Below are 115343 nucleotides of genomic sequence, written 5' to 3' on the forward strand. Positions count from 1 at the left end.
GTATTTTGTTCAGTTTTCAATGTTCAATTTAGTGCGTCGCACTCAAGCGACTTTTATAATATATCACCTTTAATTTATTTGGTCAACAGATTTTATTACTTTTTTATAAATTATTTAGTATGAGTTATTTTCCCTTATAGATTCATGGAAAAGTAATATATAGCAAACAGAAATAACCGTTCAAGAGTGCATAAATAGACTAAAAAGCTCTGAAAGATTAGCAATTATCTTTCAGAGCAGTAAATTAAAGAATCTTCTCGATATAAAGATCTCTTCTTTTCTCCAGATCTAAAATTGTATCATCTTTCTGCAATTGCAAAAGCGGCCTCGTTGGATGCTGCTGTTTCATAAAGAGAATAGTTGCTATTTGTCCATCTGACAGCTGGACCGTTGTGCCAGAAGGAAGCTTTGTAAATAAATTCGTTAGTGCTTTAACAGCTGATAAGTCAAACTGACCAAAGAAGTCCTGTCTAAACATCTCCAGCACTTTGAAAATAAGCTGACGATCGCGGTATGGACGTTCCGCTGTCATAGCATGGAAAACATCAGCTAATGCCACAATACGGGAAATTAGCAGTAACTTCTCTGCCTTTACTCCATTTACGTAACCAGATCCATCTAGCCTTTCATGGTGTTGAAAAACCGCTAGTTTTGCCTCCTGTTTTAGCAATTTAATATCCTTTACCATTTTGTAGCTTAAGAAAGGATGGTTATCGACTTCTTTCCTTTCTCCAGCCGTTAATGAGGTTTCTTTTAGTAAAATCCGCGGATTTATTCTGGCCATTCCACAATCAGCCAACGTACCAGCAAGTGCCGATTGAACAACCATTCCTTTTTCGTAATCTAACTGCATGGCGATCATGCCGCTTAATAGCCCGGTGGAAATAGAGTGGTGAGAAATGTAATTGCCTTTCTCTACATAGTTTAAGATTTTCCAAAAAACATCAGGGTTATCGATTGCTTTATCTAACAAAGGTAAAATCATTTCACGAATCTTGACGATATCAACGCCGCCGCCTGCCTGCCATTTCTGAAATTCTTTTTTATGCTCTTCCACGCTTTGAAGGTAGTGCTGGAAAAAGTCTGTTCGTTGACTTGGGATCGGGGTTATCTTATTGCTCTTTTTCTCTTCTGAAGTCTCTGTTTTTACGACAACTTCCGATAGTTGTCCTTCGACAATGGCTACTTCATTCACTAAAAATGCCTCAAGTATTTTAATATGCCAATTTGTTAAAGTAGTCTCTTTTTCCATTAGTGGCACAGGGGACTTTCCTATTACATCATCTAACAGTATGTCCCCCTCTTTTAAATTTTCCACCTTCACGTACATGCGTCTTTTCCCCCAGGTTTTTTACTTATATTCTAACAAATAATGGGTAGATTAGAAATAAAAAAAGCCGGGAGCGCCCGGCTTAGATTACTCTATTTACTTATTCATGATGCTCAATGATTTCCTCATCGGAAACTTCTTCTTCTAATTCCTCTTCCTCTTCTTTAGCTATTTTTGTAACAGTAGCTACCGTTTCTTGATCATGCAGACGGATAAGCCTTACACCTTGAGTGTTTCTTCCAGTAATAGAGATATCATCTACATCCATTCTAATGAGAACACCGCCAACAGTAATCAACATTAAATCTTCTTCCCCATTCACCGTTTTGATGGCGACAAGCGGACCATTTTTGCTTGTAATGTTACATGTCTTCAAGCCCTTACCGCCTCTTGTTTGGATGCGGTACTCTTTTTCCGGCGTCCGTTTTCCGTAGCCGTTCTCCGTCACAATCAGAACATAATCATCTTCCTCAAGCAATTCCATGCCTACTACGCAATCATCAGATGACAATCTAATGCCTCTAACACCGGTAGATACGCGTCCCATTTGACGAACATTTTCTTCCTCAAAACGAATCATCATGCCATCACGGGTTCCGATCACAATGTGCTTATGCCCATCAGTCAATCGAACAGAGATTAACTCATCGTCTTCTCTTAAATTGAGAGCCCGTAACCCATTTGTTCGGATATTCGCAAACTCCTTCAATTGGGTGCGTTTTACAATCCCTGATTTTGTGGCAAAGAATAAAAAGGCATTAGCGTCAAATTGCTCTACGCGAATCATCGCATTAACCCATTCATCTTTTTCTACTTCTAACAAGTTGATCAATGGGATTCCTTTTGCCGTCCGGCTAAACTCAGGAATTTGATACCCTTTCAAGCGATATACCTTCCCTTTATTCGTAAAGAAAAGAATCGTGTCATGGGTAGAAGTTGTCAGCAAATGTTCGACAAAATCATTTTCGTTTGTCCCCATGCCCTGTATGCCGCGTCCTCCGCGTCTTTGACTACGGTAAGTAGACGCAGGCAGACGTTTTATATAACCGTTATGAGTCAGGGTAAGCACGATTTGCTCACGAGGAATCAAGTCTTCATCCATGATATCTTCTACACCAGCATCCATAATTTCAGTGCGGCGTGTATCATTGAACTTCTCTTTGATTTCTAATAACTCTTCACGGATAATCTCTAAGATTTTTTCATCGTCAGCTAAAATAGCTTTTAACTCTCCGATTAATTGAATTAAATTTTGATACTCTTCTTCAATTTTTTCTCTCTCTAATCCAGTTAATCGCTGCAAGCGCATATCAAGAATAGCTTGCGCCTGCTTTTCTGATAGAGAAAATTGTTCCATCAATCCATTTTTAGCGATTTCTGTCGTTTGAGAGCTGCGGATTAAGCTAATAATTTCATCAATATGATCCAGCGCGATTCTTAACCCTTCTAAAATGTGTGCTCTCGCTTCCGCTTTTCTTAATTCGAACTCTGTGCGGCGGCGAATAATAACCCGTTGGTGCTCCAAATAATGATGGAGACACTCTTTTATGCTCAACACACGCGGCTGGCCATCAACGAGCGCCAGCAAGTTGATGCCGAAGCTTGTTTGCATGGCCGTATGCTTATACAGGTTGTTAAGAATAACATTAGCATTCGCATCACGGCGGATTTCCATCACAATCCGCATTCCATTACGGTCTGATTCATCCCGTAAGTCAGTAATGCCATCAATGCGTTTGTCGCGTACGAGCTCAGCAATCTTTTCAATTAATCTCGCTTTGTTTACCTGATAAGGCAGCTCATTGACGATAATGGTTTCTTTGCCGTTCGCCCGTTGTTCAATGTCTACCTTCGCTCTAATAACTAAAGAACCTTTTCCTGTCTCATATGCACGGCGGATTCCGCTTCTTCCCATGATCATACCGCCAGTTGGGAAGTCAGGGCCTGGAATATGTTCCATAATTTCTAATACAGACATTTCTTCATTTTTACTAAAAGCAATTAAGCCATCAATAACTTCCCCAAGCTGATGGGGAGGAATATTCGTCGCCATTCCCACCGCAATACCCGATGTACCATTGATGAGCAAGTTCGGGAAACGGGATGGCAGCACGACAGGCTCTCTTTCTGAACCATCGTAGTTATCTTTATAATCAATCGTATCTTTCGTAATATCGCGCAATAATTCCATGGAGATTTTAGACATACGCGCTTCTGTATAACGCATCGCGGCAGCAGCGTCGCCATCGACCGAACCGAAGTTCCCGTGACCGTCTACAAGCATATAGCGGTAGTTAAAATCCTGCGCCATCCGTACCATCGTTTCATATACAGCAGAGTCGCCATGTGGATGGTACTTACCAATTACTTCCCCGACGATACGGGCAGACTTTTTATACGCTTTATCAGCTGTCATCCCCAAGTCATTCATCGCGTAAAGTATCCGGCGATGAACAGGCTTCAAGCCATCTCTAACGTCCGGAAGTGCCCGAGCTACGATAACACTCATGGCATAATCCAAGAACGATGAGCGCATCTCTTGGCTAAGATTAATTTCTGTTACTCTGGATTGAGGCGTTTCAGCCATGTAAAAGAACCTCCTTTAACGAACTTTTAATATACGAATCATAAAAGAGAACGTTGACCGCTCGAAAAAGACAGACAGGATAGACAAAGATCTATCCTGCTCGTTCTTTTTTCTCTTTTCAGGACCGTTCTTCCTCGAAATTATATGTCTAAGTTTTTCACATAAATGGCATTTTCTTCGATAAACTGACGGCGTGGCTCGACACGATCGCCCATCAGGATTTCGAATGTTTCATCTGCTTCAATCGCATCTTCTAAACTAACCTGAAGCAGTGTTCTCGTATCTGGATTCATCGTTGTCTCCCACAGCTGCTCCGGATTCATTTCTCCAAGCCCTTTATAACGCTGCAGTCCCGGTTTCGCATTCTCTGGAAGGCTCGCTATAACTTCATCCAGCTGGCGGTCGTTGTAGGCATACTCAATCCGCTTTCCTTGCGTTATTTTATATAATGGCGGCTGAGCGATATATACATAGCCCGCTTCAATTAACTGCCGCATGTAACGGAAGAGGAAAGTAAGCATTAGGGTACGAATATGGGCACCATCAACATCGGCATCTGTCATGATGACAAGTTTATGATAACGTGCTTTCGAAATATCAAACTCATCACCGATTCCCGTGCCAAGAGCTGTAATAATCGTCCGAATCTCGTTATTTGATAAAATCTTGTCGAGTCGAGCTTTCTCAACGTTAATAATTTTTCCGCGAAGCGGCAGGATGGCCTGGAAGTGACGGTCACGCCCCTGCTTGGCTGATCCGCCGGCTGAGTCACCCTCTACTACGAACAGTTCACTGATTTCGGGATCACGGGACGAACAATCGGCTAACTTCCCAGGTAAGCTAGATACTTCCAACGCACTCTTTCTGCGCGTTAACTCTCTTGCTTTTTTGGCGGCCATCCGTGCACGGGCAGCCATTAGCCCTTTTTCAACTATTTTTTTGGCAATCGTCGGGTTTTCAAGCATAAAGGTTTCAAACCTGGCAGAGAACACGGCATCGGTAACTGTCCGGGCTTCAGAGTTACCAAGCTTTGTTTTTGTCTGTCCTTCAAATTGGGGATCAGGGTGCTTGATCGAAATGATAGCTGTTAACCCCTCTCTCACGTCTTCCCCTGATAAATTTGTTTCTCCTTCTTTCACTAATCCGTTTTTGCGGGCATAATCATTGATCACACGTGTTAAAGCGGTTTTAAAGCCAGACTCATGTGTTCCACCTTCATACGTGTTAATGTTGTTAGCGAACGAGTACACGTTGCTCGCAAACCCTTCGTTATATTGCAAAGCAATTTCAGCAGAGATGCCATCTCTCGTGCCCTCTACGTAAATCGGTTCGCTATGCACGACTTCTTTCGACCGGTTCAAATGCTCTACGTAAGACTTGATGCCGCCCTCGTAGTAATATTCGTTCATTTTCCCTTCTTCACGGCGGTCTTCAATAATGATTTTGATGCCTCGGTTAAGGAAAGCAAGCTCACGTAAACGGTTAGCCAGCGTATCATATTCATAAACCGTTGTTTCTGTAAAAATTTCCTTATCTGGCTTGAAATGAATAGTCGTTCCTGTGTAATCTGTTTCACCAATAATTTTAAGATCTTCTTGTGGAACTCCGCGTTTGTAGCATTGGTAATAAATATTGTTATTGAGATGAACAAACACTTCAAGTTCTTCGGATAGCGCATTAACAACGGAAGCCCCTACGCCATGAAGACCACCTGAAACTTTATAGCCTCCGCCGCCGAATTTCCCGCCGGCATGCAGCACAGTTAAAATAACCTCTACTGCCGGACGTCCTGTCTGTTCCTGAATACCAACCGGAATTCCACGACCGTTATCTTTTACTGTAATGCTGTTATCCTCTTCAATGATGACCCGAATTTTATCGCAATAGCCGGCTAACGCTTCATCAATACTGTTATCTACAATTTCCCAGACGAGATGGTGAAGACCTTTTCCACTCGTTGAACCAATATACATTCCCGGCCGTTTACGAACGGCTTCTAGACCTTCTAGTACCTGTATTTGGTTTTCATCGTAAGAAGGCTGGTTCGCTGTATTAGGTTGTTCCATAGTCAAATCCGTTCACCTGCTCTTTCTTTAAAAAGTCTGCTGACAACATGTTACCGACAGACTTTTGAAAATAATTTTCATATATTCGTTTTTTCATGTATAAGATAAAAAGAATAAAAACTCTTATTGCTCGGTTATAATAATAGCCAAATCCAATTAGGATCGAACGCTTACTTCACTTGTGAAATGGTTCCATGCTCCACTGCGAACGTAGAGGCTTCCTTCAGGGTCTGATGGTTAATACCTTCTGTGCTCGTCGTTGTGACAAAGGTTTGTACCCTTCCCTGTATCGTATTTAATAAGTGGGACTGGCGATAATCATCCAGCTCAGATAACACATCATCAAGTAAAAGAATGGGATATTCCTTGATTTCAGAATGGATGAGTTCAATTTCTGCCAACTTGACAGATAAAGCTGTTGTCCGCTGTTGACCTTGGGAACCAAATGTTTGCACATTTTTCCCATTAACTTGAAAAATAAGATCATCACGGTGTGGACCAAACATTGTGATCCCCCGCTCGATTTCTTTTTTCTGCTGGATATGAAACTTTTCTTCAAACATATGAATCATTTTAGACGGATCGTCCTCTTCTGATACATTAATAGACGGCTCATATAAAATATTTAACGTTTCTCCCCCGCGCGAAATACCTGAATGAATCGACTGGGCCCAGTTCTGCAACAATTGGATAAAATCAAACCTTTTTTTGACAATTTTCACTGCCAGTTGAATGAGCTGATCTGTAAACACATCCAGCATCGTTAAATCACTTGTCTTCTTCATTTGCAGCTGCTTCAAGTAACGATTCCGCTGTTGGAGCACTTTATAGTACTGACTAATATCATGAAGATAGACAGGAGACACTTGACCAATTTCCATGTCGATAAAGCGCCGTCTCACTTGAGGATTGCCTTTGACAAGGTGAAGATCTTCTGGTGCAAACATGACGACATTCATATTCCCTATATACTGGCTTAGGCGCTGTTGTTCAAGATGGTTGCACTTCGCTTTTTTGCCTTTTTTCGAAATAATCAATTCCAGCGGAACAGATCCTTGCGTTTTTTGCACTCTTCCTTTTATTTTAGCATACTCCGTCTCCCAGCGAATTAAATCTTTATCGTTGGAAGTTCGGTGGGACTTGGCCATGGCTAATACAAAAATGGATTCAATCACATTTGTTTTGCCCTGAGCATTTTCGCCGAGAAAAACATTTACTTTGTTTTCAAATTCAATATTTAAAGAAGCATAATTCCGATAATTTTCCAAAGACAATTCGGTTATGTGCATATGCAAAACATCCTTTTAGTTTATAAACCCACAATTTCAAAACTGCCAGTCCCTGGAATCTCCACCTGATCACCGACACGCAGTTTTCTTCCTCTCCGCTGGTCAAGTTCTCCGTTGATATAAACCTCATGCTCACTTAAGAACCATTTGGCCATACCTCCTGTTTGAATAATATCCGCAAGTTTTAGAAATTGCCCTAAAGGAATGTATTCCGTTTCGATCGTTACTTTTTTATCCATTTATTTTCACTGCTTTCGAGTAAATTCTCTAATACTTTATTTTACTAAATTTTCACCTTTAACACAAAGAAGAAACAATTGAAAGAAGGCTGCACATTCATGAAACAGCCTTTTCTTTCTTATTTTTCCATATTGTTTACGATATAAGGTAAATTAATACGTTCGTACCGGTAAAATAAGCTGCAAAATAGAATCGTCATTTTCAGGACGGATCACAAATGGCCTCATAGCCCCGGTAAATTGAATGTTAATTTCTGTACCCTCTAATACTTTTAAAGCGTCCATCATGTATTTAGCGCTGAAAGAGATTTTAATTTCTTCCCCCTCAATTTCTCCGCTTCTTACTTGCTCTGTTACTTTTCCAATTTCAGGAGAATTGGACGAGATTTCAATCATCTCATTGTCGATCATGGACAATTTAACGACGTTATTACGACCTTCTCTCGCCAATAAAGAAGCCCGATCAATCGCCTGTAAAAATTCTTTCGTGTTTAATTTCAACCTTGTTTTGCTATCAGTTGGAATCAAGCGGCTCGTATCCGGATAGTTCCCTTCTAACAAACGAGAGTAGAATAGCAGATGCTTCGCCCGGAAAAGCACTTGATTATCGGTAATCACTATTTCTACAAGCTCCTGTGTATCATCAAGGATTTTACTTAGTTCGTTCAAGCTTTTTCCTGGAATGACGACGTTGTACTCTGCATTTGCCTCTGTTTCTACCGTTGCTTTTCTCCAAGCAAGCCGGTGGCTGTCAGTAGCGATGCAGAAAAGCTGTCCTTCTTCCATTCTCCAGTTGACACCTGTCAAGATTGGCCGTGTTTCTGAGGTGGACACTGCAAAGACAGTTTGTCTAATTAAAGCTTTAAGCAAATCTGTTGGCAATTTAAACACTTCACCCTCTTCAATTTGCGGCAAATGAGGATATTCATCTGGATCAAGTCCATTTAAGCTAAACTCAGCTTGGCCGGAACGAATGACTGTTTGGAAAGACGAAACTACTTCGATTTCTGCTTTTTCGGAAGGCAGTTTTTTTACAATCTCGTTAAAAAAGCGTGCGTTTAACACAATGGAGCCTGTTTGTTGAACTTCTACGATGATTTTTCCTTCTTCTTCTTTCGGGATAAAGGATTCAATTGAAATATCGGAATCACTTCCAGTTAATTTGATCCCTTCTTCTGTCGCATCAATTTTGACCCCCGTTAAAATCGGTATCGTTGTTCTGGAGCTAATGGCCTTTAAAACATCTTGCACGCTTTGAGCAAAGCGATCTTTCTGAATCGAAAACTTCATTTTTTTCTCCTTCCATTATTCGAGCATAATATTTATAGCTGCTGCATATAATAATAACTTTATATTTTAAAAAATAATAGTAATAGTACTAGGGCTTGTGAATATGTGGATAACCTAAAAAACAAACGTAAGAACAGTCTATCCACATGTGGACAGACTGTTTGTAACCTATAAAGAGTTATGCACACTATTAAGAATGTAAAATACTTTGTATTTCTTTTACTTTCGACTGCAGCTGGCTATCTGTGTCCAGCAGCTTTGAAATTTTTTCGTGGGCATGAATGACAGTCGTATGGTCACGTCCTCCGAATTCTTCCCCAATCTTAGGGAGGGAAAAATCGGTCAGCTCGCGTGATAGATACATAGCGATTTGCCGTGGGAAAGCAATGGATTTTGTCCGTTTTTTTGCTTTAAAGTCTTCAAGCTTCACGTTATATTGCTCGCCGACTACCTTTTGGATCTCCTGGATCGTAATCACCTTTGGTTTTGAGCTAGGAATAATGTCTTTTAGCGCTTCTGCTGCAAGGTCGGCGTTAATGTCTTTATTAATAAGTGAAGAATAGGCGACGACACGAATGAGTGCGCCTTCTAATTCCCGGATATTTGTATCAATTTGGTTTGCGATATAAAGCATGACCTCATTCGGAATATCAAGGTTGTCTGCTTTCGCCTTTTTACGTAAAATCGCAATTCTCGTTTCCAGATCGGGAGGCGTAATATCTGTAATCAATCCCCATTCAAAACGCGAACGCAGCCGGTCCTCAAGCGTTGGAATTTCTTTAGGAGGACGGTCGCTGGAAATGATAATTTGCTTGCTTTCTTCATGAAGTGTATTGAATGTATGGAAAAATTCTTCTTGTGTTGATTCTTTTCCAGCAAGAAATTGAATATCATCTATTAGCAATATATCTACATTACGGTAGCGGTTTCTAAATTCCACTGCTTTGTTATCCCTGATGGAATTAATAAATTCGTTTGTAAATTTTTCAGAGGACAAATAAACAACTTTCGCATCAGGATTATGCTCAAGTACATAATGGCCGATCGCATGCATCAAGTGCGTTTTACCTAGTCCTACTCCTCCATAAATGAATAATGGGTTATAAGCTTTTGCCGGCGCTTCAGCAACTGCAAGAGAAGCTGCATGGGCAAAACGGTTGCCAGAGCCAATGACAAATGTGTCAAACGTGTATTTAGGATTGAGCATGCTTTGTGGAAAGTCATGCGTATCTTCTTTCTTTTTTCGTTTGTTTGGCATCGGCATTTCATACTCTTCGGATGCCTGATTTTCAGGAATAATAAACCTCACAGACAGCGTTTCGCCTGTAATTTCACCAAGAACTCCCGAAATTAACTGAGAATAATGCCCTTCAAGCCAGTCGCGTGCAAAATCGTTTGGAGCAGAAATCGTAATAGAATTGCCCTGTAAAGAATGGGCTTTTGTCGACTTTAGCCATGTATCAAAGCTGGGTTTACTTATCTTTTTTTCTATGTGTTCCAGCGCTTTATTCCACAGATCATCGATATTTTCCATAAGGCCCCCTCCTCCTAATCAAAATTTTGTTTGTTATATAACAGCTTTTCGTTTGAATTTATATTTATGCAATTGAATGATTGTGGTTAAATATATAAATAAGAGAAAAATAGTTTTTCGACATTGTTAACAGCTTGTGGACATTTTTATACAAAGAGGTTGAATAACTTATCAACATCTTATTAACAATTGTGGATAAGTTAAGCTTTTGAAATACTTATTCAGAGTGAAAACAAAGTAATGATAGCAGAAAAAGTACTTTCGTGCAATGCTCTATAAAATTTATCCACAACTGCTACACCCTGTGCAAAAAAACTTTTCCACAAGGGGGTATTTGTGTAAAAGTTGTCAGTAACGTCTGTGTATAAGAAAAAAACTGTCGAAATTTATCCACAGCTGTTTGGAAAGCTGATGTGAACTTATGGACAAGACAGCTGTTTCACTGGAACGATCTATATGTATAGAGTGTCAAAAAGGGTCTCTTTCAGGAGGAAAGCAAATTTTCTTGCTTTTTGTTTGGGTATTGACAGGAAAAGAGTTCGTCTTTATAATCAAAAAGACTGTCTTTAACGTTAAATTTTCCATTCCTTCAGGGAGGTGTTTTATAATGAAAAGAACTTACCAACCAAATAAGCGTAAAAGAAGTAAAGTTCATGGGTTCCGCAGCCGTATGAGCTCTAAAAACGGCCGTCGTGTTCTAGCTCGTCGTCGTGCTAAAGGAAGAAAAGTATTATCTGCATAAGCCACTGAAAAATCTCAGTGGTCTTTTTTTTAGAAAAAATGACGAAGAGAAGGTGATGGACTATGAAAAAAACGTTCCGCATAAAAAAAGACAGTGAGTTTCAATCAGTTTTCAAAGGCGGAAAGTCTTTTGCCAATCGTCAATTTGTTGTATATATGTACAAAAACGAGTTAAATGTTCCTTTTCGGATCGGGCTGTCTGTCAGTAAAAAGGTCGGAAATGCGGTTACACGCAACCGTATTAAGCGATATGTCAGACAAAGCTTTACTGAATTAAAAGCAGAGATTCTGCCGGGACACGATTTTATTGTCATCGCCCGCAAGCCAGCAGCTGATATGGATGGTCACGAAGTAAAGAAAAGTCTCATTCATGTGCTAAAGCGGGCGAAGGCATTAAACAAAAGTGCATACAAACCTGATTAAACATCATTACAAAATAAAATAAATAAGGCGGCCCTCTTGAAAAGGCGGCCGCACTAGAGGATTGACAGGGGGAATGGGCGTTTGAATAGGAAGATGATCACTTTGCTTCTTTTAGCAGTGACCACCGTACTGCTTGCCGGCTGTACAGAAGTAAATAAAGAAATCACGCCGGACAGCAAAGGTTTTTGGAATGAGTTTGTCGTATACCCGCTTTCAGTCGTTATTACGAAAACGGCTGAAGCAGTAGGCAGCTATGGCTGGTCGATTGTGATCGTTACGATCATTATTCGGTTAATTATTTTGCCATTAATGATCAAACAAACAAAGAACACAAAAGCAATGCAAATGCTGCAGCCTGAAATGCAAAAGATTAAAGAAAAATACAAGTCAAAAGATGCTGTTACTCAGCAAAAAATGCAGCAGGAAACGATGGCACTTTTTCAAAAGCATGGCGTTAATCCGCTTGCCGGTTGTTTTCCGCTCATCATCCAAATGCCGATTATCTTCGGGTTTTACCAAGCGATTATGCGAACAGAAGCGATTAAGCAGGATAATTTTCTGTGGTTTGACCTAGGTTCTCCGGATCCATTTTTCGTTCTTCCATTAGTAGCAGGGATTACGACTTTCCTGCAGCAAAAATTAATGATGGCGGGAACGATGAATCAAAATCCACAAATGGCGATGATGCTATGGCTGATGCCGATTATGATTATTGTATTTGCTGTGAACTTGCCGGCCGCTCTGTCCTTATACTGGGTAGTAGGGAACATTTTTATGATCATCCAAACATTGATCATTAATCGACCTGATGCTAGCAAGACCACTTCAGTTAATAACTAGGAGGGGGATGGATGAAAGAGATTACGGCTGTCGGACAAACTGTTGAAGAAGCTCTTCAATCTGCTTTAAAGCAATTGAAAGCAACTGAAGAGCAAGTAGAAATTGACATTTTGGACGAAGGAAAAAAAGGATTGTTCGGTCTGTTTGGCCAGCGTCCTGCGTCTATAAGAGTAAGGCGCAAAGCAGATCCAATCGATGAGGCGAAAAGTTATATTTTATCTATCGCTGCTCATTTAGGCGTACATCCAGACATCCACGTAGAAAAGCAAGGAAAGCAGGTTACGTTTTCGCTCTCTGGAGAGAAAATGGCTTTGTTAATCGGCAAAAGAGGACAAACATTAAATTCCTTGCAGCAGCTCACTCAGCTCGTCATCAATCGGCATTCAAACGACTTTATACATTTTAAATTAGATGCTGGCAATTACCGGAAAAAGAGAGAAGAAACGCTTACTGCCTTGGCAAAGCGGATGGCTAAAAAAGCGGAAACGACAAGGAAACCAGTTCGTCTTGAGCCGCTGCCGGCTGCAGAGAGAAAAGTTATTCACGCTGCACTCGCCGCTAATCGCCAGGTCCGCACATTTTCCGAAGGCACTGAGCCAAATCGCTACACAGTGATTGCCCCTAGAAACAAATAAAAGGCCTTCCTGGGAAGTTCTTTCTTTTACTAAAGAAAGAATGACCGGGAAAGCCTTTTTTATTATGATGATAAAATCGTCATCTGTGGATAAACTAGTTAGCAAGCAAAGCGAATAAGCTTTTTCCATTTGTTTCTTTAATTTTACTATTTTATTACTTTAAATTCCATAAATGAGACTGCGTAGTTATTGTTATCCACACGTGAATAAGTTAAAATAGATAAGGTTGAAAGAAGGCTGTGGACAATCCAGCCTTCTTTTTAAATCGTCTGACTTGTGTTAACCTAATGGTTTGAGAATAAACATTTTTGACTTTATTTATAGATTTGATTTCAAAAAAGGAAGAGGTGAGAAGATTGGAACTAGATACAATTGCTGCCATTTCGACACCGATGGGAGAAGGGGCGATTGCGATTGTTCGTTTAAGTGGTGAAGAAGCGGTAGAGATTGCCGACCGTGTTTTCCGAAGCCCATCGAAGAAATCGTTAACCGAGGTAGCCAGCCATACGATACATTATGGACATTTAATTGACCCGAAAACAGGACAAGTAGTAGAAGAAGTTATGCTTTCGCTTATGAGAGGGCCCAAAACTTTTACACGAGAAGATGTAGTTGAAATTAACTGCCACGGGGGCATTGTTTCTGTTAATCGTGTACTTCAACTCGTTTTAAATGAAGGAGCCCGTCTTGCCGAACCAGGAGAATTTACGAAAAGAGCCTTTTTAAATGGCCGGATTGATTTATCGCAGGCGGAAGCGGTTATGGACTTGATTCGTGCGAAAACGGATAAGGCGATGAATGTAGCGCTCAATCAGATGGAAGGCCGTCTTTCTAAACTGATCCGCAAGCTTCGTCAAGAAATCTTAGAAACGCTTGCTCATATTGAAGTAAATATTGACTATCCTGAATATGACGACGTGGAAGAAATGACACATCAAGTTCTTTTAGAAAAAGCAGCGTTTGTTCAAAAAGAAATAGAAAAGCTTTTGCGGACATCCGAACAAGGAAAAATCTTACGCGAAGGGCTATCAACTGTTATTATTGGTCGTCCAAACGTTGGAAAATCTTCTTTACTGAATGCACTTGTACAGGAGAATAAAGCCATTGTAACGGATATTCCCGGAACGACACGCGATGTCATTGAGGAATATGTAAATGTGCGTGGAGTGCCGCTCCGTCTCGTGGATACAGCAGGAATCCGTGAAACAGAAGACATCGTTGAACGGATTGGTGTGGAAAGATCCCGCCAAGTGTTAAAAGAGGCTGATTTAATTTTACTTGTATTGAATTACTCTGATGAACTGACAGCAGAGGATGAGAAATTATTTGAAGCAACAGCAGGCATGGATGTGATTGTGATTGTAAACAAAACGGATTTGCCTCAGAAAATTGATATGGACCGCGTGAAAGAGTTGGCAAGAGGAAAGCAGCTTGTAACAACTTCTTTACTAGAGGAAAAGGGAATTGATGAGCTGGAAGAAGCCATTGCTTCCTTGTTCTTCTCCGGCTCCATTGAAGCGGGGGATATGACGTATGTTTCCAATTCCCGCCATATTGCTTTGCTTCACCAAGCGCTGACAGCTATTACCGATGCAATTGAAAACACCCAGTCGGGAACACCGATTGATATTATTCAAATCGATTTAACGAGAACGTGGGAGCTATTAGGAGAGATCATTGGTGAAAGTGTCCATGATAGCTTAATCGATCAGTTATTCTCACAATTCTGTCTTGGAAAATAATGAAATAAGGAGGAAAAAACATGCTACAATATGAAGCTGGCCAATACGATGTTGTCGTCGTAGGTGCAGGACATGCTGGCGTGGAAGCGGGTCTGGCATCTGCCCGGACAGGAGCGAAGACGTTAATGATTACCATTAACCTCGACATGATTGCGTACATGCCATGTAATCCATCCATTGGCGGTCCGGCTAAAGGGATTGTTGTGCGGGAAATCGATGCTCTTGGCGGTGAAATTGGCAAGAACATCGACAAAACACATATTCAAATGCGCATGCTGAACACAGGAAAAGGTCCAGCCGTGCGAGCCTTAAGAGCACAAGCAGACAAAGTGCTATATCAACAAGAAATGAAAAAGACAATCGAAAATCAAGAGAATTTAACACTCATCCAAGGAATGGTTGAGGATCTGATTGTGGAAGACGGAGAATGTCGTGGGGTTGTCACGCAAACTGGGGCAGTGTATCGCTCGCAGTCGGTTATTATTACAACTGGAACGTTTTTACGCGGTGAAATTATCATTGGCGATTTAAAATATTCCAGCGGCCCGAACAATCAGCAGCCATCTATCCGTTTATCTGAAAGCTTAGAGAAGCTTGGCTTCGATTTAGTTCGTTTCAAAACAGGTACCCCACCGCGCGTGAACAGCCGGACGATTGACTACAGCAAAACAGAAATTCAGCCTGGTGATGAAGAACCGCGGGCTTTCAGTTACGAAACAACAAAATTTATTACAGACCAGCTGCCTTGCTGGCTTACTTATACGAACGAAGAAACACATAGTATTATCAATGAAAACCTTCATCGCTCTCCAATGTTTTCCGGAGTGATTAAAGGGAAAGGCCCGCGTTATTGCCCATCTATTGAAGACAAGATCGTTCGCTTTAATGACAAGCCGCGCCATCAAATCTTCTTAGAGCCAGAAGGCCGCAATACGGAAGAAGTGTACGTACAGGGCTTGTCTTCCAGCTTGCCTGAGGATGTTCAATATCGGATGCTGAAAACTATCCCGGGACTTGAAAAAGCTCAGCTAATGCGTGCCGGCTATGCGATTGAGTATGATGCCATTGTGCCGACACAATTATGGCCGACGCTCGAAACGAAAAAAGTAAAAAATCTATATACAGCTGGTCAAATTAATGGAACTTCCGGTTATGAGGAAGCGGCTGCTCAAGGAATGATGGCAGGAATTAATGCTGCTTGTCGTATTCTTGGCAAAGAAGAAGTGATTTTGAGCCGTTCAGATGCCTATATCGGCGTATTGATCGATGATCTTGTGACAAAGGGAACGAGCGAGCCCTACCGTCTGCTTACTTCGCGCGCAGAATATCGTCTCCTTCTTCGCCATGACAACGCTGATTTGCGTTTGACGGAAATTGGTTATCGAATCGGCTTGATTTCCCAAGAACGATATGAGCGTTTCTTAGCGAAGAAAGAAGCTATTGCCGGGGAAATAGACCGTTTGAAATCGATTATTATTAAGCCTAATGAAGAAACACAAACAATCATCCGTGAAGCTGGCGGCAGCGAGTTAAAGGATGGCATCCGGGCTACTGACCTCTTAAAACGTCCGGAAATGCATTACCACCACTTAAAACAACTTGTTCCTGCTTCTCAAGCTCTTGAGGCTGAAATAGAAGAACAAGTAGAAATTCAAATTAAATATGAAGGATACATTGAAAAATCCCTTCAACAAGTGGAAAAGCTAAAGAAAATGGAAAACAAAAAAATACCGGAAAATATTGATTACGATGCGATCAATGGTCTCGCTACAGAGGCACGTCATAATTTGAAAGAAGTAAGACCGCTTTCGATTGCTCAAGCCTCCCGGATTTCAGGTGTTAACCCTGCTGACATTTCCATTTTGCTTGTTTATATTGAACAAGGACGTATTGCCCGTACCGCTAATTAAGTGCAGTTGAAGGGATGGTAGCCAAGTGAATAAAGAACAATTTCGGCAACAGCTTGCAGAAAAAGGGATTCAGCTTTCTTCTTTGCAGCTTGAGCAATTTGATTTGTACTATCAATTGCTCGTTGAGTGGAACGAGAAGATGAATTTAACTGCGATTACAGACGAAGAAGAAGTGTATTTGAAGCACTTCTATGATTCGCTTTCTGCAGCGTTTTACTTTGACTTTTCTGGCAGCCCTGCTATTTGTGATGTTGGAGCAGGGGCCGGATTTCCAAGCATTCCGTTAAAGATTGCTTTTCCAGACATTCAAGTCACAATCGTTGATTCACTCAATAAACGAATCGGTTTTTTGAATCATTTAGCTGATCAGCTGCAATTAAAGGACGTGCATTTTTATCACGACCGTGCTGAAACCTTTGGAAGACTGCCTGATCATAGAGAACAATACGATGTGGTGATGGCCCGTGCCGTTGCCCGCATGTCGGTGTTAAGTGAATTGTGCTTGCCGCTCGCAAAAGTAGGCGGAGTCTTTTTAGCGATGAAAGCAGCCAGTGCTCAAGAGGAACTAAAAAACAGCCACAAAGCACTTACGATACTTGGAGGCCGCTTGCGGGAAGAGCATTCGTTTTTGCTCCCTGTTGAAGAGAGTGAGCGGACTATTATGGTGATTGATAAAACAAAAGCAACACCGAAGAAGTACCCAAGAAAGCCAGGAACGCCAAATAAGTCACCAATTGAGTAACGTTCAGACTGCTAGTCTATAAAGTATTGTCTGCATTTTGAAGTTATCCACTTGTGGATAACTTCACTTTTTTGAGATTCAGTAAAAAAGCAGTTCCAAGAAGAAGGAACAAGAAGGTAAAAGAGAGAATAGGTATTAAAGGGAGTCCGTTAAAGGTGGTGTAGGGATCATGAAGCGTCATTTCTCTCGTTTTTTTAATATGGGGGAAAAAGCAGCAGAAGAGCAGCCAAGAGAAATAGCGTTAGTAGAAGAATCAGCAGCGGAGAGAGAGGCAGTTAAACAAATCCCGGTGTCCTTAATTATGCCGAACCGCTTCCAGCCAAGAACGATTTTTGACGATGGAAAGATAGAAGAGCTGGCTAGAACTATCCATATTCACGGTATCATTCAACCGATTGTTGTCCGGGAAACAGAAGACGGAAAATATGAGTTGATTGCCGGTGAGCGTCGGTGGCGAGCAGTTCAAACCTTAAAATGGGAAACTGTTCCAGCCATTATTAATAATTTAACTGATACCGAGACTGCTTCGGTTGCTTTAATAGAAAACTTACAAAGAGAAGAGTTATCGCCAATTGAAGAAGCGATTGCTTATGGCAAATTGCTTGAGCTTCATGGGCTGACTCAAGAAGCGCTTGCCCAGCGCCTCGGAAAAGGACAATCAACTGTAGCCAATAAACTGCGGCTATTAAAGCTGCCACAAGAGATTCAAGACGCTTTAGCACAAAAGAAAATCACGGAGCGCCATGCAAGAGCACTGATTCCATTAAAAAATCCGGAAAAACAAGTGCAAGTCATGAACGAGATTATTGAAAAACAGTTAAACGTCAAACAAACCGAGGACCGGGTTATTCAACTGCTTGACACACCAAAGCAAAAGGCAAAACCCCGCCGTAAAGCTTTTAGCAAAGATGTCAGAATAGCGGTGAACACGATTCGGCAGTCTTTATCCATGGTCAGTGACAATGGGATTGACCTAAAATCCCAGGAAGAAGAATTTGATGATTTTTATCAGATTACAATTAAAATACCGAAAAAATAGGAAAGTGAGAAACCGAATGATGGTTTCTCGCTTTTTTGCTATACAAAAAATGTTAAAATCGAATAGTCAACAGGAACATATTTAGTCAGAAGAGTAAAAAAGTATTTTAAGCAGGAGTGATAACTGAAGGGCTATTTTTGTTAAAATAGAAATATATACATTACTAGGATAGAAGAAAGCAGGTGGGCCGGATGGGAAAAGTCATTGCGATAGCGAACCAAAAAGGAGGAGTGGGAAAAACAACTACTTCTGTTAACCTCGGAGCTTGTTTAGCTTCTTTAGATAAAAAAGTGCTTTTGATTGATATTGACCCTCAAGGAAACGCAACGAGCGGTACCGGAATTGAAAAGGGTGATGTGGATCAATGTATGTACGATGTATTAGTAGACGATACCGACATGGTGGACATTATTAAACCTGCTGCTACGGAAAATTTGTTTGTTGCACCGGCAACCATTTCATTGGCAGGAGCAGACATTGAACTCGTGCCGACTATTTCCAGGGAATTACGGTTAAAAAGAGCGCTTGAAGAGGTACGCGACAACTTTGATTATATTTTAATCGATTGTCCCCCGTCTCTTGGGTTATTAACTGTGAACGCTTTAACAGCGGCTGATTCCGTGATTATCCCTGTACAATGTGAGTATTACGCTCTTGAAGGATTAAGTCAGCTGCTTAATACCGTACGCCTCGTACAGAAACATTTAAATACGGAACTAATGATTGAAGGCGTCCTGCTTACGATGCTCGATGCCCGTACAAATCTTGGAATACAAGTCATTGAGGAAGTAAAAAAGTATTTCCAAGATAAAGTCTATCAAACGATTATCCCAAGAAATATTCGACTCAGCGAAGCACCTAGTCATGGCAAACCGATTATTTTATATGATCCGCGCTCAAAAGGAGCCGAGATGTATTTAGATTTTGCAAAGGAGGTGGCCGCCCATGGCTAAAGGGCTGGGAAGAGGCATTAATGCTATTTTCAAAGACCTTGAGTTAGAAAATGAAGAAGCAGTAAAAGAGATCAAATTAAAGGAATTGCGGCCTAATCCTTATCAACCGCGCAAAATTTTCAACGAGGAAACGATTAATGAATTAAAAGAATCGATTAAAGAGTACGGAATCCTGCAACCGATCATTGCCCGTAAAAGCATTAAAGGCTATGAAATTGTAGTAGGAGAAAGGCGTTATCGGGCAGCAAAGGCAGCAAAGCTTGAGAAAGTACCTGTCGTTGTCCGCAAGCTGTCTGATGAACAGATGATGGAGATGGCCCTTCTTGAAAACCTGCAGAGAGAGGATTTAACGGTTTTAGAAGAAGCGGCAGCATATCAAACCCTTATTGAAAAATTAAATCTGACTCAGGAAGAATTAGCCGTGAAAATGGGAAAGAGCCGCTCTCACATTGCTAATCACCTGCGCCTGCTATCTTTGCCGCATGAGGTCCAGCAACTAGTAACAGAAGGAAAGTTAACGATGGGGCATGGCCGGGCACTTCTAGGATTAAAGAGAAAAGAACAGACTATAGAGACGGCGAAGAAAACAGTAGCAGAGGGATTAAACGTCAGACAGCTGGAAAAATGGATTCAGCAGTTGAACAACGATGTTTCACGTGAAACATCCGAACCGAAAAGAACCAAGGATTTATTTTTAAAAGAACGTGAGGATGCTTTAAGAGAGCAGTTCGGCACGTCCGTTCACATTAAACAGGCAAAAGATAAGCAAAAAGGGAAAATTGAAATTGAATTTTTATCGGTAGAAGATTTAAACAGAATACTTGATTTATTAAAAAAGGATTAATCAGGGAGCTGTCGGATACCGTCAGCTCCTTTTATGGTTAAGAAGTTAAAGGGGAAAAGGACAATGGTATTGTATGGATCAATTGTAAATGGACTGACCATTATTTTGGGAGCTCTATTAGGCAAGTGGTTGAATCGTATTCCAGAAGGGATAAAAGGAACCGTTATGCAGGCGATCGGATTGGCGGTTGTCGTACTTGGATTGCAAATGGGGTTAAAAAGTGAAAACTTTTTAACGGTCATTATTAGTCTCGTTGTTGGGGCAGCCATTGGAGAAATGTTAATGCTAGATGAAAGGCTGAACCAGCTTGGTATGTGGCTAGAAAAGAAGATTGGCAAAGAAACAGACGAAACGAGTATTTCACAAGGCTTCGTGACAGCAACCTTAATTTTCGTTATCGGAGCAATGGGCATTATTGGCGCTCTTGACAGTGGCATCCGTGGCAATCATGAAGTCCTGTTAACAAAAGCGATCATTGACGGTGTTACTGCCTTGATCTTAACGACTACTTTAGGGATTGGTGTGATCTTTTCTGCTGTTCCAGTCATTCTTTATCAAGGAACGATTGCTTTGTTCGCTACTCAAATTGATCGGTTTGTACCACAAGGATGGATGGACGCCTTTATTGTGGAAATGACAGCAGCTGGCGGCATTATGATCATGGCCATTGGTCTAAATCTGCTGGGCTTGACGAAAGTGAGAGTAGCCAATCTACTGCCAAGCCTTTTGATTGTTGGTGTTATTATTACGATTCAATATCTTTTTTAAACAAGTGTTTAGAATACATAGCGGCCTGTTGTGTAAGGTGAGAGTCTGGATAGATCATATTTTCCTTCAAGAGCGTAGAGGCTGAGTAACGAAGGGCTGCTTTTGTAATTCCTTCTGTGATGACCCGAGCCATGCTCATAACAAGATGCAAACGTGTGTTTTGTAATACAAAAAATTCCATAAATCCGCTAATGTTAACGACACCGGTTATATGCGCATCCCCAACGGCTGGCAGTTGTTTGTTGACACCGGCTCCTGGTTTAACGGGACCTTTGCCAACTTGGATATTTCCGACACTTTTTAATCTTCCTAGACAAGCATCTGCGCCAATGATAAACGGACGGTTGTGTTCTTTTTCAATAAGAGCCAGTTTTTCTACAAGATTTACAGCATGAACAGGGTTTTCCAGTGTGCCATACGTATGGAAAACGCCTAATTCTTTTTCTTCAAGCAATGTGCCGATAAGCGGGCCAAGAGCATCTCCGGTAGAGCGATCGGTCCCAATAAAAGTAAAGACAACCGGACAGCTTCCCGGAGGCGGCAGTAGTGCTAACAAGTGATCAGCGAATGTGGAAGCCGCCTGCTGCTCTTCATAATGAACACTGTATGAATCAGGTTTTCGGTCAAACAAATTTTTTAGATTCATATGCTACCTCCTGCTGGATAATAGTAAAAGTATACGGATTTTTTGGTAATTCTATACATGCTGTTGAGAAAAAGAAAAAGTTTCTCTTAGATGGGCTTAGCTACAAATTTTTCGCTATTCTTGTTAAAATGAAAATTGTCCTTCAAGCAGAGACCGTAAAGGAGGAATTTCATGTCTACATTCCGCAGCAATATGCTTGATAGTATGTGGAATACATTAACAAGCGAAGAAACGTGGTTTGCAATTGGGAAAGGGACATTCAAAATTATCGTAACGATGATTTTAGCCGCTATTGTCGTAAAAGTAGCAAAAGCCGCTGTCCGTAACTTTTTCCACTTGCGTTCAAAGGCCCCTCTAAGATATTCGGAACGACGAGAAACCACTTTATTGAAATTAATGGAAAATGTGATTTCTTATGTCGTGTATTTTGTAGCAATACTTAATATATTGTCTATTTTAAATTTTAATGTGAAAGGGCTAATTGCAGGAGCCGGGGTCTTGGGGCTAGCAGTTGGTTTTGGCGCTCAGAACCTTGTGCGTGATGTAATTAGCGGATTTTTTATTATTTTTGAAGATCAATTCTCAGTAGGAGATTTTGTTCGCATCGGCAATTTTGAGGGCACTGTTCAGGAAATTGGCCTCCGAACGACAAAAATTAAACAATGGACAGGAGAACTCCATATTTTGCCGAATGGTTCCATTACAGAAGTGACCAACTTCTCTATCCATAACAGTATGGCTGTAGTAGATGTAAGCATTGCTTATGAGGAGAACATTGAAGAAGCAGAAAAAGCTCTCGAAGAATTATTAGGGACACTGCAGGATAAGTACGAAGAAATTGTTGCACCGCCAACTTTACTAGGTGTACAAAATTTGGCTGCTTCAGATGTCATCTTAAGGATTGCAGCAGAAACAACCCCAATGAATCATTGGTACATCGCTCGGATGATCCGTAAAGAAGTGAAATTGTGTCTTGACGAAAATGGAATCGAAATACCATTCCCACGGCTTGTGATGTACTCTCGCTCTGAACAGGAAGAAGCAGTGGCACACAAGAAGAATGAAAACGTAAGCAGGGGGTGAAGAGATGGAAAAGACATTTGAGTTAAATGATATTGTTGAAATGAAGAAGCAGCATCCATGCGGCACGAACCGTTGGAAGATTATTAGATTGGGTATGGATATCCGCATAAAATGTGAAGGCTGCGGACACAGTGTAATTTTGCCAAGAAGAGAATTCATGAAGAAAATGAAGAGAGTAGTAGATCCAGTTGAGAACAGCAGCGAAGCATAACGCTGCTGTTTTTTTATATAAGGCTTTGTTAAAGGTAAGTGTTGTTTTTAATATCGTTGATTGTAGCGAAAGGCGGCGACTCCAGCGGGAAAAGCGTGTCCCGGTGAGACCCCGCAGGAGCGAACGCGACGAGGAGGCTCACGGACCGCCCGCCTGCAGCGAAAATCAACAATCAAATATAACAGAGCCTTATATAAAAGCAAAATAGACCAGTGAACGAATCTTTGAGTAAAATGAACATTTCCATAAACTAAACAAGAGAAAGCGGCAATTGCCTTTTTTAGCGACTAAACTTATAATTGTGAAAGGTTTAGAGCGAAATCAATAGAAGAGTTTATGATAGAGGAGTGACTGAAATGGCTTTAACAGCTGGGATTGTTGGTTTGCCAAATGTGGGCAAATCGACATTATTTAATGCAATTACAAAAGCAGGAGCAGAATCTGCTAACTATCCATTCTGTACGATTGACCCCAATGTAGGGATTGTAGAAGTGCCGGATGCCCGTTTAAATAAATTAACTGAAATGGTAGAACCAAAGAAAACGGTTCCTACTGCATTCGAATTTACTGATATTGCCGGAATTGTTAAAGGGGCAAGCAAAGGTGAAGGACTTGGAAACAAATTCCTGGCTCACATTCGCGAGGTAGACGCGATTTGTCAAGTAGTCCGCTGTTTTGCCGATGATAACATTACACACGTATCAGGAAAAGTAGATCCGATTGATGATATCGAAGTGATTAACTTAGAATTGATTTTAGCTGACTTGGAAACTGTTGATAAGCGTCTTGTGCGCGTGGCTAAATTAGCGAAGCAAAAAGATAAAGAAGCGGTTGCAGAAAATGACGTTTTAGTTAAATTAAAGGAAGCGCTAGAAGCCAATAAACCGGCTCGTACGGTAGAGCTTTCTGAAGAACAGAACCGCATTGCGAAACAGCTTCATTTATTGACAGCTAAGCCAATGCTGTACGTGGCAAACGTTGGGGAAGAGGATATTGTGGATCCATCTGAAAACGAATATGTTCAAAAAGTTCGTGAGTTTGCTGCGGAAGACAATGCGGAAGTAATCGTCGTTTGTGCGAAGATTGAAGAGGAAATTGCCGAGCTTGATGACGAGGAAAAAGCCATGTTCTTACAAGAGCTTGGTATTGAAGAGTCCGGTTTAGATCAGCTCATTCGTGCAGCTTATTCCTTGCTTGGACTAGCTACTTATTTTACAGCTGGTGTTCAGGAAGTACGAGCATGGACGTTCCGCCAAGGAATGAAAGCTCCACAATGTGCTGGTATTATCCACTCTGATTTTGAACGCGGTTTTATCCGTGCTGAAATTGTTTCTTACGACGATCTTGTAGAAGCAGGCTCTATGACAGCTGCTAAAGAAGCGGGAAAAGTCCGTCTTGAAGGCAAGGAGTACATTATGAAAGATGGAGACGTTGTTCATTTTAGATTTAACGTGTAATTGAAAATGTACAATAGCAAAAGCTATGATTTTCTTCGTTTTAAGAAAATCGTAGCTTTTTGTTTTACATTCCTATAGTCTATCTCGTTGATTTTATTGCATTTAAAGGATGATCATGATATAATTCTATCTTGTGAGTAATGAAACAGTTACTCCTTGCTCTTTTCAAAGAAAAAGAGCCGCATAGACCATGAGGAGGTGAAAGAAAGATGAGAAAGTACGAATTTATGTACATTATCCGCCCAAACGTTGATGAAGATACGAAAAAAGCGGTTGTTGAGCGCTTTGACGGAATTTTAACTTCTAACGGTGCGGAAATCATCGATTCTAAAGATTGGGGTAAACGTCGTTTAGCATATGAAATCAACGATTTTCGTGAAGGTTTCTACCAATTAGTACATGCTAACGCTGATGCTGCAGCGGTTCAAGAATTTGACCGTTTAGCTAAAATCAGTGACGACATCATCCGCCACATCGTAGTTCGCGAAGATGACAAATAAATCGTTTAAATAAACAATCTTTCAAAATGGGCCGTCTAGGACATTTTGAATTAAAGGGGGTTGATTCTGATGATGAACCGAGTCGTTTTAGTGGGCCGTTTAACTAAAGATCCAGACCTTCGTTACACGCCGAACGGAGCAGCCGTTGCTACCTTCACTCTCGCTGTGAATCGTACGTTCACGAATCAGCAGGGCGAACGGGAAACGGACTTCATCAATTGTGTGGTTTGGCGCCGGGCAGCAGAAAACGTAGCAAATTTCCTCAAAAAAGGAAGCTTAGCTGGCGTAGATGGCCGTATCCAAACACGTAATTATGAGGGACAAGATGGAAAGCGTGTATACGTAACCGAGGTCTTAGCTGAAAGCGTACAATTTTTAGAGCCACGCAGTGCCTCTGCAGGTGAGCGCGGAAATGAAAATAACATGTACGGCGGCGGACAAAGAAACCAGGACATTCCGTTTGGCCAACAGAATCAACGCAACAATAATAACAAGTCAGACTATACAAGAATGGACGAAGATCCATTTGCGAATGACGGTCAGCCGATCGACATTTCAGATGATGATTTGCCATTCTAATTACTACTAAAAGAGGAGGGAACCCACATGGCAGGACGCAGAGGCGGACGTAAACGCCGGAAAGTATGTTACTTCACAGCTAACGGCATTACGCATATCGACTATAAAGATGTAGATCTTTTGAAAAAGTTTATCTCTGAACGTGGAAAAATTCTTCCACGCCGTGTAACTGGAACAAGCGCTAAATACCAACGCCGTTTAACTATCGCAATTAAACGTGCGCGTCAAGTAGCTCTTCTTCCATTCGTAGCTGGAGAATAATGCAGTGAAAAATTCGCCTTAACGGGCGGATTTTTTTTATGGCTAAAATTATTTGAATATAAAAACATTTTATAAAAATATCTATATTTTAATAAAATATCCGATAAAAAAGGAGGTAATTAACTAACTAACTTTATACAGGAGGCTGATAAATTTGAGGTCAATTAAGGCAAAATTAATGATACCTCTTATTTTGTTACTTATTTTGTCATTTGCTTTTATTATTATTTTTATTAATTATCAAATTAAAAAGCAAACAGAAGAAGAAGTGCTTGGACAAACAAAAGGAATTGTGAAGCAAATGAACGATTCCGTTTTTTTATTTTTAGATCAGTATAGAAAAAGCATTGAAGTAACGGCTGAAAATCCAGCCATCACTCAATATGGAGCAAATATAACAAATGGAAAAGGGGACGCAAAGGGTCAGGAAGCTGTTAGAAACCTGTTCAAACGCTATTTAAGCTCTTATAAAGATGTTTTGAATATTTACTTTGCAACACCGAAAGGAACGGTGGACATTTATCCTGCTGAACTCCCGGATAATTTTGATGCCAGAACGAGAGACTGGTACAAGTTAGCAATGGCATCAAATGGAGAGGCTGTATGGAGCGAACCCTATGTAGATGCCACTAGCGGAGAATATGTAGTAACAGTGTCTCAGTTAGTCACCATGCAAGATAAAAAAATTGGTGTGATCGGAGCAGACATTAGCTTAGCTGTCATGACACACCAAATGGATAGCATGCATATTGGGTACAAGGGTGTGCCGATTATTATTTCTAAAGAGGGACTTGGGATTGTTCATCCAACCGAGAAAGGAAAAGACTTAACGAAGTATAAATATATTCAATCCATTCTTCAAAAAAGCCAAGACGAGGGAACGGTTGAATATGAAAAAGACAATAAAGAACGGTTACTCGTCTATGACACGGTAAATGGAGTAGGTTGGAAGATTGGGGCTGCCTATGATCGCGATTCGCTTCTTAGTTTATCTCAATCAATTGGGAAATATTTAGCGGTTACAGGAGTCTTTTTGCTCCTTATTATGATTGCTGCCATTCTTTATATACTTAATCAAGTCATAAAGCCTATTCATGCTCTTGGAAAATCAGCTCAGGAAGTAGCTAAAGGAGACCTGAGTGTACAAGTGCCCGTTACTTCAAAAGATGAAGTAGGAGAGCTTGCTAAGACATTCAATGAAATGGTCGGCAGTATGAGAGAGATTATTTCAGTAGTAAATCACTCAGCTGATAATGTGACCGATGCAGCAGAGAACTTAAGCGCCGTTTCAGAAGAGACGAACGCTTCCAGTGAGCAGATCGCTGCGGCCATCAATGAAATTGCCAAAGGGGCAGCCAAATCATCCGAGGAATCAAGTGAAGCAACGGAACGTTCACATCATCTCGGCAGTCAAATCAACCAGATTGCCAGCCAGGCAAAAGAAATGAACGAGGCAGCCCGCCAAACGGACAGCGTACAAAAAGCAGGTCTTCAACAAGTAGAATCGCTTGGTTCATCGAATGCTGAAACAAAGCTATATATTGATGAAATGGAAGGCGTCATCCACGCTTTGGAATCAAAAATTAAGTCAATTGAAATCATTATGCAGACAATTACGGATATTTCTTCACAAACTAATTTACTCGCTTTGAATGCCTCGATTGAAGCAGCACGAGCAGGCGAACACGGCAAAGGCTTTGCAGTCGTCGCCGAGGAAGTCCGGAAGCTCGCTGAACAGTCTGCACAGGCGACCGATCAGGTAAAAGCAACGATCAATGACATTCAGGAAGGGTCTGGGCAAGCAGTAGAGCAAATGGTAAAAACACGGACGAATTTTGATAGCCAAACAGCAGCAGTCGAAGCGACCGAAGCCATTTTCAGAGAGCTGTCTACACTAGTTGAGAAGATGGAATCTTCTGTGTCAGCCATTAACGAAGAGATCACAGAAGCAGCCACTGCTAAAGATGAAGTGTTGCAAGTAATGGAGGAAATTGCGGCCTCTGCCCAACAGTCAGCCGCCGCGAGCGAGGAAATCAGTGCTTCTGCTGATGAGCAGCTGCGGGCCATTCAATCAGTGGCCACCTCTTCTGAGCGCTTAATAGGATTAAGCATTGAATTGAAAAGTGCCGTCAATCGCTTTAAGCTGAACAAATAGCAGGACGCAAGTATTATTTAACTAATTAATTAAAAAGGCTTGCTAAGCAGTTTTTCTTTTGTATGTAATTAGAGAAGAATTTGATGAAGGACCCACTCTAAGTGATGGGTCTTTTTTCATACATTTTTTTAAAAAACCTATACATTTTAACTAGAATTCCGATAAAATAGATAAGTGTTTATATATTCAAAATATTTTCAAAATAAAGAAATATTTAATTAAAGGAGGCGAGAGTAAGTGAAGTCAATCAAAACAAAATTAATGATTCCTCTTATTGTGCTACTTACTCTTTCATTTGCTTTTATTGTATTTTTTATCAGCTACCAGACAGAGAAGCAAACGGAAGAAGAGGTAACAGAACAAACTAAAGGAATCGTAAAACAAATGGGGGACTCTATTGATTTGTTCCTGGAAAGAAACAAGAAGAGTTTAGATTTAGCAGCTCAAGATCCAGCCTTAATTAATTACGGAAAAAAATTTTCAACAACAGGGGACGATAATGGTAAATCCGCTTTATTAGATATGTATAAAAGATACCTAAATGAATATAAAGATGTGACACTCATTTATTATTCCACCCCAAAAGGAACAATCTACGAGTATCCTGATATCGAAATGCCAGAAGGGTATGATCCACGTGAGAGAGATTGGTATAAAAACGCTATGGATTCAGAGGGAGAAGCAGTTTGGAGTGAGCCGTACCTAGAATCCACGTCTGGCGATTATATGATTACTCTCTCTAAACCGATTATCGTAGAGAATCGTAAGATCGGTGTTCTAGCAATGGATATTGTACTGTCAGTAATGACGGACAGGCTGAGCGAAATGAACATTGGATATAAAGGTACGCCAATTATCATATCTAAAGAGGGGGCTGGGATTGTTCACCCGACCGATCAAGGAAAAGATTTAACGAAACACAGCTATGTAAATACAGTGCTAGCCAGCGATCAAGAACAGGGGACTGTTTCTTATAATGCAGGTGGAGAGGACAGACTGTTTGTATACGATTCCATTGACGAAACCGGCTGGAAGATTGGCGCTGATTATAACCAAGAGAGGCTTCTTGGATTATCAAAATCAATTAAACAAGCGTTAACGGTCACTGGTGTTATCATTTTACTATTGGTCATTGGAGCGGTTCTTTACATTCTAAGTCGTATCCTTAAACCCATTAGTGCTTTACAACAATCAGCCAGGGAAGTAGCGAAAGGAGACCTGAGTGTACAAGTGTCCGTTACTTCCAGAGATGAAATCGGTGAACTGGCTAAGGTGTTCAATGAAATGGTTACTAGTATGAGAGATATTATTTCTGTTGTAAATCATTCAGCTGACAATGTCACGGGAGCGGCGGAAAACTTGAGTGCTGTTTCCGAAGAGACCAACGCTTCCAGCGAACAAATTGCTGCGGCTATTAACGAGATTGCTAAAGGGGCAGCTAAATCGTCAGAAGAATCTAGTGAAGCAACAGAGCGTTCCCATCACCTTGGCAGCCAAATCAACCAGATTGCTAACCAGGCGGAAGAAATGAATGAAGCAGCCCGCCAGACGGAAAGCGTACAAAAAGCAGGCCTTAAGCAAGTACAGTCGCTTGGCTCGTCGAATAGTGAAACAAAAATGTATATTGATGAAATGGAAGGGGTCATCCTGGCCTTAGAAACAAAGATTAAATCAATTGAACTCATTATGCAGACGATTACCGATATTTCTTCACAAACCAACTTGCTTGCCTTGAATGCTTCTATTGAAGCAGCTCGTGCAGGCGAACATGGCAAAGGCTTCGCCGTTGTCGCGGAGGAAGTCCGGAAGCTCGCTGAACAGTCTGCACAAGCTACTGACCAGGTAAAAGCAACGATCAGTGATATCCAGGAGGGATCTGGACAAGCCGTCGAGCAGATGTCGAAAACACGGGCAAACTTTGACAGCCAAACAGAGGCAGTGGAAGCGACAGAAGCCATTTTTAAGGAGCTGTCCTCATTGGTAGAGAAAATGGAAGCCTCTGTGTCCGCCATTAATGAAGAAATAGTAGAAGCGGCCTNGGAACGTTCACATCATCTCGGCAGTCAAATCAACCAGATTGCCAGCCAGGCAAAAGAAATGAACGAGGCAGCCCGCCAAACGGACAGCGTACAAAAAGCAGGTCTTCAACAAGTAGAATCGCTTGGTTCATCGAATGCTGAAACAAAGCTATATATTGATGAAATGGAAGGCGTCATCCACGCTTTGGAATCAAAAATTAAGTCAATTGAAATCATTATGCAGACAATTACGGATATTTCTTCACAAACTAATTTACTCGCTTTGAATGCCTCGATTGAAGCAGCACGAGCAGGCGAACACGGCAAAGGCTTTGCAGTCGTCGCCGAGGAAGTCCGGAAGCTCGCTGAACAGTCTGCACAGGCGACCGATCAGGTAAAAGCAACGATCAATGACATTCAGGAAGGGTCTGGGCAAGCAGTAGAGCAAATGGTAAAAACACGGACGAATTTTGATAGCCAAACAGCAGCAGTCGAAGCGACCGAAGCCATTTTCAGAGAGCTGTCTACACTAGTTGAGAAGATGGAATCTTCTGTGTCAGCCATTAACGAAGAGATCACAGAAGCAGCCACTGCTAAAGATGAAGTGTTGCAAGTAATGGAGGAAATTGCGGCCTCTGCCCAACAGTCAGCCGCCGCGAGCGAGGAAATCAGTGCTTCTGCTGATGAGCAGCTGCGGGCCATTCAATCAGTGGCCACCTCTTCTGAGCGCTTAATAGGATTAAGCATTGAATTGAAAAGTGCCGTCAATCGCTTTAAGCTGAACAAATAGCAGGACGCAAGTATTATTTAACTAATTAATTAAAAAGGCTTGCTAAGCAGTTTTTCTTTTGTATGTAATTAGAGAAGAATTTGATGAAGGACCCACTCTAAGTGATGGGTCTTTTTTCATACATTTTTTTAAAAAACCTATACATTTTAACTAGAATTCCGATAAAATAGATAAGTGTTTATATATTCAAAATATTTTCAAAATAAAGAAATATTTAATTAAAGGAGGCGAGAGTAAGTGAAGTCAATCAAAACAAAATTAATGATTCCTCTTATTGTGCTACTTACTCTTTCATTTGCTTTTATTGTATTTTTTATCAGCTACCAGACAGAGAAGCAAACGGAAGAAGAGGTAACAGAACAAACTAAAGGAATCGTAAAACAAATGGGGGACTCTATTGATTTGTTCCTGGAAAGAAACAAGAAGAGTTTAGATTTAGCAGCTCAAGATCCAGCCTTAATTAATTACGGAAAAAAATTTTCAACAACAGGGGACGATAATGGTAAATCCGCTTTATTAGATATGTATAAAAGATACCTAAATGAATATAAAGATGTGACACTCATTTATTATTCCACCCCAAAAGGAACAATCTACGAGTATCCTGATATCGAAATGCCAGAAGGGTATGATCCACGTGAGAGAGATTGGTATAAAAACGCTATGGATTCAGAGGGAGAAGCAGTTTGGAGTGAGCCGTACCTAGAATCCACGTCTGGCGATTATATGATTACTCTCTCTAAACCGATTATCGTAGAGAATCGTAAGATCGGTGTTCTAGCAATGGATATTGTACTGTCAGTAATGACGGACAGGCTGAGCGAAATGAACATTGGATATAAAGGTACGCCAATTATCATATCTAAAGAGGGGGCTGGGATTGTTCACCCGACCGATCAAGGAAAAGATTTAACGAAACACAGCTATGTAAATACAGTGCTAGCCAGCGATCAAGAACAGGGGACTGTTTCTTATAATGCAGGTGGAGAGGACAGACTGTTTGTATACGATTCCATTGACGAAACCGGCTGGAAGATTGGCGCTGATTATAACCAAGAGAGGCTTCTTGGATTATCAAAATCAATTAAACAAGCGTTAACGGTCACTGGTGTTATCATTTTACTATTGGTCATTGGAGCGGTTCTTTACATTCTAAGTCGTATCCTTAAACCCATTAGTGCTTTACAACAATCAGCCAGGGAAGTAGCGAAAGGAGACCTGAGTGTACAAGTGTCCGTTACTTCCAGAGATGAAATCGGTGAACTGGCTAAGGTGTTCAATGAAATGGTTACTAGTATGAGAGATATTATTTCTGTTGTAAATCATTCAGCTGACAATGTCACGGGAGCGGCGGAAAACTTGAGTGCTGTTTCCGAAGAGACCAACGCTTCCAGCGAACAAATTGCTGCGGCTATTAACGAGATTGCTAAAGGGGCAGCTAAATCGTCAGAAGAATCTAGTGAAGCAACAGAGCGTTCCCATCACCTTGGCAGCCAAATCAACCAGATTGCTAACCAGGCGGAAGAAATGAATGAAGCAGCCCGCCAGACGGAAAGCGTACAAAAAGCAGGCCTTAAGCAAGTACAGTCGCTTGGCTCGTCGAATAGTGAAACAAAAATGTATATTGATGAAATGGAAGGGGTCATCCTGGCCTTAGAAACAAAGATTAAATCAATTGAACTCATTATGCAGACGATTACCGATATTTCTTCACAAACCAACTTGCTTGCCTTGAATGCTTCTATTGAAGCAGCTCGTGCAGGCGAACATGGCAAAGGCTTCGCCGTTGTCGCGGAGGAAGTCCGGAAGCTCGCTGAACAGTCTGCACAAGCTACTGACCAGGTAAAAGCAACGATCAGTGATATCCAGGAGGGATCTGGACAAGCCGTCGAGCAGATGTCGAAAACACGGGCAAACTTTGACAGCCAAACAGAGGCAGTGGAAGCGACAGAAGCCATTTTTAAGGAGCTGTCCTCATTGGTAGAGAAAATGGAAGCCTCTGTGTCCGCCATTAATGAAGAAATAGTAGAAGCGGCCTCCGCCAAAGATGAAGTACTGCAGGTAATGGAGCAAATTGCTGCCTCCTCGCAACAGTCGGCGGCGGCGAGTGAAGAAATCAGCGCCTCAGCTGGCGAACAGATGCACGCGATCCAATCGGTGGCACTGTCTTCAGAACGCTTAATGGAGCTAAGCATCGAATTGAAAAGTGCCGTCAATCGCTTTAAGCTGAATGGATAAGAGTCAAAAATTGTTTAACGAATAGCAGTCTGGGTTTCTGTTGAGATAGAGATAAAAACCCGGAATAACACTAAATTCTAATGTGTTAACTATCGTTATAAAACGCGCCCACCAGGCACTTCTTCTTTCATTTACACAGGGAGAGAAAATTAGTGAAAGACCCGCCAATTACGGTGGGTCTTTTTTTATGTATTTTTCATGAAATCCTATACATTTTTACTGGAATGCCGATAAAATAAATAATTGTTTTATATATTCTAAATATTTATAAAATAATGAAATATTACTGTTGAGGAGGCGAAGGTAGTGNCATTTTCAGAGAGCTGTCTACACTAGTTGAGAAGATGGAATCTTCTGTGTCAGCCATTAACGAAGAGATCACAGAAGCAGCCACTGCTAAAGATGAAGTGTTGCAAGTAATGGAGGAAATTGCGGCCTCTGCCCAACAGTCAGCCGCCGCGAGCGAGGAAATCAGTGCTTCTGCTGATGAGCAGCTGCGGGCCATTCAATCAGTGGCCACCTCTTCTGAGCGCTTAATAGGATTAAGCATTGAATTGAAAAGTGCCGTCAATCGCTTTAAGCTGAACAAATAGCAGGACGCAAGTATTATTTAACTAATTAATTAAAAAGGCTTGCTAAGCAGTTTTTCTTTTGTATGTAATTAGAGAAGAATTTGATGAAGGACCCACTCTAAGTGATGGGTCTTTTTTCATACATTTTTTTAAAAAACCTATACATTTTAACTAGAATTCCGATAAAATAGATAAGTGTTTATATATTCAAAATATTTTCAAAATAAAGAAATATTTAATTAAAGGAGGCGAGAGTAAGTGAAGTCAATCAAAACAAAATTAATGATTCCTCTTATTGTGCTACTTACTCTTTCATTTGCTTTTATTGTATTTTTTATCAGCTACCAGACAGAGAAGCAAACGGAAGAAGAGGTAACAGAACAAACTAAAGGAATCGTAAAACAAATGGGGGACTCTATTGATTTGTTCCTGGAAAGAAACAAGAAGAGTTTAGATTTAGCAGCTCAAGATCCAGCCTTAATTAATTACGGAAAAAAATTTTCAACAACAGGGGACGATAATGGTAAATCCGCTTTATTAGATATGTATAAAAGATACCTAAATGAATATAAAGATGTGACACTCATTTATTATTCCACCCCAAAAGGAACAATCTACGAGTATCCTGATATCGAAATGCCAGAAGGGTATGATCCACGTGAGAGAGATTGGTATAAAAACGCTATGGATTCAGAGGGAGAAGCAGTTTGGAGTGAGCCGTACCTAGAATCCACGTCTGGCGATTATATGATTACTCTCTCTAAACCGATTATCGTAGAGAATCGTAAGATCGGTGTTCTAGCAATGGATATTGTACTGTCAGTAATGACGGACAGGCTGAGCGAAATGAACATTGGATATAAAGGTACGCCAATTATCATATCTAAAGAGGGGGCTGGGATTGTTCACCCGACCGATCAAGGAAAAGATTTAACGAAACACAGCTATGTAAATACAGTGCTAGCCAGCGATCAAGAACAGGGGACTGTTTCTTATAATGCAGGTGGAGAGGACAGACTGTTTGTATACGATTCCATTGACGAAACCGGCTGGAAGATTGGCGCTGATTATAACCAAGAGAGGCTTCTTGGATTATCAAAATCAATTAAACAAGCGTTAACGGTCACTGGTGTTATCATTTTACTATTGGTCATTGGAGCGGTTCTTTACATTCTAAGTCGTATCCTTAAACCCATTAGTGCTTTACAACAATCAGCCAGGGAAGTAGCGAAAGGAGACCTGAGTGTACAAGTGTCCGTTACTTCCAGAGATGAAATCGGTGAACTGGCTAAGGTGTTCAATGAAATGGTTACTAGTATGAGAGATATTATTTCTGTTGTAAATCATTCAGCTGACAATGTCACGGGAGCGGCGGAAAACTTGAGTGCTGTTTCCGAAGAGACCAACGCTTCCAGCGAACAAATTGCTGCGGCTATTAACGAGATTGCTAAAGGGGCAGCTAAATCGTCAGAAGAATCTAGTGAAGCAACAGAGCGTTCCCATCACCTTGGCAGCCAAATCAACCAGATTGCTAACCAGGCGGAAGAAATGAATGAAGCAGCCCGCCAGACGGAAAGCGTACAAAAAGCAGGCCTTAAGCAAGTACAGTCGCTTGGCTCGTCGAATAGTGAAACAAAAATGTATATTGATGAAATGGAAGGGGTCATCCTGGCCTTAGAAACAAAGATTAAATCAATTGAACTCATTATGCAGACGATTACCGATATTTCTTCACAAACCAACTTGCTTGCCTTGAATGCTTCTATTGAAGCAGCTCGTGCAGGCGAACATGGCAAAGGCTTCGCCGTTGTCGCGGAGGAAGTCCGGAAGCTCGCTGAACAGTCTGCACAAGCTACTGACCAGGTAAAAGCAACGATCAGTGATATCCAGGAGGGATCTGGACAAGCCGTCGAGCAGATGTCGAAAACACGGGCAAACTTTGACAGCCAAACAGAGGCAGTGGAAGCGACAGAAGCCATTTTTAAGGAGCTGTCCTCATTGGTAGAGAAAATGGAAGCCTCTGTGTCCGCCATTAATGAAGAAATAGTAGAAGCGGCCTCCGCCAAAGATGAAGTACTGCAGGTAATGGAGCAAATTGCTGCCTCCTCGCAACAGTCGGCGGCGGCGAGTGAAGAAATCAGCGCCTCAGCTGGCGAACAGATGCACGCGATCCAATCGGTGGCACTGTCTTCAGAACGCTTAATGGAGCTAAGCATCGAATTGAAAAGTGCCGTCAATCGCTTTAAGCTGAATGGATAAGAGTCAAAAATTGTTTAACGAATAGCAGTCTGGGTTTCTGTTGAGATAGAGATAAAAACCCGGAATAACACTAAATTCTAATGTGTTAACTATCGTTATAAAACGCGCCCACCAGGCACTTCTTCTTTCATTTACACAGGGAGAGAAAATTAGTGAAAGACCCGCCAATTACGGTGGGTCTTTTTTTATGTATTTTTCATGAAATCCTATACATTTTTACTGGAATGCCGATAAAATAAATAATTGTTTTATATATTCTAAATATTTATAAAATAATGAAATATTACTGTTGAGGAGGCGAAGGTAGTGAAGTCAATAAAGACAAAATTAATGGTCCCTCTCATTGTCCTGCTTACTCTTTCATTTGCTTTTATCGTTTTCTTTATTGGAAACAAAATAGAAAAGCAGACAAAAAAAGAAGTGGTTAATCAGTCTGAGGGCATGGTTAAGCAGATGAGTGATTATGTGTATTTGTTTTTGGAACAACACAAGGAAAGTGTAGATTTAGTTGCCCGAGATCCTATGCTTATCAATTTTGGGGAAAGTCTATTAAAAACAGATGAGAAAAAAGGGAGAGCCGCTTTAATAGACATGTTTGAGCGCTATTTACAAGAACATAAAAATGTGACAAGTATTTATTACTCAATGGACAAAGGGACAATGGATGGATATCCAGATACTCCAATGCCTGCAGATTATGACCCGCGACAGAGGGATTGGTATCAAAATGCGATGGAGTCAGACGGAGAAGCTATCTGGAGTGAGCCATACTTAGAGGAAGACTCAGGAAGATATATGGTAACAGTCTCTGAACCGCTCATTGTAGGAAACCGTAAAATCGGTGTACTTGCTGCCGATATTGTTCTTGGGGTAATGGCCGATAAAATGAGTGAAATGCACATCAATCACAATGGTGTACCGATCATTATCTCTAAAGAAGGGCTTGGGATTGTCCATCCGACTGATCAAGGGAAAGACTTAACAAAATACAGCTACATGAAATCCGTGTTAGCTAGTGATCAAAAGCAAGGAACTGTTTCTTATAAGGAAAAAGGAAAAGAACGATTATTTGTGTATAACACAGTAAAAGGAATAGGGTGGAAAGTTGGAACTGATTACGATCAACAAGATCTGCTCGGTTTATCGAAATCTATTAAAGCGGCATTAACTGTTACTGGAATGATCATTTTATTGCTCATGATTACAGGGGTTCTTTACATACTTAATCAAGTGATAAAACCTATTCACATTCTTGGAAACTCAGCCCGGGAAGTAGCTAAAGGAGACCTGAGTGTCCAAGTACCCGTTGTTTCGAAAGACGAAGTCGGAGAGCTAGCGAAGGCATTTAATGAAATGATTACTAGCACACGGGAAATTATTTCGATTGTGAATCAATCAGCTGATAATGTAACAGTAGCAGCGGAAAGCTTAAGCGCTGTTTCAGAAGAGACGAACGCTTCCAGTGAACAAATCGCTGCGGCCATCAATGATATTGCCAAAGGGGCAGCCAAATCATCCGAGGAATCAAGTGAAGCAACAGAACGTTCGCATCACCTTGGTGATCAAATTAATCGAATCGCTCATCAGGCTGAAGAAATGCATGAGGCAGCCCGCCAGACGGAAAGTGTCCAAAAAGCAGGCCTTCAGCAAGTACAGTTACTAGGTTCATCCAATGCTGAAACAAAGCTATATATTGATGAAATGGAAGGCGTCATCCACGCTTTAGAATCAAAAATTAAGTCAATTGAAATTATTATGCAGACAATTACGGATATTTCTTCACAAACTAATTTACTCGCTTTGAATGCCTCGATTGAAGCAGCACGAGCAGGCGAACACGGCAAAGGCTTTGCAGTCGTCGCCGAGGAAGTTCGGAAGCTCGCTGAACAGTCTGCACAGGCGACCGATCAGGTAAAAGCAACGATCAATGACATTCAGGAAGGGTCTGGGCAAGCGGTAGAGCAAATGGTAAAAACACGAACGAACTTTGACGGCCAAACAGCAGCAGTCGAAGCGACCGAAGCCATTTTCAGAGAGCTGTCTACACTAGTTGAGAAGATGGAAACCTCTGTATCAGCCATTAATGGAGAGATCACAGAAGCAGCCACTGCTAAAGATGAAGTGCTGCAAGTAATGGAGGAAATTGCGGCCTCTGCCCAACAGTCAGCCTCCGCAAGTGAGGAAATTAGTGCTTCTTCCGATGAACAGCTGCGGGCCATTCAATCAGTGGCCACCTCTTCCGAGCGCTTAATAGAATTAAGCGTTGAATTAAAGAGGGCGGTTAACCGTTTTAAGTTAAGTAGCTGAACAGATCAGCAAATCGATTGATGAACTGCTGGATTTTTAAACGACAATGGATACAATGCTGAAACGAACTGCCGGGAAAGCGCCGGCAGTTTTTTGTATGAATTTGAAAAGTTGAATGAATGGTGAAAGCAAGATAAAATAATAAGGGTGTTAGTCATTTAGAAGAGGGTTAAAAAGACCTTCTAGTAGGCAAAGAGATATTAATGAGGTGTTTAGGTGGAAAATAAAAACATGATTACTGAAGGAGTAAGAAGGGCAATCATTTTTGTCGTATTACTTGCACTTTCGCTTTATATCCCAGCTTTAGGAATGATTATCAGCCTTTTCTTGCCCCTTTCGTTTCTAATATATAGTGCCAAGTATCCGGCTCGGGCAGCTGTCAGCTTTGCCGCTATATGTCTGGCGCTTTCCCTGCTTGTGGGTGGTCTATCGGCCGTTCCGTTTGCTTTGATTTTTATCATGACAGGTACCGTTATGGGAAGCATGGTTCAGAAAAAGAGAGACAAGTTTTCGATATTCATGGCAGGAAGTTTAATCTTTTTGCTGAATATAGTTGTTTTATATGCAACGATTATGGGTGTGGCAGGAGATCAAGCAGCGAATATAAGCGAGTCGTTTAAACAATCATATGAAGACTCTGCAAGGCTAATGGAAAGCATGGGCCAGCCTCTGCCGGAGACAGCGATCGAGCAGGCGAAAGAAATGTTTGATTACTTGCTGGCGCTTATGCCAAGCTTGCTTGTGCTTTTTTCTATGGGCTCGATTTTAGTCATAATGGCGATCAACTTTCCAATTGCTAAAAAATTAGGAGTAGAAGTGCCGAAATTTAAGCCCTTTCGAGAATGGCATGTTCCAAAAAGTATTTTATGGTACTATATTATCTTATTGCTGGCGAGCTTAATTGCCGCACCGGAAAAAGGTAGTATGTGGTATTTTTCTTACATAAATATCATGTTCATGCTGCAATTTTGTTTATTGCTTCAAGGATTATCATTTCTTTATTTTATCGCTCATTCGAAAAAATGGCCAAAAATCATTCCAATTTTGCTAACGATTTTTTCAATTCTTGTCCTTCCTCTCCTTTATATTGTGAGATTATTAGGTATAATTGATTTAGGATTCGACTTGCGGCAGCGTCTTCAACGGAAAAGATAATTTGCTTAGGCTACTTTGATTTCTAGGAGCTGAAATGATGCTTTCTTATTATAGCAGGCGGAAAATACAAATTCCGTTATATGGATTACTGATCGTTTTACTTATTGTTCTTGCCGTACTTGCTATCTTTAATTGGCTGGCAGCGCTCGTGGGATTTATCGTAAGTGCTGTGTTGTTTTTCTTGCTGATTAAAGCAGAAGACCGTATACATGGGGAAGTTGAACGTTATGTGACGACTCTTTCCTATCGACTGAAGCGGGTAGGGGAAGAGGCACTGATGGAGATGCCGATTGGTATTCTTCTCTATAATGATGATTATTACATAGAATGGGCTAATACCTTTTTAACTTCTTATTTTGAAGAAGAGATATTAGCAGGGAAATCATTGCAGGAGCTTGCTGATTCTCTTATCACGATTATAAAGAATGAAAAAGGCGACGTGATAGAACTTCGTGGCCGTAAATTTGATGTGATTATAAAGCCAAAGGAAAAGCTTCTATACTTGTTTGATGTGACAGAACAGGAAGAGACAGCTAGAAGGTTTCTAGAGGAGCAAACGGTTTTATCGATTATCTATTTGGATAACTATGACGATTTAACACAGGGAATGGATGACCAAACAAAAAGCAGCTTAAATAGCATGGTGACTTCCATCTTAAATGATTGGGCATTGGAACATGGAATCTTCTTAAAGAGGATTTCTTCGGAGCGTTTTTTTGCTGTACTCAATGAAAAAATACTGCGAAAGCTTGAAGAATCAAAGTTTTCCATTTTGGACGAGGTAAGAGAACGCACTGCCAAGCAGGCTGCTTCACTGACGCTAAGCATTGGCGTTGGACATGGAGAGCTGTCGCTTCCTGAATTAGGCACTCTTGCTCAATCAAGCTTAGATCTTGCGCTTGGCCGGGGCGGCGACCAGGCTGCTTTAAAGCAGTTGAATGGTAAGGTCAAGTTCTATGGCGGTAAAACAAATCCAATGGAAAAAAGAACACGCGTTAGAGCTCGTGTGATTTCTCACGCTTTGCGGGAGCTTGTTGTGGAGAGCGACAAAGTAATTGTAATGGGACATAAATATCCGGATATGGATGCACTTGGTGCTTCAATGGGAATCCGCCGTGTCGCACAGATGAATGATCGGGAAGGATACATTGTTCTTGATTTTTCAGAAATGGATACGGCTGTAAAACGATTAATGGCCGAAGCAAAAAAGAATCCGGATCTTTATTCTCGTATTATTGCTCCGGAAGAAGCGCTTGATTTAGCTACAGAGAACACTCTTCTTGTCGTAGTCGATACGCACAAGCCGTCCTTGGTCATTGATGAGAAACTGCTTCACAAAGTAGATAAGGTGGTCGTCATTGATCATCATCGCCGCGGAGAAGAATTTGTGAAAAATCCACTGCTCGTTTATATGGAACCTTACGCCTCGTCTACTGCAGAGCTGATTACAGAACTATTGGAGTATCAGCCAAAGGTCAGCAAGCTGTCTATGCTTGAAGCGACGGCTCTGCTTGCGGGTATTATTGTTGACACGAAAAGCTTTTCATTGCGGACGGGTTCCAGGACGTTTGATGCCGCGTCTTACTTGCGGGCCCGCGGTGCTGACACCGTACTTGTTCAAAAGTTTTTAAAGGAAGATATCGATACGTATATCCAACGTTCACAAATTATTAAAACGGTCTATTTCTATAAAGATGGCATCGCGATTGCAAAGGGAGACCAAAACGAAACGTATGATTCTGTTTTGATTGCTCAAGCTGCTGATACATTGCTGGCAATGGATGGCGTCCAAGCATCATTTGTCATTGCTAAAAGAGAAGCAGACACCGTAGGAATTAGCGCTCGTTCACTTGGAGAAGTGAATGTACAGGTTATTATGGAACAGCTGCAAGGCGGCGGTCACTTGTCAAATGCAGCTACTCAGTTAAAAGATGTCACAATTGCAGAAGCTGAGGATATGCTTAAGGAAGTCATAACTGATTTATACGAGGGAGGCAATGAAGAATGAAAGTAATCTTCTTACAGGATGTAAAAGGAAAAGGAAAAAAAGGCGAAGTTAAAAATGTTGCAGACGGATATGCCCATAATTTTTTAATTAAAAATGGTTTAGCTGTAGAAGCAACAGCTGGAAACAAGAAAACACTTGAAGCACAAAAGAAAAAAGAAGCAGAGCTGGCTCAACAGGAGCTTGAAGAAGCGAAAAAGCTAAAGGAAACAGTAGAAAAACTGACAGTAGAAATTAAAGCAAAGTCTGGCGAAGGCGGCCGGTTGTTCGGCTCGGTGACAACAAAGCAAATTGCAGAAGAATTGAAGAAAACTCATAATATTAAAATCGATAAGCGTAAAATGGATCTACCTGAAGGAATTCGGGCACTTGGCTACACAAATGTACCGGTGAAACTTCATAATGAAGTATCTGGTACATTAAAAGTTCATGTTACTGAAGAAAAGTAAGTCGTTTCATGCTAAAATAATAAGGTTGAAAACATGTGATCGGATTTTTCTGGTCACTTTTTTTTGATAAACAGACAGTTAGCGAAGAAAGAAACAACGCTTCCTGCGAGGAGGTTTAGGTGATGAATGATTTGTTGACTGATCGTATCCCGCCACAAAGCATTGAAGCGGAGCAAGCGGTGCTTGGTGCTATTTTTCTGGAGCCTGCTGCTTTAACGGTTGCTTCGGAAATTTTAATTCCGGAAGACTATTATCGAACTGCTCATCAAAAAATATATAACACGATGCTGAAGCTCAATGATCATGGAAAAGCAGTAGATGTCGTTACCGTGACAGAAGAGCTGGCTGCCACAAAGGACTTAGAGGATGTCGGCGGCGTAACGTATTTAACAGAGCTGGCTGAATCGGTTCCAACCGCAGCTAACATTGAATATTATGCCCGCATTGTTGAAGAAAAGTCGCTTTTACGCCGGCTCATTCGTACCGCTACTACGATTGCCCAAGAAGGCTACAACCGTGAAGATGAAGTGGACGCTTTATTGAATGAAGCAGAAAAGAGCATTATGGAAGTCGCTCAGCGAAAAAATACAAGTGCCTTTCACAACATAAAAGATGTACTTGTGCGCACTTATGATAATATTGAAATGCTTCATAACCGTAAGGGAGACGTTACAGGCATTCCTACCGGATTTGCGGAGCTTGATCATATGACTGCCGGTTTTCAGCGTAATGACTTGATTATCGTAGCTGCGCGGCCTTCCGTTGGTAAAACAGCGTTCGCTTTGAATATTGCCCAAAATGTCGCCACGAAAACGGATGAAAATGTCGCGATCTTCAGCTTAGAGATGGGAGCAGAGCAGCTTGTAATGAGGATGCTCTGTGCAGAAGGCAACATCAATGCTCAAAACTTGCGGACTGGTTCTTTGACGGATGAAGACTGGCGCAAGCTGACGATGGCGATGGGGAGTTTGTCTAACTCAGGGATTTTCATTGATGATACACCAGGTGTACGTATCGGCGAAATCCGTTCAAAGTGCCGCCGATTGAAACAAGAGCATGGCCTCGGTATGATTTTAATTGATTATTTACAGCTGATCCAAGGAAGCGGACGCTCTGGTGAAAACCGTCAGCAAGAAGTTTCTGAGATTTCTCGTTCTTTAAAAGCGCTTGCCCGTGAACTAGAAGTGCCTGTTATCGCGCTCTCTCAGCTTTCACGTGGTGTGGAACAGCGTCAAGATAAGCGTCCAATGATGTCCGACATCCGTGAATCAGGATCAATTGAGCAGGATGCTGATATCGTTGCTTTCTTATATCGTGATGATTACTATGATAAAGAATCCGAAAACAAAAATATCATTGAGATTATCATTGCAAAGCAGCGGAATGGTCCTGTTGGAACGGTTCAGCTTGCTTTTGTTAAGGAATATAATAAGTTTGTAAACTTAGAACGGCGATTTGATGAAACGGGATAAGGGACAACCTCGGCAGTTTAAACTGCTGAGGTTATTTTTTTACGAACAAATTCACATTTTGTATTAAAAATGTTCGTGTTCTGTAATTGACTTCTTTAGTTTTAAACTGTTAAAATAAGTTTGGTTAAAAATCAACAAAATAATGGACTCTTCGGAGGTGCTTATTCATGACGTCAGTAGTAGTAGTCGGAACACAGTGGGGCGATGAAGGGAAAGGAAAAATTACTGATTTCCTTTCAGAAAACGCAGAAGTAGTAGCTCGTTATCAAGGCGGTAACAATGCAGGACATACGATTAAATTCAATAACGTTACGTATAAGCTTCATTTAATTCCATCAGGGATTTTTTATGATGATAAAATTTGTGTCATTGGCAACGGAATGGTCGTTGATCCAAAAGCATTGATTCAAGAACTAAAATATTTACACGAGCATGGTGTATCGACAGACAACCTGCGTATTAGCAACCGTGCCCATGTGATTCTTCCTTACCACCTGAAAATCGATGAGGTGGAAGAGGAGCGCAAAGGTGCCAACAAGATTGGTACGACTAAGAAAGGCATCGGACCTGCTTACATGGATAAAGCAGCTCGTATCGGTATCCGTATGGCTGATCTTCTAGATCGTAAAGCGTTTGAAGAGAAGCTGACTCGAAATTTAGAAGAAAAGAATCGTCTACTTGAACGTTTCTATGAAACAGAAGGCTTCGAGCTTAAAGACATCTTTGAAGAGTATTATGAATATGGCCAACAAATTAAACAATACGTGTGTGATACATCTGTTGTTTTGAATGATGCTCTTGATGAAGGACGTCGCGTATTATTTGAAGGTGCACAAGGTGTTATGCTGGATATTGATCAAGGTACTTACCCGTTCGTTACTTCTTCTAACCCAGTTGCCGGTGGTGTAACCATTGGATCAGGTGTGGGACCAACAAAGATTAATCACGTGGTTGGTGTTTCTAAAGCCTATACAACTCGTGTAGGGGATGGTCCATTCCCAACAGAATTGATTAATGAAATTGGTGATCGAATTCGTGAAGTGGGCCGGGAATACGGTACAACAACTGGCCGTCCACGCCGTGTAGGATGGTTTGACAGCGTCGTCGTCCGTCATGCCCGCCGGGTAAGTGGATTGACTGACTTGTCTCTTAATTCCATTGACGTACTTACTGGCATTGAAACGTTAAAAATTTGCACAGCTTACCGTTATAAAGGTGAGATTATTGAGGAATTCCCGGCTAATTTAAATGTTCTAGCAGAGTGTGAGCCAGTATATGAAGAGCTGCCTGGCTGGACAGAAGATATTACCGGCTGCAAGACGTTGAGTGAGCTTCCTGAAAATGCTCGTCATTATCTAGAGCGCGTATCTCAACTGACAGGTATTCCGTTATCCATTTTCTCAGTAGGTCCTGACCGCAACCAAACAAATGTTGTTCGCAGTGTCTGGGCACAAAGATAATAAATTGTCTAAAATCTAAGGCAATTGACAAACGCTCGCTTTCTTGCCTGTCTGTGGTGCTCACGGCCCTTGTGGTCTATCCGCTCCTCATCAAGATTTGTGCCTTGAAAGACGACTGTTTTCAATTAGCCTCAGGAGATATATAAAATAACTTTTATAGTCTAAACCCGTTTCCTCTTTTGAGAAAACGGGTTTTTTTGTAAGAAAAAAAGCCTATAGAGTTTTTTCTGCACAGGTCAAAGTAACTGATTTATTTTTATTGTTTACTAAATTGCTTTTTTACAGGCATTTTCCAATCGTTTTATTTTTTTCGACAATTTTTTTTAAAAACCTGTTGTCAGACATTTAACTATGTGATAATATTAACAACGTTGCTAAGAACAAGCACTAAATACGAGCCATTAGCTCAGTCGGTAGAGCATCTGACTTTTAATCAGAGGGTCGAAGGTTCGAGTCCTTCATGGCTCACCATTTTTATTAGGATGGCCCCTTGGTCAAGCGGTTAAGACACCGCCCTTTCACGGCGGTAACACGGGTTCGAATCCCGTAGGGGTCATTAATTAGAAAAGCGCAGCCGACTGCATTGGGGCGACAAGCATAAGACAGGCTGATGGAATGGTGTTTTTCAGCCATGTAGTCAGATTGGCTTATGACCTCGAGACCCAAGGAGGCGCAGCTAGACAAGAAAAGTGAAGGGTGCTTGATCAGTGCACTAGCGCCTGCAGCTAGACAATATTTTATACGGTCCGGTAGTTCAGTTGGTTAGAATGCCTGCCTGTCACGCAGGAGGTCGCGGGTTCGAGTCCCGTCCGGACCGCCATTTTAATAACCGTTTAATTTAATGAATCCTATTTTCCCAGATGACGGCCACTACTTCATGAGTTTACTTCAATGTTGGCCGCATCATTTTTTACAGCAACCTAGTAGCTTTATCGTAGAGAGCACTTGCGTTGTACTACATACTTATTATGGCTCAGTAGCTCAGTCGGTAGAGCAATGGACTGAAAATCCATGTGTCGGCGGTTCGATTCCGTCCTGAGCCATCAAAGAAGCATTGCGACGATGATAACTCTCGCAGTGCTTTTTTTCATACAAATAAAAGTTTCCAGTTTCCTGAAAAAGATGAAAACCGGTGCTTTTCATGATAAAGTTATTGAGGAGCTATTCAATATCGTATAGATACAGGGTCGTTTGTCTTTACAACGGCCTGTTTGTAGTAGTATTTTCCACATTCTGTTTAAATGTTAGATCAAACTGTTTTCTAAGGAAAATATGATAAAATAGTAGAATCATCTTTTCTAAAATTGAATGCTGTGAGACTGAAGAAATGAGGAGAAGAACATGCAAAAGAAAATATTAGTCGTAGATGATGAGAGGCCCATTGCTGACATTCTACAATTTAATTTAAAAAAAGAGGGTTATGACGTTCACTGTGCTTACGACGGTGACCAGGCAGTAGAAATGGTAGAAGAACTACAGCCTGATTTAATATTGCTTGATATTATGCTTCCGGGACGCGATGGAATGGAAGTGTGTCGGGAAGTAAGAAAAAAATATGAAATGCCAATTGTCATGCTGACAGCAAAAGATTCAGAAATTGATAAGGTGCTCGGTCTGGAGCTTGGGGCGGATGACTATGTAACGAAACCATTCAGCACGAGAGAATTGATCGCCCGTGTGAAAGCGAATCTGCGCCGCCATCAGGCAGCTCCTCCGCAGTCAGAGGAGGAAGAAGACACGAATGAAATTTCAGTGGGAATGTTAACGATTCATCCGGATGCCTATGTTGTCTCTAAACGTGGTGAAACGATTGAATTGACACACCGTGAGTTCGAGCTTCTTCATTATTTAGCGAAGCATATTGGACAAGTCATGACGCGGGAGCATTTGTTACAGACCGTGTGGGGCTATGATTATTATGGTGATGTCCGCACCGTGGATGTAACAGTCCGTCGCCTTCGTGAAAAGATTGAAGATAATCCAAGCCACCCTTCATGGATTGTGACAAGAAGAGGGGTAGGTTACTACTTGCGCAATCCTGAACAGGAGTAACATTCATGAAAAGAGTTGGCTTTTTTCGGTCGATACAACTAAAGTTTGTGTTAATTTACGTATTGCTTATCTTGTTTGCGATGCAAATTATCGGTGTGTATTTTGTCAAGGAGCTTGAGGAGAAGCTCCTGACAAATTTTAAAACCTCTCTTCAAGAGCGCGTAAATCTTCTTGAATACAATCTAAGAGAAGAAATGCTGAAAGAGAGGACAGAAGAAACACCGACTCTTGAGCAGGATATCCGGAGAATATTAGAAGACTTCGCAGCACCGGATGTGTCGGAGGTTCGTGTTATTGACCACCGCAGCCGCATTATTGGCACATCTGACTCGAATAGGCAGGGGATTATTGGTCAGAGGATTACAGATATTTCGGTGAAGCGGACGCTTTCCCTCGGTGCAGAAGAAGATAAAATGTATATAGACCAACAATCAAATAAGAGAATTTGGGTCTATACTTCTCCAATTATTTCTAATAGGGAAGTCATTGGGGCTATCTATTTAATTGGCAAAGTTGAAACCGTGTTTGGCCAGATGGAAGAAATCAATGAAATCTTGTTTTCGGCTACTGCGCTTGCTTTAGGTCTAACAGCTATACTTGGTATTTTACTAGCGAGAACCATTACTCGTCCTATTACTGATATGCGCCGGCAGGCCGTGGCATTAGGAAAAGGAAACTTTTCGCGTAAGGTAAAAGTGTATGGACAGGATGAAATTGGTGAACTGGCGATTACGTTTAATAACTTAACGAAACGGCTTCAGGAAGCCCAGGCAACGACAGAAGGAGAGAGAAGAAAGCTGTCTTCTGTGCTGTCGTATATGACGGATGGAGTTATTGCTACTGATCGAAAAGGCCGTGTGATTTTAATCAATGAACCAGCATCAAAGCTGTTAAATGTTTCACGTGAAACGGTTATTTCACAACATATTACTAATTTACTCGGCCTTGAAAAAGAATATACCTTTGATGATTTGCTAAATGAACAAGACTCGGTCATTTTAGATTACAGCAATGATGACCAGCCGTATGTACTGCGGGCTAATTTTTCAGTTATTCAAAAAGATACAGGCTTTGTAAATGGTTTGATTGCAGTCCTTCACGATATAACGGAACAAGAAAAAATTGAAATGGATCGCCGTGAGTTTGTTGCGAACGTGTCTCATGAATTGAGAACACCGTTAACAACGATGAGAAGTTATTTAGAAGCATTAGCAGAAGGGGCATGGCAGGATGCCGATATTGCTCCACACTTCTTAGAAGTCACGCAAACCGAGACAGAGCGAATGATTCGTCTTGTTAATGACTTATTGCAATTGTCTAAGTTTGATAGCCGTGACTATCAGCTGACGAAGAAAGACGTCGACTTCACGGAGTTCTTTAACCGGATCATTGATCGATTCGAAATGACGAAATCGCAAGATGTTACCTTTAAACGTAAATTACCGCGTTATCCAATTTACGTCGAAATAGATACCGATAAGTTAACGCAGGTGATTGATAATATTATTTCTAATGCATTAAAGTATTCCCCAGAAGGTGGTCAGGTTACTTTTAAAGTAGAGGAAAAAAGCGATAAAATTGAAATTAGCATTCGCGACCAAGGAATGGGGATTCCAAAGAAGAATCTTGATCGGATCTTTGAACGCTTTTATCGTGTCGATCGGGCACGTTCCCGCAAAATGGGCGGAACTGGTCTAGGATTAGCGATTGCAAAAGAAATGATTACTGCCCATGACGGCCACATTTGGGCAACGAGTGTTGAAGGAAAGGGAACGACCATTTTCTTTACGCTTCCTTATGAAATGTCTCAAGAGGATGATTGGTCATGAAATATGAAAATTTGAAATCAATTGGGTTAGCGCTGCTCGTGGCAATCAGCATTATCCTGACCTTAAGTATATGGAACTACCAACCAAATTACGAAACGATTAAGAGAGATAACATTCACGAAGTATCTTCTATTAGTGAAACGAAAGAGGCCTCCCACTTAATAAAGCCTTCTAAGGTGCTGTTTCACAAGGAGGACGAGCATTACGGATCCACAAGAGATCTAGAAACAGACGAAATTATGAAGGAAATGCAGAAGTGGACATTTACTAATACAGTAGATGTATCTAGTAGTTTAAGCCCGAAAGAGTTTGAAGAACTCCTCCATGGAGAAAATCGTTTGGAACTCATTTTTTCTGCTTTTATTCCTTTTTACACGATGAGTACTATTATCTCCTTTGAAGATGATTCTGTACCGAATGCCGTATTTGACCGGATCATTATTACAGACGTGGACACGGGAGAGAAGCGAGCCAATGTCTATTTTGTCTCAACAAGAGAGCATCTTGTTTTCCGTAGTCAAGTATCCTCTCAAAATCTTTCTGCGTTTAAAAAGCAGTTTATTAAAGATGCTGAAAAGTGGGAAGTGTACGTTGAGTATCCACTTGCTGCAAATGAAAAGTTGTTTCTTCCAAAAGAGCAGCCGATATTATCTAGTTACAAATATTTGCCGGATGATATTAACATAGAGGACTTTAAAGACTTGCTGTTTAGTGATCCAAGCTTAGTGAAAAAAGGTTCAAAAGCAAATGGTGAGGAGTATACAGACGGCTCTACATTAATGAAAGTTGATTACGAGACGAAAATGATTTTTTATGTAAATCCGGCCAAAGAATCTGAGATTAACAGCCCAGGGAGCCTGCATGATTTGCTGGACAAGAGCATTAAGTTTATTAATGAACATAGCGGATGGACAGATCAATATCGATTATTCGAAGCCAATCCTGGATCTTCTACAGTTGGTTATCGGTTATTTAAAAATGGCTTGCCTGTGTTTAATAAGCAAGGCATGGCAGAAATTAAACAAGTATGGGGACAAGATAAGATTTATCAGTATACTCGTCCTTATTTCACGTTGGATATTTCTCTCCCATCGGAAGGAGAAGAGGTTACCTTGCCTGATAGTGCTTCTGTGCTAGAACAAGTGAAAAAACAGCCAGGATTTGAACCTAAACTGCTAGAGGACATGACAGTAGGATATCAGTTGCTGCCAGATCCTCAATCATCTAAAATTCTTGTTCTTGAGCCTGCTTGGTTCTATAAATATGGAGGCCATTGGGAATACCTCTCATTTACTAAGAAGACGGAGGGAAGCGTCCATGGATTGGAGTAAAACGAAAACAATCTTTATTACAGTTTTTCTCATTTTGGACATATTTCTCTTGGCTGTATTTTTAAATAAACATAGTGCAAGTCAATTCGAGTTTATCAAAGAAGCCTCCATTGAAGACAAATTAAGATCTTATAACATCGAATATGGTAAGTTACCCGAGGAAGTAAGTGAAGAGTCCATTATCACCGCTAAATCAAAAAGTTTTACTAAAAAAGAGATTAGTCTCCTGCAAAATCAAAACGTTAAGCTTTCTGACGACCAAACTGTTTTAGAGAGTTATTTGCAAAAGCCAGTCAAGCTTGGTGAGAAAAAACTGGATGATCTTAAATCCTTTGTTGAAAATAATGTTCTTTTCGGTGATCAATACCAATATTGGGAGATTGATAACGAAGAAAATAAAGTTATTTTTTATCAGCATTACAAAGATAAGAAGCTATTTGAAATTAAAAACGGCAAGCTCGAAGTAGGTTTGAATAGTAATGGAGAAATTATTGATTACAGGCAGACTATGCTGGAAGATCTCGAGGAAAATGGCCAAGAAGAAACTATTTTGTCTGCCCATCAAGCCATTCAGACACTATACAAGAACGGTCTCATTAAGCCTAACAGTAAAATTTCTGATGTAGAACTTGGCTACTATACTTTTGTGCACTTAACAGAATTACAAGTACTGTCGCCTACTTGGTACTTTAAAATTAAAAACGGCAATAAAACAGAAAAGATGTTTGTGAATGCTTTCGACGGATCGATTTATAAGAATGAGAAAAACAGCTAATGATAGATGGAGTGAAGCAACATGACTTTGCGTTTTAGCGTTCTGGCAAGCGGCAGTACAGGAAATGCTTTCTACGTGGAAACAGAGGATCAAGCATTTTTAGTAGATGCCGGATTGAGCGGTAAGCAAATGGAGGGGCTGTTTGCTTCCATTGACCGTGAATTAAAGAACTTAACAGGTATCCTTGTGACACATGAACATAGTGATCATATTAAAGGGCTTGGTGTACTTGCCAGAAAATATAAACTGCCAATTTATGCGAATGAAAAGACGTGGAAGGCGATGGACAAGTTAACAGGCAACATCGATACAGAGCAAAAATTCACATTTGACATGGAAACGGTGCAAAGTTTCGGAGATTTGGATATTGAGTCATTTGGTGTATCACACGATGCAGCTGAGCCGATGTTCTATGTTTTCCATCATGAAGACAAGAAACTAGCGTTAATTACGGATACAGGCTATGTCAGTGATCGCATGAAAGGCGTCATTAAAAACGCGGACGCCTATGTATTTGAAAGCAACCACGATGTTCAAATGCTTCGTGTGGGCCGTTATCCGTGGAATATTAAACGCCGTATTCTAGGTGATTTCGGCCACGTATCGAATGAGGATGCTGCGATCGCCATGAGTGACGTGATTGGTGACCGGACAAAACGGATTTATCTGGCACACTTAAGCCAAGATAATAATATGAAAGACTTGGCAAAAATGAGCGTCACACAAACGCTTGAAATGAAAGACATGCCAGTCGGCGAACAATTTGAACTCTTGCATACCGATCCGAAAGTACCAACCCTGCTAACAGAGCTTTAACCTATAAACAAAACCGTCTGAGTGCTGAATCAGGCGGTTTTTTTATAGATTATTGTAAAGGAAGGGCCGGGCGGTATGGCATTTTTGTTGAATTTTTTGACTAGAGCGTTATAATTTGTGCTACATGGGGAAAATAACTGAAAGTATGTAGTGGAAAGGGTGAGGGTGTTTGGGCTATTATGATGATGACAAAGCCAATGGCCGATATCAGCGCGGCCCCCGGAAAAGCGGTTATTTTTTAGCTAGTCTGGCGGGGCTTATTATAGGGGCGCTGCTTGTAATTTTAGTGCTTCCTAAGCTGGCTGATTATAATGTATTACCAAATGAACAAGAAGATAAAAACGTACAAATCGAACCAAATAAGGAGCAGCCAAAAGGGCAAGAGGTTTCGCTCAATGTTACAACCGATGTGACTAAAGCAGTCGATAAAGCGCAGGATGCAGTCGTCGGGATTACGAACATTCAATCCGGCAGCTTTTGGGAAGGGGAATCTGCCCAGCCAGCCGGAACAGGTTCTGGTGTTATTTATAAAAAAACCGGCGATAAGGCATACGTGGTCACAAATAATCATGTTGTGCAAGGTGCCCAGCAATTAGAGGTCACTCTAGCGGACGGAACGAAAGTCCCCGCAAAGCTTCGGGGTACAGATATTTGGAGCGACTTAGCGGTCGTTGAAATAGACGGAAAAAATGTAAAGAAAGTAGCTGAGTTTGGTGACTCGGACGCATTAAAAGCTGGAGAGCCTGTCATTGCCATCGGGAATCCGCTCGGTTTGGAGTTTTCCGGATCAGTCACCCAGGGAGTGATCTCAGGGCTGGAGCGTGCGATACCGGTTGATATAAATGGTGACGGTGAAGTGGACTGGCAGGCAGAAGTTCTGCAGACGGATGCGGCAATTAATCCAGGTAACAGCGGCGGTGCCCTCGTGAATATTGGCGGGCAGGTTGTTGGCATCAATTCTATGAAAATTGCCCAGCAATCAGTAGAAGGTATCGGTTTATCAATCCCCATTAATTTTGCAAAACCCATTATCAATAATTTAGAAACTAAAGGCAAAATGGTCCGTCCAGCAATGGGTGTGACCCTTAGAAACGTTAATGAAATACCAGCCTACCATCAGCAGGAAACGTTGAAACTTCCGAAAAACATTACTGATGGAGCGATGGTAGAACAGGTTTATCCTAATACGCCAGCTTCAAAAGCAGGCTTGCAGGAATTTGATGTCATTGTACAGCTCGACAATCAAAAGATACATGATATTTTAGAGCTTCGTAAATACATGTATAATAAGAAAAAAGTCGGCGATAAAATGGAAATCCATTTCTATCGCAATGGAAAATTGAGAAAAGAGACAATGACCCTAACTTCTGAAGAAGCACTGTAATGAAAAGACGCAGAAAAGCGATGATGCTTTTCTGCGCTTTTTCGTGATAAACTATACAAGCAAAGGAGCGGATAGAATGATTTATTGCTGTCAGGAACATACAGAGCTAGCCTTAGATGTAATCGTAGATGAATATGAAAAAGCTCCAGTCATCGAGAGGGTAGAAGACGAGAAGCGTTCATGTGAATATTGTCAAAAAGAAGCGGAATATGTAGTAGCAAACTAATATTCTCCCTACAAGATGTGGATAGTTATTGTGAGTATGTGTATAACTTTTCGGAAAAAATAGAAAAATACCTGTGGATAAGTAAAAAAGAGCGACTTATACACAGGTTTGCTCTTTTTAAGGGCTATTTTGGCACCAGATGATTCGTTGTTTTTCGATAGGAATCGCCTCTTGGTATGAAATCGAAATTCAGTTTGAAAATTCGGATAAAAATAGATGAGAATTTTCAGATTTGTGGATATGTGGATAGTTTTGTGGACAACCTGTTTGTAAAGTGAGGAAATGCTGTGAATATTACAATCGTAACTGTTGGAAAGCTAAAAGAGAAATATTTAAAGCAAGGAATTGCCGAATATGTCAAACGTCTTTCCGCTTACGCCAAAATCGACATTATTGAAGTCGCAGACGAAAAAGCCCCGGAAGAACTAAGTATAACAGAAATGGAGCAAGTAAAACAAAAAGAAAGTGAACGAATTCTTGCTAAAATCAGTCCGGATACTCACGTGATCGCTCTGGCGATTGAAGGCAAAATGAAAACATCCGAAGAACTCGCCAAAAACCTCGATCAGCTAGCTACATATGGCAAAAGCAAAATCGCGTTCATCATTGGCGGCTCACTTGGCCTCCATGAAGGCGTTATGAAGCGGGCGAACGACACGTTATCCTTCTCGAAAATGACGTTTCCTCACCAGCTGATGAGGTTGATTTTAGTAGAGCAGATCTACCGAAGCTTTCGGATTAACCGGGGGGAACCGTACCATAAGTAAATGAGGTTTTAATAAATAAATCAAGTAAAAATATTTAAAAACACAAAAAGTCTCCCTAAAACATGGGAGATTTTTTGTGTTTCTATTCACTATATTTGCTAATTAAGTCATCTAAGGTTTGTTTTAATATTGAAGGTCTTGTATTGGATCCTTTAAAGCCGGTTTCTAAATAAGAATTAGCTAACCCTTCTTGGAGTATAGAAATAATTCTATGAAAACGGTGTTCTTCTAAGATATCTACTCTTTGATTATTCAAATAGTTAATAAATACAGAAACAATCATTTGTGCCATCAGGAGAAACCACTTCTAGCCCAGAAGATATCGAAGTAACAGAGCGATTAGTTCAAGCTGGTAACATCATTAGAGTGGATGTGCTTGACCATGTTGTGTTGGGTGATAATTGTTATGGGTCACTAAAGGAAAAAGGTTATTTCTGAAAGGAGCCACGTAATTTGAATGATCTAATTTATAGTTTTATAAGAGGGTATCAGTAGAAATTATAAATTGGCACAGCAGTTTTTTGCGTTTGTATATTATTTTAGGAATCTTAACCGTATGTATGCCTGGCATTTCAAGTATAATGAACTAGTCAGATTTTGCATATGATATTTCTTTTTGAGGAATTTTATAAATAAGTCAAATAATATAAAAAACGAGGTTAAATACATGAGCAAAAGAAGTTTCAATGATTATAATTTAGGCGATGAAATAAAAAGAGCTCTTGCTGTGTTAAAATATGAAACGCCCACAGAGGTTCAAGGCGAAGTCATACCAAGAGCATTGGAAAATCAGGATCTTGTAGTGAAATCTCAAACGGGCAGTGGCAAGACGGCATCCTTTGGTATTCCTGTTTGCGAGATGATTGAATGGGAGGAAAAAAAGCCCCAGGCATTAATTCTTACGCCAACTCGGGAGCTTGCCGTTCAAGTTCGAGAGGATTTAACAAATATCGGTAGATTTAAAAGAATTAAAGCTATGGCGGTTTACGGCAAAGAACCTTTTACAAAACAAAAAGAAGAGTTAAAACAAAAAACCCATATAGTCGTCGGCACACCTGGGCGTGTGATGGATCATATTGAGAGAGAAACATTAACTTTAGACCAAATAAACTACCTTATTATAGATGAAGCTGATGAAATGCTTAACATGGGTTTTATCGACGAAGTAGAAGCTATAATAAAAAAACTCCCTTTAAATAGAGTAACGATGGTATTTTCCGCTACATTGCCTAAAGATGTTGAAAATCTCTGCCATAAATATATGAATACTCCTATTAATATTCAGATTGCTTCTACAGGGATCACTACGAGTACGATTGAACATAGTGTAATTGAAGTGAAAGAAGAAGAAAAGGTTTCATTGCTTAAAAACGTTACAGTTGTCGAAAATCCGGATAGCTGTATTATCTTCTGCAGAACTAAAGAACATGTCGACACAGTGTTTGCCGAATTGGAAAAATCCAACTATTCTTGTGAAAAACTCCACGGAGGACTAGAACAGGAAGATCGATTTGCGGTTATGAATGGCTTCAAAACGGGGAATTTTCGTTATCTCGTGGCGACCGATGTGGCGGCTAGAGGAATCGATGTTGATAATGTAACACTTGTGATCAATTATGACGTTCCGATGGAAAAAGAGAGCTATGTTCACCGAACAGGCAGAACCGGGCGTGCTGGTAATAAAGGAAAAGCAATTATGTTTGCAACTCCTTATGAAGGCAAATTTCTTAAAGCAATTGAAAAATACATTGGCTTTGAAATACCGGTAAGGGAAGCACCGACACGGCAGGAGGTAGCCGGAGGAAAAAACGCTTTTGAGGAAAAAATCAGTGGTCGCCGGGTCGTGAAAAACAATAAAACTGCCCGAATAAACAAGGATATCATGAAACTCCATTTCAACGGCGGGAAAAAGAAGAAGCTTCGAGCTGTAGACTTTGTTGGAACGATTGCGAAAATTCCTGGAGTAACAGCAGATGATATTGGTATTATTACCATTCAGGATAATTTATCCTATGTTGATATTCTTAATGGGAAAGGATCATTAGTCTTACAAGCTATGAAAGAAACAACTATCAAAGGCAAGAAGCTTAAAGTCAGCAAGGCAATTAAGTGATTATACCCCCAACGCGGACTGAAAGATGATGACCTGACCTCAACACGGCTGAATCAATCAGCGGGTATAACTATCTAAGATAGGAAGACATAATAAATATTTAGTTAGGATACGTATGCTAGAATTTCGTCGTTAGCTCCGATATGGAGAACCGTACCATAAGTAAATGAGGTTCTTCTACTAGAAAAGGAAGAAAAGCGGTTGTCCCTAAAGGGTTTCATTAATTGCCTTTTAGGGACAGTTTTATTTTGAATAATTAGATACAAGGTTTCAGCAATTGGAAACCCTTAACTTGTAGATCAGATTTATTCTATTGAATCCTGATAAAAAACTGCTGCCAAGCATGATCTCTTCTCCCTCTATCTCTATAGCTTTTAATGAATAGGTAATTTATCTGGGTTCATTGTTATATACATTTCCACTATTTTTTCATTGCTAATATAAAAGCTAAGGATACTTTGAATCTTACCATTCATGTATATTACAACTGCTGGTTGACAATTGACATTTTTAACCTCAATATAAAAGTCTTCAGGGGCCTTTTTTATGACTCCGTATAATAAGGCTAAAACGTTGGAGAAGGATGCGATTGGACGTACAGCAGCTGTGACTTTTCCACCGCCATCAGAAAATAGTGTGACATTTTCTGATACAAGTTCTAATAAGGCATCCGTATTTTGCATTTGAAATGCTTCTATAAAGCGGTTAATGATTAGCTTATTCTTCTCATAGTTTAAGCTTTCACCTTCCACATGTGAGACCTTTTGCTTAGCCCTGCTAAAAATTTTTCTGCAGTTTTCTTCTTTCTTTTCAATGATGTTAGCAATCTCTGAGTAAGGGAAATCAAATACCTCTCTTAAAAGGAGGGTTGCTCGTTCATCTGGTGCCAAATGCTCCATCATTCGTAAATAGGCAATACTTAATCCTTCTTTTTGTACAAGCATTTCAGATGGATCAAAGGCCTGTAAGCTTTCTATTAATAATGGCTCAGGATTCCATGGTCCCACATAATGTTCTCGTCTGTACCGTGCAGACTTTAATACATCCAGACAGAGGTTTGTCATCATTTTACAGAGATATGCTTTCTTAATCTTTATGTTTTCCTCACTTACTTGGTAAGCTCTTAGAAAAGTTTCTTGGACAATATCTTCTGCTTCCACTACTGAACCTAACATCCGATAACCTATTGAAAACAGCAATGGTTTAAATAGGTGGTAATCTTCTTTCGTAATTTGCACTATTTTTCCTCCTCTCGTTTAAAATGATTTCTTCAGCTGCTTGTTTTCCACTGCTGACTGCGCCATCTGCCAAAATGGAGTTAGGGGAAGCCCAATCTCCTGCTATATATAATCCGGGAATTTCTGTTTTAGAACGCTGTAGCTTTTGCTCATCTCCTATTTGGGGTAAGCGCTGGTTCACTGTAATGTTAGGGATAAAACGTTTTGTAATCACATATTGCTGCCATCCCGGCTGCAGCTTATCTAAGAATTGTTCAAGCTCGTTTTTAATACTTGTTCCATCAATGTGATCATCTGGGTGATGATATTTAAATACATGAAGAACTGCACTTTTTGTATCATCAGAAAGGCGGGCATAATTTGAATGCACAGAATAATAGAGGGGATCTGTGATGCCCATGGCGAACAATCTCCTTGGGTTAGGAAGTTTTGTTAAAGCAAGATCTAACGTTGCACCTCTTACAGCTTTTATCTGGGTAAAAAAGCTGTTTTGATAAATATTAACCTTTTCGTTTAACATTGCATTAAGTTCATGAGGACCAGTTGTACAGATTACATACTTCGCGTGAATTTCTTCGTCATTAGACAGGATTAATTTAAATTGATCCTGTTTAACGGGATCAATTTGTTTAACAAGAGTATGTGATTGAACCTGAACACCCAAGATGATTGCTTTATTGTGAAGTTGGTCAATGATCGTTTGCCAGCCGCCATCTAGATAAAGGACGCCTCCCATAGCAGTTTTCATATTCGATACTATTACTTTGGCGCTCACCATTTCAGGAGCATTACAATATGTTGCAAGTCTTCCAAGTATACGTAATAATGACTTAATTTTTTTAGAGTTGGCTACTTGTGTAACCCATTGTTGGAATGTTTGCTCTGCTAACTTTTCAGGATCTATACTCATCACTTTCAATAAAACCGCGATCCATTTCATACGTTCTTTCCCATTCAAAAGACTTGTTGTAAAAAGGTCCAAAGGAGAAAGCGGTGCAGCATGTTCAATATTGTTTTCAATTAATATACCGCCTAATTTTGGTGATTTTCCATTAAGACTAATACCTAATTCTTCGAGAATAGACTTGGCTTTTCCTTTTTTATAAAGGGCGTGCGGACCTAGATTCAAATACTGTTGATTCACCTTGTTTGTTCTAGCCCTGCCGCCAATCTTTTTTCCTTTTTCTACTATTAATATAGATAAATTGGTTTTAGTTAAATAACTAGCTGCAACATAGCCTGCTAATCCACCACCAACAATAACAATATCCCATTTTTGAGTCATAAGATAACCTCCTAAAGTTATTTCATAACTCAAGACGACAAAGGGTGAATAGATGTGACATCGTTTAAAAAAATTTTTAGAAACTTGTTCATAAATGAGCTCAAGGAACTTTTTCTAATCATCCATTTATTTATAAATAAAATATAAAGTATCTTATAAAGAAAAACCTCACTTAGAAATATCACGGTGAACCGTATCATAAGTAAGTGAGGTTTTTTAAAGGAGTAGTTCGTGTATTAACGGGTTCCCTTTTTGGAGGGAAAAAATTAAATAGTAGAAAATAGCACAGGCAACTTAAAATAGTTGCCTTTTTTATGCTGTACTGAATTAAAGAATTATATTATGAATATGGCTGCCATACCCCTAATAATTTTTTGAAATTGTATTTACCTAACTTTTGGTCTTGGTTTGTTCCTTTTGCTTACCCTAGCTCCATAACCACAACAATCACAATAATAGAGCATTAGCCAAACAGGCTTTAATCATAAACAATCATAAATAATTATAAAAAATCATAAAAAACCATTATATACATTATGTAAAATACGTTTTAAACTATAAAAAAGCAGAAGATTTCAAATAATAATATAATTAAATATTTAGTTCGCCAACCAATTATAGGGGGAGGTTATATGGCTGGAATGATAGAACAAAAAACTTATAAACTTGCAATTATTTGTGAATATTACCAATAGATATTACAAAGTAGAAATGAGCGGAAATATATCTTACTCATCAAAATTAGATTTAATGAGGTGAACAGAGAATGTTAGTTAAAGATAGCGTAAATAAGCAAACATTACAGAAGCTGAAAGAAAAGTTAGATAAGGGTTTAATGCCGCAATGGGCAGTGACAGATAAGGATATTTATGAGCTGGAACGCAGACAGATCTTTGGTAAAACGTGGCAATTTCTGGGGCATGAATCTGAATTAAAAGAGCCCGGAAGTTATGTGACGCGTTGGATTGCGAGTGATCCAGTATTACTTGTGAAAACAAATTCCGGAGAGATTAAAGCTTTTCTAAACTCCTGTACGCATAGAGGCGCACATCTATGTACGGCTGATTTCGGAAAAAAGAAAACGTTTACTTGTCCCTATCATGGATGGAGTTTTAACCTTGAAGGGGAACTGGTTGGTGTCGTATCCGGAAAAAAAGTATACGGAGAAAAAATGATAAAGGACGAGTGGGGGCTGCGTCCAATTCCGAAAGTTGGGATGTACCAAGGATTGATATTTGCAAGCTTGGATCATCAAGCGATGCCTCTGGAGGATTATCTTGGGGATATGAAATGGTATTTAGACATCCTGTTAGGCAGAAGTGATGGCGGAATGGAAGTCAGAGGCGTTCCTCAACGTTGGACAGCACAAGCCAACTGGAAGATGACACAAGAAAACTTCGCTTCAGATCCATATCATGTTCAAACGAATCACCGGTCCACTGTTGAATTAGGAATCAGCCCAAGTGACCCGAATTTTGCAAGCTATGGCCATCAGATCGTTTTAGGTAACGGTCACGGTCTAAGTATTATGACGTCTGCAACAGGAAAATCACCCTATAAATATCAAACATTGCCTGAATCGATGTGGCCAATGTTTCAACGAAATTTAAGTCCTGAACAAAATGAAATCTTTTCAAATGCGACCGTTTTTGTCGGTGGTATGTTCCCTAACCTTGCTTTCGACAGTCCAGTGCATGGGATGGAAGGCGAGATGATCAACTACTTAAATCTTCGGATTTGGAGACCTTTAGGGCCTGATAAAGTGGAAGTATGGTGTTGGTTCTTAATTGATAAGGCAGCACCCGAAGAATACAAGGAGAAAGCATATAAGTCTTATGTCGGTTCCTTTGGTCCCTCTGGAACATTAGAACAGGATGATACAGAAGTTTGGGCTCGTATTATTCAAGTAAGCGACGCGCTCATGATGGAAGATAAAGAATTAAGCTATAATAATGTGAACAATTACCTATTGGGAGAAGACGTATTTGAGCCAGTTGAAAACTTTCCTGGACCAGGTGTTGCTTACCCATCTACTTATACGGATAACTTAGCAAGAAGTATTCAAAAACGTTGGTTCGAACTAATTTCAAAAGGTCTTTTGGACGAAGAGGAGGATAGCCAGTGAGCATGGAATTACAATTTCCAAACACTCAAGTGAATTCAGAATTACAACATGAAATTACTCAATTTCTATATCATGAAGCCTATTTGTTAGACCACCATATGTATCAAGAATGGCATGATTTATTAACCGATGATATTATATATCGCATGCCGTTGCGTGTGACAACGGAAAGAAGAGATGGTTCGAATATCGTTGATGATATGACATATTTTGAAGAAACGAAAAAATCCCTTGAGACGAGGGTGAAACGGCTTTATACGAAGTCCGCGTGGGTTGAAGATCCGCGAACAAGGCAGAGGCATTATATCACCAACATCATGATAAAGCCTGGTGCTAATTCCGATGAATATAATGTCCGAAGCTATTTTTACTTCAAACGCAGCAGAGCTTCCGAACATCAAATAGAAGAAATTATTGGCGAGCGGGAGGATATCATTCGGAAAGTAGATGGGCAGTGGAGGATTGCTGCAAGGACAATCATTCCTGACCAGACAGTATTAACGGTTATGAATTTGAGTATGTTTTTGTAGAATTGCACCATTTCATGTCTCCCCATGGTGAGGACGCAAACATCTTTTCTATATAATCCAATCTTTGGATTCGAATTTGTTGTAAAAAATTTGGATTAAGGGTGCAGAGGTATGCCGCAATCCAGGTGTATTTATCTGAATAGTTTAAAAAATGAGGTCATGCTTCTAAAAGCATGACCTCATTTTTTATGTGCAACCGACATGGACGATAACATGGTGGTGAAGGTCCACTACAGGCTTGGCAGTAGGAACTGTTAGTCGACTAAACGTTTGCTTGCCATCGAATAATTCAACAGGCTTCGGTTATGATAATACTTGATGTTGCTGAATAACATTCTTAAGGGATAACGGAGGGAATAACTATGGTAAAAGACTCAAATGCACACAAAGAAAAAAGAAATGACACTGATAAGCAGCCAAATGAACAAAGAAAAAAGAAAGGCAGATCCAACGCTCGCGGAGGAAGAAATTAAGCCATTCTGTTAAAAATAAGTACCTGTCATCGCTCGTAAATGGCCAAGCCTACTGGGTTCGGTTTATCTACAAATTACTTGTGACGAAAACAACTACCCTTATTCTGATGGAGCTATGGGTAGTTGTTTTTCATTTTTAAAGCTTTCATCTCTAATGGGTCAAGACACATGTTCATAAATGAAGAAACTTATAACAAAATAGACTAGGGTAAGGTAGAAACCGAAAATGATCTTGCAAAAGCGCTCGTTAATGCAAACTTGCTAGTTATTAAAAAGGAGGATTCTTTAACTCCAGCCGGTCAAGTGACTTTATAAAAAAATCTGGGCCAGTTATTGAATAAAATAACGGCCTAAAAGATTACCAACTAGAAAAATCAGGATGAAGATTATACTAACCGGGATGCTAGTGAATATTAAATGCCAGTCCATCTGTCCATATTCAGCTAAAGAATAATACGTAAGGAGGCAGTAAGGGATAAGGAGGAACAATGACGTTATGATGCCAGGCGTGTAGCCCCTAAACATGATGGTTTGAACAATATGCATGAATGCTTGCAAAACAAATAAATTAAGAATGGCTATAAATAAAAGAAAGCCCCTTCCATTAGATGAAAAATGGGCGGTCGTCAATGTAATGAAGGAGATAAACAGTAAAATCCATGTAGCCGAAATAGCAAGCTGGGCAGCAGTTGAACCTGTTTTCTCCCTCATTCTTAATGCTAGTTTGACGAAGTTAGTTTTCGGATAATGGCCTTTGTTTGCAGTCATGGAAGATTCAATGGTTATGATTTCTTCTAAGTCATGGAAAATAAAAACGATGGGAAGCAACCATATTAATGTGTTCAGATTGAAAAATTGTTGGAGAGTTCCTAGCATCCTTTGTCTCCCTCCTTTTTAGTTGGTTAGATTTCGTTTTCTCCAATACCTGCCGTCTTCTGTCGTTTCTCCCTTTTGCGGGACAAGAGGTAAAAGTATACCGAAAAATCACTCAAGAGATTTTTTTAGCAGGCTATGACCTTAAAGATTGTGATTTTGAATATAATTTTACACATAGCGGAATGGAGTGGAAGACACTCTGGCTGCTAAGGGAAGCAGAGGAAAGGCCCAGACGCCAAAGGCGAAGCCAAGGAAGCTCAACTTCCTCCCCAGGGAATCTTGTGTCTGGAGCGCAATGGAATGGGCATGTTACTTTAGGATACAAAACAACAAAGTATGCCTTTTAGTAAATAAATTGTTAAGTAGTATTCTTCTTATGTGAAAAATCCGTTAGAAGCTGCCCGCCAGCTAATTTTTGATAATGGGCAAGGGAAAGCAATGGAAAAACATATTCATAACAATGATAATTAATATAAAAGGATCCTGCCATTCCCCTTCCTTTTGGATAGGTCGTCGTCCAATTCTTTTCTTTTTTATCCACTAAAAAAGCTGCACCGTTCTCAATTTCAGGTGTTATGCTAGTTGCGGCTAAGATGAGTGTGTCAAGGGCCCAAGCGGTATGAGTGCGGGTACTTTCGCCCAACGGCACATAACAGTTTTCGATATCACTTTTACAGGATTCTCCCCAGCCACCGTCGGAATTTTGAATTTTTCGCAACCATGCTAGTGCCTTTTGAATAGCTGAATGATTTGTAGGTACCCCAACCGCAATCAATCCCGTTACAGCCGCCCAAGTACCATAAATATACACGCCCCATCGCCCTACCCAGGAGCCATCTGAATTTTGATGCCGCAGCAGCCAACGAATTCCACGCTTTACCATAGGATGATGATGATCCAAATGGGTATAGTTTCCGAAGAATTCTAAAGTCCTTCCCGTTAAATCAACCGTCGACGGATCAATCAATAAATCTTTTCCCCCTTCTATAGGTAACAGGTTCAACACTTTTTTATCTACATTCTTTTCGAATGCAGCCCAACCGCCGTCATTGTTTTGCATGGAAATGAGCCAGTTTATTCCACGATCCCATGATTGCCGGCAATCCACTTGCTTTGTGGCCAAAGTACGTATCGCTCGGAGTGAAGCGGTTGTGTCGTCAATATCTGGGTGGAACGTGTTCATGTCCGCAAACCCCCAACCTCCCGGTAACAGGTTCGGTTCATGAATGGCCCAATCCCCGTATTTGAGATGCTGACGGGAGAGAATGTAATCATTTGCCTTTTGTATAATGTTGGATGAATAGGGAACCCCAGCTTCTTGCAGAGCATAATTGATTAAAGTCGTATTCCAGACTGAAGCAGTCGTGTACTGGCAGTGAAGCTCCCCGTCAATTCGGCAGGTCATCGCTTTTAATCCTTGCACGGCACGAGTAATCACCGGATGTGTATTTGGATACCCCCTCGCCAGTAAGGCATAAATCATGAGAGAGGTCGTGCTGAAATAATTAACATAGGTGCCGTCCGGTTCGATTCGGTCCAGCATATATTTTTCAGCACGGGATAATGCCAATTCCCGAAGGTTTACAGAGGATTTTAGCCCCTTAATCCCCTGTTTAATCAATTTGATCACCGAGCGGGCCTCTTCCTCTTGATTCTCTGTAAAAAAACGAACCTCTTTTTTTTGAAACAAATCGGAGAGATTAGGCGATCGAGGGGTTCTCTTACGAAAATTCGTATTGGCGAGAATTAAAAAAGGGATAATATTCGCTCTTCCGTATACGGAGAGGTCAAAAAGGTTAATTGGAAAGGAGTCTGGTAAAAGCATCACTTCAATATTAATGGGGAAGTGCGGCCACGCACATTGTCCTGTTAGGGCCAATAGGATTTTCAAAAACATATGGACTTCCGCGGCCCCTCCATTGGCCAGAATAAACCTTCTTGCTGATTGGATTTCCTGGTCTTTTGAATCTCGATAACCAGAATAAAGAAGAGCATAATATGCTTCCACAGTGGATGTCAGATTCCCTTTTTCCTCATCATGAAACAGCTTCCAAGACCCATCTTCCTGCTGTTTCCTAGCGATACGTTGCACCAATTCCTTTATGTACTTCTCATCATTTATCTCCAATGTCCGTAATAAGATAATCATACTGCAGTCCGTTGCAATCCCGGTCTCAAAAGGATAACGCCAGGCCCCGTCCTCTGATTGGTCTTGGACCAACTGATGGGCGATTCTGTTCATTTCCTTATATACCCGATCCATCATTTTACCTATCCTCTCCCAAAAATCTCTCTTTTTATCATTCATATTCCGTGAGCACTATGAATATGTTCCTTTGATGGGGAGATGGGAACAGTCAAAATGCTTTGAAAAGGATGATGCCGTTTTGCTGGACTCTTTATCAGATGTAAAAAAAGAATTGAAAAAAAAGATGAAGAAGAAATCTGGTTACCTTCTGCCATGTTTATCAGAAAATGATAAACAATATATTGACCTTATAAGAGAACAGACGAAACAACTTAACCAAAACAATGTAACACGGACGCAAGCTTATCTTCAGTTTTACCTTCAGTATCCTGAAATACATTGGGCTCTTCTTGGACATATGGTATCGCGAAATGTCGGTTGGAACATGACGGATTTAAAAGGGGAATTGCTGACGAAACTTCTACCTGAAAGAGATCAGAAAGCTTTTTTTTCCTTTTTAGAACGCGGCAGTTGGTTGATTTTTCAAGATGTATATCCTCAATTTTCGGTTTATGATCTGAGTGTGAGGGGGAGCAAAGAAATGTTCCACCTTTTGCCTTTCTTTTACACTTCTACCTTCATGGAGACGATGTGGCGTTATTTTTGGCGCAGCGGGGATAGCTATACGTTGGCAATTGCGATGGTGATAAATGAACAAAGCTATTTGGAAAAAGGGTTGATTCAAAATCATCATTTCAAAAAAAACGTAACCGGTACGGTCAGTTTCAAAATGTACGAGTTTCTGCGGCTGAATAACATTCTATTTCCCTACTATGAAGGGGAAAAAGCGGAGAAAGCTTCACTTGTCGGTGCCACCTCACGGCACTTCACTTCGCTCCACGAAAGAATTTTATTCGGAAAAAATTTGTATTCCATTCTTTTTCAGCGCGAAGAGATTTTGGCGAGGGTCTTGAAATGGGCACATGAATGCCCTCATACCGGCTCAAGGAAAGATTATTGGCCTGATTTGTTTAATGATGTAAATGAATCTTTACCCCGTTCCCTTTATAAAAGACGGGTCAAGAATTGTTTGTTAAGAAAGGGAGCTAAGCGGCTGTACAGTCCGTCTTTAAAATACGCCTGGCCGAATACCCCTCATGAAGATACGAAGAGTAGAGATTGGTTTGAGGATTGGCGTGTTCTGGATTATATTTATAAAGAAGCCAGCTTCAACGGTGAAATTTTAAATAATTATTGCAAAACCCTTGAAACAATTGAACTTGCGGTTATGGCGAAGGAAGCCCTTCTGTTACGAGAGGAAGAATAATCATTAATGAGTGATAGTCCTAGTGTTGTTTAAATGGTGGCAGTGCAATGTGGAATCATTAATGTATAAAGGGTCATAAAAATTCATTATAAAACATGAATTTTTAATATGTTTTTCAGCTGTTGATAAAAAACGCTCGTATAGTAGGTGCAGTGAACCGTACCATCAATAAATGAGGTTTTTAGCCAAATGCCTCTCCCTAAGGTTGAGAAGGCTAGATTAATATAAGATTTTCTTAGCAGAGGTAAAAATAATATAAATATAATTATTTCAATATTATGATGATACTGAGATGAATATTAAAGCGTTTCCGCTTTTGCTCTTTATTAGGCTTTTTGTTTTTCAGGTTCTTTTTTTGAAGTATTCTTTGGCTAATTGATCAATTTCCTTTTTTAATTCCTTAACCATAGTTTCCTCTGGCACTTTGCGAAAAATTTATCCTTTATGGAATAAGCTTTTACCAAGTGTTCCTCCAATTCCGATATCAGCTTCTTTTGCTTCCCCAGGGCCATTTATAACACAACCAAGTATCGAAACCTTAATCGGTGCTCGAGTAGTGGAGATATCAACTTCATTTGCGATGCTGATTAAATCAATTTCAATGCTTCCACATCATATATTTCTGACATTGTCATGATTTGAATGAAAAAGGTTCGTAGGTGAAAGATAGAACTAATTTTAGAGTATACACAACATAAGCTAGCTATTATTTTATTTTTATGAATAATATTATATGAAAATAGTATGCAAAGTTGAGAAAAAACCTTAATTTTAAAGGATTATTCATACTTGCTTTGTCCCGCCACCACTTGATTATATTAATAAATTATGTATACAATATAAATATGTAGAAAATAAATGTATAAAAAAAGGAAGATATTTTCTTTTTTAAAATGCTCACAAATGCACATTCTGCTACCCCCTTAAGCTGGCATTCAATTAAAAAGGGTGTAATTGAATGTGAAAATAAAACGAAGGATGGGGATAGAAAGAGAATTGGGGACAGGATGTGGAGAGCACCATGAAAGGATGATTGCATGAGTGCAGATCTAGCGAAAGGTCTCCATGAAGAGGAAAAAGACATAGCAAAAGGTCTCCAAGAAGAAACGGATTATTCATATGATAAGGTTCCGGTAGAAAAACGGAATATGGGATGGTTTAGTGTTACCAACATCACGTTTGGTATTGCCACGGCGATTTTTTATTTTCAAATGGGCAGTGTAATGGCCCTTCAATTTGGCGCGATGAATGCGATTATTTCAGCGATTTATGCCATTGTGATTGCAGGTGTCTTAGGCACAGTGATTGCCTATTTATCCGCGAAGTCAGGAATGAACGTAAACCTTATGTCTAGACAAGGGTTCGGGTATATTGGTGCTTCGTTAACCTCATTAATTTACGCATCTAATTTTATCATGTATTGTGCCTTTGAAGGGATGATCCTCGTATCGGCAGTACATGCATTTTTCCCCGAAATACCACTATGGCTTTTGATTGTTGTATTTGGATCCATTGTCATCCCACTTAATTGGTTTGGTATTAAACAATTGGATAAATTACAAAAATGGTCATTACCAATCTTCTTTATCTTTTTAATTACTATTATCATTGTCGCAGCCATGATGCCATCACAATATGCTGGACAATTTTGGACTTATATGCCGGAGGGTGTACAAATAGGTGGAACAGCTTTACTATTATGTATTGGAATGCAGCACGGGATTATGGGATTAACGGCTTTAATTGCGTCTGACTATGCGCGCTTCCTTAAACCTAAAGATATAAAATTGGGATCGATTATGATCGGATTTATTCCCCAAATTTTTTGTTTTGGTATCATGGGGTTACTTGGAATATGGTTTGGCGTCCGGTTAGCTGAATCTAATCCAGGCATATATATTGTCACAATTCTCGGACTTGGTGGAGTTCTTTTTACGATGTTAACCCAACTGCGTATTAACGTGACAAATATTTACAGTGCTTCCCTATCATTGTCCAACTTTTTTGAGAATGTATTTCATTTCAAACCGGATCGCCGCTTTTGGGTTGTTGTCGCAGGCGTCGTGTCGATTGCGCTCATGCTTGGCGGCATCTTAGATTATTTAGGGAGTGCAATGATATTCCAAGGTGTTCTCTTAATGGCTTGGGCTGCTATTTTGGTCACAGATGCATTAATCGTGAAGAAGCTGTTGAAAGTTGGACCAAAAGAATATGAAGCGAGACAAGAAAAACTATATAAATGGAATCCTACTGGGGTTTTACCATTAATTGTATCAAGTGTTCTTGGAACGATTGCGGCATTAGGCTTTATGGGGACATTCTTGCAAAATACAGCCACTTTCTTTGCGGCCGTGTTGGCTTCACTTCTTACCATTGCAATAGCTATCTATACGAAGGGGAGCTACTACAGTAAAGAATCTGTGAAAACCAGTGTAAAACGGCAAAAGGAGAGGAAAAGTCAATATACGCAAGAGAGTACTAATTGATGCATACAAATAAAAATAAATAATCCAAGTCTGATCAAGGTTCCCGCTAGGATAAGCGGGGCCTTTTGATGTTTGGAACCTAAACAGGTAAAAAACCTCCCCTTACCATAAGTAAGTGAGATTTTATTTAAGATTAAAATATAGTTGGTGAATTCCTCAAGTGGGGAATGAAGGACAATTCTTTGCAGGAATGTTATATAAAAGCCCTTCAACCGGTATAAGGCTTCACTTTGATATTGCACGAATAGCCTTACCGTAAATAGAGATAGTTTTTTTAAGGATTCTCTTATGAGTAAACAACCGCTATTCGGTTTAAAATATTGTAAAAGAAAGGAGGCAGCTCTTTATGCATTCAATTAACAAAATAGGTAAGTGTTTTTGGTACATTACTCCAATATCGGTAACCGACCGGCCTATTCTAGGGATGGTAGTAGGCAATAACAAGACATTAATGATTGATGCAGGCAACTCGGAAGACCATGCAAATTATTTTACGGAAGAACTTTCAAAAAAAGGGGTCCCTAATCCTGATATGGTTGTTCTAACTCATTGGCATTGGGATCATATTTTTGGTCTTTCAGCATTACCTAATACAGTTTCTATGGCTTCCAAAGAAACGAAAAAAGAAATGGCGAAGCTAATCCCGCTTTCATGGTCAGACGAGGCATTAGATGCACGAGTGAAAGAAGGATCGGAAATTGAATTTTGTGCGAATGCAATCAAGGAGGAATACACGGATCACCGAGATATAAAGATTGTCTTGCCGGATTTAACTTTTGAAAAACGAGTGGAAATTGATCTTGGTGGGATAACTTGTATCGTACAACATGTTGGAGGGGATCACGCTGCAGATTCAGTAATCGTGTATATTGAAGAAGAAAAGATTCTCTTTCTTGGTGACTGTATTTATCCTGATATTTTTTCCGAAAAAGAAAACTACACAATCAAGGAAACGCTGCGGCTATTAGATGAATTAGAATCCTTTGACGCAGATACATATATACCTTCGCATCAAAAGCCGATTTCAAAAGAGGAATTTAATAAGGAAGCTGCTAAGCTTAGAACCATTGCGAAATATACAGAAATTTGCGGTGGTGATAAACAGAAAATAATGGAGGAATACGAAAAGTACGTAAAAAGGGGGCTTACAGAAGACGAAAGAGAAACAATCGCTGACTTTGTAAATGGTTATTAAATGACCCCTGTGTTTAGCAGGGTTTTTTTATGAAATTTGCTTTTCTGTGATTGCCAAATCAAAGCTCCTTCTCAAATTCTTTGCCGACTTTTTATCCTGATATTGCTTTAGCAAAGATGACGAAAAAATTGAAGATGCATTAATGCTTAATGAGGAAATTAAAGATCTATTAATGAAGTTACATTATTAGCAAAAGGCAGTGGTTTACTCCCACTGCCTTTTTGAAGTAAGGACTCTCATGAAATGAGAACCATGTCATTAAAGGCCGTTGTTTTCCATTCAACCAATACGCCGTGATTACCTAGCATGTGTTATAAAATGAGGCTAACGATGATGCCTGAAAGGATGCTTACAAGTGTGGCACCATATAACAGTTTCAACCCAAAGCGCGCAACGGCATTTCCTTGCTTTTCATTCAGACTTTTAACCGCCCCGGTAATGATACCGATGGATGAGAAATTGGCGAAGGAAACCAGGAATACAGAAAGAATTCCGAGTGTGCGGTCACTAAAGTGATGGTTACCTCCTGATAAATCCATCATCGCGACAAATTCATTGGTGACCAGTTTAGTCGCCATAATCCCCCCAGCACTAACCGCCTCCGATGAAGGAATTCCCATAATGAAGGCGATTGGGGCAAAGAGATAACCTAGTAGCCGCTGAAAAGAGATGTTAAACAATAGCTCAAACACATGGTTGAATCCTGCCATTAAAGCAATGAATCCGATCAGCATAGCCCCAACGATAATGGCAACCTTAAAACCATCAAGGATATACTCCCCGAGCATTTCAAAAAAGGATTGCTTTTCCTGCTGTTGTATTTCTAATAGATCTTCATTTGGTTTTATCTCGTAGGGATTAATAATAGAAGCTATAATAAAACCGCCAAATAAATTTAAAACTAAAGCTGTAACAATATATTTTGGCTCAAGCATCGTCATATAAGCCCCAACTATGGACATCGATACAGTCGACATCGCCGAAGCACATAGAGTATACAAACGCTGTGTCGAAAGCAGGTCGAGTTGTTTTTTCAATGTGATGAAAACCTCCGATTGTCCGACCATCAGCGAAGCAACTGCATTATATGATTCAAGTCTGCCCATCCCATTCACTTTACTTAATAGCCATCCAATTCCCTTCATGAGGAACGGTAGAATTCTCAGATGTTGAAGAATTCCAATTAATACAGAAATAAATACAATTGGCAGCAATACATTTAAAAAGAATGGAGCCTCTCCCTTGTTCGCCATGCCGCCAAACACAAAGGAAACCCCTTCATTTGCATATTCGAGCAGTACGCTGAAAACAGTAGCTATTCCCTTGATGATGATTAAGCCATATTCTGTATTTAACAGGAACACTGATAAAATAAGTTGAATAACAATCATTGTGATAACAGGTTTTAGTTTTATCTCTTTTCGGTTGGAACTTGCCAACCAAGCCAAAAATAATACAACAAAAATACCTAAGATAGAAATGACATATCGCATACGTAACCTCCTGATGAATTTAAACAATATGGGCACGCTTCCAGTGAATTTACCACTAGTAAGGTTACCGCTAGAATAGTAACCTCTTTTATCCGTGATTACAATGGATATTTTGTCCATGTTTCATAAAAGTAACACAAAAGCTCGTCTAACAATGGTTTGTAAGGGCAGTAAATTTAAGGAGATTATTTTTATGCAACTACCTATTAATTAGAATGCCCTAAATGCTGAAAGAGATAGGAAGGATTTTTATAAAAGTACAAATAACATTTATACCAATTTGTTCAAGCTGAATTAAACGACGTCTCAGTTTACCAGGGGAGACTTCATCGTGATGACAGGGACAAAATATATAGCCTTATGTCCAAGATAAAGCATTTTCATGCAATAGAAAGAAGCATTAAAAGCAGACAAAAAAGGTTTGTAGTGACCTATACCCTGAATGATGGACACTTAAAAAAAAGTCCCTTACTAAGGTGTGACTATGTCTATAGGCTGGAGACCGGTTTTTAGTGCAAAAAAGGGACTGTATTGAAAACTGGTTAAGAAACTTATTTAAATACATCGTGATGAACCATAACATAACTAACGATAAAATTTTAATTGGCTTAATTGGGATATTTGGTATGATGGTTATGCAGGTCCAGGATTTGTATAAAAAGCTGAAATGTAGTTTCATCATCGATTTATGATGGGCTATAGAAAGTTGTTTATGGAGAAAGAAATAGCTGCTTCAAGGTGAAAATGCTGAGTTTTGTTCGAGTCGCATGGGGTGTATGAATAGGGAAAACAGATTATCTGCCTTTTCGACTTTATAAAGGTGAGGAAGTACAAGTTCATTATGAAAAGAAATAAAATAAAACTAATTTTTATCTTATCTATTATGCTGTTGTTGTTTTTTACAAGTTTGAATATGTATACTTCTTATTTAAAAATAAAAAGGACGGTTGAAGAGTCAATTGCAAATCAAAGTGTGGAAGCGGCAAAGTCCATCGCTTCTTCGATAGATATAGAAACGTATGAGCAGTTTTTGCTTAACCCTGTAAAAAACGAACCTTATTGGGAACTTAGAAGCTACTTAAATGATGCGAGGGAAAAAATAGGGGCCTTATATGTTTATACCCTTGCGATTGACAATCCAAAAGCAGCAAAAACCATGATTGTGGGGATGCCGGAAGAGGCAAAAAGGAGTTTTCCGATAGGAGAGGTTTGCACAGTACCGGAAAAGCAGGTTAAGAGAGCCTATGAAGGAAAGGCGTATGTCACAGGAGTCATTAAGGATGACAAGTATGGAGATTATTTATCTGTTGGAGCACCTATAAAGGGTCGTGACGGAAAGATTATTGGTTATTTGGGGATTGATATTGGCGCTGATATGCTGGAGGATATCGGAGGAAAAGTAATAGAAAACAGTATTTCTATCCTTGTTTTTAATGGTGTCTTCGTATTCATTGTGTTACTATCCTTTTTTATAATGAATAAATGGTATCAAAAAGAATCCGTAAAGGAAATTGAGGAGACAGAGGGCACTTACCAAACAGAAATTAGAACGTTAATCTCCTCTGTTCAATCTTTAAGACATGACTTTATTAATCATGTTCAAGTATTGCACGGGCTTCTCAAATTAGAGAAACAAGCTCAGGCATTAGACTATGCCGCTTCCTTATTTAAAGAAGTTCAGGCTATTGAATCCATAAAATTAAATGTAGATAATCCCGGACTCTCTGTATTGTTGCAAACGAAGAAACTTTCTGCTCAAAATTATAATATTGATATTCAATTTACAATCTCTAGTGATCCATTTGATATGATCAAAACAACGGATTTAATCAAAATATTATCGAATTTAATTGATAATGCCATTGATGCAACAATCGAGCTGCCTGAGGATGAACGGAAAATAGACATAGTATGTCGAGCAGATGTAAATCAGTATGTATTTAAAATTACCAATACAGGATCAAAGATTAAGGATAAGGAAAATATCTTTAAAAGCGGATTTTCGACGAAAGAAGCAGTGCCCGGAAAAGTAAGAGGGCAAGGTTTATTTATTGTGAAGGAAGTCGTTAATAAGTACAACGGACGTATCTCCATCGATTCAACTGGATTAGAGACTGTCGCCATAGTGGAAATCCCTAAATAAAGAAAGTTTGAACTTAAATGCTAGCCGATATAAGATATAAGATATAACCTCTTGTGGTAAGAAGCTGTACCATACAAGTATTGTTCTTAATACTTGTATGGTGCAGCTTTATTGTTTGTTTGAAGTTCCCTGCATTATGGATAGGAGAAGCTTCTAATTAAATACGAAATAAAATCATTATATTTTATGCTGCTTTTTAAAAACTCACTCCTTTGTCTACGAAATTTTTGTTCCTCCAAGGCATTTCTGTACTCTTCCTTTGGTTCAATCCTTTAAACAGCACTTAATCTGCATGTTAGTGAATGCATACATCCAAACAAAAAGGTATATGAAAAATTCTAGTAAGTATAAAATAGGACAGTTAGCATTTGTTGTAGGAAGGGTGATAACGATGTTAAAAGCATATATATGGCTAACATTTTGTGTAATGGTGTGGGGGAGCAACTTTGTATTTGGGAAGATACTAGTCCAAGATTTTTCCCCGGCTCTGTTAACCATGCTTAGACTTTTCTTTATTGTAGTATTTTTAATTGGATTATCCTCATATAAAAAACACTTTAAACGAGTTAATAAATCGGATTTACTTGCGGTGTTTTTTCTAGGAGTTATTGGTGTTTTTATAAACCAATGGTCCTTTTTCGTAGGACTGCAAACGGCTGATCCCACAACCTCTGCCCTCATTTTGGCCACTACCCCTATCTTAACTAGTGTCTTAGCTGCTATTTTTTTGAAAGAAAAATTAACCATTCGTATGTTGATGGGATCGATTGTGGCAATCGTAGGGATTTATTTTGTTGTAGCGAAAGGGAATTTATCTTCGGTACATATTGATAAAGGTTTATCATGGATTGTGATTACCATGATAACCTTCGCCATTATGATTATCATAACAAGGCTTCTTTCTCAAAGAATCGATCCATTTACCATTACTTTATACTCAAATGTTGTAGGTTTGGTTGTATCGGTTCCTTTTGCTTTTTTATTAGATAATCCTGTACGGTTAAGCCCTAAGGCGCCAGATTGGATTTTGCTGATTGGAACTGCCGTTGTTGTACACGGTGTAGCAACATTGATTTGGAATAATAACATTAGACATGTTGATGCTTCGAAGGCTTCTATATTATCTAATTTAGAGCCTTTTGTAGCCATGATCATGGGATTGATATTGTTATACAAACCAATAACGGGAGCAGAAATTTTAGGATCACTATTTATAGTGGGAGGAGTAGTGCTATCTACGTACCAACGAAGAAAGCTGCATAGCCGATCAAATTAACAAGACTTCTATTATAAAAACTTTAACACCGCTTAAATATAAGAAGAGCTTTGCTAATTGTTTAGATAAGCAAAGCTCTTCAAGCTAATTTTTACATAGAAAGAATATAAAAAGCTGTATTACTTACTTTTCTTTTATAGTTCCTGAATAAAAATCAATAGGTTTTTTTGGGAGCAAAATGGCCAATTCCCTTTAATTCATAGTCGAAAAATTCAAGAATGAGTTCATTTTCAGTTTCAATACAGTAATATGGATCGACATCGGCTTTTCCACCTTGCAGGCTATTGGCAAGCAGAGGAGAGAAAAGCGGTAAATCGGTTAGGCTTAGATGTTTCGTCCCTTGAAAATGAACGGTATAGGCTTCTTTGAAGCTCTTATTATTGAGTTTGTTCGCTGCATAAGTAGAGTTGCTGTCGAGCTGTCCCCAAACATCGTCGGAATATAGGTTAAAAATGGGGGTTTTGTAGGCTTTGCTGCTTGCCGCAAAATCACCCATATCTTTCTTGTACACAAGCTCACTAAAGAACGGGGCATCAATATTGACAACAGCATCTATATCGTTACGCTCTCTGCCTAACAAGACACTTGCCGATCCGCCCATTGAGTGTCCGAATACGCCAATTTTTTCTGTATTAATCTTTTGATATACGGAATTAGGGTTATTCTTAGATTTATTAAGGATCGTATCAAGAACAAAATTCATATCATCCGTTCGCAGCTTCATCCATTTTTGAATGAGTCCATAGAGTTCTTTCCTCGTGTAAACACCTTCTTTATTGGCGTTGCTGACTTCGCGATTATAATTTGTATTAATCAAAGTCTTTGTGCCATCAGCCGAAGCAGTATAGAAGGAGTGATAAGGATGATCGATGGACACGACTACATACCCGTGGCTTGCCAGCTCCGTGTAGGTAGAAGTATTACTGGCCTTAATGCCGTATGCTCCATGTGAGAACACTAAAAGAGGATAGGTACCATTTGCATTTTTCGGATACCAAAACTCCACGTTCACAAATCTATTTTGTTTTTTGTCGGAGAATTCGTCTATGCGATTTTTGTCAGTATAAGTATAAGAAGCCGTTGCGACGTCATATTTGCCTGTTACTTTTGGTGATGGATGCTGCGGAAAAACAATGGCAGGTGCAAGCGCAAATACGAATACCGCTGTCATCACAATAGATTTCCAGACAATAGAAGAAGTTTTGTATGTTTGTTTGTTTGTTTTATTGCGGACAAGAGAAACTGTTCCTTTTAGCGCTAATAGGAAAAGCAGCACGGCAAGCATAACCCAGCGGAAACTCCATACAATGACCGATGAAAGTGTAAGCAGGATAAAGACTGCAAATACAGAAATCCTAATCCAATTCTTTAATTTTTTATGGTTTTGCTTCGTTGCCATACAATAGATGGCAAAACCAATCTCAAATACTAAAACGAGCAACAATAGTAAAGTTCCCATAATGGTTACTCCTTCTCTTTAAATAATTTATTTATGAACTCATCATAAAAAATTGCGAAAAGGTTGTATATAGAAAAATAGTAAGTTGTATCTATAAGGCAATAAGATGCAAAAAAGCAGTAAGCCATAAAGCTTACTGCATGACAATCTGTTTTATGATCGTTTTAATAAACATCTTTCTTGAACGCCTTTAGTTTTTCATTGATTTTTTGGGCTTCTTTTTTATCATTTTGCCATGACAGCAGACGAACTAGCGTATAGATCACTGCGATTTCTAGTGCCAGAGTAATGGCATCCGATGTACTATTCACAATATCAAAAATGCTGCCAAGGATAATTAATAGAATCTCTAAAGCGGCAAAGTGAATGACCATTCTTATGCGCATTTCCTTCTCGCTGATATCATGAGGAGAATACAAAATAAATCCCATTAAGGCACTGAAAATTGAAAAAACCATTACAATATAAATCGACTTTAAATCGAAGGCCAGATCGGGATAATACACCTGTCGCAAAATCGTAATAATGATGATGATGGACGCAAAGATAATCAAGAAATCCTTCATCACCTTTTGTACAAATCCGGAAAGCTTCATATTTATCCTCCCTTTTACAATCCAAGCATATTTTTAAGGACGGGCACATACTGTCGGGATACAACAGCACGTTCCCCATTATCAAGCACCGCCTCGAATCGGCCGCTTATGGATGGATAAATAGATGAAATTTTAGCTATGTTCAAGATCGTTGATTTGGATGCACGAAAACAGTTCTTTCCTTTGCATACTTCCTCTAACTCATAAAGCTTTTGTTTTACCTCAAAAACGTTGTCCTTGCAGTAACTAAAAACCTTTCCGTCCACCGCCTCAAAATAATAGATATCACTAAGCTTAATTCGGTAAACTTGATCATTTTGATATCCGATTACGATGGGAACTTCGGTTCTCAGCCTGTTTGCCATTGCATGTATTTCGTCATTTACCTCATGACATCTAATGAGAATTTCTTCTTCCAGTTCTTTGTCTATTTCCTCTATTGAAATTTTCATATAATCACCCACGGAAATTCAAACTATTTCAGGTCGACAATGGAGTCGGTTTTATTAATTTGTAAATGGTGTAAGTCTAAGTAAGCTTGTCTATCTTCAAAATTAAAGATAGGAGACTTTGAGCATTGTCATCAAGGTGGTTGTTCGTATTTCTGCTAGCATGATCTGACGGCGTTCCTCGGATGACTTTATTATGTTTTATATTTTATCAGATTGTCGTTTGGTATTGATACTGCGATGTTAACCAGAGTTTATCCATTTCGTTAAATTAAGTGTAGGAGAAGGAGAACCCCATCATAAAGAAAAGTCTAGATAGGGTCATTAAGGACTTTAGAGAGGTCTTTCAAAAACGGTTAATATTTCTTTAAAACCGAATTGCTGGCAAAGAGCTGTTGAATGATTACCAGAAAAAATGCTTAATTGAACTTTTTTATAATGGCCTTGTTTTAACCGTTTTAAGGCTTCCTGTGTGAGTTCTTTGGCTATGCCCGATTTTCTATATGGAGAGAAAACGTAAATATCAAGAAGGTATCCGATTTCTTCAAAGGAATAAAGGTCAATATTTGTCCCGACTAGGATCCATCCTAATAGGGTGTTTTCTTTTTCGGCTACTAAATAGTAAGCTCCGTTTTCAAGAGCAGGTTTGAATACCTCGCTTATAATATTGTCTCGGCTAGGTTTAAGATATCCCATTGATCCTTCTTCGATTACCTCTTGTGAAAAATTTAAAATAAAATCTGTCTCTTTCTGATTGGCTTTTCTAATAATCATGTATATGCCTCCTTATTACCAAGGAAATTAGAGAGGAAGTAAAGCGATTTTACCTGATTATTATCATATGGACGCTTAATTGTTTTGCTATAGGCAAATGAATGTAAATCCATCGTTAATTGTCATACTATCCATAGTTTCGTCGGCAAACATTTTAGAGGAAAAAAATCTAAAATGAGGTCTGCATTTGAATATTCTTTAAGCGGTGATAGGCACAATGATAAGGGAGATATAGTTCATATTCTTAATCTGAGGGTGTATAAACCTTTAAGCAGAGGGTAAATCTTTTAATGATTTCTTTTTTCATTATTGCCCTTTAGGGTTTATCTGTCATTTTCTCCTATTAATTTAGCAGAGGATGAAAGGGTTCATAATAAAGCCTTTTCAGAAAAATAGACCTTGTTTTTTCCATTGAATCCGATTATAGTGAAATGGCAATGACAACTGTCAAGACACCGGAGGTAAAGATGATGGCAGAAAGAACAATTTCACAGAGAAAGCTTCTCGGCATTGCAGGGCTCGGCTGGATGTTTGATGCACTAGATGTTGGGATGCTTTCGTTTATTATTGCAGCCCTGAAAGCAGATTGGGGACTGACACCAGAACAGATGGGGTGGATCGGCAGTGTGAACTCCATCGGAATGGCTGTTGGCGCACTCCTTTTCGGTCTATGGGCAGATCGGATTGGCAGGAAGAATATATTCATTATTACGTTAGTATTGTTTTCGCTTGCGAGCGGTATCTCTGCTTTAACGACGACCCTTTTTGCCTTCTTAGTTCTACGCTTTTTTATTGGCATGGGGCTTGGTGGAGAATTACCTGTTGCCTCAACGCTCGTTTCAGAAAGTGTATCGGCGAAAGAGCGCGGACGAGTGGTTGTGTTACTTGAAAGCTTTTGGGCACTTGGCTGGCTGATTGCCGCACTTATTTCTTATTTTATTATTCCGTCATATGGCTGGAGAGTAGCTCTTATCCTTGGTGCTTTACCTGCTTTTTATGCTATTTATTTGCGATTAAAGCTTCCGGATTCTCCGGCATTTTCACCGAAAAAAGCGGAGAGGCGGTCAATTGGTCAAAACGTCCGAGAGGTTTGGTCGAAGAAATATGCACGCTCTACATTCGTGCTTTGGATGGTCTGGTTCACGGTCGTTTTTTCATATTATGGAATGTTCCTGTGGCTGCCAAGTGTGATGGTCATGAAAGGTTTTAGTATGATTCAAAGTTTTGAATATGTATTAATCATGACTCTAGCACAGCTGCCAGGTTACTTTACAGCTGCATGGCTCATCGAACGAATGGGGAGAAAGTTTGTGCTTGTCACCTATTTACTAGGAACGGCGGGTTCTGCGCTTATTTTCGGTAATGCAGAAACGACAGCAGTACTCATCGTGTCAGGTATCTTTTTATCCTTCTTCAATCTTGGAGCGTGGGGGGCTTTATATGCTTACACCCCTGAACAATATCCATCTGTCATTCGGGGGACAGGTGCCGGTATGGCTGCCTCGATCGGACGCGTAGGCGGGATCCTTGGACCGCTTCTTGTTGGTTCACTTGTTGCAGCAGGTAACTCCATAGGTTTCATTTTTGGGCTATTTTGCGCAAGTATTGTTATTGGTGTGCTTACACTTGCATTTTTAGGGAAAGAAACACGGCAGATTGAATTAACGTAGAAATCAGCATAGCTATTACATTTTTGGCTTGTAAAGTAAATATTTATCCTTGGTTCGATTTGTAGGGACATAAAGCAGCACCAGTCATGTTAAGGATTGGTGCTGTTTGTGCGCTTTTATCAAAGGAGAGAGGTAGGATTATAAAAATAATAATCCTTTTTATTTTCCTAATAAGGCAATGGTTTGAGCTATCTTTTCTACTCCCAATTTTATTTGGTGGTCATGTACTTGAGAAATACATAAACGAACAAGATTGTCCTTCTTATATTCGGATAAGAACATTCTATTTGTATCATCAATTAAAATTAGTTTTTCAGATAATAAAAGAGCAAGCTTTTTTGCGGATACATTTTCAGGTAAGTAAAGGGAGAGATAAAATCCACTATCAGGCTTCGTGTAATCTGTGCCTTTGGGAAGCAATTCTTCACAAGACCTCTTGAGCAATTGCATTTTATTAAAATAAACTTCTTTTATTGTTTTTAAATGACTATTATACATACCACTTTTTAAATAAATATCTAATGCGCCTTGTGAAAGGACGGAACTGTTAAAATCTACACTAAACTTATAACGTAAGAAGTTTTTAATCATAATGGCTGGCAACACCACGCCAGCAATCCGCAGCCCTGGGAGAAATACTTTTGAAAAACTTTTGATATAAATGACTCTTCCAGAGGTATCAAAAGAAAATAATGGATCGGATTTTTTATCCCGATCTAAGTCACTCAAAAAGTCATCTTCGACAATATAAACATCATATTTGTTTGCTAACTCTACTATTTTTTTCTTTTCCTTATTTGTATAAGAATGTCCAAGAGGATTATGAAATTTTGGGATAATATAGAAAAATTTAATATCATTATTTTTAAAAATATATTCTAGGCGCTCTAAATCGATTCCATCCATTGATAATTCGATTCCAAAGGTTGTAGCTTGATGGATTTGGAGAGATTCAATCATGCCAAAATAGGTTGGTTGTTCAATAAGGATATTTTTTTTGCCGTTTGGAAAAGGAAGTGCCGTCAGTAAATGAATAGCTTGTTGTGAACCCGAAACGATTACTACACGGTTAGGGTTGGTAAATACTTGAGAATTTTCAAGGTTTTTAACTATTTCTGTACGTAATGAGTGAAAACCCTGGTGATCTGAATAGGTGAAAATATCTTCCTTATACTTTTCGATTGCTTGATTCAAACAATGTTGAAATTCAGTATAAGGTATTAAATTTTTATCCGGTCCAGCAGATAAAAAATCAATAACAGCGGGATCATGAGCAGAGATTTTAAATTCATTTACGACATAATAGCCGCTTTGAGGTATAGCATAAACCAAATGTTCTTTTTCTAACTCACTGTAAGCCTTAATAACGGTATTTTTACTGCAGCGAAATTCTTCAGATAATTGTCGAACAGAAGGGAGTTTACTACCGGCAACGAGAGTCCCATTTGTAAGTTGACTCTTAATTTCTTCTGCGATTTTTAAGTATTTTGCAATCAAATAAATGACAACCTCCTCAAACTGTACCATGACAGATTTAGAAAATAGAGATTTATTTTCGCTTTCTGCATCCAGTATTATCTGAATTATAACAAAACTGTCACTGGATTTGATTTTCTTAAGACAGATTAAAACGGAAAATAGCGGAGGAGGAAAACGAATGCAAAAGGGGAAATTAGGATTATTGTTAGGCTTAGTGGGAGTCATTTGCTTTAGCTTAACCTTGCCATTTACCAGTGTTGCTGTTGAATATTTCGGTACTACGGTAGTTGGGTTAGGAAGAACAGTTATTGCAGCGATTTTAGTCAGTATTATACTTATTGTTCGAAAGGAGAAAATACCAACTCGACCTCAATTTAAAAGTATCCTAATGGTCACTATAGGAGCTGTCCTAACATTTCCATTGCTTACCTCATGGGCAATGGAGACACTGCCCGTCTCGCATGGGGCGGTTGAATTAGCGCTATTACCATTAGCAACAGCAGGGATGGCGATATTAAGAGCGGGTGAAAGACCTTCCTTGAAATTTTGGATTTCAAGTTTAATTGGGGCAGGGGCAGTAATCTCGTATGCCATGAATTTAGGTTTCGGAAAACTTCAATTTGAGGATTTGGCACTCTTGGCTGCAGTAATTGTTTTGGGCTTTAGTTATGCTGAAGGGGGCAAGCTGTCAAAAGAAATAGGAAGTTGGCAAGTAATAGCATGGGCAATTGTTATAGGAGCACCATTTTTCATTATTCCAGTTGGTATGAATTTTTCTATTGAAATGTTGAAGTCGCCAATTCAAGCTTGGATTAGTCTATTCTATTTAGCCATTGTGAGTCAGTTTTTAGCCTATGTTGCTTGGTATGGCGGTATGGCTTTAGGTGGGGTTGCGAGGGTTAGTCAACTTCAATATATACAACCATTTTTAATGATTGTATTTGCTATCATCTTTTTAGATGAATCCATCACTATTGCAACAATCATAACAGCGACCATTGTGGTCGTTTCTGTAATCATTGGTAAAAATGCTCCAATATCTAAAAAGGAGTCACCAGCAGAAAAAGCAGGAAATGTTGATTTGAGAGAAATGAAGTAAAGAATGAATCAGTTAATATAAAACCGCGCTTAGACTAATGACAGGGAAACGTCCCATACGTAATTAGAGTTTCTTGAAGGTATTCAGAATCCTAGAGCTGTCTTGGCAGCTCTTTCATTGAATATGAAGGATTGTTCTTTCGACTATTAGTTAACTCAATTCAATCATATGTAGCAGACATTTTCTAAGTAAGTGGAAGGCATCTGTCTTTACAAAATCATAGGGGAATATAAAAAGGTATTGTAGGCGCTCTTTTAGGGTGCTTTTTTGTTTTTTAGAAGGAATGCTTTTTACCAATTATATTAAGAGATTGGCAGTTGTTAACTAGCAGTTTCCTTCAAGAAAATAAAGAAATGAAAGGGATGAATAAAAAAATCCTCCTATTCTTTGAGTATGCCGACAGTTTATTAAAAGGTACTCTAAAAAGCGATATATTTCCTATTGACATTTTACTGAAAATATAGAATTGAAAAAATTTTTTCGTAGACTTCCATTCTATTGAAGAGTAGACTATTGAATGTCAAAAGTTATGGGTTTGAGGTCCTGAATAAGTGAAAGTTGATTAAATGATAGGAAGATGGTCGTGCTATGCATCTATCTAATTTGTGATAGAAGATTTCTTGATTAGATGTATAGGGATTAATTAAAATTGAATAATTATAAATTTTTTTGATTGTTACATACACTATATTGCTATCGGGGGATAATATGAAGAGAAGACGAACCTTAGTGGGGAAAAACTTATTTTTATCTTTTGCCATTGTTGTTTTAGTTGGACTATGTACAGGTGTAATCAGCTATGCAATTAATAATTATATTGTCAAAATGGTTATTCATGACAGAGCAGGCGGGATTGCAAATCTCTGGGCCAGCACCATAGATGTTTCGGATATTGAACGTGCAAAAAACAATAGTGACGTAGACAGTAAGATTCAACAAAAGTTAATTAAACATCTTGATCACCTAGCGGAAAATGAGTCATCTGTTTCTCAAGGATACATTATGGATAGTAAATTTGCCGATGAAAAGAAGGGAATCAAATTATTAGCTGTCCCGACAAATAATATAGAGGATGAATTATACCCTGGTGATACTTTCTCAAGTGAGCTGTTAGCAGAGGCGCTGGAGAAAGCAGTTTCTAGTAAACAAACAGCTTATTCAGAAATTTATACAGATGAATTTGGGACATGGCAGGCAGCACTAGTTCCAATCCTAAATGAGCATAATGAAGTGACGGCCGTATTTGGTGTTGATTTAGATGCAAGTATTATGAATCATTTAAAGTATCAATTTTTGTTATGGCTTAGTATCAGTATCGTTATTTGCTTAATCATCGTGTTAATACTGCAGTATTTTGGTACGAAAAAGTTGCTGTCTCCAATTAAAGATATTCAAACGGCTATTAGTAAAGTAAGCAATGGAGACCTTACCACGACTATTAATGTAAAAAGCAAGGATGAATTAGGTGAATTGAGCCATCAATTTAATGAAATGACGGAAACATTAAGTTCGCTCATTAAAGAGGCCCGGCTTGTAACCGATAAAGTTTACCAATCGTCTACAGAGTTTTTACAGATTGCCGGTGATACTGTTCAATCGGCTAATCAATTTTCCTTGTCGATTCATCAAGTGACTGAAAGCTTGGAACACCAAACAGTCAGCTCGATAGAAAGTGCTAGAGTAATGGAAGAGATGGCCACGGGGATTCAACAGGCAGCAGAATCAGCCTCAACCATTGCCATGAAATCGGAAGATACATTATCACAAACCCAAAATGGCAAGAATTTGATTCAACAAGCTGTTAACCAAATGCAAAATATCAATCAAACAGTTGGCAGTTCTGCAGAGGTCGTGACGAAATTAGGGACACGTTCTCAAGAAATCGGGCAAATTGTTTCAGTTATTTCTGAGATCACTGAGCAAACAAATTTACTTGCTTTAAATGCAGCTATTGAAGCAGCAAGAGCTGGTGAAGCTGGAAGAGGATTTGCTGTGGTCGCAGATGAAGTTCGCAATTTGGCAGAGCAATCAAAAGTTGCCGCAGCAAAAATTGTGAATATCATCCAACTAACCCAGGACGATACGAAACGTGCTGTAGAAGCCATGACTAAGGGAACTATGGAAGCGGCAACCGGTGTTCAAGTGATTGATGATGTCGGAAATGTGATTAATGAAATCGTCGAATCTACGAAGCTTGTTAGTGAAGAAATCCAAGAATCTTCGGCCGTTTTCGAGGAAATGTCTGCTAGTTCAGAAGAAGTCAATGCGACAGTAGATGAGATTGCCCATGCTGCTCAGAGTTCCCTAACTATTTTTGAGGAATTATCTTCTCAAACAGACAAACAACTGCAATCTATGAAGATCATGGAGGAATCTTCACAGACAATCGCAAAAATGGTGAAAAATTTAGAGAGGAAATTGAATACATTTACTATTAAAACAAGTTAACGGATCACTCAAAGAAGTCAAAGCGGAAACTTATAATAGATGAGAAAGACCACTCACAATGAGGAGTGGTCTTTTATTTGTTATAGATGCTCTTTATTCAAATGTTGCTAGTAATATTCGATGAACTGAAATGAGTTTTAACTTTTCCATAGGATGATAGGCTGATGTGAGAAAAGCACATTAAAGAAATATTAAAAGTACTTAGTTTGAATAAGAATGTATCTTTAGATTTGTCCACAACGACCATAAATAAAGTGCCGAGCTCCCTCAATTAAAAATTTAGGGAGCTGTTCATGTTTCATTTAGCTTAACGATAAAATAGTTTGGATTGAAGGATATCTATTGCACGTTCAATCTCAGCTAAATCTTCTTTTGAAGCATGCTGTACTCGCTCTCGAAAACGGGATTCTATCGTTTCAAAAGCTTCTTTCATTACTGCTTCCCCTTCATGTGAGAGGCGAATGTATTGTTTCCGCCGATCTTGGCTATCCGTGATTTTTTCAATTAATTTTTTCTCTTTTAACTTGCTAAGCTCGCGACTTGTGTTCGGCATAGACATATTCTGGCATTGATTAATTTCACTTGGTGTTACAGGTTGACTCACTGCAATATATTCAAGCATGCTGTATTGAACTTGTGAGATTGAATCTGGCTTCGCATTTTTTGTTAGTTCGTGCGTTACATGATGCACAGAAGCTGTAAAGGATACAAGTTTATAAAAAAGGGCATGTTTGTCCATTTCCTCACCTCTTATAGACAGGATAACAAAATTGTTATCAAAACAAAATTATCATTTGATAACTAAAAGAGAAGGTGCTATTATTTAGTTATCAAATGATAATCAAGAGGTGCGTCCATAATGAAGATGCTCGTCGTTTTTACCTATCCAAATCACGATAGCTTAAACTACGCATTTTTACAAAAAGTGCTGAAAGGAAGCAACGAAAATACAAAGATAAAGGAGATCCAAGTGTTAGATTTATATGAAGAGGGATTTAACCCACTTCTAGTGTTTAACGATCAAAAACGAAGACGTGATATGCATACCGACCCTCATACTGAAAAATATAGAAAACAATTGATGTGGGCTGACAAGATTGTTTTTATTTATCCAATTTGGTGGGGAAGACCACCTGCTATGCTGCTGGGGTATATCGATCAATTATTTGCTTCTAATTTTGCTTATCGAGATAGAAAAGGACTTTTCCCAGAGGGGCTTTTGAAAGGAAAATCCGTTGTTTGTGTGTCTACGATGAAGGGGCCCACTCACTATCCATTTCTCTGGTTGAATAATGCACATAAAATTTTAATGAAAAGAGCTTTATTTAATTTTGTGGGAATCAAGAAAGTAAAGTTCTTTGAGTTCGGGAATATGGAAAGTCCAAAAGGAAACCAGGTGAAGAAGCTGGAAAAGATTTATCGCTATTTCAAGGAAGTAGCATGTTAAAAGTCCGTTATAAAATATGAATGGAGAAATATCAATCATCTTCGGCAGATTCATATATAATGAACAAGTTACGATGAGTGTATTTTTTAATGGAGGGAACCTTGTGAAGCGGATATCTAAAAAGCATAGAAAACCAATTTTATTTTTTGTTATTATTTTACTTTTTGTTGCTGGTTTACTTGATATTAAGTATGAAGGATTATTTTTTCAACTATTGCCTCATTCCATTCAATCCTATCTAGCGAAGATCTTTTAACCGTAGTATTGGCATCTCGTTGCGCTACAAGGTTTTCATGTGCAAGGATACAGGAAAAACATCTTGAAATTCCCCGGACGAAAAAAGAACAGGCTCATCTCATTTAGACAAGCCTGTTCTTAGGTCAACCATTTAAACAGAAACCACAGCTTCTTTTTTGTATCCCAATCGCCGATAAACAAGCGCCAGCAGCATGGATGGAATACTGCACACAATCATTCCGATAAAGGCGTATCTCGGCTCTATTTCATATAAATAGCCGCCAAAAATTGTAAATACAGCTGTACTCCAGCTGAGGGCCAGTGCTGAATACATGCCTTGTGCTTTCGGGATTTGCGCCTGTGGAATGTGTTTGATTAAGTATTTCATAAAAGCATAATGCCCCATCGCAAAGGAGCAGGCGTGTAACGTTTGCGCGATAGAGAAAACAATAACGCTCGGAAAAGCGAATACTAATATCCAGCGTAAAGATGAACCAAGTGCAGCGAGTGCCAGTAAGGAGCCGACAGAAAATCGTTGAAAGCGCCGGTCGGCGATGGAAAAGAAAATGATCTCTGCGATCACAGCAATGTTAATAATGACGCCAATTAAATATTTAGGTGCATGGATCTCCTGCAGAAAAATATAACCATAGCTGTAATAAGAAGCGTGTGCCGCCTGCAGTAAAACCACAATAGCAAGCACAAGACCGAAGTGTTTAATACGAAATAACTTGAGCATGCCATCCGCTTTTGGCTGCGCTGCTGTCGGCTTTTCCGATAAAACAGCGGGGACGCGCATCATGCCGAGACATAAGAAGACAACTGTGCAGAGCAACAGCGCCCACAAAATCACTTCATCTCCAAGTGCCCCTGTAAAGACGGTTAAGATCATGCCGGCGACAACAAACCCAACCGATCCCCATGAGCGGCTTTTCCCGTAATGCTTTAACTGTTTATTTTGTGCCAGGAAGCCAGCAATAGTATCTAAAGCAGGCATTAAGCTTGGATAAAAAAAGTTCAGCAGTAATGCCGCAATAAGCAGGCTGGTAAAAGAACTTGCCGGAATATGGCACAAAATAGAAATGAGCGTGCCAATCGCCATCCCGTTTAATAATGTTTTGCTGCTGAATTTTCCTGATAAATAAGGAAATACAACCAATGTAGAAAGGCCTCTAGCGACCAAACCTAGGCTCATAATCAAACTAGCTTCTGAAACCGTAATCCCTTTTGTATGAATCATCCACCCTGTCCAGTAGGGGAGAAAAATGCCCCATGTCATAAAAAAACTAAAAAATTGTCTACTCATCCAGCGTTGTGTGTTCATTCTCGATCCTCCCATTGTTTGCATGATATCATGGAGATACATACAAAAATATGAGATATCTCACATTTTGAGGTGGATGATGAAAGTTTATAAGAATGAAAAAAGGAAGGACTATTTAAAGGAGCATTCTATTGCCCATTTATTCTCTTTTCCGATTGAAGAGTTTATCGAAGTGCATGAATACCAGCGTGATGAATGGATTATCCAAGAAGGCACGCGGCCGGATTTTTTATTTTTTGTCATTGAAGGAAAAGCAAAAATCTACGTCACCCACCATAATGGGAAAGTTTCCTTAATTAATTTTATCAATGCAAATGATTACATTGGGGAAATGGAGTTATTACATGAAGTGTATTATACGAAAGGAATTCAAACCTCGACGAAGACAATTTGCTTTGCCATTCCCTTGCATCGCTGCCGCACACAACTGCTGGAAGACGTGACATTTCTGCGTGAGCTAACGAAGTTTTTAAGTGTAAAGGCCACCCAAATGGCAGCTAAATATTCGCAAAGCCTCGCCTTTCCGCTTGAAAACCGGCTGGCGGATTTTATTTTGCAAACCGCTGATGAAGGGTTCTATAAAGAGAAGCATGTAACAGTTTGTGACTTTTTAGGTGTATCTTATCGACACTTATTGCATGTGCTTGCCCAGTTTTGTGACAAAGGATATTTACAAAAAGAAGGGCGTCACTATCGCATCCAGCAGTACCAGCCGTTATACGAACTTGCTGGAGTGTTGAGGAATAAATAATGAACTTGCCATCCATAAGAAAGCACTCGTAAAGTTTGTGAGCTACACAAAACAGCTGCAGCATATCATGATGAATAAAGCCATACAATAAACGACGCTGTTAAATATAGAGAAAGGCGAGGAATGGAGCGGCTTTAAAAATTAAAAGGAGACACTCAGAATGGTGAAAGAGAAGAAAGGTAATCCAGGAGCCCAGTTGATTGTTTTCATTATTCTTGTACTAGCAAGCGGTTGGCTTGGGGTATTGCTTGATTCTGTTCTGATAGAACAGCCTGAAGGCAACTCTTTAGGGATGGGGTTATGGCTAGTGCTGCCGTTTCTAACAGCGATAATCCTTAGAACCATCAGTCGCGATTGGAAAGACATGGGGATGAAACCCAATCTTAAAGGCAATATGAAGTGGTATCTTGTTTCATTTGCGATCTATCCTCTTGTTACACTGATAACAGTTGGCCTTGCGGCGCTTTTCAGAGTTACTGACTTATCTAATGTTGACCTGAGGCCGTTTTTTTCACTTGTTGTTGTTTCTGTTGCAGGAAATTTTATTAAAAATATATTCGAAGAGTTTTCCTGGCGTGGGTATCTAACGCCAAAGCTAATTGAGCTTAAGGTGAATGACTGGCTCATTTATCTTGTTTCTGGTCTTGGTTGGGCATTGTGGCACGCTGCGTACTATATGGTGTTTCTTCCAGACAGCTATTTTGAATCGATTTCGCGGGTGGGCATGCTGTTGTCAGGCTGTGTGCTGATGTTATGCTGGACTGTTATGTATGTTGAGATATACAGGCTGACAAAGTCCGTGTGGCCATGTGTCTTGATGCATGCCGTCGAAGATGCGTTTCCTACCGTTTTAGTAACAATCAGCGGTGTGATAACGTTTACTAAGAGTGGTGATGTTTGGTTGAATCCCATTAGCGGAGTAGTAGCAACAATTTTGTTCCTTGGAATTGGGCTTCTTCTTAGATGGATAAGAATTGAAAAAGAGCGCCATTCCAATGCTAAGATAGACCCGTCTCTTACTCTCTAAGATCTTATCCTCTCACGGTATTATTACTAACTTAAATGAGATACAGGCAAGTTACAGTAAACCATAAAGAAGGTTAGGTATATAACTAATCTTCTTTTTTTGCCGAGCCTGCCAAAAAGAATAATCAAATAATTCTTTAGAAGATAGTTTACCGGATAATGGATGTATGTTAATATATAGTCAACGTTGAATATACAATATTTACAAAGGAGTGAAACAGAGTGTTAAATAATATCATTCAAAAGTCTTTTTTTAAAGGGTTACGGCAGAAGGTTGGGGAAGAGCAAACAAAAGATGCCCAAAAATTATTTGTTGAAATCTTAGAGGAGAACAAAGCTTGGGCAACGGATAAGCCGACTGAATTTAACTTAATCTTTACGTCAATGGTGCTTGCGGCTTTTCGAATATTGAAGAAATATCAATACACAGATTGGGAGGAAATTATTCGGTATTGTTTAATGGAACGGACAAAGAAGAAACAGCAATTTTTTATGAAGCTGTATTTATTTTTTGACAGAAAGCCGCTTAAGCGGATTGTTAAGATTTCTAAAACAAAGCAAGTAAAGCACTATGGCAGTCAAAACTTTACCCATCATATTGTCAAAGATACAAATCAATCTTTTCATCTGCATGTGAAAAAATGCTTCTTCTTTGATTTTTTCTGTAAGCATGATGCCTTAGAAATCATGCCAATTTTTTGCAGTATGGATGACATTTGGGGAGATTTACTATTACCACATAAGCATGGCGTTCAATTTCAGCGGCCGCAGCTCTTATCAAAGGGAGATGATCACTGCTCTTTTAAATTTGATCGAACGGATGCAAAATAGCTTTCTTTACAGCACTGCCTAAAGAGTGTTATATTTTTTACCATAGTAGTTAACGTTGAATAATTAATGTTGAGGTGTGAAAATGACGAGACTCATGGTATTAGGCATGCTGCGGACAAAACCAATGTCTGGCTATGAATTACAACAGCTTTTGCAAGTAAGTGAAGTAGATAAATGGGCAGGGATCCTTCCAGGTTCGATTTATCATGCGCTGAAAAAAATGGATAAAGAAGGATTCATTAAAGTAGCTAACGTCGAATCAACTGGACATCGCACAAAGGCCATCTACGAAATTACCGAGGAAGGCGAGAGAGAATATGAGAAGCTGCTGATCGAGTCTTTTCGGGAACCTTCTGTGAAATTGCCCGTCCTTTTGTATACCGGACTATCTATGTTGAATATGCCTCATAACCAGGCAGATCCCAAGAAAATCATTAAAGCCATTGAGGATCAAATCGAGGAGCTTCAGGCAGCACTAGCTAATATTCGGACTGGACAGGAGATAAAAGCACAATATATAGAAGTGAATGAATTAACGAACCTAACTTTTCAAAATATGATCGACCAATACCAGCTTCAAATAGATTTCTTGGAAAGAATCAAAAACACCTTAATAATTAGAGAATAGCAGAGTATAAACGACGAACCGCATCAATTTTTAACAGGCAGACAGTAAATGACTGCCTGTTTTTTTATGTAAAGAATGATTCGAATTTTATTTACCTACAGTGATGACTCTGATGATTTATATTTTAAAACTAGCTGTGATCATTCAAGAATTTTGATAAAGAAACAGATTCGCTTGCTGTTGTTTAATAGTAAGTCGTGTAAATGACAACAAGTGGAAAAGCTGAAAGTTCCATTAGAAGAATCTTACTTTGAATACGTTTCTTCTGATAGAAACTTGATAAAACGTTTTAAGCCTTTAGGCTGTTGTTGTCTATTTTTTATAACAAAATTTATTTGGACCGTCTCGGGAAGTTCGGATATGGTGTATTCATGTTCGTACCTTGAAAGTTTGGCCACATCGGAAGGGACTAAACTGATTCCTAACCCATCACTAACAGATTGTAAAATAGCCTCAAGCGAATCAAATTCAATGATGCGAGCATTCTTCTGCGAATTCTTTTTTGCTAAGTGAATAAGCTTCTGGCGATAAATGCAATGAGGATCGCTATTTACGAGCAAGGTCTGTTCAGGCTGCTTCTCAACAGGACAAGACGTTGATGAAATAAGGCTTACCTTTTCAACAATTGTGTAAACTGTCTTCAGCCCATCTTGGTCAAATGGCTCGCTAATAAAGGCGCCATCTATTTCTCCATATATCATTTGTTCCAATAACAGCCTAGCCGTATCTGTCTTCACTTTTACCTCAACTTGCTCGTGTACATTAAGAAAAGATGACAATATTCTCGGTACCCTTAAGGCAGAGACTGTTTGGGTAGCCCCAATTGTTAGCTGTTCTGGCCATTTTTCAGGGTTCAGTTCTATTTTTGCTTCCTCCATTAACAGTAAGATCTGGTTAGCATAATCTAGTAAAGTTGCTCCTTCATTCGTGATGGTTACTCCTCTGTTGTTTCGATTCAGTAATCTAACACCTAATTCTGCCTCTAATATTTTAATTCTTTGACTAATATTTGATTGTACATAGCCTAATTTTTCAGCCGCTTTAGAGATAGAATGCGATTCTGCAACATGTTTGAAAATCAATAAATCATGAGACTCCACAAGTTCTCCTATCCTTCCTTGATATCATTTAAACTGATACCTCTCTAATTTTTACTTATTATACAGCTCTGATCCCTCAAAATATAATAAAAATATCCAATGAATGAGGAAGGGTGAGTCAAAATAAAACTAGTGAATAAGTCAATCATTATAACTGGTGCTGGAACAGGGATAGGAAAAGCAACGGCCTTAAAGTTAGCAAGTGAAGGAGCAAAAGTCGTTATTCATTATCATCAGTCTGCCTATGACGCAGAGGAGGTGGTAAGAAAAATTAAGGAGCAGGGAGGTGAAGCATTTTCTTTTAAAGCGAACGTGGCCAATGAGGAGGAAGTCATAAAAATGGTGGCTAAAACGGTTGAAGTATATGGAGCCATCGATGGATTAGTGAACAATGCCAGTATTACCGCCCACATCTTTATGGACGATTTAGACTCCGTGACGGATCAAGTTTGGAACAAACTGTTTGATGTCAATGTGAAAGGCATGTTTTATTGTGTAAAAGCAGTAGTGCCCCATATGAGACAGCAAGGATCAGGAGTCATTATCAATATGGGAAGCGTGGCAGGAGTGACGGGTATTGGCTCATCTATTCCATATGCTGCAACTAAATCAGCCATTCATACGATGACAAGGTCATTAGCCATTGCTTTGGCGCCAGAAATTAGGGTGAATGCCATTGCACCGGGAGCCGTGGATACAAAATGGTGGAACGGCAATGAAGAGAAGATGTATCATCTTGCTGGAAACTTGCCGCTTAAGAGGATCTCAACGCCTGAAGATATTGCAGAATCCATTGTTTTTCAAATGACCCAAAATTCCGTAACGGGACAAACATTTATAGTAGACAATGGACAGATTCTTTGACATAGCTGCGACGGATGAGTTGAATTTCATAGCGCAAATATTAGCCATCTAAAAACGCTTGTCTTCTTTAGTGTTCAGGGCTCTGATGGTCCTGGTTATCCACTTGAAAGACAAGCGTTTGCATTCAGCCGATATAACGTAGGCTGCCTCTATATTTTGATATCTTAAAGTTTTCGTAAGAACAGAGAAAAAGAGCGAAAATGATGTAGGGGATCGATCGTTTGTCTCATTTGAGTTTAATGAGGTTACATAGAAGTCCTATTACGTGATGCAGTGTCTTAGTCGTCTCTCTTTTTGTGAAATGGCTTGAAATATTTTTTTACTTACACAGGCTTTTACAAGTAGATTTATCGTTAAATAGGTTGTGTCAGTTGATGTAGCATCAAGTTGTGCACTTGAGACTCCATTGTTTCTATATACTCTTTCTCAAATGTTTGCTTAGGGTGTGGATAAAACCATTGAATTTTATCTTGGTGAAAAATCCCTCGATAATCTGTTCCTTGAATCTTCAGCTTGAACTGATGGCGTTCATGCACTTGGTCTTTAAACATGGGTTTTACTTCAAAATGTTGAAACATGATAAATTCCTCCTAAATAATTAAATTAATTGGTTTGGCTGGTGTAAAACTTGTACACTAAATCGACTTTATGATTGTGTTCCTTTTAATTAGATCTCTTAATGAAGTTAATGCTTCTCTTCTTCATTTCATGCTAGATTAGATGCGGCGCTTTGAAGTTTACTGTTTGTCAAATCCCTTTTAATGGCGAACATATTCCTCATACTGGGTCACTTCTCCCGTTAGGGCATCAATCTCTACGTCATGTTCCTGATCCTGCTTCACGATTGTAATTTCATATTTTTTGATTCCATTTTCAGTTTTTACATGGCTATCCGTTACTAGCCCGCCCTTTGAGGCATATAACGCAATATCTTTAGCTTTTAATTCATTGATTGTGTGTGAAGATACATTAATTTGAGCAGCTTCTGGCTGAGGATCTGTTACAGCGTAAGCGCCTACCCCCAGACCACCTACGATTAAAAAACTTGTGAATAGCTTTTTAACTGATTTCATTTTTAACCCCTCCTTGTTTTGTTCGTATTCTTATAGTAGCCGCTCAATTTTAAAGGAGAAGAAGAAGAAGTTTAAAATTGTCTTAGAAAATGAGAAGAATATTAAAGTCGAAAGGATGTCCTAGAAGTAAAGAAGAGGTTTAAAAGAAAGCGCCTGTTTCCTTAGTTGAAGGAATTCAGGCGCTTTCTTACAGAGTCTTGGAATTAATGCCTGGCAAGCAGAGGCCGGTTTTGCAAATATAACGGTAGATCTGGATGATTCCCTTTCACAATGTCTTGAACGATAATTTTCGCTAACATTTGGCTGTACACCGTTCCGTTATCTCCAAATCCAAATAAAAAATAGCTGTTAGGATATTCATCGTAAACGCCGATAATAGGCAGGCCATCTACGGTTCCCCCATAAAACGCTGCTAAATAATATTCAGGTTCTACGCGAATATCAGGAAACATTTTATTAAATTCTGCGACGAGCTTCTCTTTTTTGTGCATTAGCTTGCTGTCTCGATCTTCAGGGTAGGTCGTATTGTCATCGAGCCCGCCAATAATAATTCTATTGTCGGCAGTTGTACGCATGAATAGATAGGGGCGAGCTGTCTCCCAAATAAGTGTCCGGTTATGCCAGGTGGAGAAGTCAGCTACTGGAGTAGTCGTCACGGTGTACGTACTCACAAAGGAGGCTTTTTTCTCTTTTTTAATATCCATTCCTTCATAGCCTGCAGCGAAAATAACCTGGCGTGCGTTAATAGAGTATTTTGTCTTTGTTGAAATGATCATTCGCTCTTGTTGGGGATCATAACGGTGGCCATTCATTTCTGTATGTTCATAAATGCGAACACCTTTTTTAGCTGCATAATCAAATAGGGCATGTGTGAATTTAAAAGGGTTTAATTCTCCATCATTGTAAGAATAAATGGCCGCTTCTCTGCTAAAAGGATAGTTAGCTTCAATATCACTCTTTGTCCAAAAAGCAAGTTCGAAATTGTGTTTCTTTAACAACTCGTACTCTTTTTCCAAGCGGTTAATATCTTCTGTAGAGCTAGCAAAATAAAGGGTATCCCTTCGATTGAATTCGCAATCGATTTTGACCATTTTTGATGCTTTTTCAATTTCGTTAATGGCCTCTTTTAGCAATTGTAGATGCCGCTCAATATAAGCTTTTCCGAAAGTATTTATTAAGTCTGTAAACATTTTTTCACCAGAGTATTGGATGAGTGCCGTATTTGTACTAGTACTGCCACTGCCAACTTTTTCTTTTTCCACTATGACCACATCTAAACCGGCATCTGCAAGATAGTAAGCACACTGCGCGGCGGAGCTTCCGCCCCCAACAATTAATACATCACAGCGAAGATCCTCCTCTAAGGCTGGATATGAGGGGGCATCAGGAAACGTAGTTGGCCAATGATACTTTCCAGATTGTAAGTTCATTTGCTTCCTCCTATTTTTTCTAACCATACTGTTAATATTTCCAAACTGTTGTGGCGCATGCACACAGAAGTATTCTAATCAAGAGGAAGGGGGTTTTTCTTGTTTAATAATCACCTTTGTCTTTTCAAGAATACAATAAGTTAAAAACCTCTAAGGGTGGATCATGATGGCTATTACATTACCGGTAAACACGTACACTGTTAAAGTGGGCGGCAGTCCAAACAAAACAGTTTTTTATCCTCAACTATTTAGGATGCAAAATCAAGAGGTAGAAAGATCAATAAATCGCACTATTAGGGAGCGAAATCAGCAGCTGATAAATGAGCAAATTGGGAATATGCCTTCATCAGTAGAAGAAATGATCGGATATTATGAAATTAAGAACAACCAGCGTGAAGTTTTGAGCCTATCACTAATCAATTACACTTATCACTATCACGCAGCTCATGGCATGACGTATATAAAGTCTTTAACATTTGATCTGAGAACAGGAAGGCTCTATCAATTAAAAGATTTATTTAAGCCGGGAAGTGATTATGTAAAAAGGCTCTCTGTCTTAATTGATAAGCAGATCAAACAACGAAATATCCAGCTGCTCAACGGCTTCACAGCTATCCGTCCAGATCAAGATTTTTATATTGCTGATAAGACACTGGTCATCTATTTTCAGCTCTATGAAATCACTCCCTACGTTGTTGGTTTTCCAATGTTTCCGATATCTATATTTGATCTAGAGGACATTGTAGATGAAAACGGTCCCCTTGGACGAATGGCTGCGTCATAAAGAGGAGAATCAATTTTAAAAGCAGGGTGCTGGAAAAAACTGAAGGGAAATAAAGAGATCTCTATAAAATTCACCAGCATAAAACGATGATTTTATAGGGAGTCGTTTGGGCAGGAATGCTTTTTGTGCTAGGACCATAGATGACAATGAGATTTCGGTTTGCAGGATTTTTAGAAAAAGCCTGCCCGTTTGTTAGGGAAATCTGGGTAAATGGAGAAAGGTTTAATTTTAATTGGCCATCGCGGCTCTCCAGCTGGCTGTTAAAGAAGTCTACTTTCACATTCTGAAGCGGATTAAGCTTTACCACAATAAGCGCTTGGTATTGCGGCGGGAAAATAAGCGGGACGGGTGCATTTGCATCGTAATAGCCGGTAACTTTATCCCCTGCAGCCACCATCGCATGGTCTACAAAGTACGTGGCAGGCGAAACAACAAAATTTATGATGGAGCCGGTCCCATCATCTATAGACATCAATTTATAGCAGCCTGCACCTGTATCATTTTGACTGCTCATCAAATCACTGATCATTGTAATCGTCCCTGTGTATGACTTAAAATTGACCATTCTTATACCTCCCATGCTACTTCATTTCAAAATAATGTATGACAATTACCTAAAATGGTGAGAGGTGATCTATACGGAGAACACTAAGAGCCAAGGGAAAATTTTTTTCCTCGGCTATTTGCCGTTTAAAAGGCGAAGGCAATTGTGTTCTAAATTATCTGAATATAGCTATTATTTTTATTTTTGAAAGATAATACCTTTATTTACATTGATTAATAAGTGTTTTTCTGAGAAAGACAGTTGTATTTTTCTGAAAAAATATTATTATAGAATAAGAAGGTTTAAGGTCTAGATCGAAAAGAGGGAGATGAAAGTCCTTTCTATTTGTTTGGAGTGCCAGAAACAAGCAAGGAAATATTTTGGTATAGATAAGAAGTGACGCTGGATGGATTCCTTCGATGTCAAAAAAGCGTATGTGTATGCCGCTTAAATTTTCGGCGATCGTTGGTAAAAGAGGAGGAAATAAAAGTGGCAAATAAAGAATTAAAGAGAGGCTTAGAGTCGCGTCACATTCAGATGATTGCTTTAGGCGGAACGATCGGTGTTGGTTTATTTATGGGTTCGGCCAGCACGATTCAATGGACAGGCCCATCTGTTATGCTGGCTTACGCAATTTCAGGTATTTTTATTTTTTTCATTATGCGTGCAATGGGAGAAATGCTGTATGTAGAGCCAAGTACAGGTTCATTTGCAACGTTTGGCTATAAATACATCCATCCATTGGCTGGGTATATTACGGCATGGAGCAACTGGTTTCAATGGGTGATCGTAGGCATGTCAGAAATTATTGCGGTTGGGGCGTATATGCAGTACTGGTTTCCGGATCTGCCTGCTTGGATTCCAGGCATGGTTGCTATGGTCATTCTCGGTGCAGCCAATTTAATTTCTGTTAAATCGTTTGGTGAGTTTGAATTTTGGTTTGCGATGATTAAGATTATTACGATTGTATTGATGATCATTGCGGGAATTGGGCTTATTTTCTTTGGAATCGGAAACGGCGGGGATGCGATCGGCTTATCCAATCTATGGAGACACGGCGGTTTTTTTGCGGGCGGCTGGTCAGGCTTTTTCTTTGCTTTGTCCCTCGTGGTAGCAGCTTATCAAGGTGTTGAATTAATAGGGATCACAGCAGGTGAAGCAAAAGATCCGCAAAAAACATTAACAAAAGCGATTCAAAGCATTATTTGGCGTATTTTAATTTTTTATATTGGTGCTATTTTTGTTATTGTGACGGTTTATCCGTGGGATCAATTAAGTTCTATTGGCAGCCCGTTTGTAGCGACCTTTGCCAAAGTAGGAATTACAGCGGCGGCCGCTTTGATTAACTTTGTTGTCATCACCGCTGCCATGTCTGGCTGTAACAGCGGTATTTATAGTGCAGGCCGGATGCTTTATACATTAGGAGTGAATGGACAGGCACCTAAATTCTTTACGAAGCTGTCTCACAATGGTGTTCCATTAGTCGGCACATTTGGGGTGCTTATTGGTTTAGCGATCGGTGTTGTTTTAAGTTATATTGCGCCGGAAAATCTGTTCGTCTATGTCTACAGTGCCAGTGTACTTCCAGGCATGGTTCCATGGTTTATTATCTTGATAAGTCAAATTCAATTCAGGAAAACAAAAGGAGCAGAAATAAAGAATCATCCGTTTAAAATGCCTTTTGCGCCGGTGTCGAACTATTTAACCATTGCCTTTTTGGTTATGGTATTAGTCGGTATGTGGTTTAATGACGACACACGTATATCGCTTATTGTCGGGATTGTTTTCCTTATCATGATGACCATTAGTTTTTATGTCTTTAAGATAGGTAAACATGTACCGTTAGAGGTTCAAGACGATCATGATCTGACAGATAAATAACTTCCTTTGTTAGAGTGTTGTAAAATAATAAAAGCAAATTTAAAAGAGGTGGATATCTATTAAGGTATCCACCTCTTTATTTGTCCCGCGGTACTTAAAGAGCGTCATCAACGAGTGAAAAGGGTATAATAAATTGGCAGAAGTAGACATTAAAACAGATAACATGATGTTTTTATGAGTATGGAGCGTGAGACATACATTTTTACTTAAATAAAAAACATTTATAAATAGAAAGGAGACGCTATGACAAAGAGTAAAGAAACAGGATGGAGCTTCGACAACAGTTATGCCCGTCTGCCGAAATTATTTTTTTCTAGCACTAACCCAACGCCTGTGCAATCGCCGCAGTTGGTTATTCTTAATCATTCGTTAGCTGTATCGCTTGGATTAAAGGTAGATGAACTTCAAAGCAAGGAGGGCGTAGAAGTGTTTGCCGGCAATCAAATTCCTGAAGGAGCTTCACCACTTGCTCAAGCTTATGCCGGACATCAATTTGGACATTTTACTATGCTGGGGGACGGCCGGGCTGTGCTGCTGGGTGAGCAAATAACGCCTGATGGTGAACGGTTCGATATTCAACTGAAGGGTTCGGGCAGAACGCCTTTCTCTCGTGGAGGAGATGGCCGGGCAGCACTTGGGCCGATGCTGCGCGAGTATATTATTAGTGAAGCGATGCATGCGCTTCGTATTCCGACTACTCGCAGCTTAGCCGTGGTGACAACGGGTGAAACGATCGCTCGAGAAACTGAGCTTCCTGGTGCCATTTTAACTCGTGTGGCAGCCAGCCATCTGCGTGTCGGCACTTTTCAATATGTAGCCAATTGGGGAAAAGTAGAGGATCTCCGAACGTTGGCCGACTATGCATTAAAGCGTCATTTTTCTAATATTGAAGCTGACGGGAACCAATATCTGTCACTGCTTCAAGAAGTGATCAAGCGCCAAGCTGAATTGATTGCTAAATGGCAGCTCGTTGGTTTTATTCATGGAGTGATGAACACGGATAACATGGCGATTAGCGGAGAAACGATTGATTATGGTCCTTGTGCCTTCATGGATACGTATGATCCTGCAACCGTGTTTAGTTCAATTGATGTCCAAGGCCGTTATGCCTATGGCAATCAGCCTTATATTGGCGGCTGGAACTTGGCGCGATTCGCGGAAACGTTATTGCCATTACTGAATGAGGACGAAGAGAAGGCTGTCGAATTAGCTCAAGAGGAGATGGAGAGCTATACTAAGCTGTATCAATCTAACTGGCTCGCGGGAATGAGAGCAAAGCTAGGATTATTTAACGAAGAGGCAGAGGATGAAGCTCTTATTAAAGACTTGCTAAGCATTATGCAAGAGAATAAGGCTGACTACACGAATACTTTCCGAGCCTTAACTCTCGGCACAACAGAGGATATATCCGCGTGTGGCACATCGAAGTTTGGTGAATGGAATAAACGCTGGCAAGCAAGGCTAGACAGGCAGCAGGAATCAAAAGACTCTTCTAAGCAGCTGATGCAAAAGAGCAATCCTGCGGTTATCCCAAGAAACCACCGGGTAGAGGAAGCGTTGGAAGCTGCGGTGGAACAAGGAGATTATAGCGTGATGGAAAAGCTTTTGACTGTCCTTTCGAATCCCTATGCTTATTCTCCTGAGCAGAATGATTATACTGCACCGCCAGCGCCATCTAACCGCCCTTATCGAACTTTTTGCGGTACTTAATCGGCGGGCACCAAAAGAGAGAGAAATAATTCTCTCTTTTTTTTATGTGAAAAATAAAGAAGTATAACCAAAAAGGATGGTCTCTTTTGTTATAGATAGATGGGGAATTTATTATAAAAATATAAAGAATAGTAACGGGAAGAGTGAATCATAAAGAGAGTCTATACACGATCATTATCTAAGCTTAGAGGCCTTTTTATTGTAGTGTCTGAACTCCTCTGCCGCTGATTTACTCTTTTGGTATTTTTCAAAGTTCCCGATTTCTTGTATTCAATTCAATGGAACCTATGTACAATAGAGATAATAAATACACGTGATGAAAGTACTTGGGCCTTGGTATTACCATAAGGTTTATTTTATTATCCCTATGATTGGAGAACGTACAAATGGTAAGGGAACAAATGAGATATTCTCGTCTTGCAAATATCACAAGAGTGATTAATACAAAGTTAAACCTGCGTGAAGTGCTGGAGCATGTTACAAAGGCTATCTCTGAAGAAATTGTTCAATGCGATGCTGTCGGCATTTATTTACCTCAGGAAGATGGGACGTTCAGGGGATTTGTTGGAAAGCCTAATTTTATCAATGGAATGACGCTTGATAAGCAGGTGATCGATCCTGAGAAGGACTTACTCGCCAAAGAGGTGATTGAAACAAAGAGAACAATTTATATTCCTGACACCTCAAAGGATAACCGGCCGGATCAAAGGGCGGTGACCGCTTTTAAAATTAACTCCTTATTAGCTCTGCCTATCTCATTTGAGGAAGAGTTATTTGGGCTTGTATTTTTATTTAATTATGGTACTTCCATGAACTTAAAAGAGTTTCAGATTCAAAGTGTTGAAGCTTATGTGAACATGGCTGCGGTAGCTATTCAAAATGCAAATAATTTAGCTCAAAAGGAGAATTTGATTGCAGAAAAGCAGTTACTGCTTGATGTGACACGTGAGTTATCGATGTGCTCCTCGGTACAGGAAAGCCTTAACACATGCTTTTTTTATGTAGGAAAAGTGCTAGACAGCCATCATATAGCTGCCTATCTATTAGATCCGATAGATAAAAAAACAATAAAGACGATGCAGTTAAGCAAAGACAGCGACTGGACAGAAGCGGAGTGGATGAACACTCATCATAATATTCGAATGGACCAGAACTACAAAGCGATCATCCAAGAAGTCATTAAGACTAAATATGCTATTTTGATCCCAGATGTTTGTGCAGACGAAAGGCTTGATCACGATGTTTGTGGGCATTTTAATATTCAAAGTCTGTTAATGCTTCCGTTTGTTTCTGTAGGAGAGGTATTGGGCGTAATAGCGGTTGTGAATTTAGAAGGGAAAGGCCGCCATTACTGTAACACTCAAATACAACTGGCCCAATCTGTTGTCGATGCCACTGCTCCTACATTTTCAAATTTACACTATATGGATCAGCTTGAAAGTATAGTAGAAGAGCGAACAAGGGAATTAGCGGCTGCTAATGAAAAATTGACAAGCGTCATTGAAGGGATTACAGATGGTTTTTTTGCTTTAGACAAGGATTGGAACTTCATTTATGTTAATAAACACCAATTTCTACCGGAAAATAAAACAGCAAAAGATGTGTTAGGTAAGAATATATGGAAGTTATTCCCTAAAGTTGTTGGTACAGTGATATATAAAGAATTCCAGCGGGCAATGCGAGAGCGGATTTCGGTACAATTTGAGGTCTCATCGGTCTATGGGGAGTATTGGTACGAGATTGTTGCGTATCCGTACGATGAGGGGATTTGTTGTCTGTTTAAAAATGCAACGGAAAAAAAGAAATACGAGACAGAACTAAAACGATTATCCAGTTTGGATTTGATAGGACAAATGGCTGCCGGGATCAGCCACGAGATTAGAAATCCAATGACAACTGTACGTGGCTTCCTGCAATTATTGACCAAAGAAGGTGCCTTTAAAACTTACCATCATTACTTTCATTTAATGATTGAAGAGCTTGATCGTGCCAACTCGATTATTACGGAGTTTCTCTCAATGGGTAATACAAAGACTTCTGATTTAGAGATGTTAGATTTAAATGCCATTATTCATGACATTACTCCTTTGATCAAAGTTGATGCATTCAGCCAAAATAAAATCATTGAAGTCGAAACGAATGAAATTCCAACGTTACTGCTAAATCGAAATGAAATACGGCAATTAATAATTAATCTGTATCGCAATGGACTAGATGCTATGAGCAGCGGACAAGTCCTGACCATTAGAACCTATAAAGAAGGCGATGATTATATAGTTCTTACAGTAGAGGACCAAGGAGAAGGAATCCGTCCTGAAATATTAGAAAAGCTGGGTACTCCATTTTTTACAACAAAAGATAATGGAACAGGCTTAGGGCTAGGCGTTTGCTATGCAATTGCTGCCCGCCACAATGCAAAAATTGAAATTGAAACAGGATCAGAAGGCACCACTTTTTTAATTAAATTTAACTTGAATTGCTCTTCTAAAATGGGAAATAGGAAGTAGATTTGAAGAAATTTATGAGTGAGCAGCATAAGTTATAGCTTATGCTGCTCATCTTTGTTTATTACTCTTTAACATGTAGCAATTGTTTCAGCATTTTTATAAGAGTGACAAGCTGTTCCTTTGCTCCGCTCTCTGTATAGCCAATGAAGAGGACACTAACATTGAGGCCTTCTAAAGTTGAAACGATTAATTTGGCAAGAGAATCGAGAGGGACAGTTGGTTGAAATTCTCCATTTTTAATCCCATCTGCCAGCATGGCTTTTATCTGATCTCCAGCCTCTTTGTAGCGATCTTTCAAAATGGAAAGCCTTCCAGTTTCACGCCAGCTTGTCATAAAGAATTCGTATGCTGCTGGGATGAGACTGCTTTTAATAGTTTTAAGCATTTCATCTTGAACTAGAAGGTAGTCTTCAAGGCGCTTCCAGCTGCTCGTAGTTGCTGAATCATGTTGAGTAAGGGTATCGAGCTGGCTGCTCTTTTGCAGAAGCTCGATAAACATTTCTTCTGTACTTGAAAAATAAGAGTAAAGCGCACCAAAGCTTATGCCGGCTTCTTCTTTAATATCTTTCATTGTAGTAGGTTCAAACCCTTTCCGTTGAAAGACTTCCATGGCAGAGTGCAGGATTTCTTGACGTTTCCGCTCTTTGTATTCCGCTGATACCTTCGGAGACATTTTTCTCCCCCTTTCTAAGACATTACTCGCTTTTCACTTCGTAACGGCGCTCTCTTTTCATTAGTTAAACCAATAACCGTACCATCTCCAGTAATATAAAAAGAGATAAAATCCAATGTTCACGCACAGGAAAACACTGTAATAAAGTTTAAAAGAAAATGAACGGTTTTGCCAATCTTTCACTGTGTTAAAAATATACAGAGCAAGTAGTGCCGTTGTGATGAGCGGGATTGTAAATTCGACTTTCATGTATGGTGTAATTCCTTGTACATAAGCTGGTACTCCCGAGGACATGCCAATAAATGCAACGGCAGGAGCCAACAAGAGCAGGAATGTTAAGTTTCCAGCTATGATCCCTCCCTCCAGCCTGCGCATTTTTTTGGTGTTTTTTTCAAGTAGCTGTTTTCTTCGCCGCCATGCTCGTATACCAGAATGAATGAGTGCCGCCGAAAAGAACAGTAGAAAGAAAATCAATAATCCGATCTGAAGTTTAATATTTTCATACCAGGATAACTTTTCAAAGGAGCTGTGATAGCCAGAACCGGAGAATAAATGTGTAACGCGCCCCTTTGCGTCCTCTTTAAAAGAAATGTATAATTCATCATCTATGCCTTTAAATAATCCTTCTTCGACTTTTGCCATTTTTACGGCTTTCGTTACTCCGCCAAAAGGATCGATAAACAGTGGACGAACAGTTATCGTCCCATCCTCATTCGCTTGAACAATAAGAGGGGTAGCCAATGTTTGCAGTTTTGCAAATGTTGTGTCCGAGGCTTGCACATAATTGTACATGCCTTCAAATTTAACAACATCTTCTTTAGTGGTTAGGATCTTTTTCTCCGTCTTCTCTACGGGAAAATAGTAATCAAGAAAAGCAGATACAAGGTGATCAGCAAGTTCTTCACTATAAGAAGACACAAAGAGACCAAGCTTCTGATCAGGCCACAACACTAATTTGCTTTGGAATACTTCTGATTGCCCATCACGAATTAACGCCCGCTTGCTATTTTCAAAATGCTCAAATGAACCTAAGGCGACACCAGGCATATTTGGATGAGCCGTATAGGCTTGCGAAAGCATTTGATGAACAGTATTTTGATCTAATATGCTTTTGCCATTCTTTGTTTTTCCGCCGTTTAACAGCATAATCATAAATTGTGCTATATCATTTGCAGAGGCTTTTAATTCTCCGGCAGGCACAATATGAGAGTAAATCATTTTATTCTTTACGTACTGGCCATTTGACTTTATATACTCTGGTACATAATGCTTCTTTTGCTCTTCAGTAAGCACTTGATTAAAGTAACTGTGTTCCATGTGAAGCGGCTGTAAAAACTGCTTAGTCATATACGTTTCATAAGATTCTCCAGAAACATCTTCAATGATCGCTCCTTGTAATATCGAAGCTAAGTTTCCATAGGTGACCATCGTTCCTGGCGCTGTTACCTGGTGGAAGGACCCCCCTCTTAAATAAGCCATTAACGATTTTATGTCTTTAGAGTTCGTTGTTTTCAGTCCAATGGAATCTTCTTGAAATCCGTCCGTATGCGTCAACAAATGGTAAGGAGTAAGCGGCTGAGAATAGGCATTAGGAACTTTTACAGACCTTAAATAAGTGTTGATATCTTTATTTAAAGACACTTTTCCCTCTTGCACCAGCTTCATTAACCCTGCCGCTGTCAGAAATTTTGTGACAGAAGCAACCCGAAAAGAAGAGGATGCTGGATCAAAAGGAGCCTTCTTTTCTAAATCTCCGTACCCGTATCCTTTTGAAAAGATAATTTGATCGCCTTGCACAAGTGAAACGATCCCATTAGGAATTCCCTGTTCCTTTATCTCTTTCTCAAAAAATTCATCAAAAAAAGCTTCTACTTTTTGATGATCTTGTAACGAAGGGGAAGAAGCAGCTGCAGCTATGTAATGTCCCGGCATGAACAAGAATAGAGCAAGGCAAATAAATAACTTTACTTTCATCCATCATTCCTCCTTTTAAAAAAACGAGAGTACTCTCTTTTATAAAGATATAATAAACGAGATATATCTCGTTTTTCAAGTTTTTTTAAATGCTGTTTGCGAAGGGAGAGCAGTTTTATTTCTGCAGTCTTCGAAAGTAGTGAGAAAATAGAGGAAGGGTTTTGTGTAATTCTAATCGTTACAGGTACAGTGACAGTAAAAAACGCATTTTAACTATTTTTCAATTGATATAGTAATATGCAATTTATGAAAAAAATGTATGATAAGATAAAGGTGTTTAGGGATATGTCGTTGAAGGATTTACAAGCGATTTTCACATGAAAATAAGAGGAGCATGTATGAGGGAAGATTATATTTATATAAATAAAAAATTATATTATAGTACAGTTCTAGCCGTCATCATTATGATGGTGGCAGGCTTGTTAATAGATAATCCACAGTTAGAGAGAGTAAGTGCCGGTTATTTTTTTCACTTCATCCTTGTTATCGTTGCATCTGTTTGTCTATTGCTTTATCCAAAGTATCTTACCCGCAGTTTTAGAATAATCCTTACGATAGTAGCTTCTGTGTATTTTTATACACTTTTCTTTTTATATCCAGATACTTGGTCGACTTTTATTTTTCTTTGTTTTGTTCCGGCTGTTGCGATTTTATTTTTTGATGCGAAGATTTTTTATTTTTCCTTACTGTTAAACAACGTGTGCATCATCCTTATATTTGTTTACATTGGGCTCTTTGACCAAGGATATTTACAAGTCTATTTAAAGCGAGATCTTATAGGGAATGTAATTAACTTTATAGGAAGCCAGGCAATTATATGCTTTATCTTTTACATATCTTACGGGCGGATCGAAAAACAGCAGCTATATTATGAACAAATACAGCAGGCAGAACGCTTGAAGACAACAGGACAGCTAGCAGCGGCTGTAGCACATGAAATTAGGAACCCGCTGACGGTTGTAAAGGGATTTTTACAGTTATATGAAAAAAATATCCTACCTAGTGATCAGAGTCAGAAGCGGCATTTTAGTTTAATGATTGAAGAGTTAAATACAGCTGAAGAGGTAGTATCTCAATTATTATCTATAGCGAAGCCGAGTAAAGATACAGAGGTGGAAATAGTAGATGTACGGGCTGCTTTGCAAAGTGTAACTGAGCTGCTTCATTCATACGGGCTGTTGAATGAAAATAAGATTGAGATCAACAAAGTGGAAGCTTGTTATATCGCGGCTAACAATATGGAAATTAAACAATTGCTAGTGAATATTATTAAGAATGCCATTGAAGCTTCTAAAACAGGTGACTCTGTCACTTTAACAGCCAAAAGAAAGAAGGATTTTGTGGAAATCAAAGTAATGGATCAAGGGCGGGGCATGTCAGCAGAAGAAATTAAGTCTCTCGGCACTCCTTTTTATTCTTTAAAAAGTAAAGGGACCGGCTTGGGTATGATGATTTGCTATAACATCGCAGCCAAATACAAAGGGAGTATTGACTTTCAAAGTTCAAAAGATAAGGGAACAACGGTTACGATAAGCTTTCCAGAACAGAAACTATAAGTGAAATAAAGAAAGCCGGCAGGACATTCTCCGCCGGCTTAAATTGCTTATATAAATAATTATTTCGTATAGTTATCGAAGTATCCTTGGATAAAAATAATTGGTGTGCCTTTATCGCCGCTTCCTGAAGTTAAATCAGAAAGAGAGCCGATAAGGTCTGTAAGTCTTCTAGGTGTCGTTCCTTGTGCTTCCATGGACCCTACGAGATCTGCTTCTTTATTATCAATGAATTGTGAAATAGCTTGTTTTAGCTCTTCGCCGCTCAAGTGAGCAAAGTTATTATCCGCAAGGTATTTTAATTTTACTTCGTTTGGTGTGCCTTCAAGACCTGATGTGTAGGCTGGAGATACAACTGGATCAGCAAGCTCCCAAATCTTGCCGACAGGATCTTTGAACGCGCCATCTCCGTAAATCATCACTTCCACATTTTTTCCGGTTTTTTCTTTTAGCATTTGCTGGATCTGATCAACGATAGGCTGGCAAGTGTGTGGGAAAAGTTTAACGCTGTTTTCCGTTGATTTATTAGATCCTAATAGACCATAAGCTTCGTTGAAGCCGCTGCCATCAACAGACTCAGATAATATGTTATCAAGGCTGTAAACCTTTTCTCCGCCATTTTCTTTTAGTATTCTTTTTGTTCTAAATCTCGTATGGATGTCGCAAGTCAGAACACTTTTCGTATAATCTAAAATGGTTTTTGGATTATTTGAAAAGATAACTTCACACTCTACCCCATATTCTTCTATTAACGATTTGTAATAATCAATATAATCCACGCCAGTAAACGTGTGTTTGTTATAGCCAAAATGGTCACGGAATTGCTGCTCTGTTAAAACATCTGTCCAAGGATTGACTCCTTTTTCATCAAGGTGTTCAATATCTACTAAATGATTGCCCACCTCATCAGATGGATAGCTCAGCATTAAAACAATCTTTTTAGCCCCTTTTGCAATACCGCGTAGACAGATCGCAAAACGATTTCGGCTTAAGATCGGAAAAATGACGCCAATCGTGTCGTCTCCGAATTTTGAGTTGACATCTTTAGCAATCTGATCAATAGTTGCATAATTCCCTTGAGCACGGGCAACAATTGACTCTGTAATTGTCACAATGTCTTTATCCTGAATGTTAAAACCTTCAACCTCTGAAGCCTTTAACACCGTATCTACAACGATTTGCTCGATATTGTCTCCTTGGTTAATGATCGGACCGCGAAGACCCCTAACCACCGTTCCAACTACTCTTTCCACTATAATCGCTCCTTATAACGAATGACGTTAATGTAAACCATATCTACTTGTACTATACAGCGGGTTAATGATATAAGTAAAGTTAATATCTCTAATAATGGATATAAGGAGTAGTTATATGGTTAGCAAATTAGATTTATATAAAGTATTTTGCATAGTAGGGGAAAGCGGGAGTTTTTCAAAGGCAGCGAAAGCACTTTACATGACACAGCCAGCAGTTAGTCAAGCTATCATGCAATTAGAAGGGGAATTAGATACACGTCTCTTCAATCGAACGCCTAAAGGAGTAACGTTAACAAACGAGGGAAGTCTTTTATTTGAATATGTTCACTCTGCTATTAATTTAATTGATGTTGGAGAAGAAAAGATTTTAGAATTTAAAAATTTAACGACTGGCGAATTAAGAATCGGTGTAGGGGATACGATCTCCCGTTATTTCTTGCTTCCTTATTTAGAGGCTTTTCATAATAAATATCCGAACATTAAGTTTAAGATTGAGAATGGCACCACCTCGGAATTATGCACTATTTTGAAATCAGGAGAAGTAGATATCGCGATTTGTAACTTCCCGATTGATGATCCAGCATTAGAACAAAAAGCGTGCATTGAGGTTCAAGATATTTTTGTTTGTGGAGAGAAATACAAAGATACGGTGCCGCAGCCATTAAGCTTTCACGAATTAGCCAAACAGCCATTAATCTTTCTTGAGCCAAGGTCTATTTCTAGAAGGTATGCAGAGGATTATATTCTATCAAAAGGAGTAAAAATCGCTCCTGAATTTGAATTAGGCTCACATGATTTATTACTAGAATTCGCTAAAATAAATTTAGGAATTGCCTGCGTAACGAGAGAATTTTCCTTGGAGTATTTAAACAAAGGGTTAGTGCACGAGGTACAATTAGAGGATGAAATTCCGAAGAGACATATTGGAATCTGTTTTTTAAAGAGTGTCCCATTATCAACAGCTTCTATGAAATTTGTAGAGATTATCGAGCACACATAGAACGACAAGAAAACTCGGCTGGGGTGATGAGCTTCCTGCCGAGTTTTTTTCGTTTATTAAATGTGTAGAGGAGGAGATGTTATCGGTTGCTTGGAAAATCAAAATTTACTTTATCATCATGAACCTGATTTTCTGGCCATCTTTCCGAGATCGTTTTTGATTTTGTAAAGAAGCGGGCCGTGTCTGGTCCAAACATATGACCTTCTCCAAACTTTGAACGTTTCCAGCCGCCAAAATTGTGGTATCCAACTGGGATTGGGATTGGTACGTTGATGCCGATCATGCCGACTTCAATTTGCTCGGCAAATGTTCTAGCTGCATAGCCGTTGTTTGTGAAGATGGTGACTCCATTGCCATATTCATGATTATTAATCAGTTCAATCGCTTCATTCAAGCTATCAACACGAACGACAATCCGGGCTGGTCCAAACACTTCTTCGCGATAAATATCCATATCAGGCGTTACATGATCTAAAAGAGTAGCTCCTAGGTAGAAGCCTTCCGCATTCTGGACATCTGGATTTCGGCCGTCTACGCACAATCGGGCTCCTTCTTGAATACTTTCTTCTATGAACCTCGTAACGGTTTCCTTTGATTCTTTTGAAATCAGGGCCCCGAAGTCTGCTTTTTCATCATTATAGGCGCCAACCTTTAGTTCTTCTACACGTTTCTTAAGTTTTGCCACAAAGGCTTCCGCTGTTTTTTCTCCTACCGGAACAGCCGCCGAAATCGCCATGCAGCGTTGTGAAGCAGCTCCATATGCTGCTCCAAGGAAGGAGTTAACCGCATGATCCAAATCGGCGTCCGGCATAATAATCATATGGTTTTTCCCGCCGCCAAAAGCTGCTACTCTCTTATGATGTCGGCAGCCTTCCTCGTAAATGTATTGCGCAACTTTCGTTGATCCAACAAAAGAAATAGCAGGCACGTCAGGGTGCTTCAGTAAAGCATCTACTACCTCTTTATCACCATTCACAACGTTCCATACACCAGACGGCAGACCTGCTTGTTTCCACAGTTCAGAGAAGAACAAGGCGGAGTTGGGCACCTTTTCAGATGGCTTTAAAATGACCGCATTTCCACATGCTACAGCCATCGTTGACATCGCGACAGGCACCATGAAAGGAAAGTTAAATGGTGAAATAGCTGCCACTACCCCAAGTGGTTGTTTAATAGAGTAAGCGTTAATCTCACCGCCGACATTAACAGAATACTCTCCTTTGAGCAAATGCGGTGCATTAATCGCTAAGTCAACGGATTCAATTCCTCTGCTGATCTCACCTTTTGCATCGGAGATCGTCTTGCCGCTTTCAAGGCCGATCAAGTTCGCTAACTCTTCGGTTTTCTCAACTAATAAGCTTCTAAAGCGGTGAATAATCTCTACTCTTTGAGCAACAGGCGTTTTTCGCCAGCCGATAAACGCTTTTTTTGCTATTTCAACTGTTTCATTGACTTCTTCTGCTGAAGCATAGGGGCACAAAGCCATGACTTCGCCTGTCGAAGGCTTGAACACTTTTCCAAAACGTTCACTAGTTCCCGGCTTCATCTCACCGCCGATAAAATGAGTAAGTTTTTGTACCTCAACTAAGTTTTCCATCTTTTTAGCCTCCTATTATCACTACTTTTTATATAAAGCTTCATTCACCAGTCTATACATGGAGCTAGCCAAACATGATAACTACATAGATTGATATGGTAAAAAGCGTGTCTCTATAAAGGGTGGTAGCTTCCGCTAATGGCATCAACAATTAACGGCTGTTGTCCACGTCCTGGCTTCGTATATTTCGCCAGCCAAAACGGGCGATAAAAGAGCGAGCAGCTCGATAAATGCAGCCGAGGGATTGTAATAAACTTAGCTTTTTGTGAAAGGGTTTGAGAGATAAACCTTTCGGCTAACAGCTCAGCTTCATTTTCCGCAATCGTAATAGGGAGCACTTCTTCACCTTCCATCAGATAAGTTGAGAACTCAGGCTGAACATCGACCATCGCCCCTTGGCCGCTAAGCGCATCAATGGTACAAGCAATTTTTCCTTGCAGCCTCAGCAGACTTTTGGCGCTAATGTCATATTCAAAAAAGTAATAAGGGTAGAAGACCATCCCGTTCATATGAACATTCGCTCGCCGGTCATATTGCTGCAACCCTCTCAAAATTTCTTTTTCTGCAAATACTGGTTTCTGGGTGAGGATAGAGGTCATGAGCAGCTGCCTCTGTAGCTTTCCGTATTTTTTGCTACAAACTTAGAGATGTTCTTTGCTTCTGGTGCTAGATGACGAGCGATATTTTGGTCAAACTCTTTTGAAAAGAATCGTTTATTCTTCGACTGCTCAAAGATGTCTTGAACCGGCTGGGAGGGTTTGCGGCCAAATCGGCTGCCGATGACCATTCCTAAAAAGGAAACGGTTAAGCCAGCTAAGAATGGGTGAATAGCAGTGACCGCTTCTAGGTTCATTGAGGTCCACGCAATATTGGTTACAGCGCCGCCAATCATTGCGCATAAGCAACCGACATAATTGGCCTTTTTCGAATAAACAGAAGCTACATAAGGAACGAGAAAACTATTGCCAAGCGTCCCGAAGGCAAAAACAGCTAGTCCAAAGATAGAAGGAGGTTCATAAATAGCCACAATAATACCGACAATGCCCCCGCCTAAAATACAAAGTCTAGAAACGAGGACAGTCGTTTTCTGAGTGGCATTTTGATTAATAAAGCGTTGGTAAACATCACGTGATAAAATCGTGCCCGCCTGCATAGAAGGGAGTCAGCTGTCGACATAACAGCAGACATGACGGCTGATAAGAGAAGAGCGGCGAACAAACCAGGGAAGAGTGTATAAGCTAGTTGAGTGATGGCCATTTCTGGATCTTTTATATTGGGCAGCAGAATAATGCTGATAAGCCCTAGAATATACGGGACAAAGATGAAGAATTGATTCCAGATGGCACTGATGAGAATAGCGCCTTTAACGGTTTTCGTACTTTTCATAGACATGTGCCGTACAACCACATGAGGCAGCCCCATATAACCGATGGAGAAAATCAAAATCGCCCCTAATACTACGCCCCATTGACCGTAAAAGGCGAGGTCTTTTCCCCAAATGCTTAAATAGGTAGGGTCAATCTTCTCAAGAGCGACATTAAGTCCAGTTAGCCCGCCAACATGGAAGTAAGCTAAAAATCCGATCCCAACTACTCCGAGGACCATAATCACCCCTTGTACAAAAGAGGTATACGCAACAGCTAAGTAACCGCCTGCTACCGTATAAATAATAATGACGCTAATGCCAATAATCAGGGATAATTCATAGGGAAATCCAGTTAAAGTAGACATTGCTTTTCCAGCTGCTATAAACTGGGCACAAACATAGGCGAAGAGGAAGACAATGGAGATAATAGATCCAACGATGCGTACACTGGCGCTTTCAAATCTTTTTTCCAAGAACTCAATGGGCGAAAGAGCTCCCAATAGTTCAGACATTCGCCTCATGCGTTTTCCTAAAACGGATAGGTTAATAATGGAACCCCCTGCATCTCCAATCGCATACCAGACTGCATACCAGCCATATTGAAAGGCAAGGGCCGGTGCTCCCATAAACATATAGCCGCTCATAGCAGTCGTCTGCATCGTCATGGCTGTAACAGCTGGTCCGAGTGATCGGCCTCCGAGTAAATACTGTTCCGAGGATTCCGAGGATTTACGGGAAAACCAAATTCCGATTCCTAATAAAGTTAAGATGTAGGTGATAAAAATCACACCGTCCATACTCAATCGCTACAACCCCCTAACCAATATTTTCTCTCTCTTCTGCATCATCTTCTCTCTTTAACTTAAAGTACAGAATTACTCCCAGTCCTACCCATATAAATGGCCAGGGTATAATCCACCAAAACGTTTCTGCAGGCAAGTTAAACATGTTATCACCCCCTAACAGCAACTAAACATTTATGTAGACTATATAATCAATGATCATTCTGCACAATAGACATAATGTTTAAAAAAATCAGATTATTTTATACAATTTGTTAGATCAGTTAGTAGTAAGTTAGCAAAAGAAGTGTTGGTTAATAAAAAAATATTTGAATCAATAGGAAGAATTATACATTTTACATGAAATAAATTAATCTGTCTGTAAAAAAAGTATGAAATTCCATATTCTTTTTTGAGTTTTAGGATGAGGAACATAGACGTTCAAAACAGGGTGGTTATCGACTTTTAATATTATCACTTTTCAACATATCTGAAAATGAGGATTATATTTCCTGTATTGGTGGGAAGAACCTCGTTTGATTCCAAGCATTCATGGTATATCCACACTAAACCCCTAAAGCAAATTGGTCCAGCTACTCTCTGCCGTAAATAAAAAGTTGAGAGGAGACAAAGGCATGAGCACTCAAAAAAATACAGATAGTTCCCGCTCTGAAGAAATGAGTGAAAAGGATCAGAAAGAAAAGAAGCAAACGAAAGAGAACAAAAATGATCATCAGCATTCTGTGAATCTAGCAATAATTGGTGGAGTCGTGGGAGCAGGAGTGGGCTTGTTTGCTAATCCGGAAACGAGCAAGAGGGCTATAAGAAATTTAGGAGAATCCGAATTTGTCAAAATGGCCGGAGAGGAATTTAAGAAAACCGCTCAAGAAGTTCTTGCTAGACAAGCACAAACTGCTATTAGACAGTTAGCTGCCGGGTATATCGATGAAACCACTCAAGAACTGTCAGGTTCTAAAAAGGAGACAAATGGCAGTGAAGATTATTCAAGTGATGCAAAATATGAAGAGATTAAAAGTGAAAATAAAAACTTAAACGAACGTCTTGAAAGAATAGAGAAAATGCTCACTAACCTAGTGAATTCAAATTAATACTAATACTTTTTCTATAAATACGGTAGGGGTGATCAGATGGATAAACACGCAAAAAAAGTGGTTGGAAAAATCGTAAAAAAAGCAGTGGACCATGCACCGGAGCCAGTAAAAGAAAAAGTGAAAGAAATAGCAGTAGACAAAGCGAAGGAGAAAATAGTGGGGGGTATCCAGGAGAAAGGGAAGGAACTTGCCCAAAAATTAAGTAACTCTAAAGATGATTTAGCTGATAATGTTCAGGAAAAAGCCGGAAAAGCAAAAGAAAAAACCCAAGATGTTCTGCTCTCTGCGAAAGAGAAGCTAGGCACAGCGGTTGAAGCCGGAAAAGACTTTCAAAGAAATATGTCTTTTAAAGATAAAGAGGACCATGATCGAAAGGTGAAGAGCGCTCGGCATATTAAAGGCATTAGCGATATAAAAACTTCTAAGGATATGAAGAGTGCTACGAACCTTAAAAGCATAGAGACGATTAAAACTTCCAAGGACATTAAGACGATGCAATCTTAAATAGCAGAATGAAAGGAGAATGCAATAATGGCAGTACAAAAGAGCACAGATGGTTCAAGCTTGGCTGAGGTTATTGACCGCATTTTAGATAAAGGAATTGTAATCGACGCATTTGTGAAAGTTTCGGTAGTCGGGATTGAAATTTTAACCGTTGAAGCGAGAGTAGTGATTGCTAGTGTGGACACGTGGTTACGTTATGCAGAGGCTGTCGGGCTGCTTCGGGATGGAGTGGAAGAAAACGGCCTTCCAGATCAACAAAGTGAAAGAAATGCACGCTTTAGTATTTAGGCAAAGCCATGCTTTAGCAGGAGGCGACCATGGAAATTAAAAAAATCATTGGAAATGCTACTGACTTCTTTAATGAATACGTAGCACCCGTTCATAAAATTACTGCTGTTGAAAAACAAGAGCATAATGGCTGGACGCTTACGATAGAGGTCATTGAAGAAAAGGAATATATGAAAAAGTATGCAAAGGATGAAATGATCGGCGTCTACGAAGTGTGTTTGAATCAAGAAAAAGAAATTACGTCTTACAAAAGGCGGGATATTCGTTACAGAAGTGCCATCGATCCAGGAATGTAGGATATGGGAGCAGGAGGGAAAAGAGTGACGGTTTTAAAGAAAAAAATCGACAAGAATAACAGGGCAATTGTTCGAGACGAAGAGACAGAAGACTTACTTGCCCGTTCGTTGCAATACTTGAAAGCTGGCTATCCTGTTCATTTTACAGGACCATCCGGCACCGGAAAAACATCCCTCGCTCTAGCTCTAGCGAAGAAAAGAAAAAAACCCGTTATGCTCATACATGGTAATCACGAATTAAATAATAAAGATTTAATTGGCGACTTTACTGGATATACGAGCAAAAAAGTGGTGGATAACTATGTCCGCTCTGT

98 protein-coding genes, 4 tRNA genes and 2 pseudogenes (1 of these 104 running past the window's edge) are annotated in these 115343 nt (G+C 39.6%); 70 read left to right on the plus strand and 34 right to left on the minus strand.

Annotated features, from left to right (window positions below; all coding sequences use genetic code 11):
* Nucleotides 1-244 precede the first annotated feature (244 nt).
* The 7 genes from A8F95_RS04485 to dnaA all read right to left on the minus strand — a co-directional run bounded on the left by A8F95_RS04485 (nt 245) and on the right by dnaA (nt 10335).
* Nucleotides 245-1318 carry an HD-GYP domain-containing protein gene (locus A8F95_RS04485; RefSeq protein WP_218060660.1) on the minus strand — a complete coding sequence of 358 codons (1074 nt, stop codon included), beginning with the start codon at nt 1316-1318 and terminating at the stop codon, nt 245-247.
* 112 nt (nt 1319-1430) lie between these two features.
* On the minus strand, nt 1431-3917 hold the full coding sequence (gene gyrA, locus A8F95_RS04490; RefSeq protein WP_065409457.1) for a DNA gyrase subunit A: 2487 nt from the start codon (nt 3915-3917) through the stop codon (nt 1431-1433).
* Between the two features lie 140 nt (nt 3918-4057).
* Nucleotides 4058-5983 carry a DNA topoisomerase (ATP-hydrolyzing) subunit B gene (gene gyrB, locus A8F95_RS04495; RefSeq protein WP_065409458.1) on the minus strand — a complete coding sequence of 642 codons (1926 nt, stop codon included), beginning with the start codon at nt 5981-5983 and terminating at the stop codon, nt 4058-4060.
* Nucleotides 5984-6153: 170 nt separating this feature from the next.
* Complete coding sequence (gene recF / locus A8F95_RS04500; protein ID WP_065409459.1) at nt 6154-7272, minus strand: DNA replication/repair protein RecF; 1119 nt, start codon at nt 7270-7272, stop codon at nt 6154-6156.
* A 20-nt stretch (nt 7273-7292) separates the two neighbouring features.
* Nucleotides 7293-7511, minus strand: coding sequence for a S4 domain-containing protein YaaA (yaaA, locus tag A8F95_RS04505; protein WP_065409460.1), 219 nt, complete (start codon nt 7509-7511; stop codon nt 7293-7295).
* A gap of 153 nt (nt 7512-7664) precedes the next feature.
* A complete protein-coding gene (dnaN, locus tag A8F95_RS04510; protein ID WP_065409461.1) occupies nt 7665-8801 on the minus strand; it encodes a DNA polymerase III subunit beta in 1137 nt (378 codons plus the stop codon).
* A gap of 190 nt (nt 8802-8991) precedes the next feature.
* Complete coding sequence (gene dnaA / locus A8F95_RS04515; protein ID WP_049665952.1) at nt 8992-10335, minus strand: chromosomal replication initiator protein DnaA; 1344 nt, start codon at nt 10333-10335, stop codon at nt 8992-8994.
* 607 nt (nt 10336-10942) lie between these two features.
* Here dnaA and rpmH point away from each other — a divergent pair.
* The 11 genes from rpmH (at nt 10943) to A8F95_RS04570 (ending at nt 20972) form a co-directional block, all read left to right on the plus strand.
* Nucleotides 10943-11077 carry a 50S ribosomal protein L34 gene (gene rpmH, locus A8F95_RS04520; protein ID WP_049665949.1) on the plus strand — a complete coding sequence of 45 codons (135 nt, stop codon included), beginning with the start codon at nt 10943-10945 and terminating at the stop codon, nt 11075-11077.
* Between the two features lie 62 nt (nt 11078-11139).
* The gene (gene rnpA, locus A8F95_RS04525) at nt 11140-11499 is read left to right on the plus strand and encodes a ribonuclease P protein component (protein ID WP_049665947.1); all 360 of its coding nucleotides are present in this window, start codon (nt 11140-11142) and stop codon (nt 11497-11499) included.
* A gap of 93 nt (nt 11500-11592) precedes the next feature.
* The gene (gene spoIIIJ / locus A8F95_RS04530; RefSeq protein WP_095407436.1) at nt 11593-12339 is read left to right on the plus strand and encodes a YidC family membrane integrase SpoIIIJ; all 747 of its coding nucleotides are present in this window, start codon (nt 11593-11595) and stop codon (nt 12337-12339) included.
* An 11-nt stretch (nt 12340-12350) separates the two neighbouring features.
* Nucleotides 12351-12974, plus strand: coding sequence for an RNA-binding cell elongation regulator Jag/EloR (gene jag, locus A8F95_RS04535; RefSeq protein WP_065409463.1), 624 nt, complete (start codon nt 12351-12353; stop codon nt 12972-12974).
* Between the two features lie 356 nt (nt 12975-13330).
* Nucleotides 13331-14716 (plus strand): tRNA uridine-5-carboxymethylaminomethyl(34) synthesis GTPase MnmE, encoded by a 1386-nt coding sequence (gene mnmE / locus A8F95_RS04540; RefSeq protein ID WP_065409464.1) that lies wholly within the window; start codon nt 13331-13333, stop codon nt 14714-14716.
* A gap of 20 nt (nt 14717-14736) precedes the next feature.
* The gene (gene mnmG, locus A8F95_RS04545) at nt 14737-16626 is read left to right on the plus strand and encodes a tRNA uridine-5-carboxymethylaminomethyl(34) synthesis enzyme MnmG (RefSeq protein WP_065409465.1); all 1890 of its coding nucleotides are present in this window, start codon (nt 14737-14739) and stop codon (nt 16624-16626) included.
* Between the two features lie 25 nt (nt 16627-16651).
* Complete coding sequence (gene rsmG, locus A8F95_RS04550) at nt 16652-17368, plus strand: 16S rRNA (guanine(527)-N(7))-methyltransferase RsmG (RefSeq protein WP_065409466.1); 717 nt, start codon at nt 16652-16654, stop codon at nt 17366-17368.
* A 169-nt stretch (nt 17369-17537) separates the two neighbouring features.
* Nucleotides 17538-18407, plus strand: coding sequence for a nucleoid occlusion protein (noc, locus tag A8F95_RS04555; protein WP_065409467.1), 870 nt, complete (start codon nt 17538-17540; stop codon nt 18405-18407).
* Between the two features lie 191 nt (nt 18408-18598).
* The gene (locus tag A8F95_RS04560) at nt 18599-19360 is read left to right on the plus strand and encodes a ParA family protein (RefSeq protein WP_049665930.1); all 762 of its coding nucleotides are present in this window, start codon (nt 18599-18601) and stop codon (nt 19358-19360) included.
* Nucleotides 19353-20204 carry a ParB/RepB/Spo0J family partition protein gene (locus tag A8F95_RS04565; protein WP_065409468.1) on the plus strand — a complete coding sequence of 284 codons (852 nt, stop codon included), beginning with the start codon at nt 19353-19355 and terminating at the stop codon, nt 20202-20204. Before A8F95_RS04560 ends, A8F95_RS04565 begins: the two co-directional genes overlap by 8 nt.
* A gap of 63 nt (nt 20205-20267) precedes the next feature.
* Nucleotides 20268-20972, plus strand: coding sequence for a DUF554 domain-containing protein (locus tag A8F95_RS04570; protein WP_065409469.1), 705 nt, complete (start codon nt 20268-20270; stop codon nt 20970-20972).
* Here the strand turns inward: A8F95_RS04570 and yyaC are convergent.
* The gene (gene yyaC / locus A8F95_RS04575; protein WP_065409470.1) at nt 20950-21618 is read right to left on the minus strand and encodes a spore protease YyaC; all 669 of its coding nucleotides are present in this window, start codon (nt 21616-21618) and stop codon (nt 20950-20952) included. The two genes, A8F95_RS04570 and yyaC, sit on opposite strands and share 23 nt — an antisense overlap.
* A gap of 171 nt (nt 21619-21789) precedes the next feature.
* Between yyaC and A8F95_RS04585 the strand changes: the two genes are divergently transcribed.
* From A8F95_RS04585 to rlmH, 29 genes are all read left to right on the plus strand, one after another.
* Entirely contained in the window at nt 21790-22701 is a 912-nt protein-coding gene (locus tag A8F95_RS04585; protein WP_065409472.1) for a mechanosensitive ion channel family protein, read from the plus strand.
* Between the two features lie 4 nt (nt 22702-22705).
* Nucleotides 22706-22912, plus strand: coding sequence for a DUF951 domain-containing protein (locus A8F95_RS04590; RefSeq protein WP_065409473.1), 207 nt, complete (start codon nt 22706-22708; stop codon nt 22910-22912).
* Nucleotides 22913-23268: 356 nt separating this feature from the next.
* The gene (gene ychF / locus A8F95_RS04595) at nt 23269-24369 is read left to right on the plus strand and encodes a redox-regulated ATPase YchF (protein WP_065409474.1); all 1101 of its coding nucleotides are present in this window, start codon (nt 23269-23271) and stop codon (nt 24367-24369) included.
* Between the two features lie 209 nt (nt 24370-24578).
* On the plus strand, nt 24579-24869 hold the full coding sequence (gene rpsF / locus A8F95_RS04600) for a 30S ribosomal protein S6 (protein WP_049665910.1): 291 nt from the start codon (nt 24579-24581) through the stop codon (nt 24867-24869).
* 69 nt (nt 24870-24938) lie between these two features.
* Entirely contained in the window at nt 24939-25448 is a 510-nt protein-coding gene (gene ssb, locus A8F95_RS04605; RefSeq protein ID WP_049665908.1) for a single-stranded DNA-binding protein, read from the plus strand.
* Between the two features lie 27 nt (nt 25449-25475).
* Entirely contained in the window at nt 25476-25709 is a 234-nt protein-coding gene (rpsR, locus tag A8F95_RS04610) for a 30S ribosomal protein S18 (protein WP_049665907.1), read from the plus strand.
* Nucleotides 25710-25863: 154 nt separating this feature from the next.
* Complete coding sequence (locus A8F95_RS04615; RefSeq protein WP_065409475.1) at nt 25864-27864, plus strand: methyl-accepting chemotaxis protein; 2001 nt, start codon at nt 25864-25866, stop codon at nt 27862-27864.
* Between the two features lie 261 nt (nt 27865-28125).
* Nucleotides 28126-30672, plus strand: a complete 2547-nt coding sequence (locus A8F95_RS04620) for a methyl-accepting chemotaxis protein (protein ID WP_425414969.1) — start codon at nt 28126-28128, stop codon at nt 30670-30672.
* A gap of 237 nt (nt 30673-30909) precedes the next feature.
* Nucleotides 30910-32910 carry a methyl-accepting chemotaxis protein gene (locus tag A8F95_RS04625; RefSeq protein WP_065409477.1) on the plus strand — a complete coding sequence of 667 codons (2001 nt, stop codon included), beginning with the start codon at nt 30910-30912 and terminating at the stop codon, nt 32908-32910.
* Between the two features lie 356 nt (nt 32911-33266).
* A complete protein-coding gene (locus A8F95_RS04630; RefSeq protein WP_065409478.1) occupies nt 33267-33503 on the plus strand; it encodes a hypothetical protein in 237 nt (78 codons plus the stop codon).
* Between the two features lie 237 nt (nt 33504-33740).
* The gene (locus tag A8F95_RS04635) at nt 33741-35741 is read left to right on the plus strand and encodes a methyl-accepting chemotaxis protein (protein WP_065409477.1); all 2001 of its coding nucleotides are present in this window, start codon (nt 33741-33743) and stop codon (nt 35739-35741) included.
* Between the two features lie 306 nt (nt 35742-36047).
* Nucleotides 36048-38048 (plus strand): methyl-accepting chemotaxis protein, encoded by a 2001-nt coding sequence (locus A8F95_RS04640; RefSeq protein ID WP_065409479.1) that lies wholly within the window; start codon nt 36048-36050, stop codon nt 38046-38048.
* 216 nt (nt 38049-38264) lie between these two features.
* Nucleotides 38265-39203: a YybS family protein gene (locus tag A8F95_RS04645; RefSeq protein WP_065409480.1), complete on the plus strand. Its 939-nt coding sequence runs from the start codon at nt 38265-38267 to the stop codon at nt 39201-39203.
* Nucleotides 39204-39240: 37 nt separating this feature from the next.
* Nucleotides 39241-41211, plus strand: coding sequence for a DHH family phosphoesterase (locus A8F95_RS04650; RefSeq protein ID WP_065409481.1), 1971 nt, complete (start codon nt 39241-39243; stop codon nt 41209-41211).
* A complete protein-coding gene (rplI, locus tag A8F95_RS04655; RefSeq protein ID WP_049665896.1) occupies nt 41208-41657 on the plus strand; it encodes a 50S ribosomal protein L9 in 450 nt (149 codons plus the stop codon). The genes A8F95_RS04650 and rplI overlap by 4 nt, the downstream gene beginning before the upstream one ends.
* Nucleotides 41658-41779: 122 nt before the next feature.
* Nucleotides 41780-43129 carry a replicative DNA helicase gene (dnaB, locus tag A8F95_RS04660; RefSeq protein WP_049665895.1) on the plus strand — a complete coding sequence of 450 codons (1350 nt, stop codon included), beginning with the start codon at nt 41780-41782 and terminating at the stop codon, nt 43127-43129.
* Between the two features lie 167 nt (nt 43130-43296).
* Nucleotides 43297-44589: an adenylosuccinate synthase gene (locus tag A8F95_RS04665; protein WP_065409482.1), complete on the plus strand. Its 1293-nt coding sequence runs from the start codon at nt 43297-43299 to the stop codon at nt 44587-44589.
* Nucleotides 44590-44984: 395 nt separating this feature from the next.
* Nucleotides 44985-45060 (plus strand) — tRNA-Lys (locus A8F95_RS04670).
* A gap of 13 nt (nt 45061-45073) precedes the next feature.
* A tRNA-Glu gene (locus A8F95_RS04675) sits at nt 45074-45145 on the plus strand.
* Nucleotides 45146-45332: 187 nt separating this feature from the next.
* Nucleotides 45333-45409: transfer RNA gene (locus A8F95_RS04680), tRNA-Asp, on the plus strand.
* A 150-nt stretch (nt 45410-45559) separates the two neighbouring features.
* Nucleotides 45560-45632: transfer RNA gene (locus A8F95_RS04685), tRNA-Phe, on the plus strand.
* Between the two features lie 298 nt (nt 45633-45930).
* Nucleotides 45931-46641 (plus strand): response regulator YycF, encoded by a 711-nt coding sequence (gene yycF / locus A8F95_RS04690; protein WP_049665891.1) that lies wholly within the window; start codon nt 45931-45933, stop codon nt 46639-46641.
* Nucleotides 46642-46646: 5 nt separating this feature from the next.
* Nucleotides 46647-48470 carry a cell wall metabolism sensor histidine kinase WalK gene (gene walK, locus A8F95_RS04695; RefSeq protein ID WP_065409483.1) on the plus strand — a complete coding sequence of 608 codons (1824 nt, stop codon included), beginning with the start codon at nt 46647-46649 and terminating at the stop codon, nt 48468-48470.
* Nucleotides 48467-49801 carry a YycH family regulatory protein gene (locus A8F95_RS04700; protein ID WP_049665888.1) on the plus strand — a complete coding sequence of 445 codons (1335 nt, stop codon included), beginning with the start codon at nt 48467-48469 and terminating at the stop codon, nt 49799-49801. Before walK ends, A8F95_RS04700 begins: the two co-directional genes overlap by 4 nt.
* Entirely contained in the window at nt 49788-50576 is a 789-nt protein-coding gene (locus A8F95_RS04705) for a two-component system regulatory protein YycI (RefSeq protein WP_065409484.1), read from the plus strand. Before A8F95_RS04700 ends, A8F95_RS04705 begins: the two co-directional genes overlap by 14 nt.
* 21 nt (nt 50577-50597) lie before the next feature.
* Nucleotides 50598-51392 carry an MBL fold metallo-hydrolase gene (locus A8F95_RS04710; RefSeq protein ID WP_065409485.1) on the plus strand — a complete coding sequence of 265 codons (795 nt, stop codon included), beginning with the start codon at nt 50598-50600 and terminating at the stop codon, nt 51390-51392.
* Between the two features lie 169 nt (nt 51393-51561).
* On the plus strand, nt 51562-52776 hold the full coding sequence (locus A8F95_RS04715; RefSeq protein ID WP_065409486.1) for a S1C family serine protease: 1215 nt from the start codon (nt 51562-51564) through the stop codon (nt 52774-52776).
* A 76-nt stretch (nt 52777-52852) separates the two neighbouring features.
* Nucleotides 52853-53002, plus strand: coding sequence for a CxxH/CxxC protein (locus tag A8F95_RS04720; RefSeq protein ID WP_065409487.1), 150 nt, complete (start codon nt 52853-52855; stop codon nt 53000-53002).
* A 287-nt stretch (nt 53003-53289) separates the two neighbouring features.
* Nucleotides 53290-53769, plus strand: a complete 480-nt coding sequence (gene rlmH / locus A8F95_RS04725) for a 23S rRNA (pseudouridine(1915)-N(3))-methyltransferase RlmH (protein WP_065409488.1) — start codon at nt 53290-53292, stop codon at nt 53767-53769.
* An 82-nt stretch (nt 53770-53851) separates the two neighbouring features.
* On the opposite strand, the gene A8F95_RS23295 is transcribed toward rlmH, so the two are convergent.
* On the minus strand, nt 53852-54061 hold the full coding sequence (locus A8F95_RS23295) for a hypothetical protein (protein WP_065409489.1): 210 nt from the start codon (nt 54059-54061) through the stop codon (nt 53852-53854).
* On the opposite strand from A8F95_RS23295, the gene A8F95_RS21555 reads away from it, so the two are divergent.
* Together A8F95_RS21555 and A8F95_RS04735 are read left to right on the plus strand one after the other, a co-directional pair.
* On the plus strand, nt 54055-54207 hold the full coding sequence (locus tag A8F95_RS21555; RefSeq protein ID WP_342669938.1) for a JAB domain-containing protein: 153 nt from the start codon (nt 54055-54057) through the stop codon (nt 54205-54207). The genes A8F95_RS23295 and A8F95_RS21555 overlap by 7 nt on opposite strands.
* A 229-nt stretch (nt 54208-54436) precedes the next feature.
* On the plus strand, nt 54437-55882 hold the full coding sequence (locus A8F95_RS04735; RefSeq protein ID WP_065409490.1) for a DEAD/DEAH box helicase: 1446 nt from the start codon (nt 54437-54439) through the stop codon (nt 55880-55882).
* Between the two features lie 374 nt (nt 55883-56256).
* Here A8F95_RS04735 and A8F95_RS04740 read toward each other — a convergent pair whose 3' ends face one another.
* Together A8F95_RS04740 and A8F95_RS04745 are read right to left on the minus strand one after the other, a co-directional pair.
* Nucleotides 56257-57120, minus strand: coding sequence for an RNA polymerase sigma-70 factor (locus A8F95_RS04740; protein WP_077247218.1), 864 nt, complete (start codon nt 57118-57120; stop codon nt 56257-56259).
* Nucleotides 57086-58405, minus strand: coding sequence for a phytoene desaturase family protein (locus tag A8F95_RS04745; protein ID WP_065409491.1), 1320 nt, complete (start codon nt 58403-58405; stop codon nt 57086-57088). Before A8F95_RS04745 ends, A8F95_RS04740 begins: the two co-directional genes overlap by 35 nt.
* Before the next feature lie 766 nt (nt 58406-59171).
* Between A8F95_RS04745 and A8F95_RS04750 the strand changes: the two genes are divergently transcribed.
* Nucleotides 59172-60530, plus strand: coding sequence for an aromatic ring-hydroxylating oxygenase subunit alpha (locus A8F95_RS04750; RefSeq protein WP_065409492.1), 1359 nt, complete (start codon nt 59172-59174; stop codon nt 60528-60530).
* A gap of 2 nt (nt 60531-60532) precedes the next feature.
* Nucleotides 60533-61060, plus strand: a complete 528-nt coding sequence (locus A8F95_RS04755; protein WP_245671136.1) for a 3-phenylpropionate/cinnamic acid dioxygenase subunit beta — start codon at nt 60533-60535, stop codon at nt 61058-61060.
* Nucleotides 61061-61863: 803 nt separating this feature from the next.
* On the opposite strand, the gene A8F95_RS04760 is transcribed toward A8F95_RS04755, so the two are convergent.
* Nucleotides 61864-62409, minus strand: coding sequence for an HXXEE domain-containing protein (locus tag A8F95_RS04760; RefSeq protein WP_065409493.1), 546 nt, complete (start codon nt 62407-62409; stop codon nt 61864-61866).
* A 358-nt stretch (nt 62410-62767) separates the two neighbouring features.
* On the minus strand, nt 62768-64675 hold the full coding sequence (gene shc, locus A8F95_RS04765; protein ID WP_065409494.1) for a squalene--hopene cyclase: 1908 nt from the start codon (nt 64673-64675) through the stop codon (nt 62768-62770).
* A gap of 73 nt (nt 64676-64748) precedes the next feature.
* Here shc and A8F95_RS04770 point away from each other — a divergent pair, with 73 nt between their 5' ends.
* Nucleotides 64749-65924, plus strand: a complete 1176-nt coding sequence (locus A8F95_RS04770; protein WP_065409495.1) for a DUF2515 family protein — start codon at nt 64749-64751, stop codon at nt 65922-65924.
* Nucleotides 65925-66266: 342 nt separating this feature from the next.
* On the opposite strand, the pseudogene A8F95_RS21560 reads toward A8F95_RS04770, so the two are convergent.
* Nucleotides 66267-66536: pseudogene (locus A8F95_RS21560) on the minus strand (4-hydroxy-3-methylbut-2-en-1-yl diphosphate synthase); the annotation flags it as partial.
* A gap of 425 nt (nt 66537-66961) precedes the next feature.
* On the opposite strand from A8F95_RS21560, the gene A8F95_RS04775 reads away from it, so the two are divergent.
* Both A8F95_RS04775 and A8F95_RS04780 read left to right on the plus strand, forming a co-directional pair.
* On the plus strand, nt 66962-68410 hold the full coding sequence (locus A8F95_RS04775) for a purine-cytosine permease family protein (protein WP_065409496.1): 1449 nt from the start codon (nt 66962-66964) through the stop codon (nt 68408-68410).
* Nucleotides 68411-68756: 346 nt separating this feature from the next.
* Nucleotides 68757-69605, plus strand: coding sequence for an MBL fold metallo-hydrolase (locus A8F95_RS04780; RefSeq protein ID WP_065409497.1), 849 nt, complete (start codon nt 68757-68759; stop codon nt 69603-69605).
* A gap of 311 nt (nt 69606-69916) precedes the next feature.
* Here A8F95_RS04780 and A8F95_RS04785 read toward each other — a convergent pair whose 3' ends face one another.
* On the minus strand, nt 69917-71098 hold the full coding sequence (locus tag A8F95_RS04785) for a NupC/NupG family nucleoside CNT transporter (RefSeq protein ID WP_065409498.1): 1182 nt from the start codon (nt 71096-71098) through the stop codon (nt 69917-69919).
* 841 nt (nt 71099-71939) lie between these two features.
* Between A8F95_RS04785 and A8F95_RS04795 the strand changes: the two genes are divergently transcribed.
* Both A8F95_RS04795 and A8F95_RS04800 read left to right on the plus strand, forming a co-directional pair.
* Nucleotides 71940-73241 carry a GHKL domain-containing protein gene (locus A8F95_RS04795; protein WP_065409500.1) on the plus strand — a complete coding sequence of 434 codons (1302 nt, stop codon included), beginning with the start codon at nt 71940-71942 and terminating at the stop codon, nt 73239-73241.
* Between the two features lie 391 nt (nt 73242-73632).
* Nucleotides 73633-74517, plus strand: a complete 885-nt coding sequence (locus A8F95_RS04800; protein ID WP_065409501.1) for a DMT family transporter — start codon at nt 73633-73635, stop codon at nt 74515-74517.
* A gap of 154 nt (nt 74518-74671) precedes the next feature.
* Here A8F95_RS04800 and A8F95_RS04805 read toward each other — a convergent pair whose 3' ends face one another.
* The 4 genes from A8F95_RS04805 to A8F95_RS04820 all read right to left on the minus strand — a co-directional run bounded on the left by A8F95_RS04805 (nt 74672) and on the right by A8F95_RS04820 (nt 77795).
* Nucleotides 74672-75976, minus strand: a complete 1305-nt coding sequence (locus A8F95_RS04805; protein ID WP_065409502.1) for an alpha/beta hydrolase family protein — start codon at nt 75974-75976, stop codon at nt 74672-74674.
* A gap of 164 nt (nt 75977-76140) precedes the next feature.
* The gene (locus A8F95_RS04810) at nt 76141-76572 is read right to left on the minus strand and encodes a DUF3021 family protein (protein WP_065409503.1); all 432 of its coding nucleotides are present in this window, start codon (nt 76570-76572) and stop codon (nt 76141-76143) included.
* Nucleotides 76573-76586: 14 nt separating this feature from the next.
* Nucleotides 76587-77024 (minus strand): LytTR family DNA-binding domain-containing protein, encoded by a 438-nt coding sequence (locus A8F95_RS04815; protein WP_065409504.1) that lies wholly within the window; start codon nt 77022-77024, stop codon nt 76587-76589.
* Between the two features lie 330 nt (nt 77025-77354).
* Nucleotides 77355-77795 carry a GNAT family N-acetyltransferase gene (locus tag A8F95_RS04820; RefSeq protein WP_077247219.1) on the minus strand — a complete coding sequence of 147 codons (441 nt, stop codon included), beginning with the start codon at nt 77793-77795 and terminating at the stop codon, nt 77355-77357.
* A 470-nt stretch (nt 77796-78265) separates the two neighbouring features.
* Here A8F95_RS04820 and A8F95_RS04825 point away from each other — a divergent pair, with 470 nt between their 5' ends.
* Nucleotides 78266-79465, plus strand: a complete 1200-nt coding sequence (locus A8F95_RS04825) for an MFS transporter (protein WP_281181740.1) — start codon at nt 78266-78268, stop codon at nt 79463-79465.
* A gap of 159 nt (nt 79466-79624) precedes the next feature.
* On the opposite strand, the gene A8F95_RS04830 is transcribed toward A8F95_RS04825, so the two are convergent.
* On the minus strand, nt 79625-80962 hold the full coding sequence (locus A8F95_RS04830) for an aminotransferase-like domain-containing protein (RefSeq protein ID WP_065409506.1): 1338 nt from the start codon (nt 80960-80962) through the stop codon (nt 79625-79627).
* Between the two features lie 160 nt (nt 80963-81122).
* Between A8F95_RS04830 and A8F95_RS04835 the strand changes: the two genes are divergently transcribed.
* Together A8F95_RS04835 and A8F95_RS04840 are read left to right on the plus strand one after the other, a co-directional pair.
* Nucleotides 81123-82043: a DMT family transporter gene (locus A8F95_RS04835; RefSeq protein ID WP_065409507.1), complete on the plus strand. Its 921-nt coding sequence runs from the start codon at nt 81123-81125 to the stop codon at nt 82041-82043.
* 708 nt (nt 82044-82751) lie between these two features.
* Entirely contained in the window at nt 82752-84491 is a 1740-nt protein-coding gene (locus A8F95_RS04840; protein WP_077247220.1) for a methyl-accepting chemotaxis protein, read from the plus strand.
* Nucleotides 84492-84798: 307 nt separating this feature from the next.
* On the opposite strand, the gene A8F95_RS04845 is transcribed toward A8F95_RS04840, so the two are convergent.
* Nucleotides 84799-85230, minus strand: a complete 432-nt coding sequence (locus A8F95_RS04845) for a MarR family winged helix-turn-helix transcriptional regulator (RefSeq protein WP_065409509.1) — start codon at nt 85228-85230, stop codon at nt 84799-84801.
* 120 nt (nt 85231-85350) lie between these two features.
* On the opposite strand from A8F95_RS04845, the gene A8F95_RS04850 reads away from it, so the two are divergent.
* Nucleotides 85351-85938, plus strand: coding sequence for an NAD(P)H-dependent oxidoreductase (locus tag A8F95_RS04850; RefSeq protein WP_065409510.1), 588 nt, complete (start codon nt 85351-85353; stop codon nt 85936-85938).
* Nucleotides 85939-86041: 103 nt separating this feature from the next.
* Nucleotides 86042-86194 (plus strand): hypothetical protein, encoded by a 153-nt coding sequence (locus A8F95_RS04855; RefSeq protein WP_245671123.1) that lies wholly within the window; start codon nt 86042-86044, stop codon nt 86192-86194.
* Between the two features lie 132 nt (nt 86195-86326).
* On the opposite strand, the gene A8F95_RS04860 is transcribed toward A8F95_RS04855, so the two are convergent.
* Nucleotides 86327-87499: an MFS transporter gene (locus A8F95_RS04860; RefSeq protein WP_065409511.1), complete on the minus strand. Its 1173-nt coding sequence runs from the start codon at nt 87497-87499 to the stop codon at nt 86327-86329.
* Between the two features lie 79 nt (nt 87500-87578).
* Here A8F95_RS04860 and yeiL point away from each other — a divergent pair, with 79 nt between their 5' ends.
* The 4 genes from yeiL (at nt 87579) to A8F95_RS04880 (ending at nt 90735) form a co-directional block, all read left to right on the plus strand.
* The gene (yeiL, locus tag A8F95_RS04865) at nt 87579-88250 is read left to right on the plus strand and encodes a transcriptional regulator YeiL (protein WP_065409512.1); all 672 of its coding nucleotides are present in this window, start codon (nt 87579-87581) and stop codon (nt 88248-88250) included.
* A 160-nt stretch (nt 88251-88410) separates the two neighbouring features.
* The gene (locus A8F95_RS04870; protein ID WP_065409513.1) at nt 88411-89277 is read left to right on the plus strand and encodes a CPBP family glutamic-type intramembrane protease; all 867 of its coding nucleotides are present in this window, start codon (nt 88411-88413) and stop codon (nt 89275-89277) included.
* A 221-nt stretch (nt 89278-89498) separates the two neighbouring features.
* A complete protein-coding gene (locus A8F95_RS04875; protein ID WP_065409514.1) occupies nt 89499-90107 on the plus strand; it encodes an L-2-amino-thiazoline-4-carboxylic acid hydrolase in 609 nt (202 codons plus the stop codon).
* An 82-nt stretch (nt 90108-90189) separates the two neighbouring features.
* Nucleotides 90190-90735 carry a PadR family transcriptional regulator gene (locus A8F95_RS04880; RefSeq protein ID WP_065409515.1) on the plus strand — a complete coding sequence of 182 codons (546 nt, stop codon included), beginning with the start codon at nt 90190-90192 and terminating at the stop codon, nt 90733-90735.
* 245 nt (nt 90736-90980) lie between these two features.
* Here the strand turns inward: A8F95_RS04880 and A8F95_RS04885 are convergent, their stop codons facing one another.
* The gene (locus A8F95_RS04885) at nt 90981-91835 is read right to left on the minus strand and encodes a LysR family transcriptional regulator (RefSeq protein ID WP_065409516.1); all 855 of its coding nucleotides are present in this window, start codon (nt 91833-91835) and stop codon (nt 90981-90983) included.
* A 123-nt stretch (nt 91836-91958) separates the two neighbouring features.
* Here A8F95_RS04885 and A8F95_RS04890 point away from each other — a divergent pair, with 123 nt between their 5' ends.
* Nucleotides 91959-92699 (plus strand): SDR family NAD(P)-dependent oxidoreductase, encoded by a 741-nt coding sequence (locus tag A8F95_RS04890; protein WP_065409517.1) that lies wholly within the window; start codon nt 91959-91961, stop codon nt 92697-92699.
* A gap of 353 nt (nt 92700-93052) precedes the next feature.
* Here the strand turns inward: A8F95_RS04890 and A8F95_RS04895 are convergent, their stop codons facing one another.
* The 3 genes from A8F95_RS04895 to A8F95_RS04905 all read right to left on the minus strand — a co-directional run bounded on the left by A8F95_RS04895 (nt 93053) and on the right by A8F95_RS04905 (nt 95202).
* Entirely contained in the window at nt 93053-93277 is a 225-nt protein-coding gene (locus A8F95_RS04895) for a DUF5342 family protein (protein ID WP_065409518.1), read from the minus strand.
* 180 nt (nt 93278-93457) lie between these two features.
* Complete coding sequence (locus A8F95_RS04900; RefSeq protein ID WP_065409519.1) at nt 93458-93772, minus strand: PepSY domain-containing protein; 315 nt, start codon at nt 93770-93772, stop codon at nt 93458-93460.
* A 203-nt stretch (nt 93773-93975) separates the two neighbouring features.
* Nucleotides 93976-95202: an NAD(P)/FAD-dependent oxidoreductase gene (locus tag A8F95_RS04905; RefSeq protein ID WP_065409520.1), complete on the minus strand. Its 1227-nt coding sequence runs from the start codon at nt 95200-95202 to the stop codon at nt 93976-93978.
* 166 nt (nt 95203-95368) lie between these two features.
* On the opposite strand from A8F95_RS04905, the gene A8F95_RS04910 reads away from it, so the two are divergent.
* Nucleotides 95369-95986, plus strand: coding sequence for a DUF3298 and DUF4163 domain-containing protein (locus tag A8F95_RS04910; protein WP_077247221.1), 618 nt, complete (start codon nt 95369-95371; stop codon nt 95984-95986).
* 70 nt (nt 95987-96056) lie between these two features.
* Here the strand turns inward: A8F95_RS04910 and A8F95_RS04915 are convergent, their stop codons facing one another.
* Nucleotides 96057-96551: a hypothetical protein gene (locus A8F95_RS04915; RefSeq protein WP_065409521.1), complete on the minus strand. Its 495-nt coding sequence runs from the start codon at nt 96549-96551 to the stop codon at nt 96057-96059.
* Between the two features lie 468 nt (nt 96552-97019).
* Between A8F95_RS04915 and A8F95_RS04920 the strand changes: the two genes are divergently transcribed.
* From A8F95_RS04920 to A8F95_RS04930, 3 genes are all read left to right on the plus strand, one after another.
* A complete protein-coding gene (locus A8F95_RS04920; RefSeq protein WP_065409522.1) occupies nt 97020-98411 on the plus strand; it encodes an amino acid permease in 1392 nt (463 codons plus the stop codon).
* Nucleotides 98412-98654: 243 nt separating this feature from the next.
* Nucleotides 98655-100121: a protein adenylyltransferase SelO gene (locus A8F95_RS04925; RefSeq protein ID WP_065409523.1), complete on the plus strand. Its 1467-nt coding sequence runs from the start codon at nt 98655-98657 to the stop codon at nt 100119-100121.
* A gap of 401 nt (nt 100122-100522) precedes the next feature.
* A complete protein-coding gene (locus A8F95_RS04930; protein WP_425414970.1) occupies nt 100523-102628 on the plus strand; it encodes a GAF domain-containing sensor histidine kinase in 2106 nt (701 codons plus the stop codon).
* Nucleotides 102629-102689: 61 nt separating this feature from the next.
* Here A8F95_RS04930 and A8F95_RS04935 read toward each other — a convergent pair whose 3' ends face one another.
* Together A8F95_RS04935 and A8F95_RS04940 are read right to left on the minus strand one after the other, a co-directional pair.
* Nucleotides 102690-103301 (minus strand): TetR/AcrR family transcriptional regulator, encoded by a 612-nt coding sequence (locus A8F95_RS04935; protein ID WP_065409525.1) that lies wholly within the window; start codon nt 103299-103301, stop codon nt 102690-102692.
* 60 nt (nt 103302-103361) lie between these two features.
* Complete coding sequence (locus A8F95_RS04940) at nt 103362-105275, minus strand: serine hydrolase domain-containing protein (protein WP_065409526.1); 1914 nt, start codon at nt 105273-105275, stop codon at nt 103362-103364.
* A 338-nt stretch (nt 105276-105613) separates the two neighbouring features.
* Between A8F95_RS04940 and A8F95_RS04945 the strand changes: the two genes are divergently transcribed.
* Nucleotides 105614-106831: a sensor histidine kinase gene (locus A8F95_RS04945; RefSeq protein WP_065409527.1), complete on the plus strand. Its 1218-nt coding sequence runs from the start codon at nt 105614-105616 to the stop codon at nt 106829-106831.
* A gap of 59 nt (nt 106832-106890) precedes the next feature.
* On the opposite strand, the gene A8F95_RS04950 is transcribed toward A8F95_RS04945, so the two are convergent.
* A complete protein-coding gene (locus tag A8F95_RS04950) occupies nt 106891-108081 on the minus strand; it encodes a coenzyme F420-0:L-glutamate ligase (RefSeq protein WP_065409528.1) in 1191 nt (396 codons plus the stop codon).
* Between the two features lie 118 nt (nt 108082-108199).
* On the opposite strand from A8F95_RS04950, the gene A8F95_RS04955 reads away from it, so the two are divergent.
* Complete coding sequence (locus A8F95_RS04955; RefSeq protein ID WP_065409529.1) at nt 108200-109084, plus strand: LysR family transcriptional regulator; 885 nt, start codon at nt 108200-108202, stop codon at nt 109082-109084.
* Nucleotides 109085-109163: 79 nt separating this feature from the next.
* On the opposite strand, the gene A8F95_RS04960 is transcribed toward A8F95_RS04955, so the two are convergent.
* From A8F95_RS04960 to A8F95_RS23170, 4 genes and pseudogenes are all read right to left on the minus strand, one after another.
* A complete protein-coding gene (locus A8F95_RS04960; protein WP_065409530.1) occupies nt 109164-110681 on the minus strand; it encodes a CoA-acylating methylmalonate-semialdehyde dehydrogenase in 1518 nt (505 codons plus the stop codon).
* 113 nt (nt 110682-110794) lie between these two features.
* Nucleotides 110795-111232, minus strand: a complete 438-nt coding sequence (locus A8F95_RS04965) for a hypothetical protein (RefSeq protein ID WP_141676226.1) — start codon at nt 111230-111232, stop codon at nt 110795-110797.
* Between the two features lie 44 nt (nt 111233-111276).
* Nucleotides 111277-112844: pseudogene (locus tag A8F95_RS23305) on the minus strand (sodium/proline symporter).
* A 19-nt stretch (nt 112845-112863) separates the two neighbouring features.
* Nucleotides 112864-112995, minus strand: a complete 132-nt coding sequence (locus A8F95_RS23170; RefSeq protein ID WP_281181736.1) for a hypothetical protein — start codon at nt 112993-112995, stop codon at nt 112864-112866.
* Nucleotides 112996-113464: 469 nt separating this feature from the next.
* Here A8F95_RS23170 and gvpT point away from each other — a divergent pair, with 469 nt between their 5' ends.
* The 5 genes in view from gvpT to gvpN are tightly spaced (at most 39 nt apart) and all read left to right on the plus strand, a layout consistent with a single transcriptional unit that may run on beyond the window.
* Complete coding sequence (gene gvpT / locus A8F95_RS04975; protein WP_245671125.1) at nt 113465-113938, plus strand: GvpT/GvpP family gas vesicle accessory protein; 474 nt, start codon at nt 113465-113467, stop codon at nt 113936-113938.
* A gap of 39 nt (nt 113939-113977) precedes the next feature.
* On the plus strand, nt 113978-114445 hold the full coding sequence (gene gvpQ, locus A8F95_RS04980; RefSeq protein ID WP_065409532.1) for a gas vesicle protein GvpQ: 468 nt from the start codon (nt 113978-113980) through the stop codon (nt 114443-114445).
* Between the two features lie 27 nt (nt 114446-114472).
* Nucleotides 114473-114733: a gas vesicle structural protein GvpA gene (gene gvpA / locus A8F95_RS04985; protein WP_049665784.1), complete on the plus strand. Its 261-nt coding sequence runs from the start codon at nt 114473-114475 to the stop codon at nt 114731-114733.
* Between the two features lie 29 nt (nt 114734-114762).
* Nucleotides 114763-115029, plus strand: a complete 267-nt coding sequence (gvpO, locus tag A8F95_RS04990; protein WP_065409533.1) for a gas vesicle protein GvpO — start codon at nt 114763-114765, stop codon at nt 115027-115029.
* Nucleotides 115030-115032: 3 nt separating this feature from the next.
* On the plus strand, nt 115033-115343 hold the 5' portion of the coding sequence (gene gvpN / locus A8F95_RS04995; protein WP_245671128.1) for a gas vesicle protein GvpN. It continues 631 nt past the right edge of the window; the window shows 311 of its 942 coding nt (coding positions 1-311); its start codon is at nt 115033-115035; the stop codon falls past the right edge of the window.

Origin of the sequence: Pseudobacillus wudalianchiensis (assembly GCF_001685015.1) — a bacterium.
Taxonomy (GTDB): Bacteria; Bacillota; Bacilli; order Bacillales; family Domibacillaceae; genus Pseudobacillus; species Pseudobacillus wudalianchiensis.

Bases quoted from the DNA above. Each gene is read 5' to 3' on its own strand.
- gyrA (WP_065409457.1), bottom strand. From the start codon at position 3,917: ATGGCTGAAACGCCTCAATCCAGAGTAACAGAAATTAATCTTAGCCAA.
- gyrB (WP_065409458.1), bottom strand. From the start codon at position 5,983: ATGGAACAACCTAATACAGCGAACCAGCCTTCTTACGATGAAAACCAA.
- recF (WP_065409459.1), bottom strand. From the start codon at position 7,272: ATGCACATAACCGAATTGTCTTTGGAAAATTATCGGAATTATGCTTCT.
- yaaA (WP_065409460.1), bottom strand. From the start codon at position 7,511: ATGGATAAAAAAGTAACGATCGAAACGGAATACATTCCTTTAGGGCAA.
- dnaN (WP_065409461.1), bottom strand. From the start codon at position 8,801: ATGAAGTTTTCGATTCAGAAAGATCGCTTTGCTCAAAGCGTGCAAGAT.
- dnaA (WP_049665952.1), bottom strand. From the start codon at position 10,335: ATGGAAAATATCGATGATCTGTGGAATAAAGCGCTGGAACACATAGAA.
- rpmH (WP_049665949.1), top strand. From the start codon at position 10,943: ATGAAAAGAACTTACCAACCAAATAAGCGTAAAAGAAGTAAAGTTCAT.
- rnpA (WP_049665947.1), top strand. From the start codon at position 11,140: ATGAAAAAAACGTTCCGCATAAAAAAAGACAGTGAGTTTCAATCAGTT.
- spoIIIJ (WP_095407436.1), top strand. From the start codon at position 11,593: ATGATCACTTTGCTTCTTTTAGCAGTGACCACCGTACTGCTTGCCGGC.
- jag (WP_065409463.1), top strand. From the start codon at position 12,351: ATGAAAGAGATTACGGCTGTCGGACAAACTGTTGAAGAAGCTCTTCAA.
- mnmG (WP_065409465.1), top strand. From the start codon at position 14,737: ATGCTACAATATGAAGCTGGCCAATACGATGTTGTCGTCGTAGGTGCA.
- noc (WP_065409467.1), top strand. From the start codon at position 17,538: ATGAAGCGTCATTTCTCTCGTTTTTTTAATATGGGGGAAAAAGCAGCA.
- A8F95_RS04560 (WP_049665930.1), top strand. From the start codon at position 18,599: ATGGGAAAAGTCATTGCGATAGCGAACCAAAAAGGAGGAGTGGGAAAA.
- A8F95_RS04565 (WP_065409468.1), top strand. From the start codon at position 19,353: ATGGCTAAAGGGCTGGGAAGAGGCATTAATGCTATTTTCAAAGACCTT.
- A8F95_RS04570 (WP_065409469.1), top strand. From the start codon at position 20,268: ATGGTATTGTATGGATCAATTGTAAATGGACTGACCATTATTTTGGGA.
- yyaC (WP_065409470.1), bottom strand. From the start codon at position 21,618: ATGAATCTAAAAAATTTGTTTGACCGAAAACCTGATTCATACAGTGTT.
- A8F95_RS04585 (WP_065409472.1), top strand. From the start codon at position 21,790: ATGTCTACATTCCGCAGCAATATGCTTGATAGTATGTGGAATACATTA.
- A8F95_RS04590 (WP_065409473.1), top strand. From the start codon at position 22,706: ATGGAAAAGACATTTGAGTTAAATGATATTGTTGAAATGAAGAAGCAG.
- ychF (WP_065409474.1), top strand. From the start codon at position 23,269: ATGGCTTTAACAGCTGGGATTGTTGGTTTGCCAAATGTGGGCAAATCG.
- rpsF (WP_049665910.1), top strand. From the start codon at position 24,579: ATGAGAAAGTACGAATTTATGTACATTATCCGCCCAAACGTTGATGAA.
- ssb (WP_049665908.1), top strand. From the start codon at position 24,939: ATGATGAACCGAGTCGTTTTAGTGGGCCGTTTAACTAAAGATCCAGAC.
- rpsR (WP_049665907.1), top strand. From the start codon at position 25,476: ATGGCAGGACGCAGAGGCGGACGTAAACGCCGGAAAGTATGTTACTTC.
- A8F95_RS04650 (WP_065409481.1), top strand. From the start codon at position 39,241: ATGCTTTCTTATTATAGCAGGCGGAAAATACAAATTCCGTTATATGGA.
- rplI (WP_049665896.1), top strand. From the start codon at position 41,208: ATGAAAGTAATCTTCTTACAGGATGTAAAAGGAAAAGGAAAAAAAGGC.
- dnaB (WP_049665895.1), top strand. From the start codon at position 41,780: ATGAATGATTTGTTGACTGATCGTATCCCGCCACAAAGCATTGAAGCG.
- A8F95_RS04665 (WP_065409482.1), top strand. From the start codon at position 43,297: ATGACGTCAGTAGTAGTAGTCGGAACACAGTGGGGCGATGAAGGGAAA.
- yycF (WP_049665891.1), top strand. From the start codon at position 45,931: ATGCAAAAGAAAATATTAGTCGTAGATGATGAGAGGCCCATTGCTGAC.
- walK (WP_065409483.1), top strand. From the start codon at position 46,647: ATGAAAAGAGTTGGCTTTTTTCGGTCGATACAACTAAAGTTTGTGTTA.
- A8F95_RS04700 (WP_049665888.1), top strand. From the start codon at position 48,467: ATGAAATATGAAAATTTGAAATCAATTGGGTTAGCGCTGCTCGTGGCA.
- A8F95_RS04705 (WP_065409484.1), top strand. From the start codon at position 49,788: ATGGATTGGAGTAAAACGAAAACAATCTTTATTACAGTTTTTCTCATT.
- A8F95_RS04710 (WP_065409485.1), top strand. From the start codon at position 50,598: ATGACTTTGCGTTTTAGCGTTCTGGCAAGCGGCAGTACAGGAAATGCT.
- A8F95_RS04720 (WP_065409487.1), top strand. From the start codon at position 52,853: ATGATTTATTGCTGTCAGGAACATACAGAGCTAGCCTTAGATGTAATC.
- A8F95_RS23295 (WP_065409489.1), bottom strand. From the start codon at position 54,061: ATGGCACAAATGATTGTTTCTGTATTTATTAACTATTTGAATAATCAA.
- A8F95_RS04735 (WP_065409490.1), top strand. From the start codon at position 54,437: ATGAGCAAAAGAAGTTTCAATGATTATAATTTAGGCGATGAAATAAAA.
- A8F95_RS04745 (WP_065409491.1), bottom strand. From the start codon at position 58,405: ATGACTCAAAAATGGGATATTGTTATTGTTGGTGGTGGATTAGCAGGC.
- A8F95_RS04750 (WP_065409492.1), top strand. From the start codon at position 59,172: ATGTTAGTTAAAGATAGCGTAAATAAGCAAACATTACAGAAGCTGAAA.
- A8F95_RS04755 (WP_245671136.1), top strand. From the start codon at position 60,533: ATGGAATTACAATTTCCAAACACTCAAGTGAATTCAGAATTACAACAT.
- A8F95_RS04760 (WP_065409493.1), bottom strand. From the start codon at position 62,409: ATGCTAGGAACTCTCCAACAATTTTTCAATCTGAACACATTAATATGG.
- shc (WP_065409494.1), bottom strand. From the start codon at position 64,675: ATGATGGATCGGGTATATAAGGAAATGAACAGAATCGCCCATCAGTTG.
- A8F95_RS04770 (WP_065409495.1), top strand. From the start codon at position 64,749: ATGGGGAGATGGGAACAGTCAAAATGCTTTGAAAAGGATGATGCCGTT.
- A8F95_RS04775 (WP_065409496.1), top strand. From the start codon at position 66,962: ATGAGTGCAGATCTAGCGAAAGGTCTCCATGAAGAGGAAAAAGACATA.
- A8F95_RS04780 (WP_065409497.1), top strand. From the start codon at position 68,757: ATGCATTCAATTAACAAAATAGGTAAGTGTTTTTGGTACATTACTCCA.
- A8F95_RS04785 (WP_065409498.1), bottom strand. From the start codon at position 71,098: ATGCGATATGTCATTTCTATCTTAGGTATTTTTGTTGTATTATTTTTG.
- A8F95_RS04795 (WP_065409500.1), top strand. From the start codon at position 71,940: ATGAAAAGAAATAAAATAAAACTAATTTTTATCTTATCTATTATGCTG.
- A8F95_RS04800 (WP_065409501.1), top strand. From the start codon at position 73,633: ATGTTAAAAGCATATATATGGCTAACATTTTGTGTAATGGTGTGGGGG.
- A8F95_RS04805 (WP_065409502.1), bottom strand. From the start codon at position 75,976: ATGGGAACTTTACTATTGTTGCTCGTTTTAGTATTTGAGATTGGTTTT.
- A8F95_RS04810 (WP_065409503.1), bottom strand. From the start codon at position 76,572: ATGAAGCTTTCCGGATTTGTACAAAAGGTGATGAAGGATTTCTTGATT.
- A8F95_RS04815 (WP_065409504.1), bottom strand. From the start codon at position 77,024: ATGAAAATTTCAATAGAGGAAATAGACAAAGAACTGGAAGAAGAAATT.
- A8F95_RS04820 (WP_077247219.1), bottom strand. From the start codon at position 77,795: ATGATTATTAGAAAAGCCAATCAGAAAGAGACAGATTTTATTTTAAAT.
- A8F95_RS04825 (WP_281181740.1), top strand. From the start codon at position 78,266: ATGGCAGAAAGAACAATTTCACAGAGAAAGCTTCTCGGCATTGCAGGG.
- A8F95_RS04835 (WP_065409507.1), top strand. From the start codon at position 81,123: ATGCAAAAGGGGAAATTAGGATTATTGTTAGGCTTAGTGGGAGTCATT.
- A8F95_RS04840 (WP_077247220.1), top strand. From the start codon at position 82,752: ATGAAGAGAAGACGAACCTTAGTGGGGAAAAACTTATTTTTATCTTTT.
- A8F95_RS04845 (WP_065409509.1), bottom strand. From the start codon at position 85,230: ATGGACAAACATGCCCTTTTTTATAAACTTGTATCCTTTACAGCTTCT.
- A8F95_RS04850 (WP_065409510.1), top strand. From the start codon at position 85,351: ATGAAGATGCTCGTCGTTTTTACCTATCCAAATCACGATAGCTTAAAC.
- A8F95_RS04860 (WP_065409511.1), bottom strand. From the start codon at position 87,499: ATGAACACACAACGCTGGATGAGTAGACAATTTTTTAGTTTTTTTATG.
- yeiL (WP_065409512.1), top strand. From the start codon at position 87,579: ATGAAAGTTTATAAGAATGAAAAAAGGAAGGACTATTTAAAGGAGCAT.
- A8F95_RS04870 (WP_065409513.1), top strand. From the start codon at position 88,411: ATGGTGAAAGAGAAGAAAGGTAATCCAGGAGCCCAGTTGATTGTTTTC.
- A8F95_RS04880 (WP_065409515.1), top strand. From the start codon at position 90,190: ATGACGAGACTCATGGTATTAGGCATGCTGCGGACAAAACCAATGTCT.
- A8F95_RS04895 (WP_065409518.1), bottom strand. From the start codon at position 93,277: ATGTTTCAACATTTTGAAGTAAAACCCATGTTTAAAGACCAAGTGCAT.
- A8F95_RS04900 (WP_065409519.1), bottom strand. From the start codon at position 93,772: ATGAAATCAGTTAAAAAGCTATTCACAAGTTTTTTAATCGTAGGTGGT.
- A8F95_RS04905 (WP_065409520.1), bottom strand. From the start codon at position 95,202: ATGAACTTACAATCTGGAAAGTATCATTGGCCAACTACGTTTCCTGAT.
- A8F95_RS04910 (WP_077247221.1), top strand. From the start codon at position 95,369: ATGGCTATTACATTACCGGTAAACACGTACACTGTTAAAGTGGGCGGC.
- A8F95_RS04915 (WP_065409521.1), bottom strand. From the start codon at position 96,551: ATGGTCAATTTTAAGTCATACACAGGGACGATTACAATGATCAGTGAT.
- A8F95_RS04925 (WP_065409523.1), top strand. From the start codon at position 98,655: ATGACAAAGAGTAAAGAAACAGGATGGAGCTTCGACAACAGTTATGCC.
- A8F95_RS04930 (WP_425414970.1), top strand. From the start codon at position 100,523: ATGAGATATTCTCGTCTTGCAAATATCACAAGAGTGATTAATACAAAG.
- A8F95_RS04935 (WP_065409525.1), bottom strand. From the start codon at position 103,301: ATGTCTCCGAAGGTATCAGCGGAATACAAAGAGCGGAAACGTCAAGAA.
- A8F95_RS04940 (WP_065409526.1), bottom strand. From the start codon at position 105,275: ATGAAAGTAAAGTTATTTATTTGCCTTGCTCTATTCTTGTTCATGCCG.
- A8F95_RS04945 (WP_065409527.1), top strand. From the start codon at position 105,614: ATGAGGGAAGATTATATTTATATAAATAAAAAATTATATTATAGTACA.
- A8F95_RS04955 (WP_065409529.1), top strand. From the start codon at position 108,200: ATGGTTAGCAAATTAGATTTATATAAAGTATTTTGCATAGTAGGGGAA.
- A8F95_RS04960 (WP_065409530.1), bottom strand. From the start codon at position 110,681: ATGGAAAACTTAGTTGAGGTACAAAAACTTACTCATTTTATCGGCGGT.
- A8F95_RS23170 (WP_281181736.1), bottom strand. From the start codon at position 112,995: ATGTTTAACTTGCCTGCAGAAACGTTTTGGTGGATTATACCCTGGCCA.
- gvpT (WP_245671125.1), top strand. From the start codon at position 113,465: ATGAGCACTCAAAAAAATACAGATAGTTCCCGCTCTGAAGAAATGAGT.
- gvpQ (WP_065409532.1), top strand. From the start codon at position 113,978: ATGGATAAACACGCAAAAAAAGTGGTTGGAAAAATCGTAAAAAAAGCA.
- gvpA (WP_049665784.1), top strand. From the start codon at position 114,473: ATGGCAGTACAAAAGAGCACAGATGGTTCAAGCTTGGCTGAGGTTATT.
- gvpO (WP_065409533.1), top strand. From the start codon at position 114,763: ATGGAAATTAAAAAAATCATTGGAAATGCTACTGACTTCTTTAATGAA.